Genomic DNA, 113,325 nt, shown 5'->3' with positions numbered 1-113,325 from the left:
CTCGTCGAACTTAAGGATCTTCGCCATGGGAGCGATTCAGCCCTCTCGGAAACTTGGGAGAACGAACTGCGCCCCCGGCACCCGGCTGTTGAAGGTCGCGGGGGCCAGGGGCGCAGTTCACTGCAATGCTGGTAATGCCGGGCAATGACCGGTACTACCGGGTTATTACCGGGTGAATTACTTCTCGACGATCGCGAGTACGTCGCGAGCCGAGAGGACGAGGTACTCCTCGCCGTTGTACTTCACTTCGGTGCCGCCGTACTTGCTGTACAGCACGATGTCGCCGGTCTTCACGTCGAGCGGAAGACGCTCGCCGTTCTCGAAGCGGCCCGGGCCCACAGCAAGGACGACGCCCTCCTGGGGCTTCTCCTTCGCGGTGTCCGGGATGACCAGGCCAGAGGCCGTGGTCTGCTCTGCGTCGAGCGGCTGGACCACAATGCGGTCCTCGAGCGGCTTGATGGCAACCTTGGAGCTGGTGGTCGTCACGATCCGACCTCCCCCTTCGGAGATCTCACGGGGTTAACTGTCTGAGGTGGCGACCAGGTGGATCCGTCGTCGCGGGTGCCGGACCTGCCCGTCGCTATTGGCACTCTCCAGGGGGGAGTGCCAGACCTGAGACTATGACTGCGATTAGCACTCGGTCAAGCGGAGTGCCAATGCCGCCGGCGGTTCGGCAGGGGTTTCTGGTGATCGTGGGGCCTGATGAGTGAGCGTTCGTCGGTGTGAGCGCCGGTTCCTGGGGGCTCTGCCCCCAGACCCCCGGTCGCGCTGGACGCGCTCGTCCTCAAACGCCGGACGGGCTGGGATCGCCGGCCCGGCGCTGAAACTGGCTGGAACTGAAGGGGCCCTGCCCACCTGGCAGAGCAGGGGTCAGAGGTAGTCCTCCAGGTGGGCCACCCTCAGGCCTCTCTCCTGGATCTGCCTCAGCAGGCTCACCGTCCGGTCGACCAGGGGGAGGCCGACGGAGATGATGTCGCCCGCCCGGAGTTGGTCCTCCCCCGCTCCCTCGGTCCAGAGGACCACCGCCGACGCGCCGCAGTCCGCGGCGGCCCTCAGGGTGGTCCGGTCGTAGGTGCCATAGGGCGGGCGGAAGAGGCGGGGGCGGATGCCGAAGCGTTCTCTGAGTTTGTCCTGTTGGCCGCAGATCTCGGCGCGCTGGCCGGCGTACGGCAGGCCGCGCAGGGACTGGTGGTCCAGGGTGTGGTTCTGGATGTTCGCGCCGACCTCGCGCAGGCGGGCGAAATGGGCGTAGCCCGGGCCCACGACGCTGTCCGTGAGGAACATGCTGACCGGGAGGCGCAGTTCGCGGACCAGGTCGACGAACCGGGGGTCGCGTTCGGCGCCGTCGTCGTAGGTGAGGAAGACGACCTTGTCGTGGGTCCGGACACGGTCGACGACCGGGGGGAGGCCGGGGTCCGCCGGGTGGGCCCGGGGGTTCGGGGATGCGGGTGGGGCCGGGGGCAGAGGGGCGGGCAGGCCCCAGCGGAGGTGGGCCTGTCTGTCGCCGGGCGGGGAGTGCGTACGGGGCTTCTGGGCCGTGTGCGCCGCCTGCTCGCCGGGACGACCGGTTTCGGTGGGGTCCGCGGACCGGGCGCAGCCGGTGGCTGTCATGGCGAGGAGGGCGGCGGTGAGTGCGGCGGCGGACAGGGGGCGCGCGGTCACCGGCCTCACAGGTAGTCCTCCAGGCGGGCCACCGCATACCCCTTGGCCGTGACGAGTTTCATGAAGCGGCGGACCATGTCGGGCATGGTGCCCTTCCCGTCGCCCTTGCCCCGGAAGTGGCTGAGGACGATGTCGCCGGGGTGGAGGTCCCGGTCCCACTCGCGGTAGTCCCAGTGGTCGGCGAAGACCTCCTCGTTCCACAGGGGTACGTGCGTCACACCGCACGACTTCGCGGCGCGCAGGCTGTCCTCGTCGTAGTTTCCGTAGGGCGGGCGGAAGAGGGTGGGGCGGCTGCCGTAGCGCTTCTTGATCACGTCCTGCATGCCGCAGATCTCGGCCTTCTGCCGGTCGTAGGAGAGGGCCGGCAGGTAGCGGTGGCGGAGGGTGTGGTTGTTGAGTACGACGCCCAGGTCGCGCATCTTCCTGAAGTAGCCGTAGTCCTCCTTGACCAGGTAGTCGCTGAGGAAGGCGGTGTACGGGATCTTCAGTTCGCTCATCATCCGCAGGAACGCGGGGTCCTTCTCGGCGCCGTCGTCGATCGTGAGGAAGACGATTTTGTGGCGGGTGGGGATCGTGGTGAAGACGAGGGGCAGGCCGCGTTTCTCGTGGTCGTCGACCTCGAAGCCCTTGCGGGTGGTGAGGTGGGGTTTGCGGGCGGGGGGCGGGGGTGCGGTCAGGGGGACCTGGGCCAGGCCCCAGCGCTTGGCCGCGGCTGCGCGGGCCGCGTGCGTCCGGGCCAGCTTTCGGGCGTACGCGGCCAGGGCGCGGGCCGGGGGCTCGTGGAGGCGGAGCGGCTGGCCGGCGGCGGGGCGTACCGGTTTCGGGGCGTTCTCGGCGGCACAGCCGACCATGAGGGCCAGTACGGCTGTCCCCGCGCACAGTCCGCGCGAGGTCCACTTTTTGTCATTTTGTCCTACTGTCCGCATGGTGCCGGATCTTCCCAGGCCTGCGATACGAGGAAGACCCGACACCGGCACCGGAAGCCCGCCGTCCACCGTCTGGCGGACAATGACCCGGTGAACGAGCCCGCCGCTTCCCTCGCCGCCTTCGCCGCCCTGCTCACCCCTCAGGGCCGCGCCCTCCTCGACGAGGTGCGCGGCACCGAGCCGGCCCGTGAACTGGCCGTCGCCACCCGGCTGCGCCGCGAGTACCCCGTCGAACTGGTCTCGGCGGCGCTCGGACAGGCGCGGCTGCGGCAGCGGGCGGCGGTGAAGTTCGGTGCGGGGGACGCCGAGCGGATGTTCTTCACGCCGAACGGGGTCGAGCAGTCGACCCGGGCGAGTGTGGCGACGTACCGGGCGGGGCGGTTCAAGGAGTTGGGTGTGACCTCCGTCGCCGACCTGTGCTGCGGGATCGGGGGCGATGCGGTCGCGCTCGCCCGGGCCGGCATCCGCGTCCTCGCCGTGGACCGGGATCCGCTCACCGTGGCCGTCGCGCGTGCGAACGTCGAGGCGCTGGGGATCGGGGAGATGGTGGAGGTGCGGGAGGCGGATGTCACGGACGTCGACACGTCCTCGTACGACGCCGTGTTCGTCGATCCGGCGCGGCGGGGAGGGCGGGGGCGGATCTTCGATCCCGAGGCGTACTCACCGCCGTTGTCCTGGGCCGTGGGGGCGGCGGAGAAGGCTCCGCTGGCCGCGTTGAAGATCGCTCCCGGTGTGCCGCACGAGGCGATTCCCTCTGCGGCCGGGGCCGAGTGGATCTCCGACGGTGGTGATGTGAAGGAGGCCGTGCTGTGGTTCGGGGCCGAGCCCGGGCCCGGGGTGGTGCGGGCAACTCTGCTTCCTGGGCCGCGTGTTCTGGTCGGGCGGGGGTTGCCCGATCCTCAAGTGCGTCCGGTGGGACGGTACTTGTACGAGCCCGACGGTGCCGTCATCCGGGCGCATCTGGTGGCGGAGGTGGCCGAGGAGGTCGGCGGGGGGCTCATCGACGAGACGATCGCCTTTGTGACGGCGGATGAGCTGCGGGCTACCTCGTTTGCCTCCGCTTACGAGATCACCGATCAACTTCCCTTCGGTGTGAAGAAGTTGAAGGCTCTGCTGCGGGAGCGGGGGGTCGGGGTGCTGACCGTGAAGAAGCGGGGGTCGGCGGTCGAGCCGGAGGAGTTGCGGAAGATGGTGAAGCCTCGGGGGCCCCACTCGGCGACGGTGTTTCTGACTCGGGTGGCGGGGGCGCCGGCGATGCTTGTGGGGCATCCCGTTCGTTAGCGCTCCGCTGGGGGGCGGTTGTTTGGGTGCGGGTGGGTGGGGGCTTGTCGCGCAGTTCCCCGCGCCCCTGTCGGGGGCGCGTCCGTGCGGTGAGCTCCGCTGGTTGGGCGGTTTGGGGGCTGCGGGCCCGGTGGGGGGCCGTTCACGCAGTTCCCCGCGCCCCTGTCGGGGCGCGTCCGTGCGGGGCACGTGTCTTGTCCCCTAGCCGCACTCCTTCGCTCTGGCTTGCAGTAGGGACCGTTCTCGTTCGTTGTGGGTCAGTTGGGCGGCTCGTAGGAACTCCGCCTGTGCCTCCGTCTTGCGGCCCAGGCGTAGGAGGAGGTCGCCTCGGACGCTGGGGAGCAAGTGGTAGTCGCGTAGGGCCGGTTCGGTGGTCAGGGGGGCGATGATGCGGAGGGCTGCTGCCGGGCCCTCCGCCATCGAGACGGCCACCGCACGGTTCAACTCGACCACGGGGGACGGGGATCGGACGGCGAGGGCCGCGTACAGGGTGGCGATGCGGGGCCAGTCGGTGTCCTCGTAGGAGTGGGCGTGGGCGTGGCAGGCGGCGATGGTGGCCTGGAGGGCGTACGGGCCCGGTCCTGACGTGGTGGTCGTGGCGCCGGCTGCTTCGGCTCGGGCGAGGGCCGTGAAGCCGCGGGCGATCAGCATGCGGTTCCAGCGGGAGCGGTTCTGGTTCTTGAGGAGCACCGGCTCTCCCGACGGGCCCGTGCGGGCCGCCGAGCGGGACGCCTGGAGCTCCAACAGGGCGGTCAGCGCGTGCACTTCGGGTTCCTTGGGCATCAGGCCCGACAGCACGCGGGCCAGCCGCAGGGCGTCCTCGCAGAGGGCGGGGCGCAGCCAGTCGTCGCCTGCTGTGGCGGCGTACCCCTCGTTGAAGATCAGGTAGATGACCTCCAGGACCGAGCCGAGTCGGGCCTCGCGCTGCGGGCCGTACGGGACCTCGAAGGCGACGTTCTTCGTCGCGAGGGTCCGTTTGGCGCGGACGATGCGCTGGGCGACCGTCGCCTCGGGGACCAGGAAGGCGCGGGCGATCTCGGGGGTGGTGAGGCCGCCGAGGAGGCGGAGGGTGAGGGCGATGCGGGCCTCGGCGGAGAGGGCTGGGTGACAGGTGGTGAAGACGAGGCGGAGCAGGTCGTCGTCGATGTCGTCGGGGGCCGAGGGCTCGGGCGGCGGGACGGTCGTCTCCAGGGTCCGGCCGATCTGCGCCAGCTTGCGGGCGTAGGTCTCGCGGCGGCGGATCAGGTCGACGGCGCGGTGTCTGGCGGTGGTCATGAGCCAGGCGGCCGGGTTGTCGGGGACGCCGTCGCGGGGCCACTGTTCGAGGGCGGCGACCAGGGCGTCCTGGGCCAGTTCCTCGGCGATTCCCACGTCCCGGACGGTGCGGGTGACGGCCGCGATGATGCGGGGGGATTCGAGGCGGAAGACGGTCTCGACGGTCCGGGTGATCGCCCGTTCGGGCGATGGGTCGGAGGTGGGCTGCTGGGTCACAGCCCACCATCAGACACCGTCGGCGGCGATCGGCCAAGCAAGCCGAAAGGTCGCCAAGAGGTCCAGGGGCGTCAGGGGCGTCAGGGGCGTACTGAGCGGGTGGCTCAGCCCTCCGCGATCTCCCGGACCTCGCAGGTCACCGTCCAGTGCTCGTCGTGCACCTTCAGGAACCGCTTGGTCCATTCAAGGGCCTCGGCCTTGTCCTTGCACTGCATGATGGCGTAGCCGCCGACGATCTCCTTGGACTCGGTGAAGGGCCCGTCGGTGACGGAGATCTTGCCGTCCTGCCAGTGCATCCGGGTGCCCTGTGCGGTGGGGGTGAGCCCGGCGGTGTCGAGCATCACCCCGGCCTTGGTGATCTCCTCGATCAGCTCACCCATCCGCTGCATCAGTTCGGGGCTGGGGCCCTCGGCGGGAGCGGTGGACTCGTCGATCTGGACGAGGGAGAGATAGCGGGGCATGGGGTCCTCCTTGGGCGGGGCCCGGTTCCTTTCCGGGCTCTCACCTGTGCGTCGAACGGGGAGGGCCGGGATCGACACGGCCGCGAAAGTTTCTTCGCGGAACCCCGGGAACCCGGTGCCCCCTCAGCGCAAGGACGCCCAGAGTTCCGCCGCCTCCGGCTCCTCCGCGACCACCCGGTTGGCGTCGGACGGCGCCGGCACCACCGGCATCGTCACCGTCGTCACGTCGTCCGCAGACAGGCCCTGCAGGCTCTGGCCCAGGCTCATCAGTTCGGTGAGGGAGTCGAGGCCGGTGTCCGTCGTCAGGCTGGCTGTCGCCACGTCGGCGACCTTGTACAGCTGGGCCGGGCTGGTCAGCAGGTTCGTCGAGGAGATCTGCTGGAGGAGGGCCTTGACGAGTTTCTGCTGGAGTTCGATCCGGCCCAGGTCGCTGCCGTCGCCGACACCGTGCCGGGTGCGGGCCAGCGCGAGGGCCTGGGTGCCGTCGAGGTGGTGTTCGCCCGCCCTCAGGTCGAGGTGGCTGTCTTCGTCGTGGATGTCCTCGTCCGTGGTGACCGTGACGCCGCCGAGCGCGTCCACCAGGTCCGCGAAGCCCGCGAAGTCGATCTCCAGGTAGTGGTCCATGCGGACGTCCGTCATCGACTCCACCGTCTTGACCGCGCAGACCGGGCCGCCGACCGAGTACGCCGTGTTGAACATGACGCGGTACGCCTCCTCCGTCGAGTCCCCGTCCGACAGGGGGCAGGACGGGCGCGTGACCAGCGTGTCGCGCGGAATGCTGACGATCGTCGCCTTGGTGCGGCCCGCGTCGAGGTGGACGACCATCGCTGTGTCGGACCGCGCGCCCTCACTGCTGCCGCCGCCGAGTGCCTGGTTCCGCTTGCCGCTGCGCGAGTCCGACCCCAGCACCAGGATGTTCAGCGCCTCGCTCGGCAGCGGGGACGCCGACGCGGACGCGGATGTCGACGGCAGCGGCTGCGTCTTCGGCGGGCGGTTGTCGCCGAGTGCGCTGTTGATGTCGACGCTCTTGATGTTGCGGTTCAGGTGCCAGTAGGCATAGCCCGCGCCGAGGGCGGTGAGCACCAGGGCACCGGCCAGCGTGAAGCCAACGGCCTTCACCCAGCGCGACGACCGTCGGCCCACCTGTCTGCCCGCGCCCCCGTCGTCCGACGCCTGATCCTCGTCTCCCGTCACACGGAAGAACGTACGTCCGAATTATTACGGGCGCGGGCGCAAGCCCGGCATTCTTCGGAAATTCTCAGACTTCTCAGCCCAGGGTCACTGTCGGTACCGGGTTGCTCCCGCTCCAGGTCCCGTTGAACCCGAAGCTCACCGAACCGCCGCTCGGTACCGACCCGTTGTACGAGGCGTTCGCACAGGACACCGCCGCGCCCGACTGGGTGCAGGTGGCGTTCCAGGCCTGCGTGAGCTGCTGCCCGGCGCCGTACGTCCAGTTCACCTTCCACGACGACAGCGACCGGCCCGCGGAACAGCTGATCGTCACCTGCCCGGTGAACCCGGTGTTCCACTGGCTCGGGACGCCGTACGTCGCCGTGCAGCCCTCCGTCGACGGGGTGCCGCCGAGCGACTGGGCGATCGCGTAGTACGCCGGTTTCGGGGTGAAGTTCTCCGTGTACGGGGTCGCCGCGCCGTATCCGTCGAACACGTCCGGGATCCAGGAGTCGGAGTCCGTGAAGCCCCAGACCGTCACACCGGTGCACCGGGTCACGGCCACGCACGCGTCCATGACGGCCTTGTACTCGGTCGCCTGTTGAGTCAACTTGGCGTCCGTGGCGGGCAGTTGCATACGGATGTCCAGTTCCGTGATCGCCACGTCCACACCCAGATCGGCGAACCGCTGGATGTTCTGCTGGAACGTGGAGGGGTACTGGCCGAGGATCAGGTGCGCCTGCAGGCCCACTCCGTCGATCGGGATCCCGCGCTCCTTCAGGGACTTGACCAGGTTGTAGAGGGCGGTGCTCTTCGCGTTGACGCCCTCGACGTTGTAGTCGTTGATGTAGAGCTTCGCCGTCGGGTCGGCCGCTCGCGCCCACGTCAGGGCCTGTGCGATGTAGTCGGTGCCGAGGTTGTCGGACCAGAGCGTCGAGCGGTAGGTGCCGTCCTCGTTGAAGGGCTCGTTCACCACGTCCCAGGCCGCCAACCTGCCCTTGTAGCGGGTGACTTCGGTGGTGATGTGGTCCTGGAGGATCGTGCTGAGCTGGGCCGGTGTCCAGGTGCCGTTCGCCAGCCAGCCGGGGTTCTGGCTGTGCCAGACCAGGGTGTGGCCGCGTACCTGCTGGTCGTGGGCCTCGGCGAAGGCGACGATCTGGTCGGCCTCGGCCCAGTTGTAGGTGCCCCGGCTGGGCTCCACGGACTCCCATTTCATCGCGTTGCCCGGGGTGAGCGCGTTGAACTGGGTGCCGGCGAGGTCGCCGTACGTGCCGGTGAGTTTGCCTCCGGTGACTGCCGTGCCGATGACTTTGCTCTTGGCCGCCGCGAGATCGCGCAGCGGGGGGTCAGCGGCGTGGGCTGAGGTTGCCGTCCCGGCCAGGAGCAGTGCGGCGGCGGTGGCTGCGCCGGTGAGGAGGGCTATCAGGCGTGATCGTAAAGCTGTTCTGGAGGGGCTCATTGCGGGTGCCTCCGAAAGTTTCGGCTGTTCAACCGATTGACTTCGGGGCAGTGTGGGGTGTCTTGCATCGCACGTCAATAACAACTGCACCACTAACACGGTGGTACATCGGCTGCGGGTGCGTTGTGGCTGGTCGCGCAGCTCCCCGCGCCCCTAGCGGGGCGCCGGGGGCGCCCCCGTGCTGTTGCGTACCACCAGGCTTGTTGCCAGTTCCACTCTGGTTGCGCCCGAGGTGCCGTCCTCGCGGCCCAGGTTCAGGACGAGTTTGGCCGCTGTTTCGGCCATTTCCATCAGGGGCTGCCGTACGGTCGTCAGCGGGGGGCCGACCCAGCGGGCGATCGGGAGGTCGTCGAAGCCGACGACGCTCAGGTCCTCGGGGATGCGCAGACCGAGTTCGCGGGCGGCCTCGTACAGGCCCAGGGCCTGGAGGTCGTTGCCGGCGAAGACGGCGGTCGGGCGGTCCGGGGAGCGCAGGAGTTCGAGGCCGGTGCGGTAGCCCGTCTCGTGGTGGAAGTCGCCGACCTTGATCAGCGCCGGGTCGACCGGGAGGCCCGCCGTCTCCAGGGCGGCGCGGTAGCCGTCGACGCGGGCGCGGCTGCACATCATCCGGGAGGGGCCGCTGATCGCCGCGATCCTGGTGTGGCCCAGTTCGATCAGGTGGCGGGTGGCCGCCAGGCCGCCCTGCCAGTTGGTGGCGCCGACCGAGGGCACGTCGTCCCCGGGGTCGCCGGCCGGGTCCATCACCACGAACGGGATGGAGCGGCTGGTCAGCAGCGCCCGCTGGGACTCGTCGAGGCCGGACAGGACCAGGATCACGCCGTGCGGGCGGCGGGCGGCGACCTGGTCGGCCCAGGTCCGCCCCGGGGTGAGGCGGCCCGCACTCTCGGACAGGACGACGCTCAGGCCCTCCTCCCGCGCCGCGTTCTCGACACCCCGGATGACCTCCATCGCCCAGGCGCTCTCCAGCTCGTGGAAGACCAGGTCGATCAGCGGGGAGCGGCTCGCCTCGGCGCGGCGGCGCCGGTAGCCGTACGCCCGCAGCAGGTCCTCGACGCGGGTGCGGGTCGCCGGGGCGACATCGGCGCGACCGTTGAGCACCTTCGAAACAGTCGGAGCCGAGACACCTGCCTCGCGGGCGATCTCGGCGAGCGTCGCGGTCTGGGTGGACTGCGGTGTCGTCTGTGTTTCAACGGTTTTCGGGGGTCTCATGGAGGCGATCGTATCCCTGCGCCAACTCTTGACGAAGCCCCTCGCCCGCCATAAGTTCCCGGAACATTCGAAGTGCCACCCGAAAGATTCGTTCGGATTCGTTCAGAACATTCGCGAGAGGTGCTGTCATGGAGTCCAACAGAGGGCGGTCCACAGGGGCCACCGGTACGGCGTTCAGCAGGCGCTGGGTGCTCGGTGCCGGTGCCTCCGCCCTGCTCACCACGGGCCTCAGCGGCTGCGGCTCGGGTGAGGGTTCGGGGGGCGGAGGCGGGGACACGATCACCGCGTTCGTGTACGGGGACGACGCTGTGAAGGTGCAGCAGGCGGCCGTTGACCGTTTCAACAGGTCCGCGGCGGCGAAGACGGCCAAGGGCAAGGTCAAACTGGAGAAGATCCCGGGCTCGGACTATCTGCCCAAGCTGCGTACGGCGATGGGGTCGCCCAGTGCCCCGGACGTCTTCTTCAACTGGGGCGGCGGCTCCATCAAGGCGTACGAGGCGGCCGACAAGATCGTCGACCTGACCGACATCATCGAGAACGACCCGGTACTGAAGAACGGCTTCCTGCCCTCCGTACTCGCCGCCGGTGACCTCAAGGGCCGCCACTACGGCATACCGATGCGCGGCATGCAGCCGGTGATCCTCTTCTACAACAAGTCCGTCTTCGCCGATCAGAAGCTCCAACCGCCCACCACCTGGGACCAGTTGCTCGACATCAACACCAAGCTGAAGAAGGCGAAGATCACCCCCTTCGCCCTCGGCGGCTCCGACATCTGGCCCGAACTGATGTGGCTGGAGTACCTGGTCGACCGTATCGGCGGCCCCGAGGTCTTCCGGCGCATCCAGGACGGCGACGCGGAGGGCTGGGGCGACCCGGCGGTCCTCAAGGCCGCCGAGATGGTGAAGGAACTCATCGACGACGGCGCCTTCGGCTCCAAGTTCACCTCCGTGTCGTACGTCAACGGCGGTGCCCCGGCGGTATTCGCCAAGGGCAAGGCGGCGATGCACCTGATGGGCTCGTGGGAGTACTCGACGCAGCTCGGCAAGTTCCCCGACTTCGCCAAGAACAACCTGGGCTGGGCGGCCTTCCCGAAGATCGAGGACGGCGCCGGCGACGTCCGCAACGTCGTCGGCAACCCCACCAACTACTGGTCCATCAACCCCCGTACGCAGAACCGCGACGCGGCGATCGCCTTCCTCAAGGACTGCGCGTCCGAGGCGTACGCGAAGGACCTGGTCGCCCTCGGCGACGTCCCGACGACCTCGAACGCGGCGGCGCTGCTGTCCTCCGCGCCCAACCCGGAGTACGCGACGTTCCAGTACGACCTGGTCCAGAAGGCACCCGCCTTCACGCTCTCCTGGGACCAGGCGCTCGGCGACGAGCTGGGCACGAAGATGCACACGGAGATCGGGAAGCTGTTCACGGGCAAGTCGTCGCCCAGTGAGTTCGTGTCGGCCTGCAAGGGGCTGAAGTGAGCTCTACGGTCACTCACCGGGACGAGGAGACGGTGAAGGTACGCAAGGTGCGGGCCGGGCGGCCGAGCGCCGTCTGGGCGCTTCCCGCGGTCCTCTTCTTCACCTTCTTCGCGGTCGTCCCGATGGCCCTGGCCTTCTATCTCTCCTTCACCAAGTGGGACGGCCTCGGCGACCCGAAACCGGTCGGCCTCGCCAACTGGCAGAAGCTGCTGGACGATCCGCGGCTTACACAGTCGCTCGGGCTCACCGTCCTTCTGATGGTGGTGAGCTGGGCCTTCCAGACGGTGGTCTCTCTGCTGCTCGGCGTCTGGGCGGCGGGCCGTCAGCGCAACCGGGCGATCCTCTCCGCGATCTTCTTCGTCCCGTTCCTGCTCTCCTCGACGGCGATCGCACTGCTCTTCTACGCCCTGCTCGACCCGAACTTCGGCGTCATCCGGGAGAACATCCTCGGCTCGTCGAGCGGCGCGTTCCTCGCGATCGTCTTCGTCGGCGCCTGGCAGTTCATCCCCTTCCACACCCTGATCTACCAGGGCGGGGCCCGCCAGATACCCGAGGTCCTCTACCAGGCGGCGGCGATCGACGGCGCGGGCCGCTACCGCCAGTTCTTCTCGATCACGCTCCCACAGCTGCGGCACACCATCACGACGTCCACCGTCCTGATGGTCGTCGGCCTGCTGACGTACTTCGAGACCGTGCTGATCCTCACCAAGGGCGGCCCGGGCACGGACACGGCGATCCTGCCGTACCTGATGTACGAGGCGGGCTTCAAGAGCTACGACTTCGGCTACGCGAGCGCCATCGCGTCCTTCCTGGTCGTGGCCGCCACAGGCTTGTCCGTGCTCCTCGTGCGACTGACCGGCTTCGGCCGCATGCGCAGTACCCGCGAAGGGATGTGACGACATGTCACACGACACGCTCCCCCGCCCCACGACCGCCGACAAGCGCCCGGAACAGCCCGGGCGGCGGCCGGCCGGGCGTCGTCGCAAGCACTGGACCAGGCGCGCCAACCCACTCGCAGGCCTCGGCTCCGCCGTCTGGCTCACGATCGTCATCATCCCCATCTACGCGATGCTGTCGGCCTCGCTCACCAGCCAGGACAAGGCGCTCACCGGCAACCCCCTGAAGCCGCCCACCGATCCGACTCTCGACAACTACAACACCGTCCTCAACTCCGGCTTCTGGCACCTGCTGAGCAACACGGTGATCGTGGCCGTCGCGGTCGTGGCCATCGTCCTCGGCCTCTCCATCCCGCTCGCGTACGTCGCCGTCCGCACCCGCGACCGCTGGTCGGGCCTGGCCTTCCGCCTCTTCCTGCTGGGCGTGGCGATCCCCGCCCAGGCCGTGGTCGTGCCCCTCTACCTGCTCATCGCCAAACTCGACCTGTACGACAGCCTGTTGGCGGTCATCCTGCCGACGGCGGCCTTCGCCATGCCGGTCTCGGTGCTCGTCCTCGTGGGCACGCTGCGGGACGTCTCGGAGGATCTGTACGAGGCGATGGCCCTGGACGGCGCCTCCCCGCAGCGGATGCTGTTCCAGCTCGCCATCCCGCTGGCCAAGGGCGGTATCAGCACGGTCGTCATCTTCTCCGCCCTCCAGGCCTGGAACGGCTTCCTCTTCCCGCTGATCTTCACCCAGTCCGACGGACCCCGCGTCCTCACCCTCGGCCTCTTCAACTACGTGAGCCAGTTCGGCGTGAACATCCCCGCCCTGCTCGCGTCGGTCGTCCTCTCCGGCATCCCGATCTTCGCCGTCTACCTGGTGGCCCGGCGTGCGCTGATCGGCGGCCTGATGGGCGTGGGCGGCAAATGAGCACCCGGGACGACGCAGCCAGCGAAAGTGAACTCGCAGACTCTGACAGGAGTTTCATGACGACCGCCCCCTGGCGTGACCGCGCCCTGCCGGCCGACGCCCGCGTCGACGACCTGCTCTCCCGGATGACCCTGGAGGAGAAGACCGCCCAGCTCTACGGCGTGTGGGTGGGCGCCTCGACAGACGGTCACGGGGTCGCCCCGCACCAGCACGACATGACCGCGGACTACGCGTGGGACGAGCTGATCACCCGAGGCCTGGGGCAGCTCACCCGCCCCTTCGGTACGGCCCCCGTGGACCCGGCGCTGGGCGCGCAGGCACTGGCCCGCGCCCAGCGCCGGATCGCCGAGGCGGGCCGCTTCGGCATACCGGCGCTGGCCCACGAGGAGTGCCTGGCGGGCTTCACGGCCTGGCGCGCGACGGCGTACCCGGTCCCCCTGGCCTGGGGCGCCACCTTCCACCCGGAGCTGGTCGAGGCGATGGCGGCCCGCATCGGCCGGGACCTCGCCTCGGTCGGCGTCCACCAGGGCCTCGCCCCGGTCATGGACGTCGTACGGGATCCGCGCTGGGGCCGGGTGGAGGAGACGATCGGCGAGGACCCGTACCTGGTCGGCACCATCGGCTCGGCGTACGTCCGGGGCCTGGAGTCGGCCGGGATCATCGCCACGCTGAAGCACTTCGCGGGGTACGCGTCCTCGGCCGGTGCCCGCAACCTCGCTCCCGTCCGGGCCGGCGTACGGGAGTTCGCGGACGTCACCCTGCCGCCCTTCGAGATGGCGCTGCGCGAGGGCGGGGCGCGTTCGGTGATGGCGGCCTACAACGAGACGGACGGCGTCCCGGCCTCCGCCGACCCGCATCTCCTGACCCAACTCCTGCGCGAGGACTGGGGGTTCACGGGAACCGTGGTCTCGGACTACTTCGGCATCGGCTTCCTGGAGACCCTGCACCGGGTCGCGGGTACGCCGGCCGAGGCCGCCCACGCGGCGCTGGCGGCCGGCATCGATGTCGAGCTGCCGACGATCCGGAGTTACGGCGACGCGCTGGTGGCGGCCGTACGGGACGGAGACGTACCGGAGTCGCTGGTGGACCGGGCGGCGCGGCGGGTCCTGACGCAGAAGTGCGAGCTGGGCCTGCTGGACGAGGACTGGGAGCCGGAGACGGCCGAGACGAGGGCCGCGACGATCGACCTCGACTCGGCCGGAAACCGCGCGCTGGCCCGCCGGTTGGCCGAGGAGTCGGTCGTGCTGCTGGACAACCCGGCCGGGCTGCTCCCCCTCGCCCCGGACACCCGCATCGCGGTCGTCGGACCCAGGGCGGCGGACGCGCTGGCCATGCTGGGCTGCTACTCGTTCCCGTCCCATGTGCTCCCGAACCATCCGGACACCCCGGTCGGCCTGGAGATCCCGACCCTCCTGGACTCGCTGAGGGCCGAACTCCCGGACGCCAAGGTGACGTTCGCGGAGGGCTGCGGCACCTCGGACCCGGACACCGCGGGCTTCGAGGAGGCGGTGGCCCGGACCGCCGAGGCGGATGTGTGCCTGGCGGTACTGGGCGACCGGGCCGGCCTGTTCGGCGGCGGCACGTCCGGTGAGGGCTGCGATGTGGCGGACCTGCAACTGCCGGGCGTGCAAGCCGAGTTGCTGGACGCGCTGGTGTCGACGGGGGTACCGGTGGTGCTCGTACTCCTCACCGGCCGGCCGTACGCCCTGGGCCGCTGGCACGGTCAACTGGCCGCCACCGTCCAGGCGTTCTTCCCCGGAGAGGAGGGCGGCCCGGCGGTCGCGGGAGTGCTGGCGGGCCGCGTCACCCCGTCGGGCCGGCTGCCGGTGAGCGTGCCCAGGGAGCGCGGGGGCCAGCCGTGGACGTACCTCCAGCCACCGCTGGGGCTGGCGGGCGAGGTGAGCAGCCTGGACCCGACACCGCTGTACCCGTTCGGGCACGGCCTGTCGTACACCTCCTTCGCCTGGGAGGACTTCGAAGAGGGAGACCAGGCGGAGGTCGGCACGGACGGTTCGTACGAGGTGTCGGTGACCGTCCGCAACACGGGTGCGCGGGCCGGGGCGGAGGTCGTCCAGCTGTATCTGCACGACCCGGTGGCCTCGGTGACCCGGCCGGACGTGCGCCTGATCGGTTACGAGCGGCTGGAGTTGGCGCCGGGGGCGGCGAGCCGGGTGACGTTCCGCTTCCACGCGGATCTCTCGGCGTTCACGGATCGGGAGGGGCGGCGGATCGTCGAACCGGGGGCGCTGGAGCTGCGGTTGGGGGCGTCGAGTGCGGACGTGCGGCACACGGCGCGACTGCGGCTGACGGGGGCGGTACGGGAGGTAGGCACGGAGCGGCGGATGCGGTGTGGGACGGAGGTCGACTCCCGTTCCTGAACGGCGCGTTGATGGTGTTGCCCCGGGACGAAGTCCCGGGGGCGACCCGGGACAACCGGGCTTTCGGCGCTCCATGGTGAGACGGTGACCGACCGGACAGGTGCCGTGCCCGGCCGGCCCGTGCGACGGCGACGCCGGGCGTCGGCCGGTCCCGAGGGCCGGCCCTGCCCCCGGCGGTTCACGGGACCGCGGGGCCGTCCAGGTAGCGGCCCTGCGTGTCGTACGGCCAGGCGTTGGACACGCAGCCCTTGAGGCCGTCGATCTGCTGCATCATCGCGGGCGCGGGGCGGCCCGGGCCCGGGCAGGTCAGATGGCCCCGGCCGAGCCAGTGGCCGACCTCGTGGTTGACGATCAGGGCGCGGTACTCGACCGGCGGCCCGGCGAACTCGGGGGAACCCAGTTGCCAGCGCTTGAGGTTGATCACCACGTTCGGTCCGGTACGGCAGTTGACCTCTCCGATGTGGTCCGGCTGCCGTACGTTGCACAGCTGGTCCGTGGTGGTCGCGGTGGCGACGCGGAACACCAACTCGGCCTCCGCGTCGGTGACTTGACGGAAGCTGGCCCCTGCCTGGCCCCAGCCGCGCGGGTCGTTGAGGATCACGGCGATCTGCCGGGCCGCGTCCGCCGGGTCGACGCCGGCGCCGTCCTCGACCTGGACCCGGTAGGGGGTCCCGGAGGCGGGGCCGGTGGTGGTGAGGGGCGCGGTGGCGAAGGTGCCGGGTCCGGACCGGGGGATGGCGGGCTGCGAGGAGGCGCCGTTCCCGGGTCCGTTTCCAGTTCGGGAAGTGTTCGTGGCGTCCGGGGAGTTGGAGGGCTTGGGGGACGTGGAGGGCGTGGGTGACTCGGAGGCGGTGGGGTCGTCGAAGCTCGGGCTGGGGCTCGGGGAGGCCGTGCCGGGGGTACGGGCGGTGCCCGCCTGCGACGCGCCGTCGGGCAGCAGTTGCGGCAGAAGCGCCAGCATCGCCGCCGTACCGACCGCGGCGAGGCTGACCGTCACGCGTACACGGGTCCGGCGTTGACGCCGCCTGCGTAAGGCGATCCGGCGGCGCGGCCCTTGGGCTGTACGGCGCTCACGCATCGTCGGCACCGCCCGCCCCGGTCGGACGCACGCTCGCACTGGAACTCACACCCGCACTCGCACTCGCCAAGGAGCCCTCCGCCAGGTACTTCGCCTCGGGCAGCAACACCGTCGAGACCGCCGCGGACAGCACCTGGTCGGCGGTGACGGGCGGGGAGACCCCGGCGGCCGTGTCGGGGTCGACGGCCAGCTTCACGGTGCTGCCCGCGTAGCGGTAGAGCACGCTCACGGAACGCAGACCGGACACTTCGCCGTACGCCACGGTGACCCGCGCCTCGATCCGACCGTCAGGCTGCCACGTCGTACGGCAGTTTGATCCTGGCGATTCCGTCGATTCCGGTTCCAGGAGTTCCACCGCGCCCGGGCAGGGGGCGACGCCCTCCGAACCGTCCGGCACGGCCTGGAACCGTACGGGGAACGCGTGTCCGTCCCGCCGGGCCACGAAGAGGTCGGACCCCGACGGGGTGACGGGCCCGATCCAGTCGCCCAGGGCAAGGCTCAGCGCCTCGGCCGCCCGCTTCCGGTGAACGGCGTCGGGCGTGGCCTCGGGCACGGGCGTCGGTGCGAGCGTCGTTTCGGGCGTGGGCACCGGTGTGAGCGGCGCGGCCGGGGTGGCCGAGCGGACCGAGGGGGACGCCTGACCTCCGTCCAGCACGCCACCGAGTGCGGCCGAGCCGATGCCCCCGGCCGCGAGGACCCCGGTCACCGCGCCGACCACGGCGGCCCGCGCCCGGAACCGGCGGCGCCTGCCCAGGCGTACCGCCTCCTGCGTGAGATCGGGCAGCGGCGCGAGCCCGGCGGCGGCCTGCTCCATCAACTCCCTCAGCTCACCGACGAGCGCTGCGTCGGGCCCGGGCTCGTGCGGGCCGGGTGGCGTGTCGTGCACGGATGTCCCTTTCGCTGCTGGGCGGTTCAGTACTCGGCGGTGTACACATGGGCCTCGCCCAGCACCGCGCGCAGCCGGGTCAGGGAACGGGAGCACTGGCTCTTGACCGTGGACTCGCTGCACCGCAACTGCGCGGCCACCTCCGACACGCTCAGGTCCTCCCAGTAGCGCAGCACGACCATCGCCCGTGCGCGGGGCGGGAGTTCGCCGAGCGCCGCCATGAGCGTGACGCGCAGATCGGGTCGGGGCACGGCGGGCGCGGGGTCGGGGCGGGCGTGGGCGAGCAGATCGCGCAGCCGGCGCCGCCGCTCGTGCAGGAACAGCCGGGTCAGGACGGTACGGGCATAGGCGTCGAGGTGCTCGGCCCGGCTCGCCCGGTGCCAGTGCTGGAAGAGCCGGGCCAGCGTGGCCTGCACCAGGTCTCGGGCGTGCTCGCGGTCGCCGCACAACAGATACGCCGTCCGGTAAAGCCGCTGCCGCCCCGCCCGCGCGTACTCCTCGAAGTCCCGCTGCCGGACCGTCGCCGACATCCACCCTCCCGTTTCCCACAAGGCAATGACTCACACGCCTCATACGCACCACACACCTCATCCACCTCACCCGCCTCTTCCTCACCTCTTCTTGAGCGCGCTCGAGGCGGAAAGGTTGAAGGGGGCGCGGAAGTTTCTCGTTGGCTACGGAGGATGAGGGGGGTGTCCCCTCACGGATACGGGTGCCAGGCAACGACGACGATCACGGCCAACAGGCCACCGACGCTGATCGCCGTAAGCACTCCACTCCAGACCGCGTCGTCGGTCGTGACCTTCCAACTGCGTAAACGCCTCACGACGTACGTGCCCGCACGACGCGCGCCGGTTCGAGGCCGGCCGGAAGTCCGGCGGCGACTCCGTCCGGCGGTTCCATGACCGCGTAGTCCGCGAACGTACGCCGGTACCGCGCGTGCCGCGTCTCCTGCATGTGCCTGCGCTGCCACTCCTCGACATCCGCCGGATGACCCTGCACACCAGACTCAGCCCCGCACTCGAACTCGTCCCCCGAAACGCACCTCGTCGCGTACTCCGGCTCGGCAGTCACGTCCTGCACGATCGTGAACGGCACGTACCGGAACGTCCGCCGGGTCGTTCGCGGTGCCTCCGGGTGCTCGCGCCGCTGGTGCTGACGCATCAACACGTTGGCGTCCGTCTCCGCACTGCGGTCGAACACCGAGCGCGCCGTCTCACGGCACTCGGCGAGTTCGGCGCACGTCCCACAGTTGTCCACCGGAACGGGCGGACCGCTCACATCGAAGCCTGGCGCGCTCACAGCACCCGCCCGGCACGCTCGTTGACTGCCTTGACCTCGGCACTGAGCCGTTCCGCCGGGGTCGCCGGGCGAATCAACGCCGGGTCGGCCTGCCACTCGCGACCCCCGCCCACGGGGCGCAGCATCGCGTACGGCCCCACCTTGTCCTGGTACTCCCCCGCCTTGCCCGCCACCGGGTCGTAGACCAACGCCCCGTGCTCCGGGGTCTGTTCGTCCGTGTGTTGCGTCGTGGTCACTCCGTACACCTCACGCTTCGTGTGTGCGCACCCCGATCAGACGGGTAGTTACGCGCTGTATTCCAACCGTCACCAAGATGACCGAAGGTGCCGGTCGGGTACATGCTTGGACTGTCACCGAACGTCCTTGAGTGACAGCGAGTTGGCGCGAGGAGAGGTTCGACGGAGTGGAGCTGAACAGCGAAGACGCCAAGCTCACGCCACGGGTCAGGCTCGGCAGGCGGGTACGACGACTCCGCGAACGCAAGGATCTGTCGCTACGCCAGCTGTCCGAACGCGTGGGCGGCTACTCGCACAGTTACTTGGGCCGCGTGGAGCTTGGGGAGCAGTTACCTTCAGAGGCACTGGTCAACACGTTGGACGAGTTCTTCGACGCCGACGGCATCTTGGTCGAGTTGCTGGAACTGGCGCACGACACGCTCGTTCCGGACTACTTCCGAGTGGCCTTCTACAAAGAGGCCGAGGCCACGCGCATCCAGGTCATCACGAGTAGCATCGTCCCCGGACTTCTCCAGACTCCCGAATATGCACGGGCACTCTTCCGGAGATCACAACCGGGCAAGACCGACGAGCAGGTTGCCGAGCTTGTTACCGTCCGAATGAAACGGCAGCGAATCCTAGACCGCGACCAACCGCCTTATTATTGGGCAATCATTGACGAATCTGCACTCAGGCGCCCAATTAGTGGTCGAAGGTGCATGGCGGAGCAGATCAGGCAGGTATTAGAAATGGCCGATCGCCCGCACGTGACCGTCCAGGTGCTTTCGTTCGACACAGGTGCGCACCCCGTGCTCGGCGGCAGTCTCACCTTGCGAACCCTGCGCGACGGCGAGACGATTGCAGCCATCGAAAGCTTCACAACTGGTGAATTGGTAGAATCCCCGAGCAGAGTTCTTCAATTGACGCAGAAGTTTGACGTAGCACGGTCCCTGGCCCTCACGGACGACGAATCACTCGATCTGATCCGCAGATATTTGAAAGAGTATGAACTTGAAGACGATTCCTGATGCGTCGACCATATTTGCTTGGCGCAAATCCAGTCACAGCGACAACGGGGACGGCGGCTGCATCGAAGTATCAGACAACCACCCCGACGGCATACCGGTCCGCGATTCCAAGAACCCGCACGGACCTGCGGTCATCTTCATAACGGCAGCTTGGTCATCGTTCGTCGACTCCGTCAAAAGCGGAAATCTCTCTGCCTGAGCCTCACGACGGCCTTCGCCGCTGCGGCTGGGGCCGTCGTCATGACGACGCACGGGATTCTGCCAACGCAGTCAGACAGCCGACCCCGTCTGCAGAGCCGCCTCCACCTTGGCCACCTGCCGGGAGATGAGCTCCTCCTTCACGACCGGCATGAACCGCTTCTTCTGCTGCTCCGACAAGGAACTACTCATACCACCATGTCCATGGACGTAGACGATCACGCTGCCAGTACGCACGAGAACATATGAATCATACGTGTCAATTCCATCCTTCGAGAGCGAAGTTTTCACGTGAGCACTTTCATCACCCACCTCCGCCACTGCGCCGGTTGAGACTTTTGCGCGAATAGAACCTCCATACCGCGAACGGAAATCCAGGGTCCGACAAGCAGAGAGAGACTTCTCCATGCTTGAGAACGCCCGCTCCGCCTCACCTGGAGGATAACTAGTCAAAATCACCGGCATAGTGTCAGCGAAACTCCTTTTCTCTGTCACATAGGACCGCGAATACCCGGTCGCCTTCTCGCCTCGCGCTCGGAAAATCATCTCCGCCAGGGGCACGCATTCGGCCGGGGAGGCGTCAATCTTCAGCTTCTCCAGATCCGCCAACGTCTCATCCCCGTGCGTGATCCTGTAGCCCGCTATCTCACCCTCAGTCAACCTGACAGCCTCCAATTCGGCCTGAGTGAGCGCGCGCGATTCCGGGGCAGCGGCAGGACTCGACGCCGCCGGGCGCACCGAGGCGCCAGCCGCGCTGCTTCCGGAAGGCGAGCATCCGGTAGCCGACAAACCAAAAATAACTAACAGCGTTCCAGGGTATTGAATCCAGCAGTAGTACTTCACTTGTACTCCTTGTCAAACTCGCCACGATCAAGCTTTCGAAGCTGAACCAGTGGCGCACCCAAGAGCATCCATCAGAGATGGATATACACAACCCGGAATCGGGATGATCGACGCCGTTTCAGCAATCGATAGTTCCCCGTTCTGTCATGCAGTACTTACCAAAGAGATTCCTGAGAAGCGGCACTTTTCTTGCCGAGCACCAACTTCAATCTTTGGAGCATCGCAAGCCACTCCTCTCCGTCCCCTCCTCGACTCCAGTCGTCCCACAGATCATTATCCTTGAGGAGCAGTCGAGATACCGCGGTGAGCGCCAAGAAAACTAGATCTTTCGGGATTTCTGGGAGCTCGCCAGAGGGTCCGCACACCTCCGATTGAAACTCTTCACCACCGTCAACTTTTTGGACGGTCAAAGCGGCGGCGGCGATCGCAATCTCCGCCCCACCTCCGTCGACGTGGGAGCTGACATCGTCCGCCACCGCCGCGAGAGCCGCGCGCAGCATCTCGATCCGCTCAGACTGAGGCGCATCGTCTAGATCGCCAGCAAAGTCGGCGGCGGTATCATTATCGAACGGCTTATATCCCCATGCTCCCATAGGTGCTCCTTTGGCTACGGCAAACCCTCTGGCGCTTCATTTACTCTACTCATCAAAGGGGAGTTCGAGTTGACTCGACCTCTGTTGGCGATCGTTGTAGAGATTGCGACCTCGCCCCTCGATGCCACTGCTAAGTTTAATTCCTATCTTCTCGAGCTGAACCTTAACGATATGTTCTTGAATTCTGAGAGCGTCGTCATCACCGCAGACGTGAATGCAGATGACAGAGCCATCCTTATCACGCCTGCCTAGGTCTGCGTGCTGCTTCAGCCGCCTGTCGAGGTCATTCGTCTTCCCGACGTACACATGCCCGGGCTTGGAAGCGTCATCGAAGATATAGACACCCTGATTCTTATTGCAGTTGTGAACCAGGACCGGCGTGGCACCTGCAAGTACATAGTACGTGTGTAGGTCACTGACCGTCAGGTTGTGAACTTTCAGTGACAGCACGTTCCACTGCTTGACCTCGACGATCCGTGCATACGCCCCGACACTGGTGCGCAGCCGCTCCCCCACCCGCAATTGCGCGGCGTCGACCCACTCACCCAGCTCCGCAACCCAGAAGGGGTGCCCGTCAGTCGCCGTGACCGAAGCAGTCCTGGTGCCCTTGTCGCCATCGATATCGATCGTCACCTTGACCAGACGCTTCCAGCCCTGGCCCGTGATCTCGGCGGTGACCGTCTTGACTACGGTTTTGCCCGTCTTCGGGTCGGTCGCCAGGACCTTGTCGCCGATCCGGACGTCCTCGATGGGCTTCGTGGTGCCATCCGCCATCAGGACTTCGGTGCCGGGCACGAAGCTGTTGCACTTGAGGACCTTGGCACCCTTGAACACCCTCGCCAACGGCAGGTCCAGTGCCGCCGAACCGCAACTCTTGGCGCTGTCGCCGCTCAAGCAGCTCTTCCAGGCATCGACGTCCGGGGCGATCAATTCGACGACGACCGCGGTGACCAACTTGTCGAAGCCGCTCTGCTCGTGGGTGACCAGGCCTAGGGCCTCGGCAGCACCGCAGAAGGCTGACTTCTGGTCGTCCGGGCTCAAACACATGCCCTGAGCCCAGACCTTGACCCGTTCCTCTTCGGCGTACTGGGGGAACCTCGCCTCCAGTTCGCGGGCCATCGGGACCTGTTGGTTCTCGATCAGGACGTAGCCGTTCTCCTGTCTGACGTTGACCGCCTGCGCAGGACTGTCCCCCGAGGACGCGATCACCGTGCCGGAACTCGTCGCGTTCGCCGGGTCAGCCGTCCCCGTCTGCGGGTCGTAGCCGACGGAGTCCTGGATCTCCTTGGAGCAATCGGCAAGGGAGTATAGGCAAGGGTCGCCGTTGTGCGGCTCCGTGCCCTGCGGGTCCATGAAGGTGAGCGGGTTGTTGTTGCCGTAGTTGTAGCCGTTGATCTGCTGCGGGTCGGTCAGGTCCATCAGCGGGTCGACCGAGAGGAAGCGGCCCGTGGACGGGTCGTACTCGCGGGCGCCCAGGTGGGTCAGGCCTGTCGACGCGTCCTTCGTGCCGCCGACGAAGCCCTTCGTTCCTGGCCAGGACGCCGGCTCTGGGCCCCGTGTACCACCGAAGGGCTTGGCGCGGCGCTGGCTGAGCTGCTGGGTGGCGGCGTCGATGGCGAGGAGCGCGGTGCCGTGGTGGTCGGCGGTGGTGAAGGAGACCTTGCCGTCGTTGCCCTGGATCGCCTGGTGGCCGCCGCCGAGGGCGATGTACCGGGTGACCTTGGGGGTTGTTGTGCCCTTCGCCACGGAGATCTCGGTCGTGCCCAGGTAGGCGGTGGTCTCGGTCGGGGTACGGGCGATCAGACGGTTGCCGTCGGCGTCGTAGACGTACTCGGTGATCTTCGGTGATCCGCCCTCGACCGGCTCCGTGACCTTCGCCAGCCGGCCCTCGGCGTCGTAGTCGAGGTCCTGGGTGGTGCCGCTGCCCAGAGTCCGGGTGTCCGTGTTGCCGGTCGCGTCGTAGGTGAAGCTGTCGCCCGCGACGACGCCGGGGCCGGTCCGGGTGACCGACCTCAGGGCGTGTGGCCGGACTACGTTCGCGCCCGGCGTGGGGTAGTCGTAGACACTGGAGACGTTTTTCGCGGCATCGCCCGTGACGTCGTGCTCGACCTCAGTGCGCCGGTTGCCGATCTTGTCGTAGGTGTACGACTGCCAGTACGGCACCGGGCCGCCGAGTACGGACGCGTCGGGTGCGCTCGCACAGGTGCCTGTGGACTGGGTCCATGCCTCTGTCAGGCGGCGCAGGTAGTCGTAGTCGAAGCACTGAGTGTCCGTGCCGGAGCGGGAGGTGTCCGAGACGGAGAGGACGTTGCCGATCTCGTCGTAGCGGAAGCTGGAGGCCTGGTCGACGCCCGCGATGTCCTGACGGTTCACTCGGCTGAGGGCCAGTCGCCGGGTTCCGGGCTCGTACTCGTTGGTGATTCGGACGAACTTGCCGCCCGCGTTGGACAGTTCGTACTGGAGCGGATCACCGGTCAGGCTGTAGCCGACCGAGGACTTGATGCCTTCGCGGCCGTCCACGGTGATCGGCCGCAGCGTCTCGTCCTCGTAGGCGTAGGCCACCGAGGACGCGGCCAGGGCACCGGCCTTGGGTAGGCCGACGCTGCCGATCTGGCCTGACTCCTTGTACGTGGCGGTCGAGAGGTAGGTGCCTGCCAGACCCTTGTTCGCCTCCGTGTCCGGGATGGTGACGGAGGTGCGCAACGGTCGGTAGAGGCGGTCGTAGGCGACGACCTTCGAGGTGTAGGCCTGGCCGTCGTCGGTATAGCGGGTGGACTCGGCGATGTGCCCCTTGGCTTCGCTGATCGTGTCGTACGTCCACTTGGCGCGCAGGGGGCCAGTCGCTGACCCGGACCGCAGCTCGGTCTTGCGGCCGAGGCCGTCATAGGCGTATGCGAGCGTGTTGCGGGCGTCCGCCATGGAGGTCAGCAGGCCGCGATCGTCGTAGAAGTACTTGAGTTCGCCCTTGTCCGGGTCCTTGGCACGTTTGAGCTGGCCGAGCAGGTCGTACTCGTACGTCCACTCGTTGCCCGCAGGGTCCGTGACCTTGGACACCGCTCCGCTCTGCGAGAAGCCGTACGTCGTGGTGTCGTGCGCGGAGTCGGCGGTGCGCTGGTGGTGCTGGCGCAGTTCGGTGGTCTGGCCTCGGGAGTCCGTCAGCGTCGTGGTGGCGGTGCCACCGACCGGCGGGATGACTGTGGTCCGGTCGCCGCCGTAGATCGTCCTCGTGGTGTTGAGGACCTTGCCGCCGTCACCGTTGCCGAGGATCTGCCGATGCTCGGTCCGCCGGCCCAGTCCGTCGTAGGCATAGCGGCTCTGGATCTCCACATCGTTTTCGTCCAGCGGCTTGTACAGCGTCGTGGACGGCTTCTTCAGCGCGTAGTAGGGCAGGAACTCCTGGGCCGTCAAGCCGCGTTCGTCGTAAAGGACGTCGGAGAGCAGCACTCCGCCGTCCGGGCCGGGGTCCTGTGTCTGACGAGGGCGCAGGAAACCGTCGTAGAGGACGTACGAGGTGATCTGGGCGCCATTGTTGCCGAGGGTCTTGGTACCGACGGCGATCGGCTGCTTGTCCGCGAGGGTGTAGGTGTACTCGTACGTGGGGACGTCGCCGGTTCCCCGGTCGGCGAGCCACACCTTGGCCGTGCGGCCCAGTGCGTCGTACGCGAAGTTGGTGACCTTGCCGTTGGTGTCGGTCTGCGTCAACGGCACCCCGCGCAGCGGGTCGTTGGTGGTGGTGGAATTCTGCGTGGTGGCACTGTCACCGGGCGTCACGGGTGGCGTGGTGACCTTGGCGGAGGTGGGGAAGCCCGTGGTCGGGGTGTAGGCCGTTGTCGTGGTGCGGCCGTCGGTGCGGTCCGTACGGGTCAGGGCACCGGACTTGACGGTGACGGTTCCGCTCAGGTCGTTGCTGGTGAGCTTGCGGCCGTAGGCGTCGTAGGTGGCGCTGGTCTCCGTGTACGTGGCGGTGGTGCCGTCGTGGGACTTGAGCATGGCGGTCGCCCGCGGGTCGCCCTTGGTGGGCGCCGCGTCGTAGGCGAGACCGTCGTAGGCGGTTCGGACGTCGGAGATGACGTCCTTGGCACGGTCGGTCGTGGCACCGCACGCCTTGGCCACCGTCTCGGCCCGAGAAGGCAGGGAGAGGATCGCCCCGGCGGCCGGGTAGGTGGTGCGGGTGCACTTGTCGTCGGCCGAAGTGGAGTCGTCACCGAGGTCGTTGGTCTGGTTGATCCGTCCGGCCGTGGTGTCGAAGCTGTTGTCCGTGGTGGTCGTACGCCACCTGGCGCCGGCGCCGTTGTCCAGCGAGGTCCAGGTCCTGGTCTGGTCGGTACCGGTGAGGTTGGCGGTGACCGTGCCCCAGTCGCGGACCTTGCTCGCGGTCTGATGGTGCCATGGCCGACTGACCGTCTTGGCCAGGACGTTGCCGCCGGGCCCGGAGTAGTTGACGGTCTTGTAGAGGAACCCGGCAGCCGAGTCGTGGTCGGTGAGGGCGGCGCCCTCACCCGTGCCCAGATCGACGCTGACCTCTTTCGTGCCGCCGGCCGGCGCCTTGCGGTCGCCGTCCATGCCCCGCAGGAAATAGCTGTCCGCCTGCGTGCGCAGCGTCGACGGTCCTTCTTGGCCTCCGGTCATCACTCGGACGTGGTCGTAGCCGCGCCACTGCGACCAGGTCTTGGACTTCTCCTTCGTCAGCCCGTCATCATCGTCGTAGTGCCAGGCCCCACCGCCGAGGTAGTCGTACGACGTGACCTGGTCCGGGGAACTGCCGGTGCGGTCGCCCAGAGTGACAGTGGAGGTGACGTACTTGTTGAACCAGTGCAGGTCGGGGTCGACGGTGGGGGTACCACCGAGGTACTGCGGGAAGCAGCGGGTGGTATTGGTCTGCGGGGTCGGCAGCGCGTCGAAGTCGCACTGCGGTGCCGAATAGCCGACGTAGATAGCACCGCCGGCTTCATCCATGACGGCGGCCAGCCGGTCCTTGGTGAACGGGGCGAACCCGTCGCCGGTCCTGTCCAGGCGGTTGTCGAGTTGCACGTAGGAGAACGTGGTCTTCGGCAGGGTGACCGCGGGGGCGGCGCTGTGTCCGGTGCGCTGGATGGAGTCCAGCTCCAGCTGGTAGTCGATGTCGGCCATGCCCCAGCGGTGGGCGAGCTTCCAGGAGTCGACGTCGGCGTAGGAACCGGACTTCAGTACCTGGGTCTTGACCGAACTGAGCAACTTCCGGGTGAAGAACACCGGGGAGAGCCGCCCCTTGTCACAAGTCGCGCCCTCGTCGCAGTTCAGGTCCCACGGGGTGTCGTACCAGTAGAAGGCGTCGCTGCCGATGGACGAGCAGGTGGTCTGCGCGTTCGGGAGGCAGCGCTCGCCGCTGGTGAAGTCGACCTTGGCCAGTGCCTGCACCGAGTACATGGTGGAGGACTTCAGTCCGTACTCGATCCGGTCGAGGTAGCCACCGCGTGTGTAAGGGGTGTCGTCCTCCGCCTTGAGGTTGCGGCCGTAGGAGTTGAGCTCTTTGTCGTAGTGGTACGCGATCGCGTTGCCGTGCGGATCGACGACATAGTCGAGGTTCCAGCGCCACCCCTGCTCGCACCAGGAGGCGGCGAAGGTGGAGGCGTGGCAGGGTTCGTCAGCGTTGTTGCCGAAGACCGGGACGGTCCAGGTGGAGTCGGTGGCCTCCTTTCCGGCCACCCAGCCCGGCAGCCGGTTGTAGCCGAAGTAGTACTGGGTCCCGTCGGGGGTGGTGACCTTCCAGTACTCGTCGTCGCGGGCCTTGTTGGCACGCACGTCCGTGGTCGAGCCGAATTTCCGCTCGATCTTCGTACCGTCATCATTCTTCAGCTTGAAGGCGTTAGTGCCGTTCGGCACCAGCTCGCCGCCCTTGCCGTTGAACGAGATGAACGCGTTGTCGTAAGCCCAGCACAGGTCACCGGGCCTGCCGCCGTCGGCGTTCTCCACTCCGTCGTCGGCACACGACTTGTAGCGGCGCTCGATCGACCCCGGCCAGATGTCGAAGCCGTCGCCCGCCCACGAGGCCTGGTTGTTGCTGTTGCCGGTCCGGCCATCGATCGAGCCCGAGGAGTACGACAGACCCACGCTCGGCGTGAGGCCGCCGGGGACGTCCGGGACTCCCATGTCGTACTGCCAGGAGAAGTCACCGGTGTTGAGGCTCGTGCTCCACGCTGCGGACGGGGAGAGCGGGGTTGCCTTGTAGTCGCCGCTCATGCCCGCGTCGTCGGCGACGGCCGCCAGGACAGTGGCTCCGGTGGCGCGCAGGGAGACGCTGGGGGCGGTGAGGGTCTGCCGCTCGGTGTCGTTGACGGTCTCGACGGGTTTGGCAGCCCGGCACTTGGCCTCGGCCGGTGTGGTCAGCGCGCACGCGGGCAGTTCGACGAGGCGCAGCCGGGCGGCGTACCCGCCGCCGAAAGTCCCGGCGAAGGAGGAGTAGTCGAGGCGGGTGCTTACGGCAGCCTTGGTCTTCAGCGGTTGCGAGGGCTTCAAGGTGAACAGTGGGCCGTCAGAACCGGCGCGCTGGGCGGCCTTTCGATCGTACAAGCGGGCCGCAACTGTGATGCTGTGGTCCGGCTTCACCGTCGTCTTCGTGCTGCCCACAGAAAGGGGCAGGCCCTTCGCGCGCACTACGGACGCGGAACGCGCGTTGAGTTCGACGGTCGCCGAGCCCGCCTTCGGCCAAGTGGCACGTGGGGCTTCCTGCGGGGTGCGGGGTCCCTTCGCGGCCGGGCGCGGGGGGATCGAGACCGGCGTGACAGCGACCGGCTTCTCGGACGACGGCAGGTCCGGGCGACCCGTGCCTCGGTCGGCGGCGACGCCTTCGGCCTGTGTCACGGCCTGGAGAAGAGTGCCGATCATGACCGCGGCCGAGGCCAGGGCGACGCGGCGGCGTAGCGTACGAACTCGCTTGCGGGCTCTACCGTTCATCCTCGTTCTTCATCCCTCGTGTGGGTGTGAGGCCGCTTCGTGGAAGCCGGTCGTGACGGTCAGTCGTTGCCGGGTACGGTCGTGTCGGCGCCCGGCTGCCCGGTCGCGAGGTGTCCGATCTGGAGTTCGTTCAGCGCGCCTTGGAATGTCCAGACATCGGAGACCGAACCGGGCCAATACCCGCCGGCCCGGTCGCGGCCGAGCTGGAGCGACTGAACGGCCTTGAAGGTCAGAACGTTCTCGGCCGACGAGACCTGGTCGGTGCAGCCCGCTACATCGGGTTCGCCGTCCTCGTCGGTGTCCTTGCAGGCGACTTCTTCCAGCTGTCCGTTGACGTAGAGCCGCATCTCATGGGCGAAGCCGTCGTAGACCAACGCCAGATGCGTCCAGTCCCGGGGGCTGTAGAACTGCCCGTTCTCCACGTCGGCAGACGCGGCGTCGGTCTTGTCCGCATCGGCGGTAGTGATCCGCCAACGGCCGCCGTCGGTTCCCGGAGTAGCACTCGGGATGTACCGCACCGAGAAAGCGTCCTTGTTCGTGCCCGGCGCACTGAGCAACGCGACCGAGCCGGTTGGAGTGGCCGCCGCCTGCGCGAACGCACTGACGGTGAAACTGGCCTCGGTCTCGAGCGGCACGGTGCCGGCCGCAGTAGCGGCGTATTGGTTGACGCCATTCAGTATCAGGTCGCCGTCGACCCAGCTGGGCGGCCCGATTTTGGCACCGTTGTAGAGACCAAGTCCTGCGCCCACGGGACCGGCGTCCGGAGTGACTGGCGTGGCGGCAGTTGAGGCGCTCTCGAACTTCCAGCGGCTCTTGACCAGCGACCGCTGCTTGAACAGCTGCCGTACTTCGTCGTCGGAGATGGCCCGGTCGTAGAGCCGCACATCGTCCATGGCGCCCTTGAGTGGGCTGATCAGCCCACTGGCTCCCTTGGCAGCGCCCAGCGTGACCTCGCCCGTGGCCAGCCATGGCGTGGTGTACGAGGTTGTGGCCGTCAGTACGCCGTTGACGTAGAGCCGGATCTCGGAGGCGTCGATGTCGTAGACGCCAACGACGTGGTTCCACTGACCGAGCCGTGCTGCGGCGCAGTTGCTGTTCGCAGGGCAGGCGGTCTGGATGGCCCGGACCGGGGTGGCGTTCGAGGCGTCGGCGGAGTGCCGCAGGAACACCCAGCCGCCCTGCGCCGTGGAGTGGTACAGCTCGAAGCCGGCGACGTTGGCGCTGCTCTGGGCAACAGCTGTCATCGCCCGGCTCTCCTTGTCCTTGGGCAGCTTGACCCAGGTGGAGACCGCGAAACTCTGGTAGGTGTCCATGACCGGCCGGCCGGCCGTCAGGTAGTCGTCGACCCCGTCGAACTCGACCGCGCGACCGTTCACGCCGTCGGCTCCGAGGGCGGTTCCGCCGCGTAGCTGGGCGGCGACCGGCTGGGCCCGCCCCGTCAGCGCGACAGCGTCCGCCTTCTCGTCTAGCGGGAAGACCAGCTTCGCGGGACGACCCGTGTCCACCGGGTTTCGTTCGTGAAGGCGGGTCACCTGGGCGTCTTCGAGCTGGTAGTCGAAGAGCTGGAACTCGTCGAGGGAGCCCTTGAAGAAGTTCTCGATAGTCCCGTAATGGGATGCGGCGCCAAGAAAGGTGCGGCCCCGTGCGTCCCAGGGCTCGGTGAAGGGGGCCGTGCCGACGAGCCCGCCGTCCACGTACAGCTTCATCACGTGGTTGACGTTGTCGAAGACCCCGACCAAATGCGTCCAGGTGTTGAGCCGGGACTCAAGGCATGTGGTGTCCCCGGCCGAGCAGGCAGGCTGGACGGCTCGGGCCGCCGAGCCGCCCGAGGCGTCGGCGGAGTGCCGCAGGAAGACCCAACCTCCTAGCGCGGTGGAGTAGTAGATCTCGAAGCCGCTGGTGTTGGCACCCGACTGGGCGACGGCGACGGTCCCGGACGTGGGAAGGTCGCTGGGCAGCTTTGCCCACACCGACACCGAGAAGCTCTTACCGGTGTTGAGGACTGGGGAGTCGGTGGCCGCGTAGTCGTCGACGCCGTCGAGTTCGAGGCCGGTTCCGGAAACACCCTCCGCGCCGGTCCTGACCCCGTTGATCGTGGCGGGCCACTCGCCGCCCGCGCCGGTGACCTGGCTCGCCCCGGCGCCCTCGTCCAGTTGCCAGGACAGCCGGTCGGGCTGACCGGAACGGACCCGGAAGTGGTAGGTGCGCGGCTCGGAGGCGTTACCGGCGCTGTCCCACGCCTTGGCCATGATGAAGTTGGGGCCCGGTCTGGTCGGCATCATCTTGATCGTCCTGGCGGCACCGCCCGTGGTGGTCAGCGTGTACTTGCTGCTGGGTGACCCGTTGATACCGATCCAGTACTTGGTGACGTCCGGGTCCGGCGCGTCGATGGTGAAGGTGCCGTACCGGCCCACTCCGTCCCACCAGGGGTCGTTCGGGTCGCTGTCGTCACCACGTGGGTACTGGGCTGAGGTTATGGAGGGACCGGCGGGTACCCCCAGGTCATACCGGAAGTAACAACTGTGGGCGCCTTGAGAACTCCAGGGAGACCACTGGCCGCTACCGTTGTCCCCGTTTTGGCCGTCCCAGACCCGTGCCTCCCAGGCGATCAGCTTGTCCGTGGGAACAGTGGTGGGCAGTGTGATGGAGAAGCCATGCCCCGAGGGCTTGGTCGTGCTCCGCGCCGAGAGCCAGTTACCCGAGTCCCACCGCGCCCGGAACTGCACCGAGACCCCCTCGTTGTCGGGGTCGGTCACGGCAGTGGCCTTGATCGTCGCGCGAGAGCGGATACGCACCGCTCCGGCGGACGTCATGCACGGGCCACCCGGGTCCATGATGAGCCGCGAGGTGCTGATCCGCGGCGGGGGACGGTTGTAGGTCACCCTCAGGTATGCGGCGTCGGAGAACCGCTTCCACGTGTAGCGGTCGTCCTCGTCGCTGGCGCGCATCCCGAAGGTGATCGTCGGCCACTTGTTGGCCGCTGCCTGAGCCACAACGTCCTTCACGTTGAACTCGGCGTCGGCCGAGGCACAGCCGTCGAAGCCGTACGCGAAGCTCCGCGTCTCAATGCGGTCGATCCAGAAGCCCGATGCGTTCTGGGTGTTCCAGGTGGTGGACGAGTTGATGCCCTTGGTCCGCCACAGTTGCACCTCGCGGGGCTGGCAGGAAGCCGCATGTGTCTCGCGTACGGTGAACTCGGCCTTGATGATGCTGCGGCCCGCGTACTTGGTGGTCGGGACCTGGTAAAAGAGTCGCTTCACGTCCTGCGGGGCGCAGTAGTTCCAGCCGCAGTAGCCGAGGCCCGCATCCGGGTCGCCGTTGAACTTCCACTGGGGTGAGCTGTCCCAGTACCGGGAGGCCACCGTCCAGGCAGTGGCGCGCGGTGTTTCCATCTGAGGGTCGATGAACACCGGGTAGACCGTGTCCGGGCCGGTGAGCAGCTCGCGATCCGGAGTGAGGACGAGTTCGTCGCCGCCGGCCGCGATGTCGACGCCCACGGGCTCCAGTCGTCCCGAGTCGCCGGCGCCGGGTTCGCCCGCCGCTTCTGCGCCTTGAGCGGTTTGTGCGGCCTGGACGGTTTCCGCTCGCCGGGACGTGGCCGGGGAGGTCTCTGCCCGAGCTGACTCCGCGGTGGCGGGAACCGATGCTAGGTTCGCGCCTGTTCCCTGGCTCTGTTCCTGAGTCGCTGGGCTGGAGTCCCACATGACCGGCCGGGGTGCTTCGAAGACGACACCACCCCCGCCCTCGTCGACAGCTTCGAGGCCGCCGTTCGCGGTCTCCCTCGCCACCAGGCCCTCGGTGCTCAACTTGAGGCGCAGTTCCGCGAGTTCCTCGCTCTGTGCCGCTTCCGCCGACTTGACGACGAGCAGTTGGGTGAAGCCTTCGGACCGGGCCGCGAGCCGGAGATCCACATCCGGCAGGATGTCGGGGTAGGTGGCCGTGTCACCGTCCAATCGTGGCGCCGGTACGGTGCCCGGCCACGACAGTTGGAACGTCCGTCCTGCGCGTTCCAGCCGCACCAATGGTCCTGTGCCCCCACCGGAGAAGGTCAGCCCGACCGAGACCGCCTTCGGCGCGACCATGCCCTTATTGGTGCCCGTGCCGACCACTGCGAGGGAGGGGTCGATGGGACGCCACTCGCCGTCGACTCGGGTCCGGACCGGCCGCATGTACTCGCGTGATTCCAGTTCCCCTTCAGGGGTGGCGTAGAGATCGCTGCTCTCGCCGCGCTGCGAGAGCACCTCCACCTTCTTGCCCAGGCGCTTCGCCAGCGCGAGTGCTTCGTCCTCGGAAGCCGCGGTACTGGATTCCGCCTCCGCAGAAGCCGGTTGCGCGCTCGCGGCACGCTCGGCCGCAAAAGCCGACTGAGCGGCCCGGCCAACGGGGAGCGCTCCCACCGGCAACAGGCCGACAGCCACGGCAACACCAGTACTGATCGCAAGTGGTACGACGGACAAGCCCGCCCCCCTGCGCCTACGCGCACGACGAAACATCGCCAGCCCTTCCCCCGTAACCAGCTGTGCCCCAGCCATGATCAATCTGTCATGACCATGTGAAGCTAGGCACGAAAAGCATCGGAAGGATGAATTCCATGTGGTGAAATCGTGAACTCAATTGCGAACCAAGGGACTTGAGTGGGCGCAAGGGGCACGAGAGACAAGATGGCGCAAAGATCCCGCCAATCGATCGGCACGTTGCCGAAGATGTGGGGACCACCGACCGGAGTCGTCGAGCGCAGCGGCACCCGCAGGCCGTCCCGGGAGATGACCAGCCCCGCCACCGCCACCCGACCCCGACTGCTACGGCGACCGGCCCGAACCGGTCCGTCGGTACGTCCGGCAAGCGCCCACTACGGTGGACGCACGCCCACGTCGCCGCCGGAGCCGACCCGCTCGTCCGCGTACGAAACCCAGCCGGACGCCCGTCAACTCCGGGAAACCTCAAGGTCGTTCGGCGCGGAGCCGAGCGCTACGACCGGAATGACGTCGTCCCCGGTGTGGCTCTGTGCCGTGCGCCCGGCCACGTACCGCTGGGCGATCGTCCCGCAGATCAGGGCGAGGGGCAGGGAGGCCAGCCGCCAGCCGTCGGGCAGCAGCCAGGCGGAGAGCGTGCCGAGGGCGGCCAGGGTGCCGATCAGGGCTACTCGGTCGCGGCGCACGGAGATGCTGCTTTCCTCGCGGAACACCCGGGGGTCACCGGACTGCTCGCCGGGGCCCCACGTACAGCAGGAACGCGACGACGACGCAGACGAACGCCGGGCCGAGGAGCACGCCGTCCCACAGGAGGCGGTGGCTGGTCGGGATGCGTGCCGCGGTACCGAGGGCGAGCCCCGTACCGAACAGGATGTTCGACCGCGCGCCCTTCGCACCCCGACTCTCCGTCGGGCCCACCGGCGTTCCGCGCCCCGCGAGATGCAGCACGCCTCCCCCGACGAGAACCGCGGAGACGGCGAACGCCACCGCATACAGGGTGACTTCCACAGGCTTCCCCCCGCTTCCTTGTTTTCCTTCGTCGGGTCGCTGGTCGGTCGGTTGGCCGGAGAACGAGCCGTCCCCACAGGAGGGCCCAGGGTTTGGCTCGGTGAGCGTAGACGATGCGTCTCCGTGACGCCGTCGGCCTTCGTCCGGACGGCCCGGAGTGCACCTGTGGGTCGTGCGACCCCCTGCCGAGCCGCCCCTGTTTGTCCGTATCATCCAGACCGTTCGCCCCTATACGGGCAAAGCGAGGGTTGGCCGATCCTTGACGGGAGATGCGGACATCATTCGCCCCTCACCTCAAACCGCCACCGTCTCGAACCGCCACCTGTGTACGGCCCTCGCCACCAACCCCGCGGCCGGTTCCGGGAGTTCGGGAAGGTCCGCGTCGTAGTCCGCGTCCCACCAGGTGAGGACGAGGACGCGGTCCTGCGGAGCGCGGAGCGTCTCCCGGCGCAGGGGTTCCGGGGCCAGCGTCTGCGTCCGTACCCAGGCGAGGAGTTCGTCGCCCCGTCCCTCGACGGCCCGTGCCTCCCACATCAACGCGACGGTCACGGGTACAGGTTCCCCTCAGTCACCTCGTGCACATGATCATGACTGTGACTCTGCCCCGGCACATGCGGGTCCGTCACCGGCAGCGAGGAGTCCGCCGACAGATCCCAGTCGGAGGGAGCCCTGCCCCGGGCGACCATCTCGGCACCAAGTGCGGCCACCATCGCCCCGTTGTCCGTGCACAACTTGGGCCGGGGCACCCTGAGGCGGATACCGGCCGCCTCGCAGCGCTCCTGGGCGAGGGCCCGCAGCCGTGTGTTGGCGGCGACGCCCCCGCCGATCATCAGGTGGTCGACGCCCTCGTCCTTGCAGGCCCGCACCGCCTTCCGGGTCAGCACGTCCACCACCGCCTCCTGGAAGGAGGCCGCCACATCGCGCACCGGCACCTCCTCCCCCGCCGCCCGCTTCGCCTCGATCCAGCGGGCCACGGACGTCTTGAGCCCGGAGAAGGAGAAGTCGTACGCGGCGTCGCGCGGCCCGGTCAGCCCACGCGGGAAGGCGATCGCACGGGGGTCGCCCTCCCGCGCGTACCGGTCGATGACCGGACCGCCGGGGAAGCCGAGGTTGAGCACCCGCGCGATCTTGTCGAAGGCCTCACCGGCGGCGTCGTCGATGGTCGCGCCCATCGGCCGTACGTCCGACGTGATGTCCGAGGACAGCAGCAGGGACGAATGGCCGCCGGAGACCAGCAGGGCCATCGTCGGTTCGGGCAGCGGGCCGTGCTCCAGCTGGTCGACGCAGATGTGCGAGGCGAGGTGGTTCACGCCGTACAGGGGCTTGCCGAGCGCATAGGCGTACGCCTTCGCCGCCGAGACCCCGACCAGGAGGGCGCCCGCGAGTCCGGGACCGGCGGTGACGGCGATGCCGTCGAGGTCCCTGGCACTGACCCCCGCCTCCTTCAGCGCCCGCTCGATGGTCGGCACCATGGCTTCGAGGTGCGCGCGCGAGGCCACCTCGGGCACGACACCGCCGAACCGGGCGTGCTCGTCGACGCTGGACGCGATGGCGTCCGCGAGGAGCGTGGTGCCGCGGACGATGCCGACGCCGGTCTCGTCGCAGGAGGTCTCGATGCCCAGGACGAGCGGTACGTCCTTGGAGTCAGCCATTGCTCTCGGTTCCCTGTACTTCGATTTCCTGCACGGAAGGGAGTGATGCCGACGGATCGCGGAGGCGCATCACCAGGGCGTCGACGTTCCCCGGCTGGTAGTAGCCGCGCCGGAACCCGATGGGCTCGAAGCCGAACCGCTCGTACAGCTTCTGCGCGCGCACGTTGTCCACCCGGCACTCCAGCATGACCTCGGCGCACTCGAACGTGGTCGCCGCCCGCAGCAGTTCGGTCAGCAGTACGGCACCGAGCCCGGTGCCCCAGTGCTCGCGGGCGACGGCGATCGTCTGTACGTCGGCCACGTCACCGGCGGCGGCCAGCCCTCCGTACCCGATGATCCGTCCGCCCCTCTCCACGCTGTCGTCCTCGGCGACGAGGTACCGCCGGGTCGCCTCCGGCCCTCGCGCATGGGCCAGGTCCGACCAGAACATGCCCCGGGACCAGGCGTCCTCGGGGAAGAGGTCCTTCTCCAGCTCCAGCACGGGCTCGATGTCCCACCAGCGCATCTCGCGCAGCACGGCAGTCGTCACTTGGGGGTGACCACCTTGTAGTTCTTGGGGACCTGGGCGTCGGGTCGGCGCAGGTAGAGGGGTCTGGGCGCGGGGAGTTCGACGCCCGCCGCCAGCCGTTCGGCGGCCAGCGAGGCGAGGGCCGCGGCGGACACGTGCTCGGGCTCGTGCGCGTCCGGGAAGGTGTCCGGGTAGAGCAGGGCGCCCGCGCCGACGGCCGGCAGGCCCGCGACCTGGTCGGCGAGGTCCGCCGGCCGGTCGACGGACGGCTCCGTCACCCTCGTACGGGAGTCGCTGTATCGCGCCCAGTAGACCTCCTTGCGGCGGGCGTCGGTCGCCACGACGAAGGGGCCCGGCAGGTCGGCGGCGTACGCGAGGCCGTCCAGCGTGCAGACGCCGTGTACGGGGACGCCGAGCGCCAGTCCGAAGGTGTCGGCGGTCATCAGGCCGACGCGCAGCCCGGTGTAAGGGCCGGGGCCGATGCCGACGACGACGCCGGTGACGGCATCGAGGCCCGTGCCCGCCTCGGCGAGGATCCGGTCGACGGCGGGCAGCAGCAGTTCCCCGTGCCGGCGCGCGTCGACCTGGCTCGACGCGGCGACGACAGCCGTCCCGTCGTGCAGGGCGACCGTGACGGCCGGGGTGGCGGTATCCAGAGCGAGCAAGAGCACGCGAACAGCCTACGGCGCCCGCGCCCTCCGTACGGCCGCTCCGGTCGCCCCTCCGGCTGCTGCTACCGTCACCACAAAACGGGACGTACGTGTCATTGCCGGATTCCGGCCGGGACGTACCCGGTGACTACAGAGAACGCAGAGGTGGGCGCTGGTGACCAGGAGCAGCTCGGGATTCGTGGCCGGGCTCACCGCGGCGGCCGTCGCGGCGGTCGGCTTCCTCGCCTACCAGGCCTCGGCGAACGCGCCGCGGACCCCGGGCGCCCCGAACGCGTCCTCGTCGTCTCCGGTGACGACCTCGAAGACCGCCCGCGACGCACGGCACCCCGACGCCCTGCCGGAGGACTCCGGCAAGGGCAGGCGGGTCGTGTACTCCCTGGACAGGGACCGGGTGTGGCTGGTCGGCGCCGGCGGCAGGGCGCTGCGCACGTTCACGGTCACGCCGGGCTCGATCGACCCGGCGCCGGGCAGGTATCTGGTCACGTCCCGCTCGATCTCGGTCACGGGCACCGACGGCACCCCGATCGAGCACGTCGTCCGCTTCACGGGCGTCGACGGCGTGGCCATCGGCTTCAGCGCGGCGGTGGACGGCTCGGCCCCGCAGCCGGACCCGGAGGTACGCACGGGCGGCATCCGGGAGGCCCGGCTGGACGGGAACGCGATGTGGAAGTTCGCGACGGTCGGCGAGAAGGTCGTCGTCGTCCGATAGGAGACGTCAGGCGGTGGACGTCAGGCAGCTTTCCGCTGCTCGACGGGCTCCTCCGGGGCACGCGGGGGCGTCGAGACCGCACGGGCCGCCGCGCCCGCCGCCAGCAGATCGCGCATGGACACCCCGGCGACCGCGTACGACCGCGGTTGCGACGTCGACTGAGGCTTCGACTGGGGCTTCGGCGGCTGCTGCTTGTTGCCATCTGTGGCCGACATGGACGCCTCCTGAGACCCGGGGGCGGACGTAGTTAGGTAACCCTAACCACGGACTGGATACCATGTCACCACGCGCAAGACCCTCAACGCAACATCTTGCCGACGGATTGTCGGAACATTCACGCAGACGTTCCCGCGGACGCTCACGCACACGTTCATACGGCGCTCAGATCAACCGTCGCCCACCGCTCCCCCACCCCCGTGAGGGTGACGTGCCGTACCTCGTCCGTGGTGTCTCCGGTGGCCCGGTGGATGAGGAGGTGGAGCCGGTCGTCGGTCAGCTCCTCGACCTTGCCCTCGCCCCACTCCACGACGACGACGGACTCGGGCAGCGAGACGTCGAGGTCGAGATCCTCCATGTCGTCGAGACCGCCGCCCAGCCGGTACGCATCCACGTGGACGAGCGGCGGGCCCTCGCCGAGGGAGGGGTGGACGCGGGCGATCACGAAGGTGGGCGAGGTGACCGCACCCCGGACCCCGAGCCCCTCGCCGAGCCCGCGGGTCAGCGTCGTCTTGCCCGCGCCCAGCTCACCGGTGAGCATCAGAAGGTCGCCGGCCCGCAGGATCTTGGCGAGCCGACGGCCCAACTCCCGCATCTCATCGGGCGAGTCGACGACGATCTGCACTGTCCGTACCGTGCCCGGTTCAGCCGGGTTGTGCGCTGCCGCTGGTGCTTCCATAGCCAGCCACCGTAGCTCCTGCAGGAACGGCACCCGCGCGGGTGAGCAGGTCGGCGAGCCGGTCGGTGACCGCTTCCGGGTGTTCCAGCATCACGAGGTGCCCGGCGTCCGGCACGAGCACCAGCTCGGCGTCCGGCAGCAGGTCGGCCATCGCCTCGCTGTGCTCGCTGGGCGTGACGAGGTCCCCGACCCCGGACAGCACCAGCACGGGCATGTCCGTGAAGTGGCGGAGAGCCTCGGTCTTGTCGTGCTCGGTGAACGCCGGGTAGAACTCGGCGACGACATCTATCGGGGTGCCCTCGATCATCCGCTCGGCGAACCGCGCGACGGCCGGATCGACGTCCCGCGACGCGAACGAGTACCGCTTGATGATGCTCGCGAAGAGATCGGCGGTGGCCCGCCGCCCCCGCTCCACCCACTCGGCCTGCTGCCCCAGCGCCTTCAGCACGCCGGGCAGCACCCGCCGCACCGCGTTGACGCCCGCGACGGGCAGCCCGAAGTTGACCTCGCCGAGCCGCCCGGACGACGTACCGACGAAGGCGACGCCGACGACCCGCTCCCGTACGACCTCCGGGTACTGGTCGGCGAAGGCCATGACGGTCATCCCGCCCATGGAGTGCCCGACCAGCACGATCGGCCCCTCGGGCACGGCGGCGTCGAGGACGGCCTTGAGGTCGCGCCCGAGCTGGTCTATGGAGACGGGCACACCGTCCTGGACCTGGGCGACACCGCGCGCCGAGCGCCCGTGGCTGCGCTGGTCCCAGTACACGCTCCGGACGACACCGCGCAGGGCGGCCCGCTGGAAGTGCCAGGAGTCCTGGCCGAGGCAGTAGCCGTGGCTGAAGACGACGGTGACGGGGGCCGGGGCCTTGCGTCCGAAGAGCCGTCGCCGGCGCGGGGTGAGGGCGGGCACGGCTGCCGGGTCGACGTCGTCGACCTCGTAGTACAGCTCGGTGCCGTCGTCGGCGTACGCCTTGCCCGGGGTGCCGCGCAGCGCGCCGTACGGGCCCGCCGCGTCGAGCGCGAGCCGCGCCTTCTGCCGTATGCCGCGCCCCACGGTCATCCGCTCCACGGCGACACCCGCGGCGGCGCCGGCGGCCACCACGCCTATGGCGACGCCCACGATGCCGGTCGCCCGGCGCCAGTTCCCGGCCGATGCCTCCGCGGCGGAGACCACGGCCGCCGTGGCGGCGCTCGCGACGACCTCCGCACTGCTCTCGCTCACGTACCGCTCCTCGCTGGAATGACCACTGAAGTAGTTGGAAGACCTGTGGGAAGACTTGCCGGAGTTACGGGGGTTACTCGTGCCGCCCGGCCCGAACCGGTCGGGCGATTGCCCCTCTTGTCACTCATTCACGTAGACGCGGGGTACGCGGGTTCCGATGCGCGTGACGATTTCGTACGCGATGGTCCCGGCCGCCTGTGCCCAGTCCTCGGCCGTGGGCTCACCGCGGTCACCGGGTCCGAAGAGCAGCACCTCCGCGCCCGCCTCGGGCTCGTCGCCCCCCAGATCGACGGCGAACTGGTCCATGGCGACCCGCCCGGCGACGGTCCGCCACTTGCCGCCGATCAGGACGGGACCGGTGCCGGAGGCGTGCCGGGGGATGCCGTCCGCGTAGCCGACGGGGACGAGGCCGAGGGTGGTGTCGCCGGGGGTGACGTAGTGGTGCCCGTAGCTGACACCGTGGCCGCCCGGTACGCGCTTGACCAGCGCGAGGGAGGCGGCCAGCGTCATCACGGGGCGCAGTCCGAGGTCGGCGGAAGTGCCGATCTCGGGGCTGGGCGAGATGCCGTACACGGCGACCCCCGTCCGCACGAGGTCGAAGTGCGTGTCCGGTCGGCTGAGCACGGCGGGCGAGTTGGCGAGATGCCGTACGTCGGGCCGCAGGCCGTGCCGTTCGGCGTACGCGAGCATGTCGCGGAAGCGGGAGAGCTGGGCGTCGACGGAGGGATGGGCGGGTTCGTCGGCGCAGGCGAGATGGGACCAGAGGCCGGTGACGCGGATCAGCCCATCCTGCTCGGCGCGGCGGGCGGCGGCGACGAGCGTGCTCCAGTCCTCCCCCGGCTGACAGCCGCCGCGCCCGAGCCCGGTGTCCGCCTTGAGCTGGACACGGGCGGGCCGACGGGCGGCGGTGGCGGCTTCGACGACCTCCCGCAGGGCCCACATCGCGCCCACCGACACGTCGATGTCGGCCTCGACGGCCTCCTGCCAGGGCCCGCCGGGAGTCCAGAGCCAGCACATCACGCGGACATGGCGGGGAATCCCGGAGGCCGGCCGCCGCAGGGCGAGCGCCTCCTCGGGAGTGGCGGTGCCGAGCCACTGGGCCCCCGCATCGACGGCGGCCCGGGCACACCGGACCGCCCCGTGGCCGTACCCGTCGGACTTGACGACAGCCATCAGGGCCGCGCCGCGCGCACGAGCGCGCAACGTCCGTACGTTGGCACGCACGGCGTCCAGATCGATCTCGGCGCGGGCACGCAGGGCTGCGGCCGGCAGGGCTGCTGTCTCACTCATGGCGCCCCCAGTGTCTCAGAGGGACCGGGAGATCCCGGCGATCGCATACCGGCCCACGCTCTTCAGCCCGTCCGGCGTCCGAGAACAAGGCCCGTCCAGCGCCAGCTTCCTGCCCACCCGCCCGCCCCCACCGCTTCTCCAGCCCAGGCCCAGACCATCCAGCCCGTCCGGCGTTTGAGGACAAGGCCCGTTCAGGGCCGACAGCGGGGGTCTGGGGGCGCAGCCCCCAGGGATGGGACGGGTAAGGGCGGCGGGGGCGAAAAACCCCCGGTTCACCCACCCCGCACATCCCGCCAGGCCCTCCCCACCCCCTCCGCCACGTCCTGCGCCCCCACCGGCGCCCCATCCGCCGCGAGCCTCCCGGCGAGCCCGTGCAGATACGCCGCCACGCTTCCCGCGTCCAGCGCCGAGAGCCCCGCCGCCAGCAACGACCCGCCCAGCCCCGACAGCACGTCCCCGCTCCCGGCGGTGGCCAGCCAGGGCGTGCCGGTCGCGTTGACCCGTACGGGGCCGCCCGCCGGATCGGCGACGAGCGTGGTCGAGCCCTTGAGGAGGACGGTCGCGCCGTACCGGGCGGCGAGTTCACGCACGGCCGACAGCCGGGCGCCCTCGACCTCCGCACGGGCCACCCCGAGCAGCGCGGCGGCCTCCCCGGCATGCGGAGTCATCAGGGTCGGCGCGGTACGGCCCCGCACCGCCTCCCGGTCCGCCAGCCGCAGCCCGTCCGCGTCGATCAGCACGGGTACGTCCGCCTCCAGCACCTCGGCGACGGTGCCGGCGTCGTCCCCGGCCCCGGGCCCCACGACCCACGCCTGCACACGCCCCGCCTTGTGCGGCCCCCGGTCGGACACGAGCGCCTCCGGAAAGCGGGCGATCACCGCCTCCGCCGCCGGCCCGACGTACCGCACGGCACCGGCCCCACCCCGCAGCGCCCCCGCGACAGCCAGCACGGCAGCCCCCGGATACCTCGCCGACCCCGCCGCGATCCCGACGACCCCCCGCCGGTACTTGTCACTCTCGGCCCCGGGCACCGGCAACAGCCGGGCGACGTCGGCATGCTGCAACGCCTCCAGCTCGGCCTGCCCGGGAAGCACCTCCCCGAGCCCGATGTCGACGAGCCGCACAGTCCCGGCGTACTCACGCGCGGGGTCGATGAGCAGCCCCGGCTTGTGCGTCCCGAAGGTCACGGTGAGATCGGCGCGCACGGCGGCCCCCCGCACCTCACCACTGTCGGCCTCGACCCCGCTGGGCAGATCAACGGCGACGACAACAGCCCGGGCCCCCCGCACCACCTCCACCAACGCCGCCGCGTCCTCCCGCAGCCCTCCCCGCCCCCCGATCCCGACGATGCCGTCGACGACGAGGTCGGCGCGCCCGATGACCCCGTCGGCCACACCGGGGCTCACGACCCGCCCGCCCGCCCGCAGCAGCGCCGCGCGCCCCCCGGAGTGCGTGCGTTCCGGCGCGAGCAGCACCGCCGTGACCCCCGCTCCCCGCCGGGCAAGCCGAGCGCCCGCATACAAAGCGTCGCCCCCGTTGTCACCACTACCGACGAGCAGAACGACCCGGCTGCCGTACACCCGCCCCATCAACTGCCCACACACGACAGCCAGTCCGGCCGCCGCACGCTGCATGAGCGCTCCCTCCGGCAACCGCGCCATCAACTCCCGCTCGGCGGCCCTGACCGTCTCCACGCTGTACGCAGTACGCATACGGTCGAGTCTCCCGCACCGCCCGCCGATCGGCCCGTCGGTCGGCTCTCGGCAGGGTGTTGGGGCAGGAGCCCTACCCTGGCAAGGGCCCTACCCCTCCGCCACCACCACCGCCGAAGCCACCCCCGCGTCATGGCTGAGCGACACGTGCCATGACTTCACCCCGAGTTCCTCCGCACGCGCGGCCACTGTCCCCGTCACACGCAACCAGGGCCGCCCGCTGTCCTCGACGCAGACCTCCGCGTCCGTCCAGTGCAGCCCGGCCGGAGCGCCCAGCGCCTTGGCGAGCGCCTCCTTCGCGGCGAACCGGGCAGCGAGGGATGCGACACCGCGCCGCTCACCGCTGGGCAACAGCAACTCGCTCTCCAGGAACAGGCGTTGCACCAGCCCGGGCGTGCGCTCCATGGACGCCGCGAACCGGTCGATCTCCGCCACGTCGATACCGACCCCGATGATGCTCATGCGGAGCACCCTACGATCCGCACGGCGACCTCAGTCGGCCGCCTTGCCGGTCGGCCAAAGGCTCAGTCCCGTTCCGGGGCGGCCCCCGGGACCTCCTGGCCGTCGCCGAACAGATCCTCAGCACGCTCCGCTGTGCGGGCTCGGTGGAGCCAGTCATCGAGGCGAGCAAGATCGGCGCAGGTGGTGACGCGTTCGCGGACGCCGTCAGAGACGGGGAGCCTCCGTACTTCCAGCACGGCCAGAATCGACTTGGCTTTCCCCTTCGCCAGGCCGACGGCGTAGCCGGTGGCCCACTGCTCGGCGTATCCCGGCGGCCATTTCTCGATCTTTCCCCGCAGATACGCGATCTCTCCGGGCGACAGATCGTCCCGCTTGAGGATCTCCTTGAGTCTTCCGTGGAGTTCGGCCATGGCCTTCGCGGGCGAGAGGCCCACCAAAGCGATGGCCGCCACGAGCGCCGTGGCAATACCGGAGACTTCCTCTTCCAGTTCCGGGCGCAGGCCCAGCTCTCGGTTCGGGTGCATCACGCGGCGGCCCGCAGCTCGCACCACACGAATTTGCCGCGATTCCCGGACCGGCTCAGCGGCTGCCATCCCCAGAGGTCGGAACAGGCCCGCACCATCCCCAGTCCGCGTCCGTCCTCCGACTCGACGAGCTGCCCCAACTCCCGTGGCGGCTCCGGCGGTCGGGGGTCGGCGTCCCAGGCTCCGATGCGGAGTACGCCGGCCGACCAGCGGACGCGTAGGGCGGCGGGGCCCTTGGTGTGCCGTACGGCGTTGGACACCAGCTCGGCGGCGAGGAGTTCGGCGACATCGACGAGGCCGATCAACCCGTGCATGGTCAGGATCAGGCGGAGGGTGCGGCGGCTGACGGTGACAGCGCGGAGGTCGTTGGGGATGTAGAGGGAGTACTCCCAGGACTCGGGCTCGTTCTTGATTTCGGGCATGCGTCAACTCCCGTTCGGTGGTGGGGGGTTGCGGTCGGCGGGCGGTGGCATGCCGCAGCCGTCGTGGCAGGACGGTGTGGTGCGCTTCCGGGGGTCCCGGCGTTCCGCAGAGTGTGCGTCGCGTCACTGACGGTAGGCGTAACATGTAACGCCGGGCAAGCCGATCGCGTAATTCGACCCGAACGAGGAGCTGTTGATGACCCAGAGGCGCGAACCAACCGCACGTCAGATGCGCCTGGCGATCGAACTGCGCAGGCTCCGCCAGGCGGCAGGACTCACCACCATCGAAGCGGCAGCACTACTTGGGGTGAATCGGGTCCAGATGAGTCAGATCGAATCCGGACTCGTGGGCGTGAGCAAGGAGCGAGTACGCCGCTTCGCATCCCACTACGCCTGCACGGACAAGGAGTTCATCGACGCTTTGGCCGCGATGGCCACCGACCGAGCCCGTGGCTGGTGGGAGGAGTACCGGGGCCTGTTGCCCAAGCCTTTCCTGGACCTGTCCGAGCTGGAGCACCACGCCCGTTTTCTACGCAGCGTGGACATGCTGTTCGTACCGGGCCTGCTTCAGACGGAGGACTACGCACGTGCCCTCTTCTCGGCCAGACTGCCCGAACTCACTCACGAAGAGCTTGAGTTGCGCATCCGGCACCGGAAGGCACGCCAGGAGAGCACGATCCCCTACGAAGCGGTAATTCATGAGGCGGCGCTTCGGATCAGGGTCAGCGACCGTGCCACCTCGAAGTCCCAACTCGCCCGGCTCCTCGAACTCTCCGAAGCTGACCACATCACCGTGCGAGTCATCCCATTCGACCTGGACGACTTCGCCAAGGCGTCGAGCACGATGACGTACGCGGGCGGGCTCTTGCCCAAGCTGGACACAGTGCTGCGGGACGCACCCCATGGCTCAATCCTTCTCCATGCCGAAGCCCAGCTCACCATCTATCGAACGCGCTTCCGTATGGTGGAGGCCGTATCAATCGACCCCCTACGGTCGCGTGACTTCATCCACGAGCTGGCGAGAGAGCTGTGAGGCGCCCATGGACAACTGGCGGAAGTCGTCCTACTCGGGCGAAGGCGACGGGAACGCCTGCGTAGAGATAGCCAACTCCCCCACCCAAGTTGCCGTCCGCGACACGAAAGCCCCGGCCAGGGCAACCCTCACCTTCCCCACCGGAGCCTTCACCCCCTTCATCAACGCCCTAAAATCACCTCACTCCACCGTCACCGACTTCGCCAGATTCCGAGGCTGATCCACCTCGTTCCCCCGAGCCGTCGCCAGCTCACAGGCAAACACCTGCAACGGCACCGTGGCGACAAGCGGCTGGAGCAACGTCGGCGTAGCCGGAATGCGGATCAGGTGATCCGCGTACGGCACCACCGCCTCGTCCCCCTCCTCCGCGATGACGATCGTGCGCGCGCCCCGCGCCCGGATCTCCTGGATGTTGGACACGATCTTGTCGTGGAGGACGGACCGCCCACGAGCCGAAGGCACCACCACGACCACCGGCAAGTCGTCCTCGATCAAGGCGATCGGCCCATGCTTCAACTCACCCGCAGCGAAGCCCTCGGCGTGCATGTACGCCAGTTCCTTCAGCTTGAGGGCACCCTCCAGCGCCACCGGGTACCCCACGTGCCGCCCCAGGAACAGCACCGTGTCCTTGTCGGCGAGCGAACGTGCCAGCTCACGCACGGGCTCCATGGTCTCCAGCACCTGCTCGACCGCACCGGAGATGTCCGCCAGGTCGCGTACGACGGCCCGGATCTCATCGCCCCCCTTGGTACCGCGCACCTGCCCCAGATACAGGGCGACCAGATAGCAGGCCACCAACTGCGTGAGGAACGCCTTGGTCGACGCGACGGCGACTTCGGGCCCCGCATGCGTGTACAGCACGGCGTCCGACTCGCGCGGGATCGTCGAGCCGTTGGTGTTACAGATGGCCAGCACTTTGGAACCCTGTTCGCGGGCATGCCGTAGAGCCATGAGGGTGTCCATGGTCTCGCCGGACTGGGAGATGGCGATGACGAGGGTCCGCGCGTCGAGAATGGGATCCCGGTACCGGAACTCACTCGCCAACTCCACCTCGCACGGAATACGCGCCCAGTGCTCGATGGCGTACTTGGCGATCAGCCCGGCGTGAAAGGCCGTACCGCAGGCGACGACAACGACCTTCTCGACCTCGCGCAGCACCCCCGCCGAGATCCGTACCTCGTCCAGCGTCAGAGAGCCGGCCGCGTCGATACGCCCCAGCAAGGTATCGGCGACAGCCTTGGGCTGCTCGGCGATCTCCTTGAGCATGAAGTAGTCATAGCCGCCCTTTTCCGCGGCGGACACATCCCAGTCGACGTGGAACGACGTCACGTCAGCCGGACGGCCGTCGAACCCCGTCACCGTGACCCCGTCCCGGCGCAGTTCCACCACCTGGTCCTGACCCAGCTCGATCGCCGACCGCGTGTGGGCGATGAACGCGGCGACGTCCGAGGCGAGAAAGGCCTCGCCCTCTCCAACGCCCACCACGAGCGGCGAGTTCCGCCGCGCCCCGACGACGACGTCCGGCTCGTCGGCATGCACGGCGACGAGCGTGAACGCCCCCTCAAGCCGCCGGCAGACAAGCCGCATGGCCTCCGCCAGATCAGCACACGCCGAGAACTCCTCGGCGAGCATATGGGCGACGACCTCGGTGTCGGTCTCGGAGGCGAGTTCATGCCCGCGCTCGGCCAACTCGGCCCGCAGAGAGGCGAAGTTCTCGATGATCCCGTTGTGGACGACGGCGACGCGCCCCGCGTTGTCGAGGTGCGGATGGGCGTTGGCGTCGGTCGGCCCGCCGTGGGTGGCCCACCGGGTGTGCCCGATCCCCGTGCCGCCGGCCGGCAGCGGCCGTTCGGCGAGTTCCTTCTCCAGGTTGACGAGCTTCCCGGCCTTCTTGGCCGCGGCCAGCCCGCCATCGGCCAGCACCGAGACACCCGCCGAGTCGTATCCCCGGTACTCCAGTCGCTTCAGCCCGGTCATCACGACATCGAGAGCCGACTGCGACCCCACGTAACCCACGATTCCGCACATGTCCCGCAGCCTAAAGGCGGACTCGGGTCACATCCGGGCACCGCGTGCCCGATATCGGAAATTCCCGCCGGAGGTACGAAGACCCCCGACGGGAACGGAATCGCGGTGGATCAGCCGAGCTTGGCCAGCTGCGCGGCGACGATCTCCGTGGGGAAGTCGTAGTCCTTGCCGGTGGAGGCCGAGGCGATGTTGAGAGCGGGGATGTAGACGACGGTGGCGCCCTTGCGGACGACAACAGCCTTCATCGGCGCCTTCAGACCGGCATCCACGGTCACCGTCAGGGCGAGCGCCTCGTCCGCTCCCTCGGGCGCCGGGGTCGTGGTCACCTTCAACGCCTTGCTCTCCGTACCGGCCACGGTGAACGAGAACCCGGCGGCGCACTTCTCGGCGGAGGTGTTCAGGTCCTTCATCGCCTGCTCGGCGCCGCCGTCCTCATAGGAGGCCAGCGTGATGACGGCCTGCTCAAGGTCGAGGGCGGCAAGGAAACTGTCCTCGTCACTCGCCCCGGCAGCGGGCTTCGCGGCCTCCCCCTTCCACGTCCGCTTCGCCGTCGCCGCCGGCTTGCCGACGTAGCTACCGGACTGGAGGTACGCGAGCGGAGCGCAGGTCGCGTCGCCCGACGTCACCTTGTCCTGCGCGATGTCATCCTTCGCCGGCACCTTCTCGGTGACCGTCCCGCTCTTGACGTCCGCCTGCACGAGCGCAACCTTCTCCAACTCGGCAGCGGTAAGCGCCTTACCGGCGGCCGGCGCGGCAGAAGCGGAGGCGGCCTTGTCGGCCTGGGCGGTCGCGCTGTCACCGTTCTTGTCTTCGTCGCCGGACGAGCTACCGCAGGCGGTGACAAGCAGCGCGAGGGCGGCGGAGGAGGCGGCGAGGGCGGTACGGCGGACAGCGGTGGATCTCACGTCGGAAACTCTCTCTTTCAAGTAAACGCCGATGCCACTTCGCGGCTACTCCTGAGGGTATTCAGCGAAGCGCAATCGATTTACCGGCACTTTACGCAGCAGGTAACCGCGCGAGCCCACAGAGACACGAGCCGATATTTGATCGTGACGCCGCCGTGATCACTCGACTCAATTCGAGTCTCCATCGACCCGATTCCCGCATTCCATACAGCCGCCGAAACGGCCTGAAGTGCAACGAAGAGGGCAACTAAACCTAGCCCAATCCACTAAAAATCACCCGAAAGACCACGCCGGACTACATGACCTGAACCGTTCCGCGCGATGAAAAAATCCCGCAATCCCGCAACCAAAACGAGGCCGACGCCCTCCGGCTGCCGCTCGAAGATTCCGCTCCGAGTGAACTTGTCACCCAGCTGGGCGAGGGGGACGAACTCACCCTCCAACCCGTCGAAATCGCCCGCAGCCACGAGCACATAGTGATGTCCATCGAGCAAAACGCACCCTCGCTCCTCTCCACCCAGCGCCCCGGAATGCCGCTGACCAACCGACGACTCACGAGGCGACTCCGCAACATCAGACTCCCCCGGAAGCCGCACGATGCGCCGCCCTGCTCGACTTCTGCGTCCAGATGCCTGCGGCCGTCCTTCAACAGCTCCTCGGAGTCAGCGACTTCACGGCCGGACGATGGGCAGCCGGAGCCGTCAGGACCGCCTACGCAGCCGAGGTGGCCCGCCGATCGTGACGCAACAAACAGCAACCCAGGGCTTGGTCATTCCCAAGCGATCTCAGTACCGTCTGCCTCGACGCCGCCTCGCAGCCCCCACTCATCAAGCCCCGAGTAGATCAACGCGATGCGACCTCCGGGGAAACCGAGGGACTCTGCCTCCCCGGTGTAGAGCGCCACCAAAGAGTCAGAACCTCTCCACCAGGTGTCTGCAAGGCCCATCACCTCGCGCACCGGCCCGTAGCCGCCCAACTCGATGCCATCGACGTCATCGCCGACGAGCTTGGTGACCTGCTTCGCCCACATAGAGGCGTGGTGGGCCAGCGCGAGCGATTCCACCCAGCCCTCGATTGACGCGTGGAGAGCCGCCCACCCATCCGCCTGGATTCCGAACTCACCAGACGGACCGATCATGAATGAGTAGGGGACCGCAGTTCGTTGCATCCCGGCTTCGAACCACCACCCTGCCGAGTCTGATTCGGGCGAGTCCGGATCGAGGTACTTGGGGCCTCCGTCGTACTGCGATGCGGGTGGCAAGAGCAAACCGCCCCATCTCTCCTGGTAGGCCGCCATTCGGTCGATCACTGCTGCCGGGACGTCTCGCTCAAGCCACCACTGCCGATGCCCCTCCACTGGCCGGACGTCGACCTTGATGCCGTGCGCGCTGACGAACGATCGGGCTCGTCGAGTCAAGCCATCAGGCACATCGTTGAAGAGGTTGAGATTCACCAGGGCGACGCTACCCAGCCAGCAGCCCGAAGGACAGGGGATGCGGCCCCTCTATGCGTCCCGCGACGATGCGGCAGAGCCGAGCTGAAGCGGCTTCCTATTCCGCACGCTTGAATATCCGAACCTGCCGCGTGCCCCATAATCCTCCTCAGCCTTCAGGAAAGAAAAGATCGCAGCGACACGAGAGGTCCCCTTCATTTCCAGTCACCGAGTCGGCCAGCTCATAATATCGATTCTAGCGATGCCCAGTCTCGCCGGACGGAGTGACCTCGTCATCGCCTTGCAAGAGGCCACCACTCTCCATCCTGTATCGCACTTCAGCTCTCGCCTCCACGCCCTCTAATCCTCTTGATAAGAATCGTTATCTGCATAGTAGATGATCGCCTCACACGCCTCGCCTATAGACGGGGTCCTATTTCCCCGTCATGACGACCAAACCTCCAGGACCTCGCGGGCGATAAACACCTCAAGCAGGTATCGCCAGCCAGTCGCTGGCTCGTTCTCGGGCAATACAACCAAAGCGAGTGTACTTCCGTTGACAATCACATCGCTCTGGGGGACATAGATCGTGCCTTCTCTTGGAATCTTGTCCAGGTCGCGAGCAACATCGTGGAGGTTCATCTCACCTCATCATCCCCAAATCTTGAAGCCGCCCTTACGTCCGGGATGGAATACCCCCCCCCGGAAGAGGCCGCTAGGGCGATGTTCTCAATCCATCAAAAATCATCCGAAAGGCCACTCGGGACTGCATGACCTGAACCGTTCCGCGCGATTAGAAGAATCCCGCAATCGCGCAACCAAAACGAGGCCCACACCCTCCGGCTACCGCTCGAAGATTCCACTCCGAGTGGACTCGTCATCTCAGGTTCGTGTCCTGGGCTTCGATGAGCGCGGTCGGAAAGTCAAAGTCGTCGGTAGGCGCGGTGGCGGACGGATTTTCGGCGCTGAACTGGGCGAGGGTGCTTCCCCGCCGGAAGACCACGGCCCTCGTCGGACCCATCGGGGCAGCATCCTGACCGGGTCTCACAGCGGACGCGACGGTCTCGTCCCCCACGTTCGGCGCGGTGTCCGCACTCACCGTGTCGACACCCATCGTCGAGAACCCTCCCTCGCACGCGGCGAGCCCACTCCTGAGCGCCGCGAGTACCTCCCGCACCTGGTCCGCTGTCGTACGAGGCCAGAACCACCGTGGTCCTGGTGATCGCGAACGCCGCGTCCAACTCCTCCTCGGAGCCCGCGGCAGCGATCACGTCGCCGTCGAACTCGGACGTCACCCGACGCTGCGCGGTGGCCGCCGGATCCCCCATGAGCACCTCGCCCGCTTCGAGCTCCCTGACACCGAACCCCTTGAGATCACTCGCGGCCAGAGACAACCTGTCCAACTGAGCGGCGGTGAGCGCCTCGGACGCACTCCGCGTGCTCGACGGAGAGGCGGATCCCTTGCCCTGTGCGGCACCCTCGCCATCGGTTCCTGTGGAGTCGCCACAGCTGGCGATCAGGGCGAGGGGAAGGAACAGGGCCGCGAAGGCACCGGTACGAGGACGGGTGCGGGTTCAACTACGACGTATACCGGATCTGTTCATGATGTGCTGAGTTCACTCTCTCCGTCGTACCGAAAATAACTAACACCTCGCCAGTAAAACCCGTTCCCGCCCTGCCGCCTCATAACAGCTCGGCCGACTGCTCGCGCCCAGGCAGGCGGACGCCCCCGCCGGTGGGCTTTCTCCTACTCCGAGCCGAGATACCCACTCCGGCGGAACCACTACAACGGTCACTTGCCCGCCCACTATTCGATCCGGGCACGCACCAGGGCGTCGATGGCCCCGCGTAGGGCCGCCTTCAGTCTCTCCCGCTCGTCGCGCACCTGGTCGACCTGCCTGCCGGACGCCTGATATGCGGCTTCGAACGCGACCCACGCATCGAAGGCCACGAGCATTCCCTCAGCAGAGGGCCGGCCTCGCTCAAACTGTTGCCGGAACCCCAGGGGTGGCTCGTGACTCCCAATCCACAGTTCGAGCCGGGCATGCTCGGCCATGTATTGCGCAGCAAGTTCGACCACGTCGTTACCGACGATGTTGCTGCCGATCACCTGCACACCGAGGTTGAGTTCAGGCGATGTCGTAGGGGTGCACAGCTGCTCAGGCACATCGCTGGACGGCTGCAGGCCCCTCAGCCACTCCCAGTCGCCCGCCATCACAACCTCCTTCGTTCAAAACTCGTTTCCAGGAGCCATCCTGCGATTTCCATCGATCTCGAGACCGGCATTTCGTATCCTCCAGCCTTGAGAATTTTTGAACAGAACGTCACACAATTGTTTGTGTTGTTGTTGTGCGGCCCCAGGTTGCTGTCATCCAGGAAGTAGTCCTGCGCCTGCTGCGCTCGTCTTGCATTCGGTAGAGGAACTCGAATGACGTCGGTTCCGGGGGCATGAGGAGCGTTCCGCAAGCCAACGATAGAGTCTTCTCCGACTCGAGAACCAGCCTCGGTGTGAATAGTTCTACCGTTGTGCGTCACCGCGACCGATGCGTGCCCCTGTTCCATGTCCAGGTAAACATCCGCGTAGCCCGCGTCGCCACAGTTGTGGACCAGTACTGGGGTGGCCCCAGCGAGCACGTAGTACGTGTGCAGGTCGTTGACGGTGAGGTTGTGGACGGCGGTCTGCTGTGCCGTCCACCGCTCGATCGCCGTGACTTGGACAAAGGTACCGGCACTGGTCTGGAGCCACTGGCCGGACTTCAGGTCCGTGGCCTTCACCCACTCGTCCAGGGCAGGAACCCAAACAGGGTGACCGTCAGTCGCAGTCACCGAAGCAACGGCGTCCCCCTTGGCACCGTCAACGTCGATGGTGACCTTGACCAGGTGCTTGACCCCCTCACCCGTGATCTCGGCAGTGACCGTCTCCACGGCCATTTCGCCGCTCTCGGGGTCGGTAGCCAGGACCTCCTCACCGTTGGCAACGTCCTCGATCGGCTTGGTGGTGCCGTCGGCCATCAGGACCAGCGTGCCGGGGACAAAGCTGTTGCTGGTCTTGCAGCCGCCTCCCAGCTTGGCCTTGGCCTTCTGGTAACCGGTCCTGACCTTCTCCTCGGCCTTGGCCACCGCCTTCTTGGCCTTCTGGACCGCGTTGCCGGTCTTCTTCGCCGCCGCCTTCGCGGCTCTCGTCTTGGCCTGCTGGGCCAGCTTCTTGATCTGTGCCGCCCGTGCCGCCGCCTTGCGCTTGGCCTCCTTGGCCTTGCGGGCCAGTTCGCGGGCCTTCTCGGCGGCCGCGATGAGCTTGCGGGCCCGTTCCTTGGCCTTCTGCCACGTCTGGTACGCGCCGATGACCTTGTCGATGGTCCGGTATATCGCCCGCGCCTTGCCGAGCACCCCCAGACCAACGCCCACGGCGGCACGGGCACACGCCCACGCGTCGCCGCGGGTGACACAGGACACCGCATCGTCCAGCCCCAGGAGCGAGATGATCCACGCACCGGCGTTGGCCAGGACGAAGTCCTTGATGGACATGCCCAACTGACCGCTGGCCCATGCCAGGTCGGACGCCGACGGGCCCCCGTACGCGCTCAGGTCCTCGCCCCCGCCACCTCCCCCGCCGCCCCCTTCGGCCTTCGACATCAGCCCGGACGGGTCGGAGTAGGTGACCGGGTTGTTCTCGCAGTACACGTACCCGTTCATCTGCACCGGGTCCGCCGACAGGAACCGTCCGAGGGACGGGTCGTACTCCCGCGCTCCCAGGTGGACGAACCCGCTCGACGCATCGTCGTCGCCGCCGATGTAACCCTGGTGCGAGCGCCACTGGTTGGACTCCGTGCCGCGCCGCACCCCGAACGGATCCGTACGCGAGAACTGCACCGCGTTGCCCGCCGCCAGTGCGACATCCGCGTACGCCGTGCCGTTCTGGTCCGTGATCTGGGCGTGCAGCGTCGAGGTGGCGGTGTTTCCCTGGGCGTGCCGCATCACCGTCGGGGCGCCCGGCTGGGCGTAGTAGCGCTCCGTGTAGGCCGCCGTGCCGGTTGCTGTTCTCGCCACCGTCGTGTCGCCCAGGTACAGGACGTTCTCCGTGGCGCTCAGCGCCATCAGGCGCCCGCCGCCGGGGCCGTAGACATACGTCGTCTCGTTGGCCGGCGCCCAGGACTGGGCCAGGCCGTTCGTGTCGCAGGTGTACAGCTGGAGGTTCGTGCCCGACGCCGAGTTCGCGGACGGGACGTCCAGGCACTTGCCTGACGAGACGTGCTTGAGCTTGTGACCCGTGGACACTGTCGTCCACTGCTGGCCGGCGCTGCCGTCGCACTCCGCGAGCACCGCGGCCGTGCCGTTCGCCGTGCCGCCGCCGGACGGCACCACGCACTTGCCCAGCACCTTCAACGCGCCCGTCGACGGATCGGACGAACCCGCCGCCGCGTCGATACGGAACTTCTGCGCCTTCGTGCCGTTGCAGTCGTACAACTGGACCGGCGTGCCCGCCGTCGTCACGCCGGACTGCACGTCCAGGCACTTGTCCGCCAGACCCGCCCAGGCCCCGGACCCGTTCTCGCCGAAGCCCGTGACCTTCTCGACCTGGCCGTCCCATGTCCAGGACAGGGCCTGCTCGTCGCCTCCGTACGTACGGGTCTTCGTGTTGCCCGTCTCGTCGTACGTCAGCGCAGCCGCCTCGGTGACCTTCGCGCCCGCACCCGTCGTGGACGTGTGGGACAGGCCGGTCAGGGTGTGCGGCTGGGTGCCGTCCGACTTGCCGTACGTGTACGTCGTCGTCGCGTCCTTCGCCGCGTTCCCGGCCGGGTCGTACTCCACCAGCTTCTTGCGGTTGCCGGCCTCGTCGTACTCGTACTTCTTGTGGTAGCCGTCGGCCCGCGCGCCCGCCGTCACCGCGGTCGGGGTGCCGTCCGCGGCCGTGGCGCAGGCCGCGTCGCTCGCCGTCCACGCCCTCGTGAGCTGGCCGATCACGTCGTACGAGAAGCACTGCCGGTCCGTCACCGAGTCGACCGTGTCCTCGATCCTGGTGACGTTGCCCGCGTTGTCGTAGGCGTACGTACGGTCGTTGACCCGGTGGCCGGACACGCCCGTCGTGTCCGTCACCGACTCGCGGTCGACTATCGAGCGGGTCAGTTCGCCCGTGCTCTCGTCGAACAGGTTCGTGGTCCACAACCGGGTCGGCATCTCGCCGCTGACCGTGCGCAGGACCTCGCCGTACTGGCTGTAGTCGGTCTCCGCCGTGTACCAGTCCAGGCCGGACGTGGAGACCGGCAGGCCGTCCGCGTTGTAGCGGGTGACGACCTTCTCCGCCTCCAGCGTGCCGGCCTTCGGCAGGGTGACCGACTTCGGCAGGCCCAGGCGCGTGTACTCGTACGCGTACGTGTACATCTCGGCCAGGCCGTACTGCTGCGCGATCAGCGGCGGAAGCGAGAGCCGCATGCCCTTGGGTTGGTAGTCGTCGGTGTAACCCATCACCTCGGTGGTGTACGGGAGGTTGTCCGTGTAGCGGGTCGACTTCGAGGGCAGGCCGGCCGCGCCGATCAGCCCGTCGTAGGCCGTCTCGGTCAGCTTCGCGCCCGTGGCGGAGTTCAGGCGCTGCTCGGTCGGCCGCGACAGTCTGTCGTAACCGGTCCACACCTTCACGCCACGCGCGTCGGTCGTCGTCACCGGGCGGTCAAGGACGTCGTACGTGGTCGAGGTCGTGCCGGTGTCCGGGTCCGTCGAGGTGAGCTGGCGGCCTCGGGCGTCGTACGTCCAGGACCAGGTGTTGCCCTGGGTGTCGGTCGCGCCGACCTGGTCGCCGCGTGCGTCGAACTGGTAGTTCGTGGCGCGGTAGGCCGCGCGCAGGGCGTCGGTGAAGGTGTCCACGCGGACGGTGCGGCCGAGGGCGTCGCTGTAACTGCGCTGCGCGGCGGCGCCGTTCGGCTCGATCACGGTGGAGTAGTCGTAGCCGTACACGTAGCGCGTGGACTTCTCGGGCTTGGTGGTGCCCGCCTCGTAGGGGGTCTCGGACAATGTCCGGCCCAGTCCGTCGTACGCGTACAGCGTGGCGTTGGGGATGCGGAAGTCGGACTCGACCTCGAACATCACCGTCTTCGGGTCGTCGGGGGCGTAGTAGGCGTTGTCCGTGCGCTCGATCGTGCCGTTCGCGCTGTAGTGGGTGTCGGTGATCAGGCGGCCCTTGCCGACCGCCGGCTCCTGCCGCTGGCGTTCGCGGCCCAGGCCGTCGTAGAAGACCACCGAAGGGTCGTACCCGCCACGGTCGTTGAGCGCGGAGGTCTCCACGGACACCGGCTCGCCGGCTGTGGTGTTGTACTCGAACTTCACCACGGGCTTGGCGGACGTGGTCTGCGTGGCGTCGCTCCAGCCCGCCGTCGTGCGGCCCAGCGCGTCGTACGCGAACTCGGTGAAGTGGCCGTTGGTGTCGGTCTCCTTCAGCGAGGTGCCGCGGGCGGGGTCGACGACCGTCGTCTCCTCGTGACCGAGCTCGTTGGTCACGGTGACCGAGTACACCTGCCCCTTGTCCGGGGTGTAGGTGGTCGTGTCGGTGGTGCCCAGGGCATCGTCAGTGGTCTTCACACGGCCGAGGCCGTCGTAGGTGAGCGTGCCGCTCTGGGTCCAGCTGCCGCCGCTGCCGCTGATGCTCCAGGTGGCGGTGGCCCGACCGAGGGTCGGCGCCTCCCCCCGGGCACCGCCGTCGTAGGCGACCTGCGAGCCGCCGAGCCAGTCGGCTCCGGTGGCCGTGTCGGCGGCGGCGCACGTGCCCGCCGTCGTCAGGGTCTCTTTGGTCAGGCCGATCAGCCACTTGGTGGTGTTGTGCACGTACGACGAGACGGTGCACGACTCGTCGCCCGACCGACCGATGTCGCCCTCGGACTCCACCCGCTCGGGGAGGCCGTAAGCGTCGTACGTCGAGGACGTCCTGACGGTTCGCCACTCGCGGGTGTCGTCACCGGTCTTGGAGGACCGGGTCACCGAGACACTGCGGTCGTCCAGGACGCGGTACGCCCGGAGCGCGGGGATACCGCCGTCGCGGGTGCGCGTGGCCAGCACCGTGTATCTCGGGTGGTCGACCGAGCGGGTCAGCAGGTCGCCGCCGTACTTGGTGTACGTCATCGTCTCCGCGACGCGGCCCGCATAGGGCAGCTTGCCGGCGGCGACCAGCGCGCCCTCGTAGTCCTTGACGTCTACCGAACGGGTCGTACCGTCCGGCAGCGGATCGCCGTCCATGCCCCGGAAGTAGCGGGTCGCGGTCATGCGGCTGGAACGAGAAGGGTGCCGTCGGCTGACCGGACCGCACGGAGGCAAGGCGGGTGGGGCGTGACGCACCCCACCCCCCACCCCGTCCACACTCCCGTAACAATGGACTGTGATCTCTCCGGCCTCCTCGACTCCCCGGAGCGCCCACCGGCAGCGGCCGGAGGCGACTCCCTACGTCGACCTCACCCGTGCCGAGTGGAGCGCGCTGCGCGCCAAGACGCCGCTCTCCCTCACGGCCGAGGAGGTCGAGAAGCTGCGCGGCCTGGGCGATGTCATCGACCTCGACGAGGTGCGGGACATCTACCTCCCGCTCTCCCGACTCCTCAACCTCTACGTCGGCGCGACGGACGGTCTGAGAGGCGCTCTGAACACCTTCCTGGGCGAAAAGGGCACGCAGACCGGCACCCCGTTCGTCATAGGAGTCGCCGGCTCGGTGGCCGTCGGCAAGTCGACGGTCGCCCGGCTCCTCCAGGCGCTGCTCTCCCGCTGGCCCGAACACCCGCGCGTAGAACTGGTGACCACCGACGGCTTCCTCCTCCCCACCGACGAGCTGACGTCCCGCGGCCTCATGTCGCGGAAGGGTTTCCCGGAGTCGTACGACCGCCGGGCCCTGACCCGCTTCGTCGCGGACATCAAGGCGGGCAAGGACGAGGTGACGGCCCCCGTCTACTCCCACCTCATCTACGACATCGTCCCCGACCGGAAACTCACGGTCCGCCGCCCCGACATCCTGATCGTCGAGGGCCTGAACGTCCTCCAGCCCGCCCTCCCCGGCAGCGACGGCCGCACCCGCGTGGGCCTCGCCGACTACTTCGACTTCAGCGTGTACGTCGATGCCCGCCCCGAGGACATCGAGCGCTGGTATCTCAACCGCTTCCGAAGGCTGCGCGAGACGGCGTTCCAGAACCCGTCCTCGTACTTCCGCAAGTACACGCAGGTGTCGGAGGAGGAGGCGCTGGACTACGCCCGCACCACCTGGCGCACCATCAACAAGGTGAACCTCCTGGAGAACGTGGCCCCCACCCGGGGCCGCGCCACCCTCATCATCCGCAAGGGCCCGGACCACAAGGTGCAGCGCCTCAGCCTGCGCAAGCTGTAGCCGTACCTTCGACACTTTCACGGCACACGGCCCGGCTACCCTGCCCCCATGCTCCACCTACGCCTGATCACCCCGGCCGACAAGACCGACGAAGTGGTCCACCTGATCGAGGAGACGGTCGGCACCACGCACGTCGTCGTTCTCCCCGGCGCCGCCCGCAACCCCGCCGGTGACGTCGTCATGTGTGACGTGGCCCGGGAGGCCGGCGACGAACTCATCGGCGAGCTGAGGGCGTTGAACCTCCACGCGACCGGTTCGATCGCCGTCGAGAACATCGACCTGTCGCTCTCCGAACGCGCCGACCAGGCGGCGGAGGACGCGCCCGGCGAGGGTGCGGACGCCGTCCTGTGGGAGCATCTCGCGGACGCGACGCACGAGGAGTCGACGCTCTCGATCACCTACATCGCCTTCATCACGCTCGCCACGATGATCGCGGCCTGTGGTGTGGTCCTCGACAACGCGATCCTGATCGTCGGTGCGATGGCGGTCGGCCCGGAGTTCGGGCCCCTGGCCGGTCTCAGCACGGCGCTCGTGCAACGGCACCCGCGACTGGCGCTGCGCTCCCTGATCGCCCTGCTGGTGGGCTTCGCGGTGGCGATGCTGGTGACGGTCGGCTTCACCTACTTCATGGACGCCGTGAACCTGTTCAGCAGGGTCAAGCTGGACGCCGAACGCCCCAACACGAACTTCATCTACCGGCCGGACGCGTTCTCGTTCGTCGTCGCCGTCCTCGCGGGCATCGCCGGCACGCTCTCGCTGACATCGGCGAAGTCCGGCCTGCTGGTCGGCGTCGCCATCTCCGTCACCACGGTCCCGGCCGCCTCGAACGCCGCGGTGGCCTTCGCCTACGACGAGTACCGACAGGCCTGGGGCTCCACCGAGCAACTGCTGCTCAACCTGGTCGGCATCATCCTGGCCTCCACCCTCACCCTCCTGGCCCAGAAGTGGCTGTGGAGCAACCAGAAAAAAACAGCCCGAGCCCAGTAGAGGACGCGCCCCATAGGGGCGCGGGGAACTGCGCGACAAGCCACAGCAGACCCGCAGCCCGCCACGAAACAGAACCCCCACCCCCAACCCGGCCCGGAAACTACCCCAGCGCCGACTTCACCACATCCGCCAACCGCCCAGCCACAGACCGAGCCTGATCAATATCCGCAGCCTCGACCATCACCCGAACCAACGGCTCGGTCCCGGAAGGCCGCAACAACACCCGCCCCGTAGCCCCGAGTTCCCGTTCCGCATCGGCAACCGCCGCCGCCAGCTCCGCAGATGAACCCACCCGGGTCCGATCCACGTCCGGCACATTCACCAGCACCTGCGGCAACCGCTCCATCACCGCCGCGAGATCCCTCAGCGTACGACCGGTCTGCGCGACCCGGGCCGCCAGCATCAGCCCCGTCAGCGTGCCGTCGCCCGTCGTGGCGTGATCCCAGATGATCACGTGCCCGGACTGCTCGCCGCCGAGCGCGTAGCTGTGCTCCTTCATCTCCTCCAGGACGTACCGGTCACCGACCGCCGTCTGGATGATGGACAGCCCCTCGCGCTCCATCGCCAGCTTGAAGCCCAGGTTCGACATCACCGTCGCGACAACGGTGTCGGCGCGCAGTACGCCACGCTCCCGCATCGCCAGCGCGAGTACGGCCATGATCTGGTCGCCGTCCACCTCCGCACCGGTGTGGTCGACAGCGAGGCAGCGGTCCGCGTCGCCGTCATGGGCGATGCCGAGGTCGGCGCCGTGTTCGAGGACGGCGGCCTGGAGCTTGCCGAGGTGGGTGGAGCCGCAGCCGTCGTTGATGTTGAGGCCGTCGGGCTCCGCGCCGATGGTGACGATCTCGGCGCCGGCCCGCGTGAACGCCTCGGGCGAGACCAGGCTGGCCGCGCCGTGCGCCTCGTCCAGGACGACCTTCAGACCGTCGAGTCGGTTCGGAAGCACCCCGACGAGATGGGTGACGTACTGCTCGAAGCCCGCGTCGTAGGTCCGCACCCGGCCGACGCCCGAGCCGGTCGGGCGGTCCCAGGGAGCGCCGGTGCGGTGCTCCTCGTAGACGGCCTCGATCCGTTCCTCCAGGTCGTCGTCGAGTTTGTGGCCGCCCCGGGCCAGGAACTTGACGCCGTTGTCCGGCATGGCGTTGTGGCTGGCCGAGAGCATCACGCCGAGGTCGGCACCCAGTTCGGCGGTGAGATACGCCACCGCCGGGGTGGGCAGCACACCGACCAGCAGGACGTCGACGCCCGCGCTGGCCAGGCCCGCGACCACCGCGGCCTCCAGGAACTCCCCGGACGCACGCGGGTCCCGTCCGACCACGGCGACCGGCCGGTGGCCCTCGAACGAACCCGCCTCGGCGAGTACGTGGGCCGCCGCTACGGACAGGCCGAGAGCCATCTCGGCCGTCAGATCCACGTTGGCGACACCGCGCACGCCGTCCGTGCCGAAGAGTTGTCCCACTGGTGTCCTCCGTACTCTCGCAGTCCACGAAGTTCTCGAAGTCATCGACGAAGCCTGGAAACTTCGAGACGCCTGAGAACCTGATGAACTTTCTCTTGGGAAAGGCATCCGATCACGCCAGTCTTTGAGCACCTTGTGCCGTTATACGCCTCTGGCTGTGATAAACGAACGCCCCGGCGGCACAAAGCGTGCCGCCGGGGCGTTCGGACGTACAAGCAGCGGGCGTGATTAACGCTTGCTGTACTGCGGGGCCTTACGGGCCTTCTTGAGACCGGCCTTCTTGCGCTCGACCGCACGGTCGTCGCGACGGAGGAAGCCGGCCTTCTTGAGGGTGGCGCGGTTGTTGTCCACGTCGGCCTCGTTCAGCGCGCGGGCCACGCCGAGGCGCAGGGCGCCGGCCTGGCCGGAGACACCGCCACCCGAGATGCGGGCGAGGACGTCGTAGCGGCCTTCGAGCTCGAGCACCTTGAAGGGCTCGTTGACTTCCTGCTGGTGCACCTTGTTGGGGAAGTAGTCCTCAAGGGTGCGCCCGTTGATCTTCCACTTGCCGGTGCCCGGGACGATCCGGACGCGGGCGATGGCGTTCTTGCGACGGCCCAGGCCGGCGGCCGGCTGCGGGTCGCCGAAGCGACCGTCGAGCGCCTCGGTGTACTCGCCCTCGGCTACGGGCGCCTCGGACTCGGTGGTGTAGCTCTCGATGTCGGCGTTCTCAAGCTCGACGTCGGTGGTGTCGTCGAGCGGCTGCTCGACAGTGGTCTCGGCCACGATTCTCCTCAGAATTCTTTACGTCTTAGGGGGTGGCCGGAACTACTGCGCGACCTGGGTGATCTCGAACGGCACCGGCTGCTGCGCAGCGTGGGGGTGCTGGTCGCCCGAGTAGACCTTCAGCTTCGACAGGCACTGACGGCCCAGGGTGTTCTTGGGGATCATGCCCTTGATGGCCTTCTCGACGGCCTTCTCGGGGTTCTTGGCCAGCAGCTCGTCGTAGCGGACGGAGCGCAGACCACCCGGGTAGCCGGAGTGGCGGTAAGCCATCTTCTGGGTCTTCTTGTTGCCGGAGAGGTGCACCTTGTCGGCGTTGATGATGATGACGAAGTCACCAGCGTCGACGTGGGGGGCGTAAATCGGCTTGTGCTTGCCCCGCAGGATGTTCGCGGCAGTGGTGGCCAGACGACCCAGGACGACATCCTGGGCGTCGATGACGTACCACTGGCGAGTGATGTCGCCGGGCTTAGGGCTGAACGTACGCACTTCGTAGCCTTCGCTTCTTCAGTGGATGGGTCCTGACACATGGCATCACTGAAGCGATCGTGCAGCTGGGGACGACAATGCCGGGAACAACGCCCGTATGCCGCCCTCTGGTAACTGCTCCAGGGAACCTACGTATGGGCCTCTCGCGTGAGAACGACCAAGCCGATACGCATAACGAACGCCCAGGCTACCCGTGCAGCCCCGGACGGGTCAAAACGAGCTCGGCGCAGGCCCCCGCAACGGACAGTACGGGCGGGTGCGCGCGAACCGTCCCGAACCCCAACCACGTTGCCCCTGTGGCCCTCGTGGTCCATGAGAAGCGTCTGAGACGCAGCGGCACAGGGGGTGCACGGCGTCTAGGATGCGCCCATGAGCTTTGGGCAGGGGGGACCTCAATGGGATCCCTGGAAACCGAATACCCCGCAGCAGCCGTGGGACAACCAGGACAACCTGGCCCCGCAGCAGCCCTGGGGCAGCCAGGGCGCCGGTCAGGCCCCCGACTGGGCGGCGCTCGCCGAGGCGTCCGAGACCCGTAACAAGCGCAAGAAACTGCTGCTGACCGTGGGGGCCGCGGTGGCCACCGTCGGCGTGGGCGCGGCCGTCGCCATGGCCGTGGTCAACGCGGACGGCAACAGCCAGGCATCCAACAAACCGACCTCCCAGCTGCCCTCCACCGCGGACATCCCCAGCGACACCGCCGCCGCGGCGCCGTCGTTCGCACCCACCAGCGCCCCGCCGCCGCTGGACCCGAAGGACTTCATATCGAGTGTGAAGAAGGACACGGCGCCCCTGGCCCCGAACGTCCTCTTCCCCGGTACGCAGCTGACGATGGGCGAGCGCCTCTACAAGAAGGGCCCGACCGCCGACACGAAGAACTGCGCGTCGGCGACGAAGGGCACCCTCCCGGCGATCCTCACGGCCAACAAGTGCACCCGCTTCCTGCGCGTCACGTACAGCAAGGACGGCGTCGCGGTGACGGTCGGCGTGGCCGTCTTCGACACCGAGGCCCAGGCCGCGAAGGTCAAGAGCACGGCGGACAAGAAGAGCATCGTCGAGTCCCTGTCCGGCGGCGGCGTCCCGACCTTCTGCCGCGCGGCGATCTGCCGCTCGACGACCAACTCGTACGGCCGCTACAGCTACTTCACGATCGCCGGCTTCACCGACGGCAAGGACGTGACGACGAAGAGCACGGCGGTCTTCACCACGGGCGACGACCTGGCCGAGTTCGCCTTCCGCCAGATCAGACGACGCGGCGAGGCCCAGGCCTCGGCGGCGAGCCAGTAGGACCCGTCACGATCAACGGGACGCAGACCTTCGACCCCGGCGGCTCCAAGGAGGGCACCAACGCCAAAATGGGCACCCTCCCCCTCAACGGCGCCACGGCGGTCACGGCAACGAGCCGCATCTTCCTCACCGTGCAGTCCCCCGGCGACACCTCGACGGACGCCTGGCTGATCGTGGAACCGGCGTAACGACGGCTGTAACTCAAGCAGCGGGCATGGGCGGGGGCCCGAGGCACAGGGCCCCGCCGCACTGTCACTTCCCGCCAGGTCCGCTACCCGCAGCACCCCGCCGCCGGCAACGTCCGCTTGTTCCGCGCCTCCTTGTTCCGCGCCGCCAGCAACTCGTCGGCGGGGTAACCGACTTCCTCCAGCGTCAGCCCGTGCGGCCGTACGACATGCACCGCCGAATCCCGTACGCGGGCCGCCAGCACCTTCCCGGGCCAGTCGGCCCCCCGATGCCCGTCGCCCACGAAGAGCAGCGCCCCGATCAGTGAGCGCACCATGTTGTGGCAGAAGGCGTCGGCCCGCACAGTGGCGGTGATGACCCCGTCGTCACCACGGACGAGGCTCAGCTCCTGGAGCGTACGAATGGTCGTCGCGCCCTCGCGCTTCTTGCAGTAGGCGGCGAAGTCGTGCTCCCCCACAAGCCCTTTGGCCGCCTCGTTCATGGCGTCGACGTCGAGAGGCCAGTCGTGCCACAGGACGTGGTTGCGCAGCAGCGGATCGACTCCACCGGGCTCGTCGGTGACGCGATACGCGTAGCGCCGCCAGACCGCCGAGAACCGCGCGTTGAACCCGTCCGGCGCCTCCCCCGCACGCCACACCCGCACATCCTTGGCCAACCGCCCCGCAAGCCGCTTGAGCAGCTTCTCCCGATGCTCGTCCCACACCTGCACAGGCAGATCGACATGGGCGACCTGCCCCCGCGCATGCACCCCGGCATCGGTACGCCCGGCAACGGTCAGCTCGTACGTGGTCTCCCGCGACCGCGTCACCGTCCGCAGGGCATCCTCGATCTCCCCCTGTACGGTCCTGCGCCCCCCGGCCTGCTTGGCCCACCCGGAGAACGCGGTGCCGTCGTAGGACAGGTCAAGCCGTACCCGTACATGCCCGGGCTCTACGTCATCGCTCACAAACAGATCCTCTCAGCGCGGGGACCGGCCACGGAAACGCGAAAGCGGGCCCGCCCGAAGGCGGACCCGCTCAGACGCGAACCGAAGCTCAGGCGTCCTTGGACTCTTCGGCGGCCTCGTCGGCCGGCTTGGCGTCCTCGACGACCTCGTCGGCAGCCTCGGTCTCGACCGGGGCGTCCTTCTTGAGGACGTCTTCCTTGACGGCACGCTTCGTGGCCGCCTCGGCCTCACCGGTGGCCTGCTGAGCCACGGTCAGGGCCTCCACCAGCTCGATGACAGCCATGGGCGCGTTGTCGCCACGACGGTTACCGATCTTGGTGATACGGGTGTAACCACCCGGGCGGTTCTCGTAGCGCGGGCCGATCTCGGTGAAGAGCGTGTGGACGATGCTCTTGTCCGTGATGACCTGGAGAACCTGACGGCGGTTGTGAAGGTCGCCCTTCTTCGCCTTGGTGACCAGCCGCTCGGCGTACGGACGCAGCTTGCGCGCCTTCGCCTCGGTGGTCGTGATGCGGCCGTGCTCGAAGAGCTGCTTCGCCAGGTTCGCGATGAGCAGCTTCTCGTGCGCGGCACTGCCGCCCAGACGGGCACCCTTGGTGGGCTTCGGCATGGTCTTTCTCCTAGGTGTCTGCCCCGGCCGTATCAGGTACCGAGGTCAGTGTCCGAGCGGGCGGATACCCGTCGAAGATCCGGACAAGGCCCCGAAGGGGCCCAGTCCGGAAGGGGCGCGGGGAACTGCGCGATCAAGCGCAGCGCTCCCGCACCCAAAAACAGAACCGTCTGACCCGAGCTCTTAGTACTGCTCGGTCTCGACGAACCCGGCATCCGCGTCATCGTCGGCGCCAAAGGCGTCAGCCGCGGCGGTCGGGTCGAACCCGGGAGGCGAGTCCTTGAGCGCGAGACCCATCCCGGCGAGCTTCGCCTTGACCTCGTCGATCGACTTCGCACCGAAGTTACGAATGTCGAGCAGGTCGGCCTCGGAACGAGCCACGAGCTCACCCACGGAGTGGATGCCCTCACGCTTGAGGCAGTTGTACGACCTTACCGTGAGCTCCAGCTCCTCGATCGGCAGCGCGAGATCAGCAGCCAGCGCGGCATCGGTCGGGGACGGGCCCATGTCGATGCCCTCGGCGTCGATGTTGAGCTCACGGGCAAGCCCGAACAGCTCAACGAGCGTCTTACCGGCAGACGCCATGGCGTCACGGGGACGCATGGCCTGCTTGGTCTCGACGTCGACGATCAGCTTGTCGAAGTCGGTGCGCTGCTCGACACGCGTCGCCTCGACCTTGTACGTGACCTTGAGAACCGGCGAGTAGATGGAGTCGACCGGAATACGACCGATCTCCTGCCCGATCTGCTTGTTCTGCACGGCGGAGACGTAGCCGCGACCGCGCTCGACGGTCAGCTCCATCTCCAGCTTGCCCTTGCCGTTGAGCGTGGCCAGGACGAGGTCGGGGTTGTGCACCTCGACACCGGCCGGCGGCGCGATGTCGGCGGCGGTGACGAGACCGGGACCCTGCTTGCGCAGGTACATCACGACCGGCTCATCGTGCTCGCTGCTGACGACCAGCTGCTTGATGTTGAGGATGAGGTCGGTGACGTCTTCCTTGACACCCGGCACGGTCGTGAACTCGTGCAGCACGCCGTCGATCCGGATGCTGGTGACAGCCGCACCCGGAATCGAGGAGAGAAGGGTCCGGCGAAGGGAGTTGCCGAGGGTGTAACCGAAGCCCGGCTCCAGCGGCTCGATGACGAACCGGGAGCGGAACTCGTCGACGACCTCTTCGGTCAACGAGGGACGCTGAGCAATCAGCATGTTGCGATCCTTCAGTCATGGGCACCCACTATTTGATGCCCGACTAGTACTACAAGGGTAAGGGCGATACGACTCGAAGGAGCCATACCGCCCGAAACCTCAAACCCGAAACAACCGTGCGTCAGACGCGACGGCGCTTGGGCGGACGGCAGCCGTTGTGCGGAGTCGGGGTGACGTCCTGGATGGAGCCGACCTCGAGACCCGTCGCCTGGAGCGAACGGATGGCGGTCTCGCGACCGGAACCCGGGCCCTTGACGAAGACGTCAACCTTGCGCATGCCGTGCTCCTGCGCGCGGCGGGCGGCCGACTCGGCGGCCATCTGCGCGGCGAAGGGGGTGGACTTGCGCGAGCCCTTGAAGCCGACGTGGCCGGCAGAGGCCCAGGAGATCACGTTGCCCGCGGGGTCCGTGATCGAGACGATCGTGTTGTTGAACGTGCTCTTGATGTGAGCGTGCCCGTGAGCGACGTTCTTCTTTTCCTTGCGGCGCACCTTCTTGGCAGCGCCCTGACGACCCTTGGGGGGCATCTAATTCTCCTACGGGGAGGTGGTCGGTCCTACAGCGAAGACCGCTGATGAAGCGTTGTCCGCTGCGGACTACTTCTTGCCCGGCTTCTTCTTGCCGGCGATGGCGCGACGCGGGCCCTTGCGGGTACGAGCGTTCGTGCTGGTGCGCTGACCGTGGACGGGCAGGCCACGGCGGTGACGAATACCCTGGTAGCAGCCGATCTCGATCTTCCGGCGAATGTCGCCCTGGATCTCGCGACGGAGGTCACCCTCGGTCTTGATGTTGGCGTCCACGTACTCGCGGATCGCGACGAGCTGCTCCTCGGAGAGGTCCCGAACACGGGTGTTCGGGTCGATGCCCGTCTCCGCCAGCGTCAGCTGGGAAAGGGTCCGGCCGATGCCGAACACATAGGTGAGGGCGACCTCCACACGCTTTTCGCGCGGGATGTCAACACCGGAAACGCGTGCCATTCAATGGCTCCAGTTGTCGTTCGGAGGTCTTCCACAAGACCGTTTCCCATCCGCCGGCCTCTCCGCGCTGCGCGACAGACGCAACTGAAGATTAGGTACGAACTGGGTCCCCGGCCTCCGACCGGGGGTATCAGATCCGTTCGGATCTGGGCCCTGCGTATGAACATGTACTGCTCGCGTCGCGCGAATTTCTGCGGGTGCAGAAGGGTGGTCGTGCGTCAGCCCTGGCGCTGCTTGTGCCTCGGGTTCTCGCAGATGACCATGACCCGACCGTGACGGCGGATCACCCTGCACTTGTCGCAGATCTTCTTGACGCTCGGCTTGACCTTCATGGGGTGAGGTTCTCCGGGTCAGTTGCCGGCGGCCCCGCTCGCACGGGACGTGGGCAAGATCTACTTGTATCGGTAGACGATCCGGCCACGCGTCAGGTCGTACGGAGACAACTCCACCACGACCCGGTCGTCAGGGAGGATGCGGATGTAGTGCATACGCATCTTGCCGCTGATGTGTGCCAGCACCTGGTGGCCGTTCTGGAGCTCAACCTTGAACATGGCGTTCGGAAGAGACTCGACGACAGTGCCCTCGATCTCGATGGCACCTTGCTTCTTGGCCACGCTTCGCCCTTCGAATCGACTACCTTGATCGACTCTCGATGCGTTCCCCCTAAGGGCGCATGCGGACATGCGGATGCACGAGAGCCGACGAGTCAGTCTACGTCAGCGCACCCGGAAAGACGAATCGAGGAAGAATGCCCCACCGGGATGATCCTTAACCAGCACCACGCCCACGCCCGAGCAGCGCCCTCCGGAAACGCCCCCCTCGCCCAGTCTCCGAGGGCGGCCAGAACAGCCCCCAGCGCGGAAGAGCCGGGTGCAGGGGACTCAGTCCCCACCGGCCATTCAGAAACGGAGCCTACGGAGCAGGGAGGGTGCAAGGCGCACCCACCAGGGTCCAGGGGCAGAGCCCCCGGAACGGGCTGGGGCTGCAGCCCACCCAGGCCCCACCCGGGTGCCCAGGGGGCACAGCCCCAAAGCGGGGTTGCAGGGGACGCAGCCCCCGCCAGGCGCCAGGGCACGAGCAGGGGTCAGGGAACGCACTCCCCACCGGGAATGCAGCCGCCGCCCCCACCGGGCGTACGGACGGGCCCAGGGGCACAGCCCTGCAGCGGGGCCCAGGGGGCGCAGTCCCCGGTCGGGACACAGGGGGCGCAGTCCCCGGTCGGGACACAGGGGGCTGCGCCCCGAGCCAGGACCAGGGGAACCAGTCCACCCAGCCCCCACCGGGGGTACGGACCACCAGGGACCCAGGAGCACAGCCCCAGAGCGGGGTGCAGGGGACGCAGTCCCCGCCAGGGCGCCCAAGGGAGCCGCGCCGCGAGCAGGGGCCCAGGGAACACAGTCCCCACCGGGGGTGCGGACCGACCAGGGACCCAGGAGCACAGCCCCGAAGCGGGGTGCAGGGGACGCAGTCCCCGCCGGGGGGTTCAGGGGGCGGAGCCCCCTGGCGGGGGCGAAGGGGCGGAGCCCCTGGGGATGGGACGGGTAGGGGCGGCGGGGGCGAAACCCCTACGCCAGCGGATCCGGCGCCGCAGTCACACCATGCTCCGCCAGCTTCGCCCTACCCCCGTCGGGAGACGTCAGCACCAACGGCCCCTCCTCCGTCAACGCCACCGAATGCTCCCAGTGCGACGACCAGGTCCCGTCCGTCGTAATAACCGTCCAGTCGTCCTCAAGCACCTTGGTCCGCGGCGTACCCAACGACACCATCGGCTCGATGGCGAGGCAGAACCCGGGCACCAGCTTCGGCCCCTTGCCCCGCTTGCGCTCGACGTAGTTCAGCAGATGCGGGTCCATGTGCATCTCGGTACCGATGCCGTGCCCGCCGTAGTCCTCGATGATCCCGTACCGCCCGCCGCCCGCCCTGGGCTGACGCCGGATGTACGTCTCGATGGCCCGCGAGACATCGACCAGCCGGTTCCCCTGCTTCATCGCGGCGATGCCCGCCCACATCGACTCCTCGGTCACCCGGGACAGCTCCACGAGCTCCGGCGCATGCCCGGACCCCACGAACGCCGTGTACGCCGCGTCCCCGTGCCAGCCGTCGATGATCGCGCCGCAGTCGATGGAGATGAGGTCCCCGTCCTTCAGCACGACCTCGTCGGACGGGATGCCGTGGACGACCACCTCGTTGACGGAGGTGCAGATAGTGGCCGGGAACCCGCCGTACCCAAGGAAGTTCGGCTTCGCGTTGTGCTCCGCGAGCACCTTCCGCGCCACCATGTCCAGATCCTTCGTACTGGCGCCGGGCACGGCCGCCTCACGAGTGGCCGCGTGGATGGCGGCGACGACCAGCCCCGCCTCGCGCATCTTGGCGATCTGCTCGCGGGTCTTGATCTGCACCATGGGGACTACGGCCTTTCTTGACCGGGGAGCGAACGAACACATTCAAAGATACGGGCCCGGTAACTTCCAGCCCGTCCGGCACCTGAGGACAAGGCAGTCCGGCCCGAAGCCCACAGATACGGGGACCGCAACCCGCGCATACGTAAGCCGCGGCTCCCCAGGGAACCGCGGCCTACGCCTGCACAAAACTGAAACTGCTACGACCGGCGGAGCTAGTCGTCACCCTTCAGCGCGGCCATGGCCTTGCCGGTGACGTCCTCCACCTTCCCCAGCGCCGAGATCGTCACCACGAGGCCCTGGGCCTTGTAGTAGTCGATGATCGGCTCGGTCTGGGTGTGGTAGACCTCCAGCCGCTTGCGAACCGTCTCCTCGGAGTCGTCGTCCCGCTGGTACAGCTCGCCACCGCAGACGTCACAGACGCCCTCGGCCTTCGGCGTCTGGTACGTCACGTGGAAGACATGTGCCGAGTCGTTACGGCAGATACGGCGGCCGGCGATGCGCTTGACCACCTCGTCCTCGGGGACCTCCAGGTCGAGAACCGCGTCCAACTTCATGGACTCGACCTTGAGCATCTCGTCCAGCGCCTCCGCCTGCGACACGTTCCGCGGGAAGCCGTCCAGCAGGAAGCCGTTCGCCGCGTCGGGCTGCTCCATGCGGTCCTTGGCCATCGCGATCGTGACCTCGTCAGGAACCAGGTTCCCCGCGTCCATGTAGGACTTGGCGAGTTTCCCGAGTTCCGTCTGCTTGCTGATGTTGGCCCGGAAGAGGTCGCCCGTGGAGATGTGCGGGATCAACAGGTTCTTGGCAAGGAACGCGGCCTGCGTTCCCTTCCCGGCACCAGGCGGCCCGACGAGGACGATTCGCATCAGCGGAGGAACCCTTCGTAATTGCGCTGCTGGAGCTGGCTCTCAATCTGCTTCACGGTCTCAAGACCGACACCCACGATGATCAGGATGCTGGTCCCACCGAACGGGAAGTTCTGGTTTGCCCCGAAACCAACCAACGCCATCGTCGGTACGAGAGCGATCAGACCCAGGTACAGCGAACCCGGCCAGGTGATCCGGTTGAGTACGTAACTCAGGTACTCAGCGGTCGGCCGACCAGCCCGGATGCCCGGGATGAAGCCACCATACTTCTTCATGTTGTCGGCTACTTCTTCGGGGTTGAAGGAGATGGCGACGTAGAAGAACGCGAAGAAAACGATCAGCAAGAAGTACGTGGTGATGTAAATCGGGTGGTCACCCTTGGTCAGGTTCTGCTCGATCCACGTCTTCCAGCTGGAGCTTCCGGAGGAGAACTGCGCGATCAGCGCCGGAATATAGAGCAGCGAGGAGGCAAAGATCACAGGGATGATGCCGGCCTGGTTGACCTTGAGCGGGATGTACGTCGACGTACCGCCGTAGGACCGACGGCCGATCATGCGCTTCGCGTACTGAACCGGAATGCGGCGCTGAGCCTGCTCGACGAAGACCACCAACGCGACCATGACGAGGCCGACGGCGACGACCGTGCCGAACTCGATCCAGCCGCCCGCCAGGTTGCCCTGGGTCTTGATGGCCCACAGCGCGGACGGGAAGGTCGCGGCGATCGAGATGAACATCAGGATGGACATGCCGTTGCCGATACCGCGGTCGGTGATGAGCTCACCGAGCCACATGACGACGGCCGTACCGGCGGTCATCGTGACGACCATGGTGATGGTCACGAAGATCGACTGGTCCGGGACGATCTCGCCGGCGACCGGGCAGCCGCTGAAGAGAGCGCCACTGCGGGCGGTGGCGACCAGGCCCGTGCCCTGCAGGATGGCGAGAGCCACCGTCAGATAACGGGTGTACTGCGTGATCTTCGACGTACCGGCCTGGCCCTCCTTCTTGAGGGCCTCCAGACGCGGGATCACCACCGTCAGCAGCTGCAGGATGATGCTCGCCGTGATGTACGGCATGATGCCCAGCGCGAAGATCGTGATCTGCAGCAGCGCCCCGCCGCTGAACATGTTCACCAGGCCGAACAGGCCCTGGTTTCCGTCCTTCGCGACGTTGATGCACGTCTGGACGTTCTGGTAGTCGACACCGGGGATCGGGATGTGTGTGCCCACCCGATAGACCACGATGATGCCGAGCGTGAAGAGCAGCTTCTTGCGCAGGTCGGGCGTCTTGAACGCCCGGGCGAACGCGGTGAGCACGGTGCCTCCTGCGACCCCCGCGCTACTGCGTCAGAGGTGACGGTCTTGAGGTTCGACGAATAAGCGGACAGATAACTAACAGCCAAGAGGGGCCCGGAGTTCCTCGTGAGCGCACCGGACTCAAATTGACATTGCTGGCCACCATACCGGCGACCACGCCTCCCTAGGAACGACCAACCGGGGATACCCCATTTGTGGGGTATCCCCGGCAGGGATCGCTCAGGTCATCGAGGCGCCTGTGGTGTTCAGACGAGCTCGGTGACGGTACCGCCGGCGGCGGTGATCTTCTCCTTGGCAGAACCGGAGACGGCGTCGACCGTCACCTGCAGCGCCACGGAGATCTCGCCCTGGCCGAGGACCTTGACGAGGCTGTTCTTGCGAACCGCACCGTTGGCGACGAGCCCCTCGACGGTGACTTCGCCACCCTCCGGGTACAGCGACGCCAGCTTGTCGAGGTTCACGACCTGGTACTCGGTCTTGAACGGGTTCTTGAAGCCCTTGAGCTTCGGGAGACGCATGTGGAGGGGCATCTGCCCGCCCTCGAAGCGCTCCGGAACCTGGTAACGAGCCTTCGTGCCCTTGGTACCACGTCCAGCCGTCTTACCCTTCGACGCCTCACCACGACCCACACGGGTCTTGGCGGTCTTGGCGCCCGGGGCGGGACGGAGGTTGTGGATCTTGAGCGGGTTGTTCTCCGCCATGATCAGTCGACCTCCTCAACCGTCACGAGGTGGCGGACGGTGTGAACCATTCCGCGGAACTCGGGGCGGTCCTCCTTGACGACCTGCGTGTTGATGCCCTTGAGACCAAGGGACCGCAGGGTGTCACGGTGGTTCTGCTTGCTGCCGATGTACGACTTCGTCTGCGTGACCTTGAGGCGAGCCATTACGCACCCGCTCCCGCACGTGCACGGAGCAGAGCCGCGGGGGCGACGTCCTCGAGGGGCAGACCGCGGCGGGCCGCGATCTCCTCGGGACGCTGCAGGCCCTTGAGGGCCGCCACGGTCGCGTGCACGATGTTGATCGCGTTGGACGAGCCGAGCGACTTCGACAGGATGTCGTGAACGCCGGCGCACTCCAGGACAGCACGCACCGGGCCACCGGCGATAACGCCGGTACCGGGGGAAGCAGGCTTGAGCAGGACGACGCCCGCGGCCTTCTCGCCCGTGATCGGGTGCGGGATGGTGCCCTGGATACGGGGGACCTTGAAGAAGTGCTTCTTGGCCTCTTCAACACCCTTGGCGATCGCGGCCGGCACCTCCTTGGCCTTGCCGTAACCGACACCGACGGTGCCATCGCCATCGCCCACTACGACGAGCGCAGTGAAGCTGAAGCGACGACCACCCTTCACAACCTTGGCGACGCGGTTGATCGCGACAACGCGCTCAACGTACGCGGTCTTCTCGGCGGCAGCAGCGCCGCCGTCACGGCCCTTCCGGTCCCGCCGCTCGCCGCCACCGGCACCGCTTCCGCGGCGCTGGGGTCCAGCCATTGGATTACCTCTCTCTTTTTCCGCTAGCTACGCTGCGCTGCGGCGGTCAAGCCGCAAGCGCGACGGGCGGCTCAGAACTTGAGCCCGGCTTCGCGGGCGGCGTCGGCCAGGGCGGCGATACGCCCGGCGTACCGGCTGCCACCACGGTCGAACACGACGGTCTCGACACCGGCGGCCTTGGCGCGCTCGGCGACGAGTGCGCCGACCTTGCCGGCCTGCGCCGACTTGTCTTCGCCCTCGTTACCGCGGATCGAGGCGTCCAGGGTCGACGCCGACGCCAGGGTGTGACCCTTGATGTCGTCGATGACCTGGGCCACGATGTGGCGGTTCGAGCGGGTTACCACCAGGCGGGGACGCTCACCCGTTCCGTTGACCTTCTTACGGATCCGGATGTGACGCCGCTTGATGGCAGCACGCTTGTAAGCGTCGCCCTTAGCGATCTTCGTACCGTATGCCATGGCTTACTTACCCGCCTTTCCGACCTTGCGGCGGATGACTTCGCCCTCGTACTTGACGCCCTTGGCCTTGTACGGGTCGGGCTTGCGCAGCTTGCGGATGTTGGCCGCAACCTCGCCGACCTTCTGCTTGTCGATGCCCTCGACCGAGAACCGCGTCGGGTTCTCGACCTTGAAGCTGATGCCCTCGGGCGCTTCGACGGTGATCGGGTGGCTGTAGCCGAGCGCGAACTCGAGGTTCGAGCCCTTCGCCGCCACGCGGTAACCGACACCGCTGATCTCGAGCTTCTTCACGTAACCCTGGGTCACGCCGGTGATCATGTTCGCCACCAGCGTGCGGGACAGGCCGTGCAGGGCCTTGTTCTGACGCTCGTCGTTGGGGCGGGTGACGTTGAGAACGCCGTCCTCACCCTTGGCGATGTCGATCGGCGCAGCGACGGTGTGGGAGAGAGAGCCCTTGGGGCCCTTCACCGAAACCGTACGGCCGTCGATGGTGACGTCCACGCCGGCGGGAACCGTGATGGGGAGCTTGCCAATACGCGACATAGCTGTTTCCTCCGTTCCCTTCTACCAGACGTAGGCGAGGACTTCTCCGCCTACGCCCTTCTTGCCGGCCTGCTTGTCGGTGAGGAGACCGTGCGACGTGGAGATGATCGCCACGCCCAGGCCGCCGAGCACCTTCGGCAGGTTGGTGGACTTCGCGTACACCCGGAGACCGGGCTTGGAGATCCGCTTGATGCCCGCGATGGAGCGCTCACGGTTCGGACCGAACTTCAGCTCGAGGACGAGCTTCTTGCCGACTTCGGCGTCCTCGACCTTCCAGCCGGTGATGAAGCCCTCCTGCTGGAGGATCTCCGCGATGTGCGACTTGATCTTGCTGTGCGGCATCGCGACATCGTCGTGGTACGCCGAGTTCGCGTTACGCAGACGAGTCAGCATGTCCGCGATCGGATCAGTCATGGTCATGAATTGGCCTTCGGCCTCTCTCGCCGGGGTTTCCTGTATGCGCCATCCCTCTCCCCACTCACTCAGTGGCGGGACGGGTGCGGTGCGGGGGACCTACGGCGTAGTAAGTCGTACGGGCGGCAATCAGGCGCCCAACCCTCCAAGCCTAAGCCATGAAAGGGTGGGCGCCTGACACGCCCATTGCTTACCGAGAGCTTCCGGAATCCCGAAGTACGGGACTACCAGGAGCTCTTGGTCACGCCCGGCAGCTCGCCACGGTGAGCCATCTCACGAAGGCACACGCGGCAGAGGCCGAACTTGCGGTACACGGAGTGCGGACGGCCGCAGCGCTGGCAGCGCGTGTAGCCGCGTACTCCGAACTTGGGCTTACGAGCAGCCTTGGCAATCAGAGCCTTCTTCGCCATCTCGCTTACGCCTCCTTGAAGGGGAAGCCGAGGTGACGGAGAAGGGCGCGGCCCTCAGCGTCGTTGGTCGCCGTGGTCACCACGGTGATGTCCATACCCCGGGTGCGGTCGATCTTGTCCTGGTCGATCTCGTGGAACATGACCTGCTCCGTGAGACCGAAGGTGTAGTTGCCACGGCCGTCGAACTGCTTGGGGGACAGACCACGGAAGTCGCGGATGCGCGGCAGCGCGAGCGACAGGGTGCGGTCCAGGAACTCCCACATGCGGTCGCCACGGAGCGTGACGTGGGCACCGATCGGCTGACCCTCGCGCAGCTTGAACTGCGCGATGGACTTGCGGGCCTTGGTGACGGCCGGCTTCTGACCGGTGATGGTGGTCAGGTCACGGACGGCACCGTCCATGAGCTTCGAGTCACGGGCGGCGTCGCCGACACCCATGTTGACCACGATCTTGACGAGACCGGGGATCTGCATGACGTTCTCGTAGGAGAACTCCTCACGCAGCTTGCCCGCGATCTCCTCGCGGTACTTCGTCTTGAGACGCGGAGTCGTGGTGGTAGCCATCAGATGTCCTCACCCGTCCGCTTGGCAACGCGAACCTTGTTGCCCTCGTCGTCGAAGCGGTAACCGACACGCGTGACAACCTTGTTGCCGTCCTTCTCAACGACCAGCTGGACGTTGGAGACGTGGACGGGCGCCTCGGTCGTGACGATGCCGCCGGCCTGCGAACCCTTGGCGGTCGGGCCTGCCTTGGTGTGCTTCTTGACCCGGTTGACACCCTCGACCAGGACGCGGTCCTCGCGGGGGAAGGCCGCGATGACCTTGCCCTGCTTGCCCTTGTCCTTACCGGTGATGACCTGAACCAGGTCGCCCTTCTTGATCTTCATGCTTACAGCACCTCCGGCGCGAGCGAGATGATCTTCATGAACTTCTTCTCGCGCAGCTCCCGGCCGACCGGGCCGAAGATACGGGTGCCACGAGGGTCGCCGTCGTTCTTCAGAACAACAGCGGCGTTCTCGTCAAATCGGATGTACGAGCCGTCGGGACGGCGGCGCTCCTTGACGGTGCGAACGATGACCGCCTTGATGACGTCACCCTTCTTCACGTTGCCACCGGGGATCGCGTCCTTGACGGTGGCGACGATGACGTCACCGATGCCCGCGTAGCGGCGACCGGAGCCACCGAGGACACGGATGCAAAGGATTTCCTTCGCACCAGTGTTGTCGGCGACACGCAGTCGCGACTCCTGCTGGATCACGTCTATCTCCTGATTGTCTGCCGGTTCCCGGCGAGCTCCGTAACTGACTTACGGAGCTCACCGAGCCTGGCGGAACTGCCCTGCGGGGGTGCCCGCAGGAGATTACTTGGCTACTTCGCCTTCTCGAGGATCTCGACGATGCGCCAGCGCTTCGTGGCGGACAGCGGACGCGTCTCCATGAGGAGGACGCGGTCGCCGACGCCGGCAGCGTTCTGCTCGTCGTGCGCCTTGAGCTTGTTCGTACGGCGGATGACCTTGCCGTACAGCGCGTGCTTCACGCGGTCCTCGACGGCGACGACGACGGTCTTGTCCATCTTGTCGCTGACGACGAGACCCTCACGGGTCTTGCGGAAGCCGCGGGCTTCGGTCTGCTCAGTCACATTGCTCTCGCTCATCAGGCGCTCTCCACCGTTTCGATGCCCAGCTCGCGCTCACGCATCAGGGTGTAGATCCGCGCGATGTCCTTACGGACGGCCTTGAGCCGACCGTGGTTCTCGAGCTGACCGGTCGCCGCCTGGAAGCGGAGGTTGAACAGCTCTTCCTTGGCTTCGCGGAGCTTGTTGAGAAGCTCCTCGTCACCCAGTTCGCGCAGCTCGGACGCCTTGGTACCGGCCGACATCACGCTTCACCTGCCTCGCGCTTGACGATCCGGCACTTCATCGGCAGCTTGTGGGCTGCGCGAGTGAGGGCCTCACGGGCGATCTTCTCGTTGGGGTAGGACAGTTCGAACATGACCCGGCCCGGGTGCACGTTCGCGATCCACCACTCGGGAGAACCCTTACCGGAACCCATGCGGGTCTCGGCAGGCTTCTTCGTGAGCGGGCGGTCCGGATAGATGTTGATCCAGACCTTGCCGCCACGCTTGATGTGGCGGGTCATCGCGATACGTGCGGCCTCGATCTGGCGGTTGGTCACGTAAGCCGGCGTGACGGCCTGAATGCCGTACTCGCCGAACGCAACCGTCGTACCGCCCTTGGCCATGCCACGGCGCTTGGGGTGGTGCTGCTTGCGGTGCTTGACCCTACGGGGGATCAGCATGTCGGTCAGGCCTCCGTTCCGGTGCTTTCAGCAGCCGGAGCGGCAGCCGCCGGAGCCTCGGCCTTGGGGGCCTCGGCAGCGGGAGCCTGCTGCGGCTTGCGGCCGCGGCCGCCACGCTCGCCACCACGGCCACCACCACGGGCCGGACGGTCGCTGCCGCCACCGGCTCCGCCACGGGCCGGGCGGTTACCCGCACGGGCAGCAGCGTTCTCGGCGCGGACCTCGGCGATGTTCTTGACGTCGCCCTTGTAGATCCAGACCTTCACACCGATACGGCCGAAGGTCGTCTTGGCCTCGAAGAAGCCGTAGTCGACGTTCGCACGGAGGGTGTGCAGGGGCACACGGCCCTCGCGGTAGAACTCCGAGCGGGACATCTCGGCGCCGCCGAGACGGCCACCGCACTGGATCTTGATGCCCTTGGCGCCGGCCTTCATGGCGGACTGCATGCTCTTACGCATGGCCCGACGGAAGGAGACGCGGGAGGACAGCTGCTCGGCGACGGCCTGGGCCACCAGCTGAGCGTCCGTCTCCGGGTTCTTGACCTCGAGGATGTTGAGCTGGACCTGCTTCTTGGTCAGCTTCTCCAGGTCGCCGCGAATACGGTCGGCCTCGGCGCCGCGGCGACCGATGACGATGCCCGGACGCGCGGTGTGGATGTCGACGCGGACGCGGTCACGGGTGCGCTCGATCTCAACCTTCGAGATACCGGCGCGCTCCATGCCGGACGTCATCATCCGACGGATGGCGACGTCTTCACCGACGTAGTCCTTGTACAGCTTGTCGGCGTACCAACGCGACTTGAAGTCGGTGGTGATGCCGAGTCGGAACCCGTGCGGGTTTACCTTCTGGCCCATTACCGGGAACCTTCCTTGCTGCTGACGACCACGGTGATGTGGCTGGTCCGCTTGCGGATCCGGTAGGCGCGGCCCTGGGCACGCGGACGGAACCGCTTCAGGGTCGGACCCTCGTCGACGTACGCCTCAGTGATGACGAGGCTGCCGGCGTCGGTGTGGTCGTAGTTGTGTGCGGCGTTGGCGATGGCGCTGTCAAGCACCTTGCCGACCGGCACGCTCGCGGCCTGCGGGGCGAAACGCAGGACCGCCTGAGCCTCCGTGGCGTCCATGCCACGGATAAGGTCCACCACGCGGCGGGCCTTCATGGGCGTGACGCGGATGTACCGCGCCTGGGCCCTGGCTTCCATGGTTGTCCTTCCAGTGTCTGTCATGGTCATTCCACCCCGCGTTAGCGGCGCTTCGACTTCCGGTCGTCCTTGACGTGACCCCGGAAGGTGCGCGTCGGCGAGAACTCGCCGAGCTTGTGGCCGACCATCGACTCGGTGACAAACACCGGAATGTGGGTCTTGCCGTTGTGCACCGCGATCGTGTGGCCCAGCATGGCCGGGATGATCATCGAGCGACGGGACCAGGTCTTGATGACGTTCTTGGAACCGGCTTCGTTCTGTACGTCCACCTTCTTGATGAGGTGGTCGTCGACGAAGGGCCCCTTCTTGAGACTGCGCGGCATCTAAACCCGCTCCTAGCGCTTCTTGTTCGTCTTGCGGCGGCGGACGATGTACTTGTTCGAAGCCTTCTTCGGCGAACGAGTACGACCCTCCTTCTGACCCCACGGCGAGACCGGGTGACGTCCACCGGAGGTCTTGCCTTCACCACCACCGTGCGGGTGGTCAACCGGGTTCATCGCCACACCGCGAACGGTCGGACGGACGCCCAGCCAGCGCTTACGGCCGGCCTTGCCCCAGTTGATGTTGCTCTGCTCGGCGTTGCCGACCTCGCCGACCGTGGCGCGGCAGCGCTGGTCGACCAGACGGATCTCACCGGAGGGCATACGAAGGTGGGCCATCGTGCCCTCCTTCGCCAGCAGCTGCACCGACGTTCCAGCGGAGCGGGCGAACTTGGCGCCGCCACCGGGACGGATCTCGATCGCGTGGATCGTGGTACCGACCGGGATGTTGCGGAGCGCCAGGTTGTTGCCCGGCTTGATGTCGGCCCCAGGACCGTTCTCGACACGGTCACCCTGCGACAGGTTGCGGGGGGCGAGGATGTAGCGCTTCTCGCCGTCCGCGTAGTGAAGCAGCGCGATGCGCGCGGTGCGGTTGGGGTCGTACTCGATGTGCGCGACCTTCGCCGGCACGCCGTCCTTGTCGTGCCGACGGAAGTCGATCACTCGGTAGGCGCGCTTGTGTCCGCCACCCTGGTGGCGAACGGTCACACGACCGGCGTTGTTACGGCCGCCCTTGCTGTGCAGCGGGCGGACCAGCGACTTCTCCGGCGTGGACCGCGTGACCTCGACGAAGTCGGCGACGCTGGAGCCACGACGGCCCGGCGTAGTCGGCTTGTACTTGCGGATTCCCATTTCTCAGTCCTCGTCCGATATCGGACGATCCGACCCGCTTACGCGGACGGACCGCCGAAGATGTCGATACGGTCGCCCTCGGCGAGGGTCACGATCGCGCGCTTGGTGTCAGCGCGCTTACCGAAACCGCTCTTGGTGCGCTTGCGCTTGCCCTGGCGGTTGATCGTGTTGACCCCGGTGACCTTGACCGAGAAGACCGCCTGGACGGCCTGCTTGATCTGGGTCTTGTTGCTGCCGGGAGCGACGATGAACGTGTACTTGTTCTCGTCGATGAGCGCGTAGCTCTTCTCCGACACAACCGGCTTCAGCAGGACGTCACGGTGGTCCGTGTACGACTTGCTGACCGGCGTGACGACGGTGTTCTTGCCCTCGGCCTCGTGGCGCTTCGCCTTGGCGACGCGCGCGGCCTTGGCGGCCTTGGCCGCCTTGGAGGCAATGGCGGGGTGACGAATCGCCATCAGACCTCGCTCCCTTCGGTGTCAGTGGCCTTGGGGCCGGACACGAAGGACTCGAAAGCGGCCTGAGTGAAGACCACGTCGTCCGAGACGAGAACGTCGTACGTGTTCAGCTGGCCCGGGTCCAGGATGTGCACCTGGGGCAGGTTGCGGGCGGAAAGCAGCCCGGCCTCGTCGGAACGCTCGATGACCAGGAGCACGTTCTTGCGCTCACTGATCTTGGCGAGCAGGCCCTTCGCGGCCTTGGTGGAGGGGTTCTCGCCCTCGATCACGCCGGTGACGACGTGGATACGAGCGTTGCGGGCCCGGTCGGTGAGGGCGTGGCGCAGGGCCGCGGCCTTCATCTTCTTCGGGGTCCGCTGCGAGTAGTCACGCGGCTGCGGGCCGTGAACGACGCCACCGCCGGCGAACTGGGGCGCGCGGGTCGAGCCCTGGCGCGCACGGCCAGTGCCCTTCTGACGGTAGGGCTTCCTACCGCCACCACGAACCTCGGCGCGCGTCTTGGTCTTGTGCGTGCCCTGACGGGCAGCGGCCAGCTGTGCGACGACGACCTGGTGAAGCAGCGGAATGCTGATCTTCTCGACGTCGAAGATCTCCGCGGGGAGCTCTACCGTCCCGGTCTTGTCGCCTGCCGGCGAAAGGATGTCAACAGTGCTCATCGTTACCTCAGGCCCCCTTGGCCGCGGTGCGGACCAGGACGAGGCCGCCGTTCGGACCAGGGATCGCGCCCTTGATGAGCAGCAGACCCTTCTCCGCGTCAACAGCGTGGACGGTCAGGTTCTGGGTGGTGACCCGCTCGTTGCCCATGCGGCCCGCCATGCGGACGCCCTTGAACACACGGCCCGGGGTGGCACAGCCACCGATGGAACCGGGAGAGCGGTGCTTGCGCTGGACACCGTGACCGGCGCCGAGTCCCTTGAAGTTGTGACGCTTCATGACACCGGCGAAGCCCTTGCCCTTGCTCTTGCCGGTCACGTCCACCTTGACGCCGGCCTCGAAGACCTCCGCGGAGATCTCCTGACCCAGCGTGTACTCGGAGGCATCCGCGGTGCGGATCTCGACGAGGTGGCGGCGGGGGGTGACGTCGGCCTTGGCGAAGTGACCCTTGAGGGGCTTGTTCACCTTGCGAGGGTCGATCTCGCCAAAGGCGATCTGGACCGCTTCGTAGCCGTCGGCGTCGTTCGTACGGACCTGGGTGACGACGTTGGGGCTCGCCTTGACGACGGTGACGGGAACAACACGGTTGTTCTCGTCCCACACCTGCGTCATGCCGAGCTTCTCGCCCAGGATGCCCTTGATCTGCTTAGCCATTCTCAGATCACCGTTCCCTAGAGCTTGATCTCGATGTCGACACCGGCCGGGAGGTCGAGTCGCATCAAAGAGTCAACGGTCTTGGGCGTCGGGTCGAGAATGTCGATCAGGCGCTTGTGCGTGCGCATCTCGAAGTGCTCGCGCGAGTCCTTGTACTTGTGCGGCGACTTGATGACGCAGTACACGTTCTTCTCAGTGGGCAGCGGCACCGGGCCCGCGACCGACGCACCAGTGCGCGTCACCGTCTCGACGATCTTCTTCGCCGAGGAATCGATGACCTCGTGGTCGTAGGCCTTGAGCCGAATGCGGATCTTCTGTCCCGCCATGGCTACTCAGTAGTCCTGTCTCTTCGTACGCTCTGGAACCCGGTGTTCCGTCTTACTGCTTGCCCTGCTCCGCCGACCCACGCGGTCGGGTGTGTCGCGCTCTCACCGACACAGATGTCCCCTTTCGGAACATCCCTGCACGGGAGGCACGGCCCTTCCGGAACCGCAAGCCGGGGACGACTGCGCCAGATACCTGACGCGGGCCCACCGGGTGCCTGGCCGGTGCCGCACTAACGCTTCCCGAAAGATTCCCGTACGTCCGCCCCAGCGCTGCCTTACGACAGATTGGGCGACGAGTACTGTGGGACTCGCTTCCGGTCCTCCCGGCGGGAGGCGCGCAGCATCGACTACTCGACCGAGCAACTCCGACAGTCTGCCATACGGGGCAGGGGCTCCGCCAATCGGGCCGGAGAGAATACCCCTGGGGTGACGAAGGTCAAACCCGGGCGGGGCGTGTCCCCGGTCGGCGGCATCGGCCATGATCCTCGTGTGACGCATGACATGGACCTGAACATGGCGGCGGCCCGCCTGGAATCGCACATCCAGGGCTGGCGGGCAGACGGCCTGCAAGTCTCGGACGGCCTGTGGGCAGCGGACGTTGCGGCCTTGGAGGTGCGGATCACGTCCCCGTCCTGGGCGGGCCAGCTCGTCGTGCAGCTGTACGGAGCCGGCCGGGCGCATGTTTTCCTCCTCGCGAAGGCCGGGTCAGTCCAGGAACGCCACCGGGTCTCGTCCCTCGACGCATGGAGCGCGCTGCTGACGGAATCGGTGGCCCGCGCCTCCCGCCTACGCCTGGTGCAGGCCCGCCTGCTGACCAGTACCTGTACGACCGGCTGGCTGGACTGGATCCACGGCGAGCTGTGGCTGCTCCCCACGGGCCTGTTGCGCATCCGCAGCGGCTTCATGACGACGGTGGCGAACTCCTATGGTTCCGGTTCCGGCCTGACGGCACGGGATCCTTACCGGCTCATCGCCCACGACCCGGCGACGGTCCTGGCCACTCACCCCACGAACAAGCTGATCCCGTTCGCGGAAATTGCCACGGCACGTCTGCACGGCGGGGTGACCACCTCCGGCCTGGAGGTGGTCATGACGGACGGCACCCGCCACAAACTCCTGTGGGCGTCCTGGGACCCGGCCCGGCGACTGCTGCGGGAGCGGTTGCTGCCACTGCTGGGAACACGGCTCACTCACTGACCGGACGGTTCCGAACGACCCCGGTGAAGTCGTACGACGATCAGCGCACGTCGATGTAGTCCTGGCCGCTGGTCGCGGTGCCGGTGGTCGTGTTGCCGTAGTACACCCACCGGAAGAATCCGTCGGTGGAGGCGGTGACCTGAGTACGGAGGGCACCCGCGCTGTTGGTGGTGACCTTCTTGAGCGTCTTGAAGGTGGTCGCACTCTTGGCCCGGAACTGGAGACTCACGCTACTGCCGGCGTAGGGGCCGTTCTTGTGGGTGCTCCAGTTCGCCCGAGTCAGCTTGCCCACGACAGTGACCTTCTTGCCCTTGGCAACCGGCTCGGGCGTGACGTCGGCGACGGTGAGCTTCGCGGCACGTCTCAGGGAGACCCCTCCGGGCCTTGTCTCGAACTCCTGGACCACTTCGCCGTTGCCCTTGAACAGCGCGAGGGCCACGCCGATCTTCCACTTGGTGGCGTCACTGTTGGAGTCGATCTGCTCCTGCGACGGATCGGGATCGATGGACAGCGTGCCCTCGCAATGGGCCTTCTTGAGGCTGACCTCGTAGCAGGTCATGACGCTCAGCTGGATCTCGGGAATCAGAACGCTTCGCTGGTACAGGAAGGGTTGCGCGTCATAGCGGAGCGGGTGGTTCGTGTCGTACCCCGGAGGCAGGGCCAGATCGAAGGTGAAGGACGGTTCCACCACCCGCGACGTGCCGACCACCACCGGCTTGCCGTTGTTGATGACAAGGCCCGACACGACGATGCCCGTGTCCTTCGCCTGCGCGGCCGGCGCGTTGAGCACCGAGAGCGCGAGGGCTCCGGCTGTCGCGATCACTGCGGCGGTACGTCTTCGGCCCCGTATACCTGCGTTCATGCACACCTTCTTCCGGCAGTTACTCGATCAACTGCCGGAAGCGTACGAGATGAACTCGGCCCAGGTGGTGGGGGCGAGGGTGAGGCGGGGGCCCTGGGTGGCTTTGGAGTCGCGGACGTGGACGGCACCGGGGGCGGTGGCTATCTCGACGCAGTCGCCGGGCTCATTGCTGCTGCTGTAGCTGCTCTTGAACCAGTCGAGTTCCGAAGTGCTCATAGTGCTCCCAGCGCCTGCTCGATGAAGGCCAGCGACTCTCTCGGTGGGAGAGCCTGCGCCCGGATCATCCCATAGCGCAGTTCGAGGATCTGAAGATCCCTGAGGCTTGAAACCGGCCGGGCGTTGAACACGCCGTCCGAGCGCCCGACCGCCGTACCGTCGGCGAACTTCAGCACCTCGATCAAGCCGTGCACTCCCGCGTGCTCCTCGCGGTCGGTCGGCATGACCTGGAGCGTGACGTTCCGCAACTGGCCCACCTCCAGCAGGTGTTCGAGTTGTCGACGCAACACCATCTTCCCCCCAAGAGGGCGCTCCAGAGTCACCTGTTCCTGGACAAAACTGAGCGTCGGGGCAGGCTCCCGCTGGAAGATCGATTTGCGGGCCATGCGTGCGGCGGTCTCCCGCTCCACCACTTCCGGAGCGAGGGACGGCTGCCGCATGTCATACAACGACCGTGCGTACTCGGGTGTCTGCAGCAGCCCGTGGATGTTGTGGTTGCTGTACAGCAGGACCTCGATCGCCCGGTCCTCCAGCTTCTTCAGCTCACGCACCCTCTTCGGATACTCAGCCCTCTCCACGTCCTCCATGAACGCCCGCAGGTGCCCATACGCGTTCAGGACATCGTCGGCCCGATCCAGGAACTCCACCCTCGGGATCCGCGCCCCGCGCTCAATCTTGCGGATCATGTCCTCGCCGTACCCCATGACTTGGGCGAAGTCGGCCACCCTCATCCCGGCCTGCTCGCGACAGAACTTGACGAGTCGCCCGACCGCCTCGATCAACGGCGCGCTCTCGTCGCCGGGTTCGAGATCCCAGCCGGACTCGTCCACACCTTCGTTTTCATTGCTCATGCCCACCCACCTCCAACGCGCACCCGTACCCGCACGTCATCCGAGACAGCCGAGACAGAGCGAGACAAGAACCGGACAGCGCGGATACGCACAGGCGTCACCGCACGTCAAGGCAAGCATGTTCAGCCACGCTGAGTGACATGAATCAGGAAACCGCCGATCACCGGACCCAACACACCGGCCCCATCCGCAACTTCAGTGCCCTCCTGCCGCCGACTCCCCGTGGAGCCCGGCAGGCCCGTCAGCTCGCGGTCCAGCAACTGCGCGACTGGGGGCTCCCGTTGGACCCCGCGGAACACCTCGTCGCGGAACTCGCGGCGAACGTGGTGACCCACGGCCGCGTTCCGGGACGCGATTTCCGGCTCATGCTGTACGTCATCGGCGCCACCCTCCGTATCGAGGTGACGGACACCCGGGACGACCTGCTGCCGGGGGTGCGGGAGTCGGCGCCGGACAGCGAGTCGGGGCGGGGGCTGGTGATCGTCGAGGCGCTGGCGGACCGGTGGGGAGTGGGGCTGGGGCCGCGTCCTCGGAAGACGGTCTGGGCGGAGTGCGGGGTGGGCTGAGGGGAGCGGGAGGCGTGAAACCCGGATGCGGGCCGGCCCGGCCGTTCCCTACCCTGCGTGAATGGACTCCGTACTGGTCAGGCCGATGCAGGAAGCCGATCTCCCCTCAGCGGAACGGGCCTCCGCCGTGACCTTCTTCGAGGCGGAGAGCGGTACCAGGCGGGTCAGTGATCCGGAGGTCGAGGCGCGTTCGCCGGTCGGCTCGAAGCAGTGGATCGACCGGATGCGCTTCTTCCTGAGCGTGGATCCGGGTGGTTGCTGGGTCGCCGTGGAGAAGAAGACGGAATCCGACCGGACAGTCGGGTTCGCCATCTCGCAGAACCGCGACGGCCTCTGGTTCCTCGCGACCTACGGCGTCCTGCCCAGCCACCAGGGACAGGGCCTCGGCAAGCGCCTGATCGACACCTCCCTCGCCCACGCCGCCGGGCGCCCCGGCATCTTCTCCTCCAGCGTCCACCCCGGCGCCACCCGCCGCTACCGGCTGGCGGGCTTCTCCCTGCACCCGCAGATGCGGATGACCGGCACTGTCGATCGGTCCACGCTCCCCGCGATCGGCGGCCTCAGGGAAGGCCTGGCTGACGACTTCGAGTGGATGGACCAGCTGGACCGGGACCTGCGGGGCGCGGGTCATGGCCCCGACCATCTCTACATGCTCGACTCCCTGCGGCTGGTCGTGTCCGAGGACCGCGGGAAACCCGGGTACGTCTACATCGACGACCGGGGACAAGCCTCCCTGCTGGCCGCCGCGCACCCCGAGACCGCGCGAAGCCTGCTGTGGGAGGCCCTGGCCTCAGCCCGTGGACGCACCCTCGTCAACTGCATCACCACGCCCAACCAGTGGGCGGTCGACGTCGGCCTCGCCGCCCGTCTGGACATCGGCCAGGAGGGCTACATCGCCGTCCGCGACATGCCTGCCCCGGCTCCCTACCTGGCCAGCGGGCACTTCCTCTGACCCTGACACCGGGCTCGGGTAGGAGTCCCCGGCATCCGATCGAAACCGTCAGGCCCTCTCCCTCAGTCCCTCCCCCACCGCCGCGAACGCCGGCTTCCGCCCGAACTCCTCGTCCATCAGCGTCGCCGCCCCCTGCCCGCCGAAGACTCCCGGCACCCACGAGTACTTGTCGCTGAACCCCCACACGGTGAAGGAGGTGCACCGCCGCGCCTGGACGCATGCGTCCAGCAGCCCCCGGAAGTACGCAGCCTGCGCCGCCAGCTTCCCTTCCTCCACCGGCAGGATCATGCGTACGTCGACCTCGGTGAACGCCGTCTGCATGCCCAGCTTCTCGAAGCGGGCGAGGTTCTCGGCGACCTGGCCAGGGAAGCCGTACTGGATCGCGAGGTGCCCCTGGATGCCGAAGCCCTGTACGGGGACCCTTTCCGCCCGGAGGCGCTTCGCGAGGTCGTAGTAGGCCGTCGACTTCGCGTTGACGCCCTCGACGTTGTAGTCGTTCAGGAACAGCTTGGCCTTCGGGTCGGCCGCGTGGGCCCAGCGGAAGGCGTCCTCGATGTACGAGGGGCCCAGCTCACGCAGCCAGATCGAGTCGCGCAGCGAACCGTCCTCCTCGAAGACCTCGTTCACCACGTCCCACTCGTAGATCCTGCCCTTGTACCGCTTCACCTCCGTGGTGATGTGGTCCTTGAGGATTCCGCGCAGTTCCGCCGATCCGATCGATCCGTCCGCCACCCCCGACGTCAGCCACCCCGGCAACTGGCTGTGCCACACCAGCGTGTGGCCCCGTACCGCCTGGCCGTGCGACCGGGCGAAGCGGACCAGGTCGTCCGCCTGCTGCCAGTCGTACGTCCCCCGGCTCGGCTCCACCGACTCCCACTTCATCACGTTCTCGGCGGTCACGGAATTGAACTCCCGTGCGGTCGTTCTGCGGTACGCCGTGTCGTCGGCCAGGGCCGTCATGTCCACCGCGGTACCGATGCGTACGCCGGTACCGGCCGCCAGCGCCCGCAGGGGGACAGGGTCCGGGTGTGCCGACGCCGGTTGGGCACCCGCGCCGGCGATCACCAGCATCGCGCCCAGTACCGTCGCGGAAACGGGCATGCGGAAGACGTTCATGTGCGGTCCCTTCATCAATGGCCTACTGCCTGCTCTACCGAACGCGGTGGCTCTCCAGCGGGCCCAGGTACGTCGGTGTCAGCCCGCCCGTGTCGATCACCAGCCGCTGCACCACCACCGTCGGGTCGACCATCCAGAACTTCAGCCGGTGGACGCCCGCCGCAGGCACCGCGTGCCGGGTCGCCGTCACATTCACGTTGTCGGACGTATGGCGGGCCCACTGCTTGTTCATCAGGCCGTCGTTCGCACCCGTGACCGCGTGGATGTCCACCTGTTGCGGCTCGGCCCCGTCGAACGAGACCGCGTAGCGCAGGCCCCCCGTCGGGAGCGTCGGGTTGCGCGGCGACAGATACGCCCACACCGTGACCTCCCCTCCTTTCAGGAGGCTGACCTCGTACTCCAGCCGCTCCGAGGCCCCGCCCGGCGTCCGGCGCGGTGCCGTCACCGGCCATGGCGTCATCCCGGCGCCGGTCCGGCCGATGCGGTCCAGGCGCCGCCAACTCCCCACCGCCCGCGCGTAGTTGTCGGCGTCAACGGCCACGTAACCCCCCGCCTCCACGAACCCCTTCAGGCCCCGCTGCTCCCTCCGCGACGGCTTCTCCACCACACACGCCACCGTGACCGACGCGCCCGCGCCCGACACCGTCAACGAGGCATCCGTACGGCCGTCCGGCACCCGCCCCCAGTCCACCCGCACGACGACCCTGACCTGCTGCTCGACCCGCCCCCTCGGCCGGTCCACCACCAGCCACGGCACCGACGACTCCACCCGGTACTCGAAGGGCGTACGCCCCCGGTTGAACACCTCGACGTACTGGTCGGGCCGCGTCTGATACGGGCTGAACACCGGCAGCGCGGCCGGACCGGCCGCACCCCCCGGCCACCACTCCCCCGCGTCCTCCGAGCCGTCGACCGACACCCCCAACTCCCCGCCCACCGGCAGCTGTACGCGCCGCACCGCCGGGAACAGGACATCCGGCAACGCCACGTTGTCCTTCTCGGGCTGTTGCCAGGGGGCGTTGGGGCCGTACCGTTCCACGTCCCCGTAGTCGATGTGCGGCTGGGTCTGGAAGCCCTCCCATTTGCCGCCCGCCACCTGGTGGTTGAAGCGGTCGGCGAGCGCGAAGTCGCGTTCCAGGCCGGCCTCCGCCTCCGCCGCGCGGTCGTTCGTCGCCGCCCTGCCCTGGGACGCGTAGAGGAGGTTCTTGAACTCCGCCTCGCGCAGGCCGTACAGGTTCGCGGTCGCTTCCACCGCGTACCCGGCCAGCTCGTACCACCCGTCCTGCGCGGAAGCGGGTAACCGGCGTCCCACCCGCTCCGCCGTCCTCGCCAGCTCCTGCCACTCCTGCGTCACCCGCTCCAACTCGCGGTGGCCGAAGTGGAAGGGCGTCTCCTGGTCGTCGTACACGATCGCCGACTCGTCCTTCGTCGGGTCCTTCGCGGGATTGAGGGTGATGCGGCGGTTCAACAGCTCCGGCTTGCGGCGGGCCTGGAGCCGCCCGTACTCGGCGAGCACCGAGGCGATCGCCGCCGCGTGCTCCGCCCCGAAGTTCTGCCGGGCGTACCGCCGTTCCCACTCCTCCAGGTTCGCCAAGTCCCAACGGGCCGGATTCCAGGCGTAGTCGAGGAAGAACTCCGTCGGCAGTTCGTTCCCCTTCAGGTCGCCGACGTTCGTCACCCACAGGCCGTGGTTCCCGTACGCGTGCGCCTGGTGGAGCTGGTCCCAGAGGTTCTGGAGGTTGGCGGTGTCCACCCACTTGTAGTTGCGGCCGACGCCCACGTAGTCGAAGTGGTAGTACAGGCCGTAGCCGCCGCTCCTCGCCGGCTCCGCCGGGTCCGGGTGCTTGCGGATGTTGCCCCAGTTGTCGTCGGTCAGGACGACGGTGACGTCGCCGGGGACCCGTAGGCCCCGGTCCCAGTAGCGCTGGACCTCCTTGTACAGGGTCCACACCTGCGGGGTTTCCCCTACCGGCTTCCCCGTCACCTCGGCGATGATCCCGCGCTGCGTCTCGATGATCTCCCGCATCAGCTCGATGCCGTCGCCGTCCGGCAGGCTCGTGTCGCCGTTGCCGCGCATGCCCAGGGTGACGACGCCCTCGAACTCCTGGTCGACCATCCGCTGGATGCCCTCGCGCCAGTACGCCCGGACGGCCGCCGCGTTCCGCCGGTAGGACCACTCCCCCGTGCCCCCGTAGGGGTCCCGGCCGGGCGTCACGATGTTCCCCGCGCTGTCGCGTACCGCCGGTACCGCGTGCCGGTTCCACTCCTCGATGCCGCGCATCATCGGGGCCTCGTGGGAGGTGCCCATGACGATGCCGTACGCCTTCGCCCTGGCGTGGTTCTCCGGGTCGTCCTCGGCGAACGCCCGGCCCCATACGGCCGGCCAGAGGTAGTTGGCCTTGAGGCGCAGGAGCACCTCGAAGACCCGCTCGAAGAAGGCCGCGTTGAAGCCTCCGGGGTGGCCCGGCGCCTTCCCGGGGCCGAAGAACCTCGGCGCCCAGGTCCCCAGCGCCGGGTTCTCGTCGTTGATGAAGATCCCGCGGTACTTCACGGCCGGGGTGCCCTGCGTATGGCGGCCCGGCAGCACGTACACCGCGTCCCGGTGGACCGGCGGCACGTCGTCCCACCAGTACCAGGGCGAGACGCCGATGCCGTACGAGACGTCGTACGCGCCGAAGATCGTGCCGCGCGGGTCGCTGCCCGCGATGACGAACGCCCGGTCGACGCCGGGCATCGGGCGCTCCACGACCGTCTGGAGCGAGGTCTCCCAGCGGCCGGCGATGCCCGTGACGTCCAGCTTGCCGGCGCGGACCAGACCGTCGATCAGCGGGCTGCGGCCGATCGTGCCGACCAGGATCACCTCACGGGCGACGGTGGCACCCGGACGTACACCCGTGACGCGTTCGATGTCGTCCCGCAGGTCACCGGCGACCCGTACGACCCCGGGGTGGTCCTCGGCGCTGACGACGACCGGCGCCCCGACGACCGCGAACGCGCCGCCGGTGAACGAGATGTACGCGCCGGAGTCCGTGCGGCGCGCCCCGCCCCCTCCCGCCCGCGCGACCCCCGACAGCACCGGCACCGCCGCGAGTCCGGAACCGACACCGACTCCGAGCACAGCCCTGCGACTGACGGACCCAGCCATGACGTAACCACCCCTCCACCCGAATTTGGTCAGTGGCATGACAAATAGTGGAGGGAGTGACCAGCGGGGGGAACGGGTCGTGCGCGCCGAATAGTTTCGTAACAGCAGCCCAGGAAAGGCAAAGAGGCCCGTACGACCGAAGTCGTACGGGCCTCCCTGACGAACTACCGGAAGAACCGGGTCAGTTCAAGATCACTTACTTGTTGATCTTGATGACCTGGCCGGCGCCCACGGTCCGGCCACCCTCACGGATGGCGAACTTCAGGCCCTCTTCCATGGCGATGGGCTGGATGAGCTCGACGGTCATCTCAGTGTTGTCGCCCGGCATGACCATCTCGGTGCCCTCGGGGAGGGTCACGACACCGGTCACGTCCGTGGTACGGAAGTAGAACTGGGGGCGGTAGTTGTTGAAGAACGGCGTGTGACGGCCGCCCTCGTCCTTGGACAGGATGTACGCCTGCGCCTCGAACGAGGTGTGCGGGGTGACCGAGCCCGGCTTGATGATGACCTGGCCGCGCTCGACGTCCTCGCGCTTGATGCCACGGAGGAGCAGACCGACGTTCTCGCCGGCCTGACCCTCGTCGAGCAGCTTGCGGAACATCTCGATGCCGGTGACCGTGGTGGTGGTCTTCTCCTGCTTGATGCCGATGATGTCAACGGTCTCGTTGACCTTCAGGACACCACGCTCGATACGGCCGGTGACGACCGTACCGCGACCGGTGATCGTGAAGACGTCCTCGACGGGCATGAGGAACGGCTTGTCGACGTCACGCTCGGGGGTCGGGATCGCCTCGTCGACGGCGGCCATGAGGTCGAGAACCGACTGACCCCACTCGGCGTCGCCCTCGAGCGCCTTGAGCGCCGAGACCTTGACGACCGGCAGGTCGTCGCCCGGGAACTCGTACTCGGAGAGGAGCTCACGAACCTCGAGCTCGACGAGCTCCAGGATCTCCTCGTCGTCCACCATGTCGGCCTTGTTCAGGGCGACGACGATGTACGGCACGCCGACCTGGCGGGCCAGGAGCACGTGCTCCTTGGTCTGCGGCATCGGGCCGTCAGTGGCGGCCACGACCAGGATCGCACCGTCCATCTGGGCGGCACCGGTGATCATGTTCTTGATGTAGTCCGCGTGACCCGGGCAGTCGACGTGGGCGTAGTGACGACCCTCCGTCTGGTACTCGACGTGCGCGATCGAGATCGTGATACCACGCTGACGCTCTTCGGGCGCCTTGTCGATCTGGTCGAAGGCCGAGGCCTCGTTCAGCGTGGGGTACTTGTCGTGCAGCACCTTGGTAATGGCGGCCGTGAGGGTCGTCTTACCGTGGTCGATGTGACCGATGGTGCCGATGTTGACGTGCGGCTTAGTCCGCTCGAACTTTGCCTTCGCCACTGGGGTCCTCCTGCGGAGTGGTTCTGGTACGCCTTACTCATCGGCGCCAGGTGATCTTTGCTGGGATGCCGCCCGCCGGGGTTTTCCCTCCCGGGTTGCCCCGGCGGTCGGTGTCAAGCCTAAAGCGTGCAAACGGGGTGTGTTACTCGCCCTTGGCCTTCGCGATGATCTCCTCGGCGACGTTCCGGGGAACCTCGGCGTAGGAGTCGAACTGCATCGAGTAGCTTGCGCGACCCGAGGTCTTGCTGCGGAGGTCACCGACGTAGCCGAACATCTCCGAGAGGGGCACGAGGCCCTTCACGATGCGCGCACCGGCACGCTCCTCCATGGCCTGGATCTGACCACGGCGGGAGTTGATGTCGCCGATGACCTCACCCATGTAGTCCTCGGGCGTGGTGACCTCAACGGCCATCATCGGCTCCAGGAGCACGGGGCTGGCCTTGCGCGCGGCCTCCTTGAAGGCCTGCGAGCCGGCGATCTTGAACGCCAGTTCGGAGGAGTCGACCTCGTGGTAGCCGCCGTCGAGAAGGATGACGCGGACGCCAGTCATCTCGTAGCCGGCCAGGATGCCGAACTGCATGGCCTCCTGCGCACCGGCGTCCACCGAGGGGATGTACTCCCGCGGGATACGGCCACCGGTGACCTTGTTCACGAACTCGTACGAAGCGTCGCCGTCCACGATCGGCTCGATCGCGATCTGCACCTTGGCGAACTGACCGGTACCACCGGTCTGCTTCTTGTGCGTGTAGTCGTGACGCTCGACGGTCTTGCGGATCGTCTCGCGGTACGCCACCTGCGGCTTACCGACGTTGGCCTCGACCCTGAACTCGCGCTTCATACGGTCGACCAGCACCTCGAGGTGCAGCTCGCCCATACCGCCGAGGATGGTCTGGCCCGTCTCCTCGTCCGAGTGAACGTGGAAGGAGGGGTCCTCCTCCGCGAGACGCTGGATGGCTACACCCAGCTTCTCCTGGTCACCCTTGGACTTGGGCTCGATCGCGACCTGGATGACCGGCGCCGGGAAGTCCATGGACTCCAGGATCACCGGGTTCTTGTCATCGCAGAGCGTCTCGCCGGTCGTGGTCTGCTTCAGACCCATGACCGCGACGATGTCGCCGGCGCCCACCGCGTCGATCTCCTCACGCTTGTTCGCGTGCATGCGGTAGATCTTGCCGATGCGCTCCTTCTTGCCCTTGACGGAGTTCAGCACGGCAGTGCCGGTCTCCAGGCGGCCCGAGTACACCCGGACGAAGGTGAGCTTCCCCAGGTGCGGGTCGCTCATGATCTTGAACGCCAGCGCGGACAGCGGCTCGTCCACGGACGGCTTGCGCTTGACGACCAGCTCGGGGTCCTTCACGTCGTGGCCTTCGATGGCTTCGACGTCGAGCGGGGTCGGCAGGTAGCGCACGACGGCGTCGAGCAGGGGCTGGACGCCCTTGTTCTTGAACGCCGTACCACAGAACACCGGGGTGACCGTGATGCCGTCGGACTTGCCGGACGCGATGGTGATACGACGGATCGCGGCGTACAGCTGCTCCTCGGTGGGCTCCTGGCCCTCCAGGAACAGCTCCATGATCTCGTCGTCGTTCTCCGCGACGGTCTCGACCAGGCGGCCGCGGTACTCCTCGGCAGCCTCGACGTGCGTGGCGGGGATGTCGACGACGTCGTACATCTCGCCCTTGGCCGCCTCGGCGGACCACACGAGCGCCTTCATGCGGACCAGGTCCACAACGCCCTTGAAGTCCATCTCGGCACCGATGGGGAGCTGCATGATGATCGGAACGGCGCCGAGCCGGTCCTTGATCATGTCGACGCAGCGGTGGAACTCCGCGCCGGTCCGGTCGAGCTTGTTGACGAAGCAGATGCGGGGCACGCCGTACCGGTCGGCCTGACGCCACACCGTCTCGGACTGCGGCTCGACACCCGCGACACCGTCGAACACGGTGACGGCACCGTCGAGGACGCGCAGCGAGCGCTCTACCTCAACGGTGAAGTCGACGTGCCCGGGGGTGTCGATGATGTTGATCGTGTAGTCGTTGTCCTCAAGCGGCCAGTGACAGGTGGTCGCAGCAGAGGTGATCGTGATGCCACGCTCCTGCTCCTGCTCCATCCAGTCCATGGTGGCGGCGCCGTCGTGGACTTCACCGATCTTGTAGCTGACGCCGGTGTAGAAGAGGATCCGCTCAGTGGTGGTCGTCTTGCCCGCGTCGATGTGAGCCATGATCCCGATGTTGCGGACCCTGGCCAGGTCAAGTGAAGTGGTAGCCATAAGGCTTCGGTCTTCTCTCGGTCTCGATGGGGTCTGCGACTACCAGCGGTAGTGCGCGAAGGCCTTGTTGGACTCGGCCATCTTGTGGGTGTCCTCGCGCTTCTTGACGGCCGCACCAAGGCCGTTCGAAGCGTCGAGAAGTTCGTTGAGCAGACGCTCGGTCATCGTCTTCTCGCGACGGGCGCGGGAGTAACCGACCAGCCAGCGCAGCGCGAGCGTGTTGGCGCGACCGGGCTTGACCTCGATCGGAACCTGGTACGTCGCACCACCGACACGGCGGGACTTGACCTCAAGGGTCGGCTTGATGTTCTCCAGCGCGCGCTTCAGCGTGATGACCGGGTCGTTGCTGGTCTTCTCGCGCAGGCCCTCCATGGCGCCGTACACGATGCGCTCGGCGGTGGAGCGCTTGCCGTTCATCAGGATCTTGTTGATGAGCGACGTGACAAGAGGAGAGCTGTAGACCGGGTCGATGATGACCGGGCGCTTCGGGGCGGGGCCCTTACGAGGCATTTCTACTTCTCCTTCTTGGCGCCGTAGCGGCTGCGGGCCTGCTTGCGGTTCTTGACACCCTGGGTGTCGAGAGAACCGCGGATGATCTTGTAGCGAACACCGGGCAGGTCCTTCACACGGCCGCCGCGCACGAGCACGATGGAGTGCTCCTGCAGGTTGTGTCCCTCACCCGGAATGTAAGCGGTGACCTCGATCCCGCTGGTCAAACGCACACGCGCGACCTTGCGCAGGGCCGAGTTCGGCTTCTTCGGGGTGGTCGTGAACACACGCGTGCAGACGCCGCGACGCTGAGGCGAATTCTCAAGCGCGGGCGTCATGTTCTTCTTGACCTTGTCTTGCCGGCCATTCCGGACCAGCTGCTGGATCGTAGGCACTACTTCTCCGGTTTCTGTGTGCCGATGGTGAAGCTAACCTGAAACATCGCCGACCCACGCGGTCGGGTGTGTCGAATACTGCAGACTCCCGCCGCGAGGCGAAAAGGGCGCAGATTGCGGTGGCCGCTTACAGCTCCCCGTACGGTTCGAAGGCACGCACGAGGGCCAGGGCACACCCCAGGCACAAGGTCTGAGCGTACCTACCTCAACGACTCCGGTCAAAACAAATGGACGCGGGCCCGACCCGCCCGCCCCCCGAGGGCCCCGAAGCCCCCGTTTGGTGACTTTCAGTGACTTTGGGTGGCTTGCGAGCCACAGTGGCCGAATCGCGCCCTTTACAGCCCCGTCGGCCTGCCCGTTCAGTACATGATCCGTCCGCTGCGACGATTCGGGGGCAGAGCGTGATGATGAGGACAGCAGCGTACTCACCGGACGACGGGGGCCTGGACGACCGGGTGCCCTTCCTCGCCCGCCTGGAACAAGAGGACCGCACGGCTCTCCTGTCCCTCGGCCGGGAGCTGAATTTCGCCACCCGGGTGGCCCTGATCCACCAGAGCGAGCCCTCCTCCCACGTCCTCTTCCTCGTCCAGGGCTGGACGAAGGTCACGGCATCCGCGGCCAACGGCTACGAGGCACTCCTCGCGCTGCGCGGCCCCGGCGACATCGTCGGCGAGTCGGCGGCCCTCACCGGGCGCCCCCGGTCGGCCACGGTGACCGCGCTGGAAGCGGTGCGAGCGGTGGCCGTGGAACACGAGCGGTTCAAGGACTTCCTGGGCCGTTCACCAGCTGTTTCGTTCGCGCTGCTGGGTCTGACGGCCGACCGCACCCGGGCCGCCGACCGCCGGCGCCTGGAGTTCGCGTCCATGAACGTCCGGGAACGGTTCGCGATCCTCCTCCTCGACCTCGCCCGCACCCACGGCCGCCGCACCCCCGAGGGCATCGAGCTCTCCGTCCCGCTCAGCAAACAGGAGCTGGCGGGCTCGGTGGGCGCCTCCAGGGAGATGGTCCAGCGGCTGCTGCGGGAACTGCGCGAGAAGGAGGCGGTGGAGACGGGGCGACGGGCGCTTCTCATACGGCGGCCGGACATATTGCGGCGGATCGCCGGCGGCACCCCCAGCCCGTCCGGCGATTGAGGACAAGGCCCGTTCAGGGCCGGAGCGGGGGCCTGGGGGCGGCAGCCCTCAGCGACGTCCACACCAATTCCCCGCAGCCCCCAGGACGCGTTATGTGTACCCCGTCACACTCCGACTGCGTCATCCGCCCTCACAACGCAACGCCCCCAGCCGCCACGCTGCTGCAAGCACCCCCCACCACGATGTCGAAGGGCGACCATGACCGACCCCGTGAGCCGCACGATCCTGCTGCTGGACATAGAGAGGTTCAGCGACCGGGACGACGTGGAGCAGGCCTACCTGCGGCGCATGCTGTACGACATCACCGACCGCGCGCTGGAGAGCGCCGGCATCGACGAGACCCGCCGCCTGCGCGCCGACCGCGGGGACTCCGTGATGGAGCTCATCGACGCGAACGCCCCGGTCACCGCCCTGCTGCGGGCCCTGCTCATGGAGGTCCCGGCGCAGCTGCGCGCCGTCAACCGCATGGCGTCCAGCTCGGCGCAGATCAGGCTGCGCGGGGTCGTCGCCACCGGCTACGTGGCCGTGGACGAGCACGACGGCTGGGTCGGCACCGACCTGAACAACGCCTGCCGGCTGCTGGACGCCCAACTGCTGCGCGCGGCCCTGTCCGAACGCCCCCACGACTTCGCGCTGATCGTCTCGGACGCCCTGTACGCAGGTGTCGTACGGCATGACCATCCCGGCATCCCGGCCGACGAGTTCCACCCGGTCGGGGTGGACACCAAGAACGGCCCGATGAGGGCCTGGCTGCACGGCCCGCTGCCCAGCGGGCACCGTGCGGCCGTGGCCGGCCCGGCCGACCAGGACCACCGTGACACGGGGGCGGGGGAGGCGCCGGGCGGTTCGGGGGACCGCCCGGCGCCGCAGACCTCGCCGTCACCGCAGGTCCCGGCGCAGGCCGGCGCGCCGGAGGAGGACGCCCCGACCGTCCCCGCGCAGGGCACGTCGCCCGAGAGCCGCCCCGCCCCGGGCCCCGTCTTCACCTTCAACGGTGCCGTGAACATCGGCGGCAGCCTCGTCGGCGGCGACCAGCACGGCGTCAGCGGCGGCCAGGTCACCGGGGACGTCAACCTGGGCGGCCGCAACGGGGGTGACGCCTCGTGAGCACCCCGGACGACGCCTCCGGTGCGGGTGGCGCCGACGACCCGGCCGGCTCCGACGACGGCAAGGACGGCAGAGAGGGCGCCGCCAAGGGAGCCGAGGGCGCTGAGGACTCCGAGGAACGCGAGCAGCCCCAGACCGCGTGGTCGGCCCGGCGCGATCTGATCGACCACAGCCCCCGGACGATGAACGTCGGCGACCGTTCCCGCTTCGGCGGCGGTCTGGTCGGCGGCGACCAGCACGGCGTCAGCGGCGGCCGGGTCACCGGTGACGTGATCATGGGCAGCAAGACGGAGATCCACCAGTGGGCGATACCCGGGTTCTCCGCCCCGTCCGCCGCCTCCTCCGCCTCCGGCGAGGTCCCGCGGACCACCCTCGAACGGCTCGCCGCCTCCTTCACGGCCCCCGACGCGACCATCGAGGTCCTGCTCACCCGGCTGCGCCGCGACCGCGTCCTCGTCCTGTCCGGCGCCCGCTTCACCGGCAGACGTACGGCCGCCCTGATGCTCCTGCACCGGCTCGGCGCGTCCCCCGTACACACGCTCGACCGGGACACGGGACCGGGCGCCCTGGCGGACCGGTTCACCGCGCCGGACGCGGCCGCCGGGCAGTCCCCGGGTCGGCCCCGCGGCTACGTCCTGGCCGACCTGGCCACCCGCCGCGACCGCCCCCTCCGTGAGCACCATCTCCTCGCCGCCCGCGACCGGCTCGCCGCGCAGGACGCGTATCTCGTCGTCACCGTCGGCCACACCGCCGTGCTGGAGGACGTACCGGTCGTCGAATGGCAGCCGCCGGACGCGGCCGACGTACTGGCCGCGCACCTGCGCACCCGTCTCGCAGACGGCGACGACAGCGACGACAGCGACGGCGAGAACGCGACGGCGGCGAAGCTGCTCGAACTCCCGGATGTCACCGAGTTCCTGAGCCGCAGCCACCAGCTGCGCGAGGTCGCCGCCTTCGCACAGCTGCTCGGCCGGTACGCGGCCGGGGAGATGACCGAGGACGCGGTGGCCCAGTTCTCCCTCGTCTCCCTGGAGAACCAGGTCCAGGAGTGGTTCGAGGAGGACGAGACCTCGGTCCATCTGCGCGACAAGGCGTTCCTGGTCGCGCTGGCCGCGTTCGACGGCGGCCCGTACGCCCTCACCGCCGAACTCAGCGATCTGCTCTACCGGTTCCTGCAGAAGACCCAGAACCCGGCCGGCGTCGCCGAGGTCCCCGTCTTCGGCACCCACATCGGCAAGCGCCTCCAACTCGCCCGCGCCGAGCGGTACGCGGAGGACGAGAACACCGAGTGGGGTCCGGTGAGCCAGCAGAAGGCGAAGTTCGTCGACGACCGCGCCTCCCTCGTCCTCCTGCGCGAGGTGTGGACGGGCCACCCGTCCGCCCGCCCCGCGCTGATCGACTGGCTGCGCCGGCTGGCCGACGACGGCCGCCCCCTCGTCCGCACCCGGGCCGCGTCCACGGTGGCCGTCCTGGCCCGCACGGACCTGCCCTCGGCCATGGCCCTGGTCATCGAATCCTGGGCGACCTCCAACCGCTTCCGGCACCGTCTGGTGGCCGTCAACGCCCTCACCCTCGCCCACCTCATCGACACACCCAACATCCCGCGCATCCTCGACGAGTGGTCCAAGGGCGAGGACCGGCGACTGCGCTGGGTGGCGGTACGGGCGTACGCGCTGATCGGTCCGGAGCGCCCCGAACAGGCCCTGGCCGCCCTGCGCACCGCGGCCCGCAGCCTCTACCGGGACCTCGCCGACCCGGACGCCTTCGACCGCGAGATGGCCGACGAACTCCGCGAGGCCATCGCTCTGCTGCTCCTCTCCGAGGCCGGCGACCGTGTCCTCGCCGAACTGCGCCGACACCTCTCCGACGACCGCCCGGTGCACGACCTGACCATCGGCGGGTTCGTCAGCGCCTGCCGCCACACCCAGGACGACGAGCGGTACGGCCATCCGCTGGTCCTCGGCTGGTACGCGCAGTCGGTCACCGAGAGCTCGGACGCCGCCCGGAGCATCCCCTTCCTGTGGCGGGCGGCCCTGGGCGACCCGAACGCGACCCGGTACGCCCTGGACGTGCTGCGCGAGTGGGTCCTCGTCGCCGACCGCTCGACGACCACGGAATGGGCCCTGGCGCACCTGCTCCCGACCCTGGTCACCACCCCGGCGGAGCACCAGCGCCTGGACCACCTCCTGCGGACGATGCCCGGCGAGGACGGCGCGGCCCCGCCCGCGGTGGCGGCCCGCCTCCTGACCACGCTCCCGACGACCCGCTAGCCCGTCAGACATCGCCCCGTACACCGCTCACCGAGGAGCAACGCACGATGCCCGCCTTCTCACGCCCGCCCGAGTGGCAGCAGTCCGCGGACCGGCACACCCAGCTGATCGACCCGGTTCTCACCGTGCGACAGCTGTCGCGCTTCGAACTCTCACTGAAGTCGACGGTCCGTATCGACCACGCGCTCGTCTTCGCGACCCCCAAGGGCGGCTACGAGGCCTACCTCCCGCCCCGCCGCCCGACGCGCAGCGAGATCGCGGCGCGGCGCTACACGGCGGTGTACGAGGTCGACATGGGCGTGCACCCTTTCTCCGGCACGCTGACGCTCCCCAGTGACAACGACGCGTTCGAGTTCTCGGCCGAGGTCGACATGTCCTGGCAGGTCGTCGACCCGGCCCGGTTCGTGGAGAGCGGTCACCGGGACGTGCCGGGCCTGCTGATCGGCGAACTCCAGCGCGCGGCGCGTCCGGTGAGCCGGCGCTTCCCGATCGCGGACAGCGCGGCGGCCGAAGGGGCGCTGCTCCAGGCGGTCGACGTCCTGGGGCCGCTGGGTTCCCCGGCCGGCCTCCAGACGACCTGGACCCTGCGGCTGCGCCGCGACCAGGAGAACATCGACCACCAGCGCCGCCTCCAGGCGATCGACCACTCGGCGACCGAGCAGGTGCGGGCGGCGCAGCGGGGCACGGAGATCGACGTGGAGGTGGACCGCCGCAACCGCGGGCAGGACGCCCTCCAGATCGAGCGCGCGATGTCGTACGGCGTCCAGCAGCAGCAGTTGGCCCTCCAGCAGCAGCGCTGGGAGTACGAGCAGGCGGTCCTGCAGAGCAGCCAGCAGCACCAGCTGGCGCTGCAACAGGGCCACCAGGAACTGGAGTTGCAGAAGGTCGAGGCCGAGAAGATCGCCTTCTACCAGTGGCACCTCTCCCAGGGCGGCGTCCAGGCCTGGGCCCTCCATCTGGCCCAGCACCCGGAGGACTCCCGCCTGGTCATGACCAGCATGCGCGAGGACCAACTCCGCATGATCCAGGCCCAGATGGACCTGGTGAAGGATCTCCTGAACGGTGACAACGCGGAGAAGTTCGAGCTGGAGGGCCCCAAACAACTGGCCCTGCGCACAGTGAGCGACATCCTCAACCAACGCCTCCCGGGCGTCCCCCAGACCCCTCCGCCGCTCCCGGAGGGCATCCCCGGCGTGGCGGGGCAACCGGGCTTCGTACCCGGCCAGTCCGGCGCCCCCTCGGACCCCTCGTACGGGCAACCCGGCCGCCCCCCGAGCGACGCACCCCCGACCCAGGCGGCCCCGCCCACGGCAACTCCGCCCGGCCCCGCGTACGGCACCCAGCGCCCCGCAGGCTTCCCCGGCGCACCCACGCTCCCCGCGCCCCCTGCCCACATCCCGCCGCCCCCGTCCACTCCTCCGCCGGGCGCCCCGAATCCGTACGCGCCCCCGGCCCCGGGCACCGCCCCCGCCTGGCAGCCGCCCCCGGGCTACGGCAGCACCCCGACCCTCCCCGACCAGCAGAACGCGCCGGCGGCGCCGACGCCCCCTGCCACCGAACCGGGCGACGGAACCGAGGCGAACAGAACGGCCAGCGGCACATGACGACGCTGGACCCCCGCCCCACCCCGGCCCCGGCCCCGGCCCCGGTACCACCAAGCACCACCCCCACCGACACCGCCCAGCTCTGCGAGCGCCTCCTCGCGGACCTCCGTACCGAGATCGCCCGTGCCGACAGCAAGGCGTCCGTCCTGGTCGCCGCGCTCGGGATGACCGCCGGTGTGTTCAGCGGGCTGCTCGCCGGGCGGAACTGGAACCCTGGATCGCTCAGCACCTTCGGCACCGTCGTCTGGGGCGTAGGGGCCGCTTCCCTGGTGCTGTCCCTGTTCTCGCTGCTCCTTGCCGTCCTGCCCCGTCACCGATCCGAACCGTGGGCTCCGGGCCAGCCCCTCGCCTACTTCGGCGACATCCACCGGGCCGTCCGGCTCGGCCACCTGGAGACCGCGCTCGCCGACACCCGACGCGACCCCACGGCCGCGCTCACCTCGGCGCTCGCGGAGACGAGCAGGATCGCCGCGCGCAAGCACCAGTGGATCCGCACCGGCCTGAACTCCTTCTGCACCGGCACGCTCCTTCTCCCCGCCTCACTACTCATCGGCTGACCACACCGACCCGCTCACTCCCCGCCCCCGCCCATGAAGGAAACCCATGCCCCAACCACCCTCCTCCCCACCGGAGCACCCCGACCCCTCCACCCAGGCACCACCTACGCAGCCCGACCCGACGACTCAGGCACCGGTCCCGCCGACGCAGCCCGACCCGACCGCTCAGGCCCCGGCCGCTCCGACGTACCTCAACCAGACGACTCAGGCACCGGTCCCGTCGGCCTACTCCCAGACCTCCGTCCCGGCCCCGCCGACGTACCCAGACCGGACAGCTCAGGCCCCGACCCCACCGGCCTACCCCCAGCCCTCCGCCCAGACCCCGGCCCCGCCGACACACCCCGACCCGACCCCTCAGACCCCGGCCCCGCCGACCTACCCCGAGCCCTCCGCGCAGGCCCCGGCCCCGCCGACACACCCCGACCCGACCCCACCGGCCTACCCCCAGCCCTCCGCCCAGACCCAGGCCCCGCCGACACACCCCGACCCGACCCCTCAGGCCCCGACCCCGCCGACACACCCCGACCCGACCCCTCAGGCCCCGACCCCACCGGCACACCCCCAGCCCTCCACCCAGACCCAGGCCCCGCCGACACACCCCGACCCGACCCCTCAGGCTCCGGCCCCGCGGGCCTACCCCCAGCCCTCCGCCCCGCCGACGTACCCAGGCCAGACTGCTCAAGTCCCCGCCCCGCCCGCGTACCCCAACGTGACCCCTCAGACCCCGGTCCCGCCGACCTACCCGGAGCCCTCCGCGCAGGCACCGGTCCCGCCGACGTATCCCGCCCCAAGTACTCAGGCCGCAACCTCGCCCACGTACCCAGCCCCGGCTGCTCAGGCCCCGCCCACATACCCCGGACAGACAGCCCAGCCCCCGACCTCGCCGACCTCCCCGGGCGAGCCCGCTCCCTCGTACCCACACGCCCCGCAGGCCCCCCACGCCCCGCAGACCGCGCAGGAGCCCCCGTACCCGGACCCCGCCGCCCAGCACCAGCACCCCCCGGCCTACCCCGGCTCAGCCCCGACCCAACCCCCCGCCTACCCCGGCGCAGCCCCCACTCAGCCCCCCGCGCACCCGGGCGCAGCCGCCACCCAACCCCCGCCATTCCCCCAGGCCACCGCGCAGCCCATCCCCCCGCAGTACGCGCCCCCACAGCAACCCCCGACCACCGCGCCTGCGCCCGCCACGCCTCCCCCGTCCCCAGCCGCTCCCACCGCCCACCCCCACCACATCCCCACCGACCGTGGCCGCGTCCACATCTCCGCCCACCAGCGCCGTACCGACGCCACCGCCGTGGGCAACCTCCTCCTCTATCTCCCGAACTTCCTCTGCAGCCTCCTCGTCGTCAGCATGTTCTCCCTCTTCTTCGGCGACCTCGCGTTCCTCGTGATCATCGCCTGGGTGCTCAGCGGCGCACTCGTGTTCCACCGGCCCACCGAAAGCGCCCTCGCGCGCCGTTTGCTCCACCTGCGCTACCCCACTCCGCAAGAACGAGCCAAACTCGAACCGGTCTGGCGCGAGGTCACCGCCCGCGCAGGCGTCGAGGGCCGCACCTACGAACTCTGGGTCGAGGACAGCGACGGTCTGAACGCGGTCGCCGCCGCAGGCCACATCGTCGGTGTCACCCGCTTCGCCATGAACGAGCTCCCCAACGGCGAACTCGCCGCCGTCATGGCACACGAGCTCGGCCACCACGTCGGCGGCCACGCCTGGTCCGGGCTCCTCGGCTACTGGTACGCACAGCCCGGCCGTATCGCCTGGCGGGTCCTGCGCGCCGTCTCCGTGGTCGTGTTCAAGGTGTCCCGCGCCTTCTCCTGCTTCGGCATCGGGTTCGTCGTACTCATCCTCGGCAGCATCGCCATGGCGACCATCAGCACCCTGTACGGCCTGCCCCTGCTGATCCTCGGCGTGCCGTACGCCCTCGCCGCCGTCGGCCGCCGCGCCGAGCTGCGCGCCGACGAGCACGCCGCAGCCCTCGGCTTCGCCCCGATGCTGGCCGCCGTACTCGGCAAGCTGCACCAGGAGGAGCAGCGGCAGACGGCCGCGCTCGCCGCGCTCAGCGGCGGTGTGCCGCCCGAGGAGAGCCCGCTCAGCAAGCTGCTCTCCTCGCACCCGGACTACTACACCCGGCTGCACCACCTCCAGCCGTACCTGCAACAGCAGCAGCCCTGAGCCCGGACACGCCGAAGGGCGGCCACCCCGCAACCGGGGTGACCGCCCTTCGTACTACCTACGTGCTACCAACTACCGCTTACTGGTTGTACGGACCGTAGTCGTAGTCCTCCAGCGGAACGGCCTGGCCGGAGCCCGTGCCGAACGGCGAGTAGTCGATGTCGTCGTAGCCGACGGCCGAGTACATCGCGGCCTTGGCCTCCTCGGTCGGCTCGACCCGGATGTTGCGGTAACGGGACAGACCCGTACCGGCCGGGATGAGCTTACCGATGATGACGTTCTCCTTGAGGCCGATGAGGCTGTCGGACTTGGCGTTGATCGCCGCATCCGTCAGGACTCGGGTCGTCTCCTGGAAGGAGGCGGCCGACAGCCAGGATTCCGTCGCCAGCGAGGCCTTGGTGATACCCATCAGCTGCGGACGGCCGGAGGCCGGGTGGCCGCCTTCCTGGACCACACGACGGTTCTCGGTCTCGAACTTGCCACGCTCGACCAGCTCGCCGGGCAGCAGCTCGGCGTCGCCGGACTCGATGATCGTCACACGGCGCAGCATCTGCCGGATGATGATCTCGATGTGCTTGTCGTGGATCGACACACCCTGCGAGTTGTAGACCTTCTGGACTTCGCCGACCAGGTGGACCTGGACCGCGCGCTGACCGAGGATCCGCAGCACGTCGTGCGGGTTGGTGGCACCGAAGGTGAGCTTCTGGCCCACCTCGACGTGGTCACCCTCACGCACCATGACCTTGGCACGCTTCGAGATCGGGAACGCCGTCTCGTCGCTGCCGTCGTCCGGGGTGATGACGATCTTCTTGGTCTTCTCGGTCTCCTCGATACGGACGCGGCCAGCCGCCTCCGAGATCGGGGCGACACCCTTGGGCGTACGAGCCTCGAAGAGCTCGACGACACGGGGCAGACCCTGGGTGATGTCGTCACCGGCCACACCACCGGTGTGGAAGGTACGCATCGTCAGCTGGGTACCGGGCTCACCGATGGACTGGGCGGCGATGATGCCGACCGCCTCACCGATGTCGACCAGCTTGCCGGTGGCCAGCGAGCGGCCGTAGCACATGGCACAGGTGCCGACGGCGGACTCGCAGGTCAGGACCGAGCGGGTCTTGACCTCGACGATGCCGTGCCGGACCAGCTCGTCGATGAGAACGTCACCGAGGTCGGTGTTGGCCGGGGCCAGCACACGTCCGTCGAGGGTGATGTCCTCGGCCAGCGCACGGGCGTACACGCTGGTCTCGACGTTGTCGGTCTTGCGCAGCACGCCGGTCTCGTCGAGCTCGGCGATGGCCAGCTTGAGGCCGCGGTCGGTGCCGCAGTCCTCCTCGCGGATGATGACGTCCTGCGAGACGTCCACCAGACGACGGGTGAGGTAACCCGAGTCGGCGGTACGCAGGGCGGTGTCGGCGAGACCCTTACGGGCACCGTGGGTGGAGATGAAGTACTCCAGCACGGACAGGCCCTCGCGGAAGGACGCCTTGATGGGACGAGGAATCGTCTCGTTCTTGGCGTTCGACACCAGACCACGCATACCGGCGATCTGCCGCATCTGCATCATGTTTCCTCGGGCACCCGAGTCAACCATCATGAAGATGGGGTTCGTCTTGGGGAAGTTCGCGTTCATCGCCTCGGCAACCTCGTTGGTCGCCTTGGTCCAGATCGCGATGAGCTCCTGCGTGCGCTCGTCCTTGGTGATCAGACCGCGCTCGTACTGCTTCTGGACCTTCTCGTCCTGCGCCTCGTAGCCCTTGACGATCTCCTTCTTCGCCTCGGGAACGACGATGTCGGAGATGGCCACGGTGACGCCGGAACGCGTGCCCCAGTAGAAGCCGGACGCCTTCAGGTTGTCGAGCGTCGCCGCCACGATGACCTTGGGGTACCGCTCGGCGAGGTCGTTGACGATCTCACCGAGCTGCTTCTTGCCGACCGAGTAGTCGACGAACGGGTAGTCCTCGGGCAGCAGCTCGTTGAAGAGCGCACGGCCCAGGGTCGTACGGAGGCGGAAGGTGTCACCCTGCTGCCACTCCGGCTCGCCCTCTTCGCGGGCCGGCGGGGTCCAGCCGCGCGGCGGGATGGTGCCCACCGGGAAGCGGATGTCGACGGCCGACTGGAGCGCGAGCTCGCCGTTGTCGAACGCCATGGTCGCCTCGGCGGTGGAGCCGAACGCGCGGCCCTCGCCCTTGACGTCACGGAGTTCACCGTCGGTGGTGAGGAAGAACAGACCGAGGACCATGTCCTGGGTCGGCATCGTCACCGGACGGCCGTCGGCGGGCTTGAGGATGTTGTTCGAGGACAGCATCAGGATGCGTGCCTCGGCCTGCGCCTCCGCGGAGAGCGGCAGGTGGACGGCCATCTGGTCACCGTCGAAGTCCGCGTTGAACGCGGTGCAGACGAGCGGGTGGATCTGGATGGCCTTGCCCTCGACCAGCTGCGGCTCGAAGGCCTGGATGCCGAGGCGGTGCAGCGTGGGCGCACGGTTCAGCAGCACCGGGTGCTCGGCGATGACCTCTTCGAGGACGTCGTACACAACGGTGCGGCCGCGCTCGACCATGCGCTTGGCGCTCTTGATGTTCTGCGCGTGGTTGAGGTCCACGAGCCGCTTCATCACGAACGGCTTGAAGAGCTCCAGCGCCATCGCCTTCGGCAGACCGCACTGGTGCAGCTTCAGCTGCGGACCGACGACGATCACGGAACGCGCCGAGTAGTCGACTCGCTTGCCGAGCAGGTTCTGACGGAATCGACCCTGCTTGCCCTTGAGCATGTCGCTCAGGGACTTCAGCGGGCGGTTACCCGGACCGGTGACCGGACGGCCACGACGACCGTTGTCGAACAGCGCGTCAACGGCCTCCTGAAGCATGCGCTTCTCGTTGTTGACGATGATCTCGGGAGCACCGAGGTCGAGAAGCCGCTTCAGACGGTTGTTCCGGTTGATCACACGGCGGTACAGGTCGTTCAGGTCGGAGGTCGCGAAGCGGCCACCGTCCAGCTGCACCATCGGGCGAAGGTCCGGCGGGATGACCGGGACGCAGTCGAGAACCATGCCCTTGGGGCTGTTGGAGGTCTGCAGGAACGCAGACACGACCTTCAGCCGCTTCAGCGCACGGGTCTTCTTCTGGCCCTTGCCGGTACGGATGATCTCGCGGAGGCGCTCGGCTTCCTCGTCCAGGTCGAAGGACTCCAGGCGCTTCTGCAGCGCCGCGGCACCCATCGAACCGTCGAAGTAGGTCCCGAAGCGGTCGCGCAGCTCGCGGTAGAGCAGCTCGTCGCCCTCCAGGTCCTGGACCTTGAGGTTCTTGAACCGGGTCCACACCTCGTCGAGCCGGTCGATCTCGCGCTGCGAACGGTCCCGCAGCTGCTTCATCTCCCGCTCGGCACCTTCGCGCACCTTGCGGCGTACGTCGGCCTTGGCGCCCTCGGCCTCCAGCTCGCCCAGGTCGCTTTCCAGCTTCTTGGCGCGGGCCTCGAGGTCGGAGTCACGGCGGTTCTCGACCTGCTGCCGCTCGACGGAGACATGCGCCTCCAGCGAGGGCAGGTCACGCGTACGACGCTCGTCGTCGACGTACGTGATCATGTACGCCGCGAAGTAGATGACCTTCTCGAGGTCCTTCGGGGCGAGGTCGAGCAGGTAGCCAAGACGCGACGGAACGCCCTTGAAGTACCAGATGTGGGTGACGGGAGCGGCGAGCTCGATGTGGCCCATCCGCTCACGGCGCACCTTGGCGCGAGTGACCTCGACGCCACAGCGCTCACAGATGATGCCCTTGAAGCGGACGCGCTTGTACTTGCCGCAGTAGCACTCCCAGTCCCGGGTCGGACCGAAGATCTTCTCGCAGAAGAGTCCGTCCTTTTCGGGCTTGAGCGTGCGGTAGTTGATCGTCTCGGGCTTCTTGACCTCGCCGTGGCTCCACTGACGGATGTCGTCAGCGGTGGCCAGACCGATCCGGAGCTCGTCGAAGAAGTTGACGTCGAGCACTATGCGTCAATCCCTCTCAGGGTTGTAAGTCATGGGGTCTGATACGGGGGTCCTGGGGCCGGCGGGCCTTGATCGCTCAAGGCCCGCCGAACTCCCGTCAGACCTCTTCGACGCTGCTCGGCTCACGCCGGGACAGGTCGATGCCGAGTTCCTCCGCCGCGCGGAAGACGTCCTCGTCGGTGTCACGCATTTCGATGGACATACCGTCACTGGACAGCACCTCCACGTTGAGGCAGAGAGACTGCATCTCCTTGATGAGCACCTTGAAGGACTCGGGGATGCCGGGCTCGGGAATGTTCTCGCCCTTGACGATGGCCTCGTAGACCTTCACGCGGCCGGTCACGTCGTCGGACTTGATGGTCAGCAGCTCCTGGAGGGCGTACGCGGCGCCGTATGCCTCCAGCGCCCACACCTCCATCTCACCGAAGCGCTGGCCACCGAACTGGGCCTTACCACCCAGCGGCTGCTGGGTGATCATCGAGTACGGACCGGTCGAACGGGCGTGGAGCTTGTCGTCGACCAGGTGGTGGAGCTTGAGGATGTACATGTAGCCGACCGAGACGGGCTCGGGGAACGGCTCACCGGAGCGGCCGTCGAACAGCGGCGCCTTACCGGTCGGGAGCACCATGCGCGAACCGTCGCGGTTCGGGAACGTGTGGTTCAGCAGACCGGCCAGCTCGTCCTCACGCGCACCGTCGAAGACGGGGGTGGCGACGTTCGTGCCGGGGGAGACCACGTCGGCCCCGATGGACTGGAGGCGCTGCGCCCATTCGTCCGCGAGCCCGGAGACGTCCCAGCCGCGGCTGGCGAGCCAGCCGAGGTGGATCTCCAGTACCTGTCCCGGGTTCATTCGGGACGGCACACCCAGCGGGTTGAGGATGATGTCGACCGGAGTTCCGTCCTCGAGGAACGGCATGTCCTCGATCGGAAGGATCTTCGAGATAACACCCTTGTTGCCGTGGCGGCCGGCGAGCTTGTCACCGTCCGTGATCTTGCGCTTCTGCGCCACGTAGACCCGAACCAGCTGGTTCACGCCCGGCGGCAGCTCGTCGCCCTCTTCACGGTCGAAGACGCGGACGCCGATGACCTTGCCGATCTCACCGTGCGGCACCTTCAGCGAGGTGTCGCGCACCTCGCGCGCCTTCTCACCGAAGATCGCGCGGAGCAGGCGCTCCTCGGGGGTCAGCTCGGTCTCACCCTTGGGCGTGACCTTGCCGACGAGGATGTCACCGGCGACGACCTCGGCACCGATACGGATGATGCCGCGCTCGTCGAGGTCGGCGAGGACCTCCTCGGAGACGTTCGGGATGTCCCGGGTGATCTCCTCGGGGCCGAGCTTGGTGTCACGGGCGTCGACCTCGTGCTCCTCGATGTGGATCGAGGAGAGGACGTCGTCCTGCACGAGGCGCTGCGACAGGATGATCGCGTCCTCGTAGTTGTGACCCTCCCACGGCATGAAGGCGACGAGCAGGTTCTTGCCCAGCGCCATCTCGCCTTCCTGGGTGGCCGGCCCGTCGGCGAGAACCTGGTGCTCGACGATCCGGTCGCCCTCGTTCACGACAACCTTCTGGTTGACCGAGGTGCCCTGGTTGGAGCGCGAGAACTTCGCGACGCGGTACGTGGTGTACGTACCGTCGTCGTTGGCGACGGTGATGTAGTCCGCGGAGACCTCCTGGACGACACCCGCCTTCTCGGCCTTGATGACGTCGCCGGCGTCGACGGCGCAGCGGTACTCCATGCCCGTACCGACGAGGGGGGCCTCGGCGGTGATCAGCGGCACGGCCTGGCGCATCATGTTCGCGCCCATGAGGGCACGGTTGGCGTCGTCGTGCTCCAGGAAGGGGATCATCGCGGTCGCGACGGACACCATCTGGCGCGGGGAGACGTCCATGTAGTCGACGTCGTCGCCGGGGATGTAGTCGATCTCGCCGCCACGGCGGCGGACGAGAACGCGGGACTCCTCGAAGCGCATGTCCTCGGAGAGGATCGCGTTCGCCTGGGCGATGACGAAGCGGTCCTCTTCGTCGGCCGTCAGGTAGTCGACGTCGTCGGTGACGACACCCTCGACGACCTTGCGGTACGGGGTCTCGACGAAGCCGAACGCGTTGACCCGGCCGTAGGAGGCGAGCGAGCCGATCAGACCGATGTTCGGGCCTTCAGGGGTCTCGATCGGGCACATGCGGCCGTAGTGCGAGGGGTGCACGTCACGGACCTCGAAGCCGGCCCGCTCACGGGAGAGACCACCCGGGCCAAGAGCCGACAGGCGGCGCTTGTGGGTGAGACCCGACAGCGGGTTGTTCTGGTCCATGAACTGCGACAGCTGGCTGGTGCCGAAGAACTCCTTGATGGAGGCGACGACCGGCCGGATGTTGATCAGGGTCTGCGGCGTGATCGCCTCGACGTCCTGGGTCGTCATCCGCTCGCGGACGACTCGCTCCATACGCGCCAGGCCCGTACGGACCTGGTTCTGGATGAGCTCGCCGACGTTGCGCAGACGACGGTTGCCGAAGTGGTCGATGTCGTCGGTCTCGACGACCATCGACACACCGTTGTTGCCAACGGTCTCGGTCTCACCGGCGTGCAGCTTCACCAGGTACTTGATCGTCGAGATGATGTCCTCGACGGTCAGCACACCGGCGTTCAGCGGGGCCTCGCCACCCAGCTTCTTGTTGACCTTGTAACGGCCGACCTTGGCGAGGTCGTAACGCTTCGGGTTGAAGTACAGGTTCTCCAGAAGCGTCTGCGCGGCCTCACGGGTCGGCGGCTCGCCAGGACGGAGCTTGCGGTAGATGTCGAGCAGCGCGTCGTCCTGGCCCTGGGTGTGGTCCTTCTCCAGGGTGGCGCGCATCGACTCGTACTCGCCGAACTCTTCGAGGATCTGCTCGGTCGTCCAGCCGAGAGCCTTGAGGAGGACGGTGACGGACTGCTTGCGCTTGCGGTCGATGCGGACACCGACCATGTCGCGCTTGTCGATCTCCATCTCGAGCCAGGCACCCCGGGAGGGGATCACCTTGGACGCGAAGATGTCCTTGTCGGACGTCTTGTCGATGGAGGAGTCGAAGTAGACACCCGGCGAACGGACCAGCTGCGACACGACGACACGCTCGGTGCCGTTGATGACGAAGGTGCCCTTGTTGGTCATGAGCGGGAAATCGCCCATGAAGACCGTCTGGGACTTGATCTCGCCGGTCTCGTTGTTGGTGAACTCGGCCGTGACGAAGAGGGGCGCGGAGTACGTGAAGTCACGGTCCTTGCACTCGTCGATCGAGTTCTTCGGAGGCTCGAAGCGGTGGTCGCGGAACGTCAGGGACATCGACCCGGAGAAGTCCTCGATCGGGGAGATCTCCTCGAAGATCTCCTCCAGACCGGACTTGGTGGGGACGTCCTGTCCGCTGTCCAGAGCCGCCTCGACACGAGCCTTCCACGCGGCGTTACCGAGCAGCCAGTCGAAGCTCTCGGTTTGCAGCGCAAGGAGGTTCGGAACCTCGAGGGGCTCCTTGATTTTTGCAAAAGAGATGCGCAGCGGGGCAGTGCTGGCGCCGTAGTTCGTATTCGCGGAGGCAGTGCGCGAGGCGGCCAAGAGGGGGTCCTTCCGAGGGCTCGGACTCACTACGCGCGTACCGGCCCCTCACAGGGGCACAGAGACAGGCGCTCCACGACCGGCCAGAAAAGGCCAGGTCGGAGAAGGTCCGATCGTCGGTGCTCAAGCGAGGGCATGCCCCTGGTGACGGGCAGGAGGCAGCTAACAGGCAGCGCAAAGGGTCAGTGTAGCCACTAGGCCCACTGATGTCCAGTGCGGGTTCTGGGAGACCCTCGCTGTTCTCAACACCTGCGACAAGCCACGTCCTCGATGCACATCGATACTGCCCTCTTCGCCACCGATCCATGCCTCGGATTCGGATCGTTGTGACGACGCGTCCTGAGAATTGCGCGCTGCGTGCGGTTCGTCAAGGCCCCCATGCCCAAACCCGGTGCTGCCATCGTCACGTGCGGCACATCACCAAGGGCGTTCGGAGGCAGACGAAGATCACCTTACTTGCCGTCACCGACCGTGCAAGGCAGCCACGACCCGACCCCTCGAACGCCGAAGAGCGACCACCCAGATGGATGATCGCTCTTCACAGCTTCAGCGTTACAGGGCTGTCGGTAGCCCCTGCTCAGCGTCCACGAGAGTCCTCAGCGGACCCTCAGTGGGGTCACTTGACCTCGACGCCCGCGCCAGCGGCCTTGAGGGACTCGGCAGCCTTCTCGGCGGCCTCCTTGGTGACCTTCTCGAGAACGGGCTTCGGGGCGCCGTCCACGAGGTCCTTGGCCTCCTTGAGACCCAGCGAGGTCAGCTCACGCACGACCTTGATGACCTGGATCTTCTTCTCGCCGGCACCGGTGAGGATGACGTCGAACTCGTCCTGCTCCTCGGCGACCTCAGCGGCGGCGGCGGGGCCGGCCGGGGCAGCGGCGACCGCGGCGGCGGCGGTGACGTCGAACTTCTCCTCGAAGGCCTTAACGAACTCGGAGAGCTCGATGAGGGTGAGGGTCTCGAACTGCGCGAGCAGCTCTTCCTGGGACAGCTTCGTCGCCATGATGGGCGATCCTTCCAGTCAATTCGGCAGGTGCCGATGTAAGTGTCGGCGGGCGTACGTTCGGCCCGCGCCGACCGCCACGTCAGGCGGCGGTCAAAGTGCGAGCCGAATTACTCGGCACCGCCCTGCTCGGCGAGCTTGACGCGAAGCGCTTCCGCGGTGCGGACGAACTTCGACGGAAGCGCCTGGAAGAGCGAAGCAGCCTGAGACTGCTTGCCCTTGAAGGCACCTGCCAGCTTGCTGAGCAGAACCTCGCGGGACTCGAGGTCCGCAAGCTTCTTGATCTCGTCGGCGGACAGCGCCTTACCGTCAAGGACACCGCCCTTGATGACGAGGTTCGGGTTGTCCTTGGCGAAGTCACGAAGACCCTTCGCCGACGTCACCGGGTCACCGGTGATGAAGGCAACCGCCGTCGGACCGTTGAACAGGTCGTCGAGCGTCGAGATCCCGGCCTCGTTGGCCGCGATCTTGGTCAGCGTGTTCTTCACCACGGCGTACTGGGCGTCTTCACCGAGCGAACGACGCAGCGTCTTGAGCTGCGCCACGGTGAGACCCCGGTACTCGGTCAGCACAGCGGCGTTCGAGCTGCGGAACTGGTCCGCGAGCTCGGCTACCGCGGCAGCCTTGTCGGGCCTTGCCATAAGCGTGGCCTCCTTCCGGGTGATGAGGACCGCTCAGAAGGAGACTGGGAAAACGAAACGCCCCGGCGCAGGCGCACGGGGCGTGAACTCGACCAACCGGATTCCGTGAGCGGAATCCGACCGGGAGTACATCCACAGTCACCTACGCGGGTCGTCCGCAGTTCAGCGGATCCTTCGGCCACCGCACCCTCTGACGAGGGCACGGCAACGACCAGCGGTCTTTGGCTTCTGGAGGAGAGTACGTGAACGGCTCGCCGACAAGCAAATCCGCCCGTACGGAGCAGTCCGGGGCGTCTCAGCCCTGCTCCGCGCCCTTCATCATCTCGGCGAGGTCCACGACGTCCTTGGCGGGCGGGGCGGTGACCGTCACGGGCTTGTTGAGGTCGAGGAAGGTGATGGTCATGTCGAGGGGGCCCTTGTCGGCCTGGCCGCGCATGCGGAACTGCTTGGTGAGCTCGTCCTCGCCGATCCACATGTCCATCGTGAACTTCTCGATGCCCAGCTTGTCGTACTGCTCAAGGCTCTTCTCGCGCCCCTCGCGGGTCGCCTTGTCCTCGGTCTTGAGGGACGCGC

107 protein-coding genes and 1 tRNA gene (2 of these 108 only partly in view) are annotated in these 113,325 nt (G+C 67.9%); 23 read left to right on the top strand and 85 right to left on the bottom strand.

Annotation, left to right across the window (positions count from 1 at the left end):
• The 4 genes from groL to ACH4TV_RS25915 form a co-directional block, all read right to left on the bottom strand.
• Positions 1-27: the 5' end (the start) of a chaperonin GroEL gene (gene groL, locus ACH4TV_RS25930; protein WP_398402009.1), read on the bottom strand. Its footprint begins 1,596 nt before the window's first position; 27 of the gene's 1,623 nt are visible here — the first part of the coding sequence; it begins with the start codon at positions 25-27; the stop codon falls past the left edge of the window.
• A 150-nt stretch (positions 28-177) separates the two neighbouring features.
• Positions 178-486: a co-chaperone GroES gene (groES, locus tag ACH4TV_RS25925; RefSeq protein ID WP_017239619.1), complete on the bottom strand. Its 309-nt coding sequence runs from the start codon at positions 484-486 to the stop codon at positions 178-180.
• A gap of 384 nt (positions 487-870) precedes the next feature.
• On the bottom strand, positions 871-1,662 hold the full coding sequence (locus ACH4TV_RS25920) for a polysaccharide deacetylase family protein (RefSeq protein ID WP_398402007.1): 792 nt from the start codon (positions 1,660-1,662) through the stop codon (positions 871-873).
• A 5-nt stretch (positions 1,663-1,667) separates the two neighbouring features.
• Positions 1,668-2,588 carry a polysaccharide deacetylase family protein gene (locus ACH4TV_RS25915; RefSeq protein ID WP_398402005.1) on the bottom strand — a complete coding sequence of 307 codons (921 nt, stop codon included), beginning with the start codon at positions 2,586-2,588 and terminating at the stop codon, positions 1,668-1,670.
• Positions 2,589-2,678: 90 nt separating this feature from the next.
• Here ACH4TV_RS25915 and ACH4TV_RS25910 point away from each other — a divergent pair, with 90 nt between their 5' ends.
• Positions 2,679-3,869: a methyltransferase domain-containing protein gene (locus ACH4TV_RS25910; protein ID WP_398402003.1), complete on the top strand. Its 1,191-nt coding sequence runs from the start codon at positions 2,679-2,681 to the stop codon at positions 3,867-3,869.
• Between the two features lie 201 nt (positions 3,870-4,070).
• On the opposite strand, the gene ACH4TV_RS25905 is transcribed toward ACH4TV_RS25910, so the two are convergent.
• From ACH4TV_RS25905 to ACH4TV_RS25885, 5 genes are all read right to left on the bottom strand, one after another.
• Complete coding sequence (locus ACH4TV_RS25905; protein ID WP_398402001.1) at positions 4,071-5,360, bottom strand: RNA polymerase sigma factor; 1,290 nt, start codon at positions 5,358-5,360, stop codon at positions 4,071-4,073.
• A gap of 104 nt (positions 5,361-5,464) precedes the next feature.
• The gene (locus ACH4TV_RS25900) at positions 5,465-5,821 is read right to left on the bottom strand and encodes a YciI family protein (RefSeq protein ID WP_398401999.1); all 357 of its coding nucleotides are present in this window, start codon (positions 5,819-5,821) and stop codon (positions 5,465-5,467) included.
• 123 nt (positions 5,822-5,944) lie between these two features.
• A complete protein-coding gene (locus ACH4TV_RS25895; protein WP_398401997.1) occupies positions 5,945-7,015 on the bottom strand; it encodes an LCP family protein in 1,071 nt (356 codons plus the stop codon).
• 73 nt (positions 7,016-7,088) lie between these two features.
• A complete protein-coding gene (locus ACH4TV_RS25890; protein ID WP_398401995.1) occupies positions 7,089-8,450 on the bottom strand; it encodes an endo-1,4-beta-xylanase in 1,362 nt (453 codons plus the stop codon).
• Between the two features lie 153 nt (positions 8,451-8,603).
• Positions 8,604-9,659: a LacI family DNA-binding transcriptional regulator gene (locus ACH4TV_RS25885; RefSeq protein WP_398401993.1), complete on the bottom strand. Its 1,056-nt coding sequence runs from the start codon at positions 9,657-9,659 to the stop codon at positions 8,604-8,606.
• A 128-nt stretch (positions 9,660-9,787) separates the two neighbouring features.
• On the opposite strand from ACH4TV_RS25885, the gene ACH4TV_RS25880 reads away from it, so the two are divergent.
• Genes ACH4TV_RS25880 through ACH4TV_RS25865 form a run of 4 tightly spaced genes read left to right on the top strand, consistent with a single transcriptional unit; the run spans position 9,788 to position 15,321 of the window.
• Positions 9,788-11,134, top strand: a complete 1,347-nt coding sequence (locus ACH4TV_RS25880; protein ID WP_398401991.1) for an ABC transporter substrate-binding protein — start codon at positions 9,788-9,790, stop codon at positions 11,132-11,134.
• Positions 11,131-12,030, top strand: a complete 900-nt coding sequence (locus ACH4TV_RS25875; protein WP_398401989.1) for a carbohydrate ABC transporter permease — start codon at positions 11,131-11,133, stop codon at positions 12,028-12,030. Before ACH4TV_RS25880 ends, ACH4TV_RS25875 begins: the two co-directional genes overlap by 4 nt.
• A gap of 4 nt (positions 12,031-12,034) precedes the next feature.
• Positions 12,035-12,943 (top strand): carbohydrate ABC transporter permease, encoded by a 909-nt coding sequence (locus ACH4TV_RS25870; RefSeq protein WP_398401987.1) that lies wholly within the window; start codon positions 12,035-12,037, stop codon positions 12,941-12,943.
• A 56-nt stretch (positions 12,944-12,999) separates the two neighbouring features.
• A complete protein-coding gene (locus tag ACH4TV_RS25865; RefSeq protein WP_398401986.1) occupies positions 13,000-15,321 on the top strand; it encodes a glycoside hydrolase family 3 N-terminal domain-containing protein in 2,322 nt (773 codons plus the stop codon).
• Between the two features lie 178 nt (positions 15,322-15,499).
• Here ACH4TV_RS25865 and ACH4TV_RS25860 read toward each other — a convergent pair whose 3' ends face one another.
• From ACH4TV_RS25860 to ACH4TV_RS25840, 5 genes are all read right to left on the bottom strand, one after another.
• The gene (locus ACH4TV_RS25860; protein WP_398401984.1) at positions 15,500-16,318 is read right to left on the bottom strand and encodes a DUF3152 domain-containing protein; all 819 of its coding nucleotides are present in this window, start codon (positions 16,316-16,318) and stop codon (positions 15,500-15,502) included.
• A 73-nt stretch (positions 16,319-16,391) separates the two neighbouring features.
• Positions 16,392-17,285 carry a hypothetical protein gene (locus tag ACH4TV_RS25855; protein ID WP_398401982.1) on the bottom strand — a complete coding sequence of 298 codons (894 nt, stop codon included), beginning with the start codon at positions 17,283-17,285 and terminating at the stop codon, positions 16,392-16,394.
• Between the two features lie 26 nt (positions 17,286-17,311).
• Positions 17,312-17,815, bottom strand: a complete 504-nt coding sequence (locus ACH4TV_RS25850) for a SigE family RNA polymerase sigma factor (RefSeq protein ID WP_398401980.1) — start codon at positions 17,813-17,815, stop codon at positions 17,312-17,314.
• 292 nt (positions 17,816-18,107) lie between these two features.
• Positions 18,108-18,587, bottom strand: coding sequence for a hypothetical protein (locus ACH4TV_RS25845; protein ID WP_398401978.1), 480 nt, complete (start codon positions 18,585-18,587; stop codon positions 18,108-18,110).
• The gene (locus ACH4TV_RS25840; protein WP_398401976.1) at positions 18,584-18,823 is read right to left on the bottom strand and encodes a hypothetical protein; all 240 of its coding nucleotides are present in this window, start codon (positions 18,821-18,823) and stop codon (positions 18,584-18,586) included. Before ACH4TV_RS25840 ends, ACH4TV_RS25845 begins: the two co-directional genes overlap by 4 nt.
• A 167-nt stretch (positions 18,824-18,990) precedes the next feature.
• On the opposite strand from ACH4TV_RS25840, the gene ACH4TV_RS25835 reads away from it, so the two are divergent.
• A complete protein-coding gene (locus tag ACH4TV_RS25835; protein ID WP_398401974.1) occupies positions 18,991-19,830 on the top strand; it encodes a DUF5753 domain-containing protein in 840 nt (279 codons plus the stop codon).
• Positions 19,808-20,029 (top strand): DUF397 domain-containing protein, encoded by a 222-nt coding sequence (locus ACH4TV_RS25830; protein ID WP_398401972.1) that lies wholly within the window; start codon positions 19,808-19,810, stop codon positions 20,027-20,029. The genes ACH4TV_RS25835 and ACH4TV_RS25830 overlap by 23 nt, the downstream gene beginning before the upstream one ends.
• A 71-nt stretch (positions 20,030-20,100) precedes the next feature.
• Here the strand turns inward: ACH4TV_RS25830 and ACH4TV_RS25825 are convergent, their stop codons facing one another.
• From ACH4TV_RS25825 to tsaB, 10 genes are all read right to left on the bottom strand, one after another.
• Positions 20,101-20,688 (bottom strand): hypothetical protein, encoded by a 588-nt coding sequence (locus ACH4TV_RS25825; RefSeq protein ID WP_398401970.1) that lies wholly within the window; start codon positions 20,686-20,688, stop codon positions 20,101-20,103.
• Positions 20,689-21,026: 338 nt separating this feature from the next.
• Positions 21,027-21,464 (bottom strand): DUF4259 domain-containing protein, encoded by a 438-nt coding sequence (locus ACH4TV_RS25820; protein ID WP_398401968.1) that lies wholly within the window; start codon positions 21,462-21,464, stop codon positions 21,027-21,029.
• Positions 21,465-21,509: 45 nt separating this feature from the next.
• A complete protein-coding gene (locus ACH4TV_RS25815; RefSeq protein ID WP_398401966.1) occupies positions 21,510-28,397 on the bottom strand; it encodes a polymorphic toxin-type HINT domain-containing protein in 6,888 nt (2,295 codons plus the stop codon).
• 59 nt (positions 28,398-28,456) lie between these two features.
• Positions 28,457-32,815 carry a LamG-like jellyroll fold domain-containing protein gene (locus tag ACH4TV_RS25810; protein ID WP_398401964.1) on the bottom strand — a complete coding sequence of 1,453 codons (4,359 nt, stop codon included), beginning with the start codon at positions 32,813-32,815 and terminating at the stop codon, positions 28,457-28,459.
• Positions 32,816-33,321: 506 nt separating this feature from the next.
• Positions 33,322-33,582, bottom strand: coding sequence for a hypothetical protein (locus ACH4TV_RS25805; protein ID WP_398401962.1), 261 nt, complete (start codon positions 33,580-33,582; stop codon positions 33,322-33,324).
• 7 nt (positions 33,583-33,589) lie between these two features.
• Positions 33,590-33,877, bottom strand: a complete 288-nt coding sequence (locus tag ACH4TV_RS25800; protein WP_398401960.1) for a hypothetical protein — start codon at positions 33,875-33,877, stop codon at positions 33,590-33,592.
• Between the two features lie 294 nt (positions 33,878-34,171).
• A complete protein-coding gene (locus ACH4TV_RS25795) occupies positions 34,172-34,426 on the bottom strand; it encodes a hypothetical protein (protein WP_398401958.1) in 255 nt (84 codons plus the stop codon).
• A complete protein-coding gene (tsaD, locus tag ACH4TV_RS25790; RefSeq protein WP_398401956.1) occupies positions 34,423-35,529 on the bottom strand; it encodes a tRNA (adenosine(37)-N6)-threonylcarbamoyltransferase complex transferase subunit TsaD in 1,107 nt (368 codons plus the stop codon). Before tsaD ends, ACH4TV_RS25795 begins: the two co-directional genes overlap by 4 nt.
• Positions 35,522-36,034, bottom strand: coding sequence for a ribosomal protein S18-alanine N-acetyltransferase (rimI, locus tag ACH4TV_RS25785; protein WP_398402336.1), 513 nt, complete (start codon positions 36,032-36,034; stop codon positions 35,522-35,524). The genes tsaD and rimI overlap by 8 nt, the downstream gene beginning before the upstream one ends.
• Positions 36,035-36,054: 20 nt before the next feature.
• Positions 36,055-36,708: a tRNA (adenosine(37)-N6)-threonylcarbamoyltransferase complex dimerization subunit type 1 TsaB gene (gene tsaB / locus ACH4TV_RS25780; RefSeq protein WP_398401954.1), complete on the bottom strand. Its 654-nt coding sequence runs from the start codon at positions 36,706-36,708 to the stop codon at positions 36,055-36,057.
• A gap of 154 nt (positions 36,709-36,862) precedes the next feature.
• On the opposite strand from tsaB, the gene ACH4TV_RS25775 reads away from it, so the two are divergent.
• Positions 36,863-37,417 (top strand): hypothetical protein, encoded by a 555-nt coding sequence (locus ACH4TV_RS25775; RefSeq protein WP_398401952.1) that lies wholly within the window; start codon positions 36,863-36,865, stop codon positions 37,415-37,417.
• Between the two features lie 20 nt (positions 37,418-37,437).
• On the opposite strand, the gene ACH4TV_RS25770 is transcribed toward ACH4TV_RS25775, so the two are convergent.
• The 8 genes from ACH4TV_RS25770 to ACH4TV_RS25735 all read right to left on the bottom strand — a co-directional run bounded on the left by ACH4TV_RS25770 (position 37,438) and on the right by ACH4TV_RS25735 (position 43,947).
• Complete coding sequence (locus tag ACH4TV_RS25770; protein WP_398401951.1) at positions 37,438-37,632, bottom strand: hypothetical protein; 195 nt, start codon at positions 37,630-37,632, stop codon at positions 37,438-37,440.
• Between the two features lie 155 nt (positions 37,633-37,787).
• Positions 37,788-38,312: a tRNA (adenosine(37)-N6)-threonylcarbamoyltransferase complex ATPase subunit type 1 TsaE gene (gene tsaE / locus ACH4TV_RS25765; protein ID WP_398401949.1), complete on the bottom strand. Its 525-nt coding sequence runs from the start codon at positions 38,310-38,312 to the stop codon at positions 37,788-37,790.
• Positions 38,278-39,537 (bottom strand): alpha/beta fold hydrolase, encoded by a 1,260-nt coding sequence (locus ACH4TV_RS25760; RefSeq protein WP_398401947.1) that lies wholly within the window; start codon positions 39,535-39,537, stop codon positions 38,278-38,280. The genes tsaE and ACH4TV_RS25760 overlap by 35 nt, the downstream gene beginning before the upstream one ends.
• A gap of 120 nt (positions 39,538-39,657) precedes the next feature.
• Positions 39,658-40,827 carry an alanine racemase gene (gene alr, locus ACH4TV_RS25755; RefSeq protein ID WP_398401945.1) on the bottom strand — a complete coding sequence of 390 codons (1,170 nt, stop codon included), beginning with the start codon at positions 40,825-40,827 and terminating at the stop codon, positions 39,658-39,660.
• 272 nt (positions 40,828-41,099) lie between these two features.
• Positions 41,100-42,539 carry an NAD(P)H-hydrate dehydratase gene (locus ACH4TV_RS25750; RefSeq protein WP_398401943.1) on the bottom strand — a complete coding sequence of 480 codons (1,440 nt, stop codon included), beginning with the start codon at positions 42,537-42,539 and terminating at the stop codon, positions 41,100-41,102.
• Between the two features lie 90 nt (positions 42,540-42,629).
• Entirely contained in the window at positions 42,630-43,001 is a 372-nt protein-coding gene (locus ACH4TV_RS25745) for a holo-ACP synthase (protein ID WP_398401941.1), read from the bottom strand.
• A gap of 62 nt (positions 43,002-43,063) precedes the next feature.
• Positions 43,064-43,525 (bottom strand): hypothetical protein, encoded by a 462-nt coding sequence (locus ACH4TV_RS25740; protein WP_398401939.1) that lies wholly within the window; start codon positions 43,523-43,525, stop codon positions 43,064-43,066.
• Positions 43,525-43,947 (bottom strand): ATP-binding protein, encoded by a 423-nt coding sequence (locus tag ACH4TV_RS25735; RefSeq protein WP_398401937.1) that lies wholly within the window; start codon positions 43,945-43,947, stop codon positions 43,525-43,527. The genes ACH4TV_RS25740 and ACH4TV_RS25735 overlap by 1 nt, the downstream gene beginning before the upstream one ends.
• A gap of 196 nt (positions 43,948-44,143) precedes the next feature.
• Between ACH4TV_RS25735 and ACH4TV_RS25730 the strand changes: the two genes are divergently transcribed.
• Both ACH4TV_RS25730 and ACH4TV_RS25725 read left to right on the top strand, forming a co-directional pair.
• A complete protein-coding gene (locus ACH4TV_RS25730) occupies positions 44,144-44,980 on the top strand; it encodes a helix-turn-helix domain-containing protein (RefSeq protein ID WP_398401936.1) in 837 nt (278 codons plus the stop codon).
• 7 nt (positions 44,981-44,987) lie between these two features.
• On the top strand, positions 44,988-45,200 hold the full coding sequence (locus ACH4TV_RS25725; RefSeq protein ID WP_398401934.1) for a DUF397 domain-containing protein: 213 nt from the start codon (positions 44,988-44,990) through the stop codon (positions 45,198-45,200).
• Here the strand turns inward: ACH4TV_RS25725 and glmS are convergent.
• The 4 genes from glmS to ACH4TV_RS25705 all read right to left on the bottom strand — a co-directional run bounded on the left by glmS (position 45,161) and on the right by ACH4TV_RS25705 (position 51,296).
• Complete coding sequence (gene glmS, locus ACH4TV_RS25720) at positions 45,161-47,008, bottom strand: glutamine--fructose-6-phosphate transaminase (isomerizing) (protein ID WP_398401932.1); 1,848 nt, start codon at positions 47,006-47,008, stop codon at positions 45,161-45,163. The genes ACH4TV_RS25725 and glmS overlap by 40 nt on opposite strands.
• A gap of 110 nt (positions 47,009-47,118) precedes the next feature.
• Complete coding sequence (locus tag ACH4TV_RS25715; protein WP_398401930.1) at positions 47,119-47,913, bottom strand: hypothetical protein; 795 nt, start codon at positions 47,911-47,913, stop codon at positions 47,119-47,121.
• Positions 47,914-48,682: 769 nt separating this feature from the next.
• Positions 48,683-49,366 carry a hypothetical protein gene (locus tag ACH4TV_RS25710; protein WP_398401928.1) on the bottom strand — a complete coding sequence of 228 codons (684 nt, stop codon included), beginning with the start codon at positions 49,364-49,366 and terminating at the stop codon, positions 48,683-48,685.
• Between the two features lie 1,786 nt (positions 49,367-51,152).
• A complete protein-coding gene (locus ACH4TV_RS25705) occupies positions 51,153-51,296 on the bottom strand; it encodes a hypothetical protein (RefSeq protein ID WP_398401925.1) in 144 nt (47 codons plus the stop codon).
• On the opposite strand from ACH4TV_RS25705, the gene ACH4TV_RS25700 reads away from it, so the two are divergent.
• Positions 51,296-51,400, top strand: a tRNA-OTHER gene (locus tag ACH4TV_RS25700). The genes ACH4TV_RS25705 and ACH4TV_RS25700 overlap by 1 nt on opposite strands.
• A gap of 159 nt (positions 51,401-51,559) precedes the next feature.
• Here the strand turns inward: ACH4TV_RS25700 and ACH4TV_RS25695 are convergent.
• Positions 51,560-56,593 (bottom strand): ricin-type beta-trefoil lectin domain protein, encoded by a 5,034-nt coding sequence (locus ACH4TV_RS25695; RefSeq protein ID WP_398401923.1) that lies wholly within the window; start codon positions 56,591-56,593, stop codon positions 51,560-51,562.
• Positions 56,594-56,705: 112 nt separating this feature from the next.
• On the opposite strand from ACH4TV_RS25695, the gene coaA reads away from it, so the two are divergent.
• The gene (gene coaA, locus ACH4TV_RS25690; RefSeq protein WP_398401921.1) at positions 56,706-57,695 is read left to right on the top strand and encodes a type I pantothenate kinase; all 990 of its coding nucleotides are present in this window, start codon (positions 56,706-56,708) and stop codon (positions 57,693-57,695) included.
• Between the two features lie 48 nt (positions 57,696-57,743).
• Positions 57,744-58,682: a DUF389 domain-containing protein gene (locus ACH4TV_RS25685; RefSeq protein WP_398401919.1), complete on the top strand. Its 939-nt coding sequence runs from the start codon at positions 57,744-57,746 to the stop codon at positions 58,680-58,682.
• A gap of 100 nt (positions 58,683-58,782) precedes the next feature.
• Here ACH4TV_RS25685 and glmM read toward each other — a convergent pair whose 3' ends face one another.
• The 3 genes from glmM to rplM form a co-directional block, all read right to left on the bottom strand.
• Positions 58,783-60,141 (bottom strand): phosphoglucosamine mutase, encoded by a 1,359-nt coding sequence (glmM, locus tag ACH4TV_RS25680; RefSeq protein WP_398401917.1) that lies wholly within the window; start codon positions 60,139-60,141, stop codon positions 58,783-58,785.
• Between the two features lie 228 nt (positions 60,142-60,369).
• Positions 60,370-60,906 carry a 30S ribosomal protein S9 gene (gene rpsI / locus ACH4TV_RS25675; protein WP_398401915.1) on the bottom strand — a complete coding sequence of 179 codons (537 nt, stop codon included), beginning with the start codon at positions 60,904-60,906 and terminating at the stop codon, positions 60,370-60,372.
• Between the two features lie 42 nt (positions 60,907-60,948).
• Positions 60,949-61,392, bottom strand: a complete 444-nt coding sequence (gene rplM / locus ACH4TV_RS25670) for a 50S ribosomal protein L13 (protein ID WP_006376008.1) — start codon at positions 61,390-61,392, stop codon at positions 60,949-60,951.
• A gap of 369 nt (positions 61,393-61,761) precedes the next feature.
• Between rplM and ACH4TV_RS25665 the strand changes: the two genes are divergently transcribed.
• Positions 61,762-62,676 carry a hypothetical protein gene (locus ACH4TV_RS25665; protein WP_398401914.1) on the top strand — a complete coding sequence of 305 codons (915 nt, stop codon included), beginning with the start codon at positions 61,762-61,764 and terminating at the stop codon, positions 62,674-62,676.
• 271 nt (positions 62,677-62,947) lie between these two features.
• On the opposite strand, the gene truA is transcribed toward ACH4TV_RS25665, so the two are convergent.
• From truA to rpsJ, 31 genes are all read right to left on the bottom strand, one after another.
• Positions 62,948-63,808 carry a tRNA pseudouridine(38-40) synthase TruA gene (gene truA, locus ACH4TV_RS25660; RefSeq protein ID WP_398401913.1) on the bottom strand — a complete coding sequence of 287 codons (861 nt, stop codon included), beginning with the start codon at positions 63,806-63,808 and terminating at the stop codon, positions 62,948-62,950.
• Between the two features lie 88 nt (positions 63,809-63,896).
• Positions 63,897-64,418 (bottom strand): 50S ribosomal protein L17, encoded by a 522-nt coding sequence (gene rplQ, locus ACH4TV_RS25655; protein WP_398401912.1) that lies wholly within the window; start codon positions 64,416-64,418, stop codon positions 63,897-63,899.
• A gap of 183 nt (positions 64,419-64,601) precedes the next feature.
• The gene (locus ACH4TV_RS25650) at positions 64,602-65,624 is read right to left on the bottom strand and encodes a DNA-directed RNA polymerase subunit alpha (protein ID WP_307045305.1); all 1,023 of its coding nucleotides are present in this window, start codon (positions 65,622-65,624) and stop codon (positions 64,602-64,604) included.
• Between the two features lie 121 nt (positions 65,625-65,745).
• Entirely contained in the window at positions 65,746-66,150 is a 405-nt protein-coding gene (gene rpsK, locus ACH4TV_RS25645) for a 30S ribosomal protein S11 (RefSeq protein ID WP_006376016.1), read from the bottom strand.
• A 69-nt stretch (positions 66,151-66,219) separates the two neighbouring features.
• Entirely contained in the window at positions 66,220-66,600 is a 381-nt protein-coding gene (gene rpsM, locus ACH4TV_RS25640) for a 30S ribosomal protein S13 (RefSeq protein WP_006376031.1), read from the bottom strand.
• A 218-nt stretch (positions 66,601-66,818) separates the two neighbouring features.
• Positions 66,819-66,932: a 50S ribosomal protein L36 gene (gene rpmJ, locus ACH4TV_RS25635; RefSeq protein WP_003998809.1), complete on the bottom strand. Its 114-nt coding sequence runs from the start codon at positions 66,930-66,932 to the stop codon at positions 66,819-66,821.
• A gap of 60 nt (positions 66,933-66,992) precedes the next feature.
• Positions 66,993-67,214 carry a translation initiation factor IF-1 gene (gene infA / locus ACH4TV_RS25630; RefSeq protein WP_003948620.1) on the bottom strand — a complete coding sequence of 74 codons (222 nt, stop codon included), beginning with the start codon at positions 67,212-67,214 and terminating at the stop codon, positions 66,993-66,995.
• Positions 67,215-68,165: 951 nt separating this feature from the next.
• Positions 68,166-69,002, bottom strand: coding sequence for a type I methionyl aminopeptidase (map, locus tag ACH4TV_RS25625; RefSeq protein ID WP_398401908.1), 837 nt, complete (start codon positions 69,000-69,002; stop codon positions 68,166-68,168).
• Between the two features lie 212 nt (positions 69,003-69,214).
• Positions 69,215-69,868, bottom strand: coding sequence for an adenylate kinase (locus ACH4TV_RS25620; protein WP_398401906.1), 654 nt, complete (start codon positions 69,866-69,868; stop codon positions 69,215-69,217).
• The gene (gene secY, locus ACH4TV_RS25615; RefSeq protein WP_398401904.1) at positions 69,868-71,184 is read right to left on the bottom strand and encodes a preprotein translocase subunit SecY; all 1,317 of its coding nucleotides are present in this window, start codon (positions 71,182-71,184) and stop codon (positions 69,868-69,870) included. The genes ACH4TV_RS25620 and secY overlap by 1 nt, the downstream gene beginning before the upstream one ends.
• Positions 71,185-71,429: 245 nt before the next feature.
• Positions 71,430-71,885 carry a 50S ribosomal protein L15 gene (rplO, locus tag ACH4TV_RS25610; RefSeq protein ID WP_398401902.1) on the bottom strand — a complete coding sequence of 152 codons (456 nt, stop codon included), beginning with the start codon at positions 71,883-71,885 and terminating at the stop codon, positions 71,430-71,432.
• A gap of 2 nt (positions 71,886-71,887) precedes the next feature.
• Positions 71,888-72,070 (bottom strand): 50S ribosomal protein L30, encoded by a 183-nt coding sequence (rpmD, locus tag ACH4TV_RS25605; protein ID WP_055553514.1) that lies wholly within the window; start codon positions 72,068-72,070, stop codon positions 71,888-71,890.
• Positions 72,070-72,675 (bottom strand): 30S ribosomal protein S5, encoded by a 606-nt coding sequence (rpsE, locus tag ACH4TV_RS25600; protein ID WP_006376045.1) that lies wholly within the window; start codon positions 72,673-72,675, stop codon positions 72,070-72,072. The genes rpmD and rpsE overlap by 1 nt, the downstream gene beginning before the upstream one ends.
• A gap of 71 nt (positions 72,676-72,746) precedes the next feature.
• Positions 72,747-73,133 carry a 50S ribosomal protein L18 gene (gene rplR / locus ACH4TV_RS25595; RefSeq protein WP_318322838.1) on the bottom strand — a complete coding sequence of 129 codons (387 nt, stop codon included), beginning with the start codon at positions 73,131-73,133 and terminating at the stop codon, positions 72,747-72,749.
• 3 nt (positions 73,134-73,136) lie between these two features.
• Positions 73,137-73,676, bottom strand: a complete 540-nt coding sequence (gene rplF / locus ACH4TV_RS25590; RefSeq protein ID WP_398401899.1) for a 50S ribosomal protein L6 — start codon at positions 73,674-73,676, stop codon at positions 73,137-73,139.
• 21 nt (positions 73,677-73,697) lie between these two features.
• Positions 73,698-74,096, bottom strand: coding sequence for a 30S ribosomal protein S8 (gene rpsH, locus ACH4TV_RS25585; RefSeq protein WP_006376041.1), 399 nt, complete (start codon positions 74,094-74,096; stop codon positions 73,698-73,700).
• A 218-nt stretch (positions 74,097-74,314) separates the two neighbouring features.
• Positions 74,315-74,500, bottom strand: a complete 186-nt coding sequence (locus tag ACH4TV_RS25580; protein WP_003948630.1) for a type Z 30S ribosomal protein S14 — start codon at positions 74,498-74,500, stop codon at positions 74,315-74,317.
• 5 nt (positions 74,501-74,505) lie between these two features.
• Positions 74,506-75,063 (bottom strand): 50S ribosomal protein L5, encoded by a 558-nt coding sequence (gene rplE / locus ACH4TV_RS25575; protein ID WP_398401897.1) that lies wholly within the window; start codon positions 75,061-75,063, stop codon positions 74,506-74,508.
• Entirely contained in the window at positions 75,063-75,386 is a 324-nt protein-coding gene (gene rplX / locus ACH4TV_RS25570) for a 50S ribosomal protein L24 (RefSeq protein ID WP_266435029.1), read from the bottom strand. The genes rplE and rplX overlap by 1 nt, the downstream gene beginning before the upstream one ends.
• A gap of 2 nt (positions 75,387-75,388) precedes the next feature.
• Complete coding sequence (rplN, locus tag ACH4TV_RS25565) at positions 75,389-75,757, bottom strand: 50S ribosomal protein L14 (RefSeq protein WP_006376015.1); 369 nt, start codon at positions 75,755-75,757, stop codon at positions 75,389-75,391.
• A 110-nt stretch (positions 75,758-75,867) separates the two neighbouring features.
• A complete protein-coding gene (gene rpsQ / locus ACH4TV_RS25560) occupies positions 75,868-76,152 on the bottom strand; it encodes a 30S ribosomal protein S17 (RefSeq protein WP_398401895.1) in 285 nt (94 codons plus the stop codon).
• Positions 76,152-76,376: a 50S ribosomal protein L29 gene (gene rpmC / locus ACH4TV_RS25555; protein WP_005481220.1), complete on the bottom strand. Its 225-nt coding sequence runs from the start codon at positions 76,374-76,376 to the stop codon at positions 76,152-76,154. Before rpmC ends, rpsQ begins: the two co-directional genes overlap by 1 nt.
• A complete protein-coding gene (gene rplP / locus ACH4TV_RS25550; protein ID WP_235475505.1) occupies positions 76,376-76,795 on the bottom strand; it encodes a 50S ribosomal protein L16 in 420 nt (139 codons plus the stop codon). The genes rpmC and rplP overlap by 1 nt, the downstream gene beginning before the upstream one ends.
• Before the next feature lie 5 nt (positions 76,796-76,800).
• Entirely contained in the window at positions 76,801-77,649 is an 849-nt protein-coding gene (gene rpsC / locus ACH4TV_RS25545) for a 30S ribosomal protein S3 (protein WP_398401892.1), read from the bottom strand.
• A complete protein-coding gene (rplV, locus tag ACH4TV_RS25540) occupies positions 77,649-77,996 on the bottom strand; it encodes a 50S ribosomal protein L22 (RefSeq protein ID WP_235475507.1) in 348 nt (115 codons plus the stop codon). The genes rpsC and rplV overlap by 1 nt, the downstream gene beginning before the upstream one ends.
• A 41-nt stretch (positions 77,997-78,037) precedes the next feature.
• Complete coding sequence (rpsS, locus tag ACH4TV_RS25535) at positions 78,038-78,319, bottom strand: 30S ribosomal protein S19 (protein WP_006376029.1); 282 nt, start codon at positions 78,317-78,319, stop codon at positions 78,038-78,040.
• Between the two features lie 12 nt (positions 78,320-78,331).
• Positions 78,332-79,168, bottom strand: coding sequence for a 50S ribosomal protein L2 (gene rplB / locus ACH4TV_RS25530; protein ID WP_398401890.1), 837 nt, complete (start codon positions 79,166-79,168; stop codon positions 78,332-78,334).
• 38 nt (positions 79,169-79,206) lie between these two features.
• Entirely contained in the window at positions 79,207-79,626 is a 420-nt protein-coding gene (gene rplW, locus ACH4TV_RS25525) for a 50S ribosomal protein L23 (RefSeq protein ID WP_398401888.1), read from the bottom strand.
• The gene (gene rplD / locus ACH4TV_RS25520; RefSeq protein ID WP_398401886.1) at positions 79,626-80,282 is read right to left on the bottom strand and encodes a 50S ribosomal protein L4; all 657 of its coding nucleotides are present in this window, start codon (positions 80,280-80,282) and stop codon (positions 79,626-79,628) included. The genes rplW and rplD overlap by 1 nt, the downstream gene beginning before the upstream one ends.
• A 7-nt stretch (positions 80,283-80,289) precedes the next feature.
• Entirely contained in the window at positions 80,290-80,934 is a 645-nt protein-coding gene (gene rplC / locus ACH4TV_RS25515) for a 50S ribosomal protein L3 (RefSeq protein ID WP_398401884.1), read from the bottom strand.
• A 17-nt stretch (positions 80,935-80,951) separates the two neighbouring features.
• Positions 80,952-81,260, bottom strand: a complete 309-nt coding sequence (rpsJ, locus tag ACH4TV_RS25510) for a 30S ribosomal protein S10 (protein ID WP_003948644.1) — start codon at positions 81,258-81,260, stop codon at positions 80,952-80,954.
• A gap of 489 nt (positions 81,261-81,749) precedes the next feature.
• Between rpsJ and ACH4TV_RS25505 the strand changes: the two genes are divergently transcribed.
• Positions 81,750-82,457: a hypothetical protein gene (locus ACH4TV_RS25505; RefSeq protein WP_398401882.1), complete on the top strand. Its 708-nt coding sequence runs from the start codon at positions 81,750-81,752 to the stop codon at positions 82,455-82,457.
• A gap of 40 nt (positions 82,458-82,497) precedes the next feature.
• Here ACH4TV_RS25505 and ACH4TV_RS25500 read toward each other — a convergent pair whose 3' ends face one another.
• From ACH4TV_RS25500 to ACH4TV_RS25490, 3 genes are read right to left on the bottom strand one after another with little or no spacing between them, the layout of a single operon-like run.
• Positions 82,498-83,319 carry a hypothetical protein gene (locus ACH4TV_RS25500; protein WP_398401880.1) on the bottom strand — a complete coding sequence of 274 codons (822 nt, stop codon included), beginning with the start codon at positions 83,317-83,319 and terminating at the stop codon, positions 82,498-82,500.
• 27 nt (positions 83,320-83,346) lie between these two features.
• A complete protein-coding gene (locus ACH4TV_RS25495) occupies positions 83,347-83,535 on the bottom strand; it encodes a DUF397 domain-containing protein (protein ID WP_398401879.1) in 189 nt (62 codons plus the stop codon).
• The gene (locus ACH4TV_RS25490) at positions 83,532-84,386 is read right to left on the bottom strand and encodes a helix-turn-helix transcriptional regulator (protein WP_398402334.1); all 855 of its coding nucleotides are present in this window, start codon (positions 84,384-84,386) and stop codon (positions 83,532-83,534) included. Before ACH4TV_RS25490 ends, ACH4TV_RS25495 begins: the two co-directional genes overlap by 4 nt.
• Positions 84,387-84,526: 140 nt before the next feature.
• Between ACH4TV_RS25490 and ACH4TV_RS25485 the strand changes: the two genes are divergently transcribed.
• Positions 84,527-84,952 (top strand): ATP-binding protein, encoded by a 426-nt coding sequence (locus ACH4TV_RS25485; protein ID WP_398401877.1) that lies wholly within the window; start codon positions 84,527-84,529, stop codon positions 84,950-84,952.
• A gap of 61 nt (positions 84,953-85,013) precedes the next feature.
• Positions 85,014-85,904 carry a GNAT family N-acetyltransferase gene (locus ACH4TV_RS25480; protein ID WP_398401875.1) on the top strand — a complete coding sequence of 297 codons (891 nt, stop codon included), beginning with the start codon at positions 85,014-85,016 and terminating at the stop codon, positions 85,902-85,904.
• 48 nt (positions 85,905-85,952) lie between these two features.
• On the opposite strand, the gene ACH4TV_RS25475 is transcribed toward ACH4TV_RS25480, so the two are convergent.
• The 6 genes from ACH4TV_RS25475 to rpsL all read right to left on the bottom strand — a co-directional run bounded on the left by ACH4TV_RS25475 (position 85,953) and on the right by rpsL (position 94,708).
• Positions 85,953-87,020: an endo-1,4-beta-xylanase gene (locus tag ACH4TV_RS25475; protein WP_398401873.1), complete on the bottom strand. Its 1,068-nt coding sequence runs from the start codon at positions 87,018-87,020 to the stop codon at positions 85,953-85,955.
• Between the two features lie 34 nt (positions 87,021-87,054).
• Positions 87,055-90,165, bottom strand: coding sequence for a glycosyl hydrolase 115 family protein (locus ACH4TV_RS25470; RefSeq protein ID WP_398401871.1), 3,111 nt, complete (start codon positions 90,163-90,165; stop codon positions 87,055-87,057).
• A gap of 196 nt (positions 90,166-90,361) precedes the next feature.
• Positions 90,362-91,555: an elongation factor Tu gene (gene tuf / locus ACH4TV_RS25465; RefSeq protein ID WP_398401869.1), complete on the bottom strand. Its 1,194-nt coding sequence runs from the start codon at positions 91,553-91,555 to the stop codon at positions 90,362-90,364.
• 142 nt (positions 91,556-91,697) lie between these two features.
• Positions 91,698-93,824: an elongation factor G gene (gene fusA / locus ACH4TV_RS25460; protein WP_398401867.1), complete on the bottom strand. Its 2,127-nt coding sequence runs from the start codon at positions 93,822-93,824 to the stop codon at positions 91,698-91,700.
• Positions 93,825-93,863: 39 nt separating this feature from the next.
• Positions 93,864-94,334 (bottom strand): 30S ribosomal protein S7, encoded by a 471-nt coding sequence (rpsG, locus tag ACH4TV_RS25455; RefSeq protein WP_006376039.1) that lies wholly within the window; start codon positions 94,332-94,334, stop codon positions 93,864-93,866.
• A gap of 2 nt (positions 94,335-94,336) precedes the next feature.
• Positions 94,337-94,708 carry a 30S ribosomal protein S12 gene (gene rpsL, locus ACH4TV_RS25450; protein WP_398401865.1) on the bottom strand — a complete coding sequence of 124 codons (372 nt, stop codon included), beginning with the start codon at positions 94,706-94,708 and terminating at the stop codon, positions 94,337-94,339.
• Positions 94,709-95,112: 404 nt separating this feature from the next.
• Here rpsL and ACH4TV_RS25445 point away from each other — a divergent pair, with 404 nt between their 5' ends.
• The 6 genes from ACH4TV_RS25445 to ACH4TV_RS25420 all read left to right on the top strand — a co-directional run bounded on the left by ACH4TV_RS25445 (position 95,113) and on the right by ACH4TV_RS25420 (position 103,552).
• On the top strand, positions 95,113-95,841 hold the full coding sequence (locus tag ACH4TV_RS25445; RefSeq protein WP_398401863.1) for a Crp/Fnr family transcriptional regulator: 729 nt from the start codon (positions 95,113-95,115) through the stop codon (positions 95,839-95,841).
• A 198-nt stretch (positions 95,842-96,039) separates the two neighbouring features.
• Positions 96,040-96,948, top strand: a complete 909-nt coding sequence (locus tag ACH4TV_RS25440; RefSeq protein ID WP_398401861.1) for a hypothetical protein — start codon at positions 96,040-96,042, stop codon at positions 96,946-96,948.
• Positions 96,945-99,218 (top strand): hypothetical protein, encoded by a 2,274-nt coding sequence (locus ACH4TV_RS25435; protein WP_398401859.1) that lies wholly within the window; start codon positions 96,945-96,947, stop codon positions 99,216-99,218. The genes ACH4TV_RS25440 and ACH4TV_RS25435 overlap by 4 nt, the downstream gene beginning before the upstream one ends.
• A 47-nt stretch (positions 99,219-99,265) precedes the next feature.
• Complete coding sequence (locus tag ACH4TV_RS25430) at positions 99,266-100,822, top strand: hypothetical protein (protein ID WP_398401858.1); 1,557 nt, start codon at positions 99,266-99,268, stop codon at positions 100,820-100,822.
• Positions 100,819-101,379, top strand: a complete 561-nt coding sequence (locus ACH4TV_RS25425; protein WP_398401856.1) for a Pycsar system effector family protein — start codon at positions 100,819-100,821, stop codon at positions 101,377-101,379. Before ACH4TV_RS25430 ends, ACH4TV_RS25425 begins: the two co-directional genes overlap by 4 nt.
• A 1,294-nt stretch (positions 101,380-102,673) precedes the next feature.
• The gene (locus tag ACH4TV_RS25420) at positions 102,674-103,552 is read left to right on the top strand and encodes a M48 family metalloprotease (protein ID WP_398401854.1); all 879 of its coding nucleotides are present in this window, start codon (positions 102,674-102,676) and stop codon (positions 103,550-103,552) included.
• 79 nt (positions 103,553-103,631) lie between these two features.
• On the opposite strand, the gene ACH4TV_RS25415 is transcribed toward ACH4TV_RS25420, so the two are convergent.
• The 5 genes from ACH4TV_RS25415 to ACH4TV_RS25395 form a co-directional block, all read right to left on the bottom strand.
• Entirely contained in the window at positions 103,632-107,531 is a 3,900-nt protein-coding gene (locus tag ACH4TV_RS25415) for a DNA-directed RNA polymerase subunit beta' (RefSeq protein WP_398401852.1), read from the bottom strand.
• A gap of 97 nt (positions 107,532-107,628) precedes the next feature.
• Positions 107,629-111,111: a DNA-directed RNA polymerase subunit beta gene (gene rpoB / locus ACH4TV_RS25410; RefSeq protein WP_398401850.1), complete on the bottom strand. Its 3,483-nt coding sequence runs from the start codon at positions 111,109-111,111 to the stop codon at positions 107,629-107,631.
• A gap of 616 nt (positions 111,112-111,727) precedes the next feature.
• Positions 111,728-112,111: a 50S ribosomal protein L7/L12 gene (gene rplL, locus ACH4TV_RS25405; protein WP_330290560.1), complete on the bottom strand. Its 384-nt coding sequence runs from the start codon at positions 112,109-112,111 to the stop codon at positions 111,728-111,730.
• A 110-nt stretch (positions 112,112-112,221) separates the two neighbouring features.
• Entirely contained in the window at positions 112,222-112,752 is a 531-nt protein-coding gene (gene rplJ / locus ACH4TV_RS25400; protein ID WP_164319068.1) for a 50S ribosomal protein L10, read from the bottom strand.
• Positions 112,753-113,047: 295 nt separating this feature from the next.
• Positions 113,048-113,325, bottom strand: partial view of a DUF1396 domain-containing protein gene (locus tag ACH4TV_RS25395; protein ID WP_398401847.1) — the end only. The gene runs 559 nt beyond the window's last position; the window shows 278 of its 837 coding nt (coding positions 560-837); the start codon falls outside the window, past its right edge; its stop codon occupies positions 113,048-113,050.

Origin of the sequence: Streptomyces sp. NPDC020898 (assembly GCF_044333925.1) — a bacterium.
Classification (GTDB): domain Bacteria; phylum Actinomycetota; class Actinomycetes; order Streptomycetales; family Streptomycetaceae; genus Streptomyces.
Note: the sequence above shows the minus strand (reverse complement) of the source record. Positions and strands in the feature narration are given on the sequence as shown.

What these genes read in the sequence shown, in the direction of transcription:
- ACH4TV_RS25915 (WP_398402005.1), bottom strand. Translation starts at nt 2,588, where the DNA reads ATGCGGACAGTAGGACAAAATGACAAAAAGTGGACCTCGCGCGGACTG.
- ACH4TV_RS25900 (WP_398401999.1), bottom strand. Translation starts at nt 5,821, where the DNA reads ATGCCCCGCTATCTCTCCCTCGTCCAGATCGACGAGTCCACCGCTCCC.
- ACH4TV_RS25890 (WP_398401995.1), bottom strand. Translation starts at nt 8,450, where the DNA reads ATGAGCCCCTCCAGAACAGCTTTACGATCACGCCTGATAGCCCTCCTC.
- ACH4TV_RS25885 (WP_398401993.1), bottom strand. Translation starts at nt 9,659, where the DNA reads ATGAGACCCCCGAAAACCGTTGAAACACAGACGACACCGCAGTCCACC.
- ACH4TV_RS25880 (WP_398401991.1), top strand. Translation starts at nt 9,788, where the DNA reads ATGGAGTCCAACAGAGGGCGGTCCACAGGGGCCACCGGTACGGCGTTC.
- ACH4TV_RS25870 (WP_398401987.1), top strand. Translation starts at nt 12,035, where the DNA reads ATGTCACACGACACGCTCCCCCGCCCCACGACCGCCGACAAGCGCCCG.
- ACH4TV_RS25865 (WP_398401986.1), top strand. Translation starts at nt 13,000, where the DNA reads ATGACGACCGCCCCCTGGCGTGACCGCGCCCTGCCGGCCGACGCCCGC.
- ACH4TV_RS25850 (WP_398401980.1), bottom strand. Translation starts at nt 17,815, where the DNA reads ATGTCGGCGACGGTCCGGCAGCGGGACTTCGAGGAGTACGCGCGGGCG.
- ACH4TV_RS25830 (WP_398401972.1), top strand. Translation starts at nt 19,808, where the DNA reads ATGAACTTGAAGACGATTCCTGATGCGTCGACCATATTTGCTTGGCGC.
- ACH4TV_RS25820 (WP_398401968.1), bottom strand. Translation starts at nt 21,464, where the DNA reads ATGGGAGCATGGGGATATAAGCCGTTCGATAATGATACCGCCGCCGAC.
- ACH4TV_RS25815 (WP_398401966.1), bottom strand. Translation starts at nt 28,397, where the DNA reads ATGAACGGTAGAGCCCGCAAGCGAGTTCGTACGCTACGCCGCCGCGTC.
- tsaD (WP_398401956.1), bottom strand. Translation starts at nt 35,529, where the DNA reads ATGGCTGACTCCAAGGACGTACCGCTCGTCCTGGGCATCGAGACCTCC.
- rimI (WP_398402336.1), bottom strand. Translation starts at nt 36,034, where the DNA reads ATGCGCTGGTGGGACATCGAGCCCGTGCTGGAGCTGGAGAAGGACCTC.
- ACH4TV_RS25770 (WP_398401951.1), bottom strand. Translation starts at nt 37,632, where the DNA reads ATGTCGGCCACAGATGGCAACAAGCAGCAGCCGCCGAAGCCCCAGTCG.
- tsaE (WP_398401949.1), bottom strand. Translation starts at nt 38,312, where the DNA reads ATGGAAGCACCAGCGGCAGCGCACAACCCGGCTGAACCGGGCACGGTA.
- alr (WP_398401945.1), bottom strand. Translation starts at nt 40,827, where the DNA reads ATGAGTGAGACAGCAGCCCTGCCGGCCGCAGCCCTGCGTGCCCGCGCC.
- ACH4TV_RS25750 (WP_398401943.1), bottom strand. Translation starts at nt 42,539, where the DNA reads ATGCGTACTGCGTACAGCGTGGAGACGGTCAGGGCCGCCGAGCGGGAG.
- ACH4TV_RS25745 (WP_398401941.1), bottom strand. Translation starts at nt 43,001, where the DNA reads ATGAGCATCATCGGGGTCGGTATCGACGTGGCGGAGATCGACCGGTTC.
- ACH4TV_RS25740 (WP_398401939.1), bottom strand. Translation starts at nt 43,525, where the DNA reads ATGCACCCGAACCGAGAGCTGGGCCTGCGCCCGGAACTGGAAGAGGAA.
- ACH4TV_RS25735 (WP_398401937.1), bottom strand. Translation starts at nt 43,947, where the DNA reads ATGCCCGAAATCAAGAACGAGCCCGAGTCCTGGGAGTACTCCCTCTAC.
- ACH4TV_RS25730 (WP_398401936.1), top strand. Translation starts at nt 44,144, where the DNA reads ATGACCCAGAGGCGCGAACCAACCGCACGTCAGATGCGCCTGGCGATC.
- ACH4TV_RS25725 (WP_398401934.1), top strand. Translation starts at nt 44,988, where the DNA reads ATGGACAACTGGCGGAAGTCGTCCTACTCGGGCGAAGGCGACGGGAAC.
- glmS (WP_398401932.1), bottom strand. Translation starts at nt 47,008, where the DNA reads ATGTGCGGAATCGTGGGTTACGTGGGGTCGCAGTCGGCTCTCGATGTC.
- ACH4TV_RS25695 (WP_398401923.1), bottom strand. Translation starts at nt 56,593, where the DNA reads ATGACCGCGACCCGCTACTTCCGGGGCATGGACGGCGATCCGCTGCCG.
- ACH4TV_RS25685 (WP_398401919.1), top strand. Translation starts at nt 57,744, where the DNA reads ATGCTCCACCTACGCCTGATCACCCCGGCCGACAAGACCGACGAAGTG.
- ACH4TV_RS25665 (WP_398401914.1), top strand. Translation starts at nt 61,762, where the DNA reads ATGAGCTTTGGGCAGGGGGGACCTCAATGGGATCCCTGGAAACCGAAT.
- rplQ (WP_398401912.1), bottom strand. Translation starts at nt 64,418, where the DNA reads ATGCCGAAGCCCACCAAGGGTGCCCGTCTGGGCGGCAGTGCCGCGCAC.
- ACH4TV_RS25650 (WP_307045305.1), bottom strand. Translation starts at nt 65,624, where the DNA reads ATGCTGATTGCTCAGCGTCCCTCGTTGACCGAAGAGGTCGTCGACGAG.
- rpsK (WP_006376016.1), bottom strand. Translation starts at nt 66,150, where the DNA reads ATGCCCCCCAAGGGTCGTCAGGGCGCTGCCAAGAAGGTGCGCCGCAAG.
- rpsM (WP_006376031.1), bottom strand. Translation starts at nt 66,600, where the DNA reads ATGGCACGCGTTTCCGGTGTTGACATCCCGCGCGAAAAGCGTGTGGAG.
- rpmJ (WP_003998809.1), bottom strand. Translation starts at nt 66,932, where the DNA reads ATGAAGGTCAAGCCGAGCGTCAAGAAGATCTGCGACAAGTGCAGGGTG.
- map (WP_398401908.1), bottom strand. Translation starts at nt 69,002, where the DNA reads ATGGTGCAGATCAAGACCCGCGAGCAGATCGCCAAGATGCGCGAGGCG.
- ACH4TV_RS25620 (WP_398401906.1), bottom strand. Translation starts at nt 69,868, where the DNA reads ATGCGAATCGTCCTCGTCGGGCCGCCTGGTGCCGGGAAGGGAACGCAG.
- rplO (WP_398401902.1), bottom strand. Translation starts at nt 71,885, where the DNA reads ATGGCGGAGAACAACCCGCTCAAGATCCACAACCTCCGTCCCGCCCCG.
- rpmD (WP_055553514.1), bottom strand. Translation starts at nt 72,070, where the DNA reads ATGGCTCGCCTCAAGGTCACGCAGACGAAGTCGTACATCGGCAGCAAG.
- rpsE (WP_006376045.1), bottom strand. Translation starts at nt 72,675, where the DNA reads ATGGCTGGACCCCAGCGCCGCGGAAGCGGTGCCGGTGGCGGCGAGCGG.
- rplR (WP_318322838.1), bottom strand. Translation starts at nt 73,133, where the DNA reads ATGGCATACGGTACGAAGATCGCTAAGGGCGACGCTTACAAGCGTGCT.
- rplF (WP_398401899.1), bottom strand. Translation starts at nt 73,676, where the DNA reads ATGTCGCGTATTGGCAAGCTCCCCATCACGGTTCCCGCCGGCGTGGAC.
- rpsH (WP_006376041.1), bottom strand. Translation starts at nt 74,096, where the DNA reads ATGACCATGACTGATCCGATCGCGGACATGCTGACTCGTCTGCGTAAC.
- ACH4TV_RS25580 (WP_003948630.1), bottom strand. Translation starts at nt 74,500, where the DNA reads ATGGCGAAGAAGGCTCTGATTGCCAAGGCTGCTCGTAAGCCCAAGTTC.
- rplE (WP_398401897.1), bottom strand. Translation starts at nt 75,063, where the DNA reads ATGGCTACCACCACGACTCCGCGTCTCAAGACGAAGTACCGCGAGGAG.
- rplX (WP_266435029.1), bottom strand. Translation starts at nt 75,386, where the DNA reads ATGAAGATCAAGAAGGGCGACCTGGTTCAGGTCATCACCGGTAAGGAC.
- rpsQ (WP_398401895.1), bottom strand. Translation starts at nt 76,152, where the DNA reads ATGAGCGAGAGCAATGTGACTGAGCAGACCGAAGCCCGCGGCTTCCGC.
- rpmC (WP_005481220.1), bottom strand. Translation starts at nt 76,376, where the DNA reads ATGTCGGCCGGTACCAAGGCGTCCGAGCTGCGCGAACTGGGTGACGAG.
- rplP (WP_235475505.1), bottom strand. Translation starts at nt 76,795, where the DNA reads ATGCTGATCCCCCGTAGGGTCAAGCACCGCAAGCAGCACCACCCCAAG.
- rpsC (WP_398401892.1), bottom strand. Translation starts at nt 77,649, where the DNA reads ATGGGCCAGAAGGTAAACCCGCACGGGTTCCGACTCGGCATCACCACC.
- rplV (WP_235475507.1), bottom strand. Translation starts at nt 77,996, where the DNA reads ATGGAAGCCAGGGCCCAGGCGCGGTACATCCGCGTCACGCCCATGAAG.
- rpsS (WP_006376029.1), bottom strand. Translation starts at nt 78,319, where the DNA reads ATGCCGCGCAGTCTCAAGAAGGGGCCCTTCGTCGACGACCACCTCATC.
- rplB (WP_398401890.1), bottom strand. Translation starts at nt 79,168, where the DNA reads ATGGGAATCCGCAAGTACAAGCCGACTACGCCGGGCCGTCGTGGCTCC.
- rplW (WP_398401888.1), bottom strand. Translation starts at nt 79,626, where the DNA reads ATGGCGATTCGTCACCCCGCCATTGCCTCCAAGGCGGCCAAGGCCGCC.
- rplD (WP_398401886.1), bottom strand. Translation starts at nt 80,282, where the DNA reads ATGAGCACTGTTGACATCCTTTCGCCGGCAGGCGACAAGACCGGGACG.
- rplC (WP_398401884.1), bottom strand. Translation starts at nt 80,934, where the DNA reads ATGGCTAAGCAGATCAAGGGCATCCTGGGCGAGAAGCTCGGCATGACG.
- rpsJ (WP_003948644.1), bottom strand. Translation starts at nt 81,260, where the DNA reads ATGGCGGGACAGAAGATCCGCATTCGGCTCAAGGCCTACGACCACGAG.
- ACH4TV_RS25500 (WP_398401880.1), bottom strand. Translation starts at nt 83,319, where the DNA reads ATGAACGCAGGTATACGGGGCCGAAGACGTACCGCCGCAGTGATCGCG.
- ACH4TV_RS25495 (WP_398401879.1), bottom strand. Translation starts at nt 83,535, where the DNA reads ATGAGCACTTCGGAACTCGACTGGTTCAAGAGCAGCTACAGCAGCAGC.
- ACH4TV_RS25490 (WP_398402334.1), bottom strand. Translation starts at nt 84,386, where the DNA reads ATGAGCAATGAAAACGAAGGTGTGGACGAGTCCGGCTGGGATCTCGAA.
- ACH4TV_RS25485 (WP_398401877.1), top strand. Translation starts at nt 84,527, where the DNA reads ATGAATCAGGAAACCGCCGATCACCGGACCCAACACACCGGCCCCATC.
- ACH4TV_RS25480 (WP_398401875.1), top strand. Translation starts at nt 85,014, where the DNA reads ATGGACTCCGTACTGGTCAGGCCGATGCAGGAAGCCGATCTCCCCTCA.
- ACH4TV_RS25475 (WP_398401873.1), bottom strand. Translation starts at nt 87,020, where the DNA reads ATGAACGTCTTCCGCATGCCCGTTTCCGCGACGGTACTGGGCGCGATG.
- ACH4TV_RS25470 (WP_398401871.1), bottom strand. Translation starts at nt 90,165, where the DNA reads ATGGCTGGGTCCGTCAGTCGCAGGGCTGTGCTCGGAGTCGGTGTCGGT.
- fusA (WP_398401867.1), bottom strand. Translation starts at nt 93,824, where the DNA reads ATGGCTACCACTTCACTTGACCTGGCCAGGGTCCGCAACATCGGGATC.
- rpsG (WP_006376039.1), bottom strand. Translation starts at nt 94,334, where the DNA reads ATGCCTCGTAAGGGCCCCGCCCCGAAGCGCCCGGTCATCATCGACCCG.
- ACH4TV_RS25445 (WP_398401863.1), top strand. Translation starts at nt 95,113, where the DNA reads ATGATGAGGACAGCAGCGTACTCACCGGACGACGGGGGCCTGGACGAC.
- ACH4TV_RS25440 (WP_398401861.1), top strand. Translation starts at nt 96,040, where the DNA reads ATGACCGACCCCGTGAGCCGCACGATCCTGCTGCTGGACATAGAGAGG.
- ACH4TV_RS25430 (WP_398401858.1), top strand. Translation starts at nt 99,266, where the DNA reads ATGCCCGCCTTCTCACGCCCGCCCGAGTGGCAGCAGTCCGCGGACCGG.
- ACH4TV_RS25425 (WP_398401856.1), top strand. Translation starts at nt 100,819, where the DNA reads ATGACGACGCTGGACCCCCGCCCCACCCCGGCCCCGGCCCCGGCCCCG.
- rplL (WP_330290560.1), bottom strand. Translation starts at nt 112,111, where the DNA reads ATGGCGACGAAGCTGTCCCAGGAAGAGCTGCTCGCGCAGTTCGAGACC.
- rplJ (WP_164319068.1), bottom strand. Translation starts at nt 112,752, where the DNA reads ATGGCAAGGCCCGACAAGGCTGCCGCGGTAGCCGAGCTCGCGGACCAG.